The organism is Streptosporangium sp. NPDC051022 (assembly GCF_040683035.1).
Classification (GTDB): domain Bacteria; phylum Actinomycetota; class Actinomycetes; order Streptosporangiales; family Streptosporangiaceae; genus Streptosporangium.
The window spans coordinates 113,474-227,296 of sequence record NZ_JBFBCF010000007.1 but is presented as its reverse complement, the minus strand read 5'-3'; the positions used below and the strand labels follow the sequence as shown (position 1 = coordinate 227,296).

103 protein-coding genes (1 of these 103 running past the window's edge) are annotated in these 113,823 nt (G+C 70.8%); 49 read left to right on the top strand and 54 right to left on the bottom strand.

Annotated features, from left to right (window positions below):
- Nucleotides 1-912, top strand: the 3' portion of a protein-coding gene (locus AB0N02_RS15580) for an AI-2E family transporter (RefSeq protein ID WP_363946266.1). 147 nt of this gene lie to the left of the window's left edge; the window shows 912 of its 1,059 coding nt (coding positions 148-1,059); the start codon falls outside the window, past its left edge; its stop codon occupies nt 910-912.
- On the opposite strand, the gene AB0N02_RS15575 is transcribed toward AB0N02_RS15580, so the two are convergent.
- From AB0N02_RS15575 to AB0N02_RS15560, 4 genes are all read right to left on the bottom strand, one after another.
- Nucleotides 859-1,629, bottom strand: a complete 771-nt coding sequence (locus tag AB0N02_RS15575; RefSeq protein ID WP_363946264.1) for a PP2C family protein-serine/threonine phosphatase — start codon at nt 1,627-1,629, stop codon at nt 859-861. The two genes, AB0N02_RS15580 and AB0N02_RS15575, sit on opposite strands and share 54 nt — an antisense overlap.
- A gap of 134 nt (nt 1,630-1,763) precedes the next feature.
- Complete coding sequence (locus AB0N02_RS15570) at nt 1,764-2,564, bottom strand: alpha/beta hydrolase (RefSeq protein ID WP_363946262.1); 801 nt, start codon at nt 2,562-2,564, stop codon at nt 1,764-1,766.
- A 231-nt stretch (nt 2,565-2,795) separates the two neighbouring features.
- Nucleotides 2,796-2,942 (bottom strand): hypothetical protein, encoded by a 147-nt coding sequence (locus tag AB0N02_RS15565; RefSeq protein WP_363946260.1) that lies wholly within the window; start codon nt 2,940-2,942, stop codon nt 2,796-2,798.
- A gap of 111 nt (nt 2,943-3,053) precedes the next feature.
- The gene (locus tag AB0N02_RS15560; RefSeq protein WP_363946258.1) at nt 3,054-3,866 is read right to left on the bottom strand and encodes an aminoglycoside 3'-phosphotransferase; all 813 of its coding nucleotides are present in this window, start codon (nt 3,864-3,866) and stop codon (nt 3,054-3,056) included.
- Between the two features lie 203 nt (nt 3,867-4,069).
- Between AB0N02_RS15560 and AB0N02_RS15555 the strand changes: the two genes are divergently transcribed.
- Nucleotides 4,070-4,987, top strand: coding sequence for a hypothetical protein (locus AB0N02_RS15555; RefSeq protein WP_363946256.1), 918 nt, complete (start codon nt 4,070-4,072; stop codon nt 4,985-4,987).
- Between the two features lie 142 nt (nt 4,988-5,129).
- Here AB0N02_RS15555 and AB0N02_RS15550 read toward each other — a convergent pair whose 3' ends face one another.
- Entirely contained in the window at nt 5,130-5,648 is a 519-nt protein-coding gene (locus AB0N02_RS15550) for a GNAT family N-acetyltransferase (RefSeq protein WP_363946255.1), read from the bottom strand.
- Entirely contained in the window at nt 5,645-6,055 is a 411-nt protein-coding gene (locus tag AB0N02_RS15545) for a helix-turn-helix domain-containing protein (RefSeq protein ID WP_363946254.1), read from the bottom strand. The genes AB0N02_RS15550 and AB0N02_RS15545 overlap by 4 nt, the downstream gene beginning before the upstream one ends.
- A gap of 95 nt (nt 6,056-6,150) precedes the next feature.
- On the opposite strand from AB0N02_RS15545, the gene AB0N02_RS15540 reads away from it, so the two are divergent.
- On the top strand, nt 6,151-7,035 hold the full coding sequence (locus AB0N02_RS15540) for an NAD(P)-binding domain-containing protein (protein WP_363946252.1): 885 nt from the start codon (nt 6,151-6,153) through the stop codon (nt 7,033-7,035).
- 57 nt (nt 7,036-7,092) lie between these two features.
- Here the strand turns inward: AB0N02_RS15540 and AB0N02_RS15535 are convergent, their stop codons facing one another.
- Nucleotides 7,093-7,530 carry a MarR family transcriptional regulator gene (locus AB0N02_RS15535; protein WP_363946251.1) on the bottom strand — a complete coding sequence of 146 codons (438 nt, stop codon included), beginning with the start codon at nt 7,528-7,530 and terminating at the stop codon, nt 7,093-7,095.
- 78 nt (nt 7,531-7,608) lie between these two features.
- Here AB0N02_RS15535 and AB0N02_RS15530 point away from each other — a divergent pair, with 78 nt between their 5' ends.
- Nucleotides 7,609-8,205 (top strand): TIGR03086 family metal-binding protein, encoded by a 597-nt coding sequence (locus tag AB0N02_RS15530; RefSeq protein ID WP_363946250.1) that lies wholly within the window; start codon nt 7,609-7,611, stop codon nt 8,203-8,205.
- 171 nt (nt 8,206-8,376) lie between these two features.
- On the top strand, nt 8,377-9,075 hold the full coding sequence (locus AB0N02_RS15525) for a type 1 glutamine amidotransferase domain-containing protein (protein WP_363946248.1): 699 nt from the start codon (nt 8,377-8,379) through the stop codon (nt 9,073-9,075).
- On the opposite strand, the gene AB0N02_RS15520 is transcribed toward AB0N02_RS15525, so the two are convergent.
- From AB0N02_RS15520 to AB0N02_RS15510, 3 genes are all read right to left on the bottom strand, one after another.
- The gene (locus AB0N02_RS15520; RefSeq protein ID WP_363946246.1) at nt 9,053-9,202 is read right to left on the bottom strand and encodes a pentapeptide repeat-containing protein; all 150 of its coding nucleotides are present in this window, start codon (nt 9,200-9,202) and stop codon (nt 9,053-9,055) included. The genes AB0N02_RS15525 and AB0N02_RS15520 overlap by 23 nt on opposite strands.
- A 6-nt stretch (nt 9,203-9,208) precedes the next feature.
- A complete protein-coding gene (locus AB0N02_RS15515) occupies nt 9,209-10,732 on the bottom strand; it encodes an NAD(P)-binding domain-containing protein (RefSeq protein WP_363946244.1) in 1,524 nt (507 codons plus the stop codon).
- 249 nt (nt 10,733-10,981) lie between these two features.
- Complete coding sequence (locus AB0N02_RS15510) at nt 10,982-11,959, bottom strand: hypothetical protein (RefSeq protein WP_363946243.1); 978 nt, start codon at nt 11,957-11,959, stop codon at nt 10,982-10,984.
- A gap of 192 nt (nt 11,960-12,151) precedes the next feature.
- Here AB0N02_RS15510 and AB0N02_RS15505 point away from each other — a divergent pair, with 192 nt between their 5' ends.
- Together AB0N02_RS15505 and AB0N02_RS15500 are read left to right on the top strand one after the other, a co-directional pair.
- A complete protein-coding gene (locus AB0N02_RS15505; protein ID WP_363946242.1) occupies nt 12,152-12,568 on the top strand; it encodes a hypothetical protein in 417 nt (138 codons plus the stop codon).
- A gap of 85 nt (nt 12,569-12,653) precedes the next feature.
- Entirely contained in the window at nt 12,654-13,058 is a 405-nt protein-coding gene (locus AB0N02_RS15500) for a hypothetical protein (RefSeq protein ID WP_363946240.1), read from the top strand.
- A gap of 463 nt (nt 13,059-13,521) precedes the next feature.
- Here the strand turns inward: AB0N02_RS15500 and AB0N02_RS15495 are convergent, their stop codons facing one another.
- Nucleotides 13,522-17,187, bottom strand: a complete 3,666-nt coding sequence (locus tag AB0N02_RS15495) for a PQQ-dependent sugar dehydrogenase (RefSeq protein WP_363946238.1) — start codon at nt 17,185-17,187, stop codon at nt 13,522-13,524.
- Nucleotides 17,188-17,506: 319 nt separating this feature from the next.
- Nucleotides 17,507-18,130: a TetR/AcrR family transcriptional regulator gene (locus tag AB0N02_RS15490; protein WP_363946237.1), complete on the bottom strand. Its 624-nt coding sequence runs from the start codon at nt 18,128-18,130 to the stop codon at nt 17,507-17,509.
- Nucleotides 18,131-18,443: 313 nt separating this feature from the next.
- On the opposite strand from AB0N02_RS15490, the gene AB0N02_RS15485 reads away from it, so the two are divergent.
- The gene (locus AB0N02_RS15485; RefSeq protein ID WP_363946235.1) at nt 18,444-19,553 is read left to right on the top strand and encodes a YbhN family protein; all 1,110 of its coding nucleotides are present in this window, start codon (nt 18,444-18,446) and stop codon (nt 19,551-19,553) included.
- Nucleotides 19,554-19,645: 92 nt separating this feature from the next.
- Here AB0N02_RS15485 and AB0N02_RS15480 read toward each other — a convergent pair whose 3' ends face one another.
- Nucleotides 19,646-24,736 (bottom strand): ATP-dependent helicase, encoded by a 5,091-nt coding sequence (locus AB0N02_RS15480; protein ID WP_363946234.1) that lies wholly within the window; start codon nt 24,734-24,736, stop codon nt 19,646-19,648.
- Between the two features lie 254 nt (nt 24,737-24,990).
- Here AB0N02_RS15480 and AB0N02_RS15475 point away from each other — a divergent pair, with 254 nt between their 5' ends.
- From AB0N02_RS15475 to AB0N02_RS15465, 3 genes are all read left to right on the top strand, one after another.
- Entirely contained in the window at nt 24,991-25,479 is a 489-nt protein-coding gene (locus AB0N02_RS15475) for a VOC family protein (protein ID WP_363946233.1), read from the top strand.
- Between the two features lie 232 nt (nt 25,480-25,711).
- Nucleotides 25,712-25,906, top strand: coding sequence for a DUF3046 domain-containing protein (locus tag AB0N02_RS15470; protein WP_363946231.1), 195 nt, complete (start codon nt 25,712-25,714; stop codon nt 25,904-25,906).
- Between the two features lie 146 nt (nt 25,907-26,052).
- A complete protein-coding gene (locus tag AB0N02_RS15465; RefSeq protein WP_363946229.1) occupies nt 26,053-26,970 on the top strand; it encodes a DMT family transporter in 918 nt (305 codons plus the stop codon).
- An 80-nt stretch (nt 26,971-27,050) separates the two neighbouring features.
- On the opposite strand, the gene AB0N02_RS15460 is transcribed toward AB0N02_RS15465, so the two are convergent.
- Both AB0N02_RS15460 and AB0N02_RS15455 read right to left on the bottom strand, forming a co-directional pair.
- A complete protein-coding gene (locus tag AB0N02_RS15460) occupies nt 27,051-28,526 on the bottom strand; it encodes a PLP-dependent aminotransferase family protein (protein ID WP_363946227.1) in 1,476 nt (491 codons plus the stop codon).
- Nucleotides 28,527-29,243: 717 nt separating this feature from the next.
- Nucleotides 29,244-29,513, bottom strand: coding sequence for a hypothetical protein (locus AB0N02_RS15455; protein WP_363946225.1), 270 nt, complete (start codon nt 29,511-29,513; stop codon nt 29,244-29,246).
- Between the two features lie 282 nt (nt 29,514-29,795).
- On the opposite strand from AB0N02_RS15455, the gene recA reads away from it, so the two are divergent.
- The 3 genes from recA (at nt 29,796) to rny (ending at nt 34,423) form a co-directional block, all read left to right on the top strand.
- Nucleotides 29,796-30,890: a recombinase RecA gene (gene recA / locus AB0N02_RS15450; protein ID WP_363946223.1), complete on the top strand. Its 1,095-nt coding sequence runs from the start codon at nt 29,796-29,798 to the stop codon at nt 30,888-30,890.
- Nucleotides 30,891-31,779: 889 nt separating this feature from the next.
- Nucleotides 31,780-32,343 (top strand): recombination regulator RecX, encoded by a 564-nt coding sequence (gene recX / locus AB0N02_RS15445; RefSeq protein ID WP_363946221.1) that lies wholly within the window; start codon nt 31,780-31,782, stop codon nt 32,341-32,343.
- Between the two features lie 460 nt (nt 32,344-32,803).
- The gene (rny, locus tag AB0N02_RS15440) at nt 32,804-34,423 is read left to right on the top strand and encodes a ribonuclease Y (protein WP_363946219.1); all 1,620 of its coding nucleotides are present in this window, start codon (nt 32,804-32,806) and stop codon (nt 34,421-34,423) included.
- 609 nt (nt 34,424-35,032) lie between these two features.
- Here the strand turns inward: rny and AB0N02_RS15435 are convergent.
- From AB0N02_RS15435 to AB0N02_RS15400, 8 genes are all read right to left on the bottom strand, one after another.
- Nucleotides 35,033-37,933, bottom strand: a complete 2,901-nt coding sequence (locus AB0N02_RS15435; RefSeq protein WP_363946217.1) for a tetratricopeptide repeat protein — start codon at nt 37,931-37,933, stop codon at nt 35,033-35,035.
- The gene (locus AB0N02_RS15430) at nt 37,930-38,388 is read right to left on the bottom strand and encodes a hypothetical protein (RefSeq protein WP_363946215.1); all 459 of its coding nucleotides are present in this window, start codon (nt 38,386-38,388) and stop codon (nt 37,930-37,932) included. Before AB0N02_RS15430 ends, AB0N02_RS15435 begins: the two co-directional genes overlap by 4 nt.
- A gap of 221 nt (nt 38,389-38,609) precedes the next feature.
- The gene (locus tag AB0N02_RS15425; protein ID WP_363946213.1) at nt 38,610-40,490 is read right to left on the bottom strand and encodes a prolyl oligopeptidase family serine peptidase; all 1,881 of its coding nucleotides are present in this window, start codon (nt 40,488-40,490) and stop codon (nt 38,610-38,612) included.
- Nucleotides 40,491-40,697: 207 nt separating this feature from the next.
- On the bottom strand, nt 40,698-41,639 hold the full coding sequence (locus AB0N02_RS15420; protein WP_363946211.1) for an amino acid ABC transporter permease: 942 nt from the start codon (nt 41,637-41,639) through the stop codon (nt 40,698-40,700).
- Nucleotides 41,636-42,304, bottom strand: coding sequence for an amino acid ABC transporter permease (locus AB0N02_RS15415; RefSeq protein ID WP_363946209.1), 669 nt, complete (start codon nt 42,302-42,304; stop codon nt 41,636-41,638). Before AB0N02_RS15415 ends, AB0N02_RS15420 begins: the two co-directional genes overlap by 4 nt.
- Nucleotides 42,305-42,360: 56 nt before the next feature.
- Nucleotides 42,361-43,170, bottom strand: coding sequence for a glutamate ABC transporter substrate-binding protein (locus AB0N02_RS15410; RefSeq protein ID WP_363946207.1), 810 nt, complete (start codon nt 43,168-43,170; stop codon nt 42,361-42,363).
- Nucleotides 43,171-43,209: 39 nt separating this feature from the next.
- A complete protein-coding gene (locus AB0N02_RS15405) occupies nt 43,210-43,965 on the bottom strand; it encodes an amino acid ABC transporter ATP-binding protein (protein WP_363946205.1) in 756 nt (251 codons plus the stop codon).
- A 100-nt stretch (nt 43,966-44,065) separates the two neighbouring features.
- Nucleotides 44,066-44,686: a Uma2 family endonuclease gene (locus AB0N02_RS15400; protein WP_363946203.1), complete on the bottom strand. Its 621-nt coding sequence runs from the start codon at nt 44,684-44,686 to the stop codon at nt 44,066-44,068.
- A gap of 199 nt (nt 44,687-44,885) precedes the next feature.
- On the opposite strand from AB0N02_RS15400, the gene miaB reads away from it, so the two are divergent.
- A complete protein-coding gene (gene miaB, locus AB0N02_RS15395; protein WP_363946202.1) occupies nt 44,886-46,388 on the top strand; it encodes a tRNA (N6-isopentenyl adenosine(37)-C2)-methylthiotransferase MiaB in 1,503 nt (500 codons plus the stop codon).
- Nucleotides 46,389-46,448: 60 nt separating this feature from the next.
- On the opposite strand, the gene AB0N02_RS15390 is transcribed toward miaB, so the two are convergent.
- Nucleotides 46,449-46,973 carry a hypothetical protein gene (locus AB0N02_RS15390; protein ID WP_363946200.1) on the bottom strand — a complete coding sequence of 175 codons (525 nt, stop codon included), beginning with the start codon at nt 46,971-46,973 and terminating at the stop codon, nt 46,449-46,451.
- Nucleotides 46,974-47,230: 257 nt separating this feature from the next.
- On the opposite strand from AB0N02_RS15390, the gene AB0N02_RS15385 reads away from it, so the two are divergent.
- Complete coding sequence (locus AB0N02_RS15385; protein WP_363946198.1) at nt 47,231-47,896, top strand: hypothetical protein; 666 nt, start codon at nt 47,231-47,233, stop codon at nt 47,894-47,896.
- 45 nt (nt 47,897-47,941) lie between these two features.
- On the opposite strand, the gene AB0N02_RS15380 is transcribed toward AB0N02_RS15385, so the two are convergent.
- The 3 genes from AB0N02_RS15380 to AB0N02_RS15370 all read right to left on the bottom strand — a co-directional run bounded on the left by AB0N02_RS15380 (nt 47,942) and on the right by AB0N02_RS15370 (nt 49,923).
- A complete protein-coding gene (locus AB0N02_RS15380; RefSeq protein WP_363946196.1) occupies nt 47,942-48,871 on the bottom strand; it encodes a ribonuclease Z in 930 nt (309 codons plus the stop codon).
- Nucleotides 48,872-48,964: 93 nt separating this feature from the next.
- Entirely contained in the window at nt 48,965-49,594 is a 630-nt protein-coding gene (locus AB0N02_RS15375; protein WP_363946194.1) for a nucleotidyl transferase AbiEii/AbiGii toxin family protein, read from the bottom strand.
- An 8-nt stretch (nt 49,595-49,602) separates the two neighbouring features.
- Nucleotides 49,603-49,923, bottom strand: a complete 321-nt coding sequence (locus AB0N02_RS15370; RefSeq protein WP_363946192.1) for a hypothetical protein — start codon at nt 49,921-49,923, stop codon at nt 49,603-49,605.
- A 235-nt stretch (nt 49,924-50,158) separates the two neighbouring features.
- Between AB0N02_RS15370 and AB0N02_RS15365 the strand changes: the two genes are divergently transcribed.
- Nucleotides 50,159-50,677: a methylated-DNA--[protein]-cysteine S-methyltransferase gene (locus tag AB0N02_RS15365; protein ID WP_363946190.1), complete on the top strand. Its 519-nt coding sequence runs from the start codon at nt 50,159-50,161 to the stop codon at nt 50,675-50,677.
- A gap of 167 nt (nt 50,678-50,844) precedes the next feature.
- Here the strand turns inward: AB0N02_RS15365 and AB0N02_RS15360 are convergent, their stop codons facing one another.
- The gene (locus tag AB0N02_RS15360; RefSeq protein WP_363946188.1) at nt 50,845-51,165 is read right to left on the bottom strand and encodes an antitoxin; all 321 of its coding nucleotides are present in this window, start codon (nt 51,163-51,165) and stop codon (nt 50,845-50,847) included.
- A 75-nt stretch (nt 51,166-51,240) separates the two neighbouring features.
- Between AB0N02_RS15360 and miaA the strand changes: the two genes are divergently transcribed.
- The 8 genes from miaA to AB0N02_RS15320 all read left to right on the top strand — a co-directional run bounded on the left by miaA (nt 51,241) and on the right by AB0N02_RS15320 (nt 59,701).
- On the top strand, nt 51,241-52,146 hold the full coding sequence (gene miaA / locus AB0N02_RS15355; protein WP_363946186.1) for a tRNA (adenosine(37)-N6)-dimethylallyltransferase MiaA: 906 nt from the start codon (nt 51,241-51,243) through the stop codon (nt 52,144-52,146).
- Between the two features lie 32 nt (nt 52,147-52,178).
- On the top strand, nt 52,179-52,985 hold the full coding sequence (gene dapF / locus AB0N02_RS15350) for a diaminopimelate epimerase (RefSeq protein ID WP_363946184.1): 807 nt from the start codon (nt 52,179-52,181) through the stop codon (nt 52,983-52,985).
- A gap of 223 nt (nt 52,986-53,208) precedes the next feature.
- Nucleotides 53,209-55,485 (top strand): tetratricopeptide repeat protein, encoded by a 2,277-nt coding sequence (locus tag AB0N02_RS15345; RefSeq protein WP_363946182.1) that lies wholly within the window; start codon nt 53,209-53,211, stop codon nt 55,483-55,485.
- Nucleotides 55,486-55,618: 133 nt separating this feature from the next.
- Nucleotides 55,619-56,377 (top strand): SDR family oxidoreductase, encoded by a 759-nt coding sequence (locus AB0N02_RS15340; protein ID WP_363946180.1) that lies wholly within the window; start codon nt 55,619-55,621, stop codon nt 56,375-56,377.
- A 105-nt stretch (nt 56,378-56,482) separates the two neighbouring features.
- Complete coding sequence (locus AB0N02_RS15335; protein WP_363946178.1) at nt 56,483-56,845, top strand: phosphomannose isomerase type II C-terminal cupin domain; 363 nt, start codon at nt 56,483-56,485, stop codon at nt 56,843-56,845.
- Nucleotides 56,846-57,026: 181 nt separating this feature from the next.
- Nucleotides 57,027-57,860 carry a 3-hydroxyacyl-CoA dehydrogenase family protein gene (locus AB0N02_RS15330; RefSeq protein WP_363946176.1) on the top strand — a complete coding sequence of 278 codons (834 nt, stop codon included), beginning with the start codon at nt 57,027-57,029 and terminating at the stop codon, nt 57,858-57,860.
- 51 nt (nt 57,861-57,911) lie between these two features.
- Nucleotides 57,912-58,583, top strand: coding sequence for an HNH endonuclease family protein (locus AB0N02_RS15325; protein WP_363946174.1), 672 nt, complete (start codon nt 57,912-57,914; stop codon nt 58,581-58,583).
- A 191-nt stretch (nt 58,584-58,774) separates the two neighbouring features.
- The gene (locus AB0N02_RS15320; protein ID WP_363946172.1) at nt 58,775-59,701 is read left to right on the top strand and encodes an SPFH domain-containing protein; all 927 of its coding nucleotides are present in this window, start codon (nt 58,775-58,777) and stop codon (nt 59,699-59,701) included.
- Between the two features lie 114 nt (nt 59,702-59,815).
- Here AB0N02_RS15320 and AB0N02_RS15315 read toward each other — a convergent pair whose 3' ends face one another.
- From AB0N02_RS15315 to aceB, 5 genes are all read right to left on the bottom strand, one after another.
- Entirely contained in the window at nt 59,816-60,637 is an 822-nt protein-coding gene (locus tag AB0N02_RS15315; RefSeq protein WP_363946170.1) for an IclR family transcriptional regulator, read from the bottom strand.
- A gap of 64 nt (nt 60,638-60,701) precedes the next feature.
- The gene (locus AB0N02_RS15310; RefSeq protein WP_363946168.1) at nt 60,702-61,940 is read right to left on the bottom strand and encodes a heterodisulfide reductase-related iron-sulfur binding cluster; all 1,239 of its coding nucleotides are present in this window, start codon (nt 61,938-61,940) and stop codon (nt 60,702-60,704) included.
- 1 nt (nt 61,941) lies between these two features.
- Nucleotides 61,942-63,186, bottom strand: coding sequence for an FAD-binding oxidoreductase (locus tag AB0N02_RS15305; protein ID WP_363946166.1), 1,245 nt, complete (start codon nt 63,184-63,186; stop codon nt 61,942-61,944).
- Nucleotides 63,186-64,643, bottom strand: a complete 1,458-nt coding sequence (locus tag AB0N02_RS15300; RefSeq protein ID WP_363946164.1) for an FAD-linked oxidase C-terminal domain-containing protein — start codon at nt 64,641-64,643, stop codon at nt 63,186-63,188. Before AB0N02_RS15300 ends, AB0N02_RS15305 begins: the two co-directional genes overlap by 1 nt.
- Nucleotides 64,644-64,822: 179 nt before the next feature.
- Nucleotides 64,823-66,409, bottom strand: coding sequence for a malate synthase A (gene aceB / locus AB0N02_RS15295; RefSeq protein ID WP_363946162.1), 1,587 nt, complete (start codon nt 66,407-66,409; stop codon nt 64,823-64,825).
- Between the two features lie 233 nt (nt 66,410-66,642).
- On the opposite strand from aceB, the gene AB0N02_RS15290 reads away from it, so the two are divergent.
- Complete coding sequence (locus AB0N02_RS15290) at nt 66,643-67,338, top strand: DUF4097 family beta strand repeat-containing protein (protein WP_363946160.1); 696 nt, start codon at nt 66,643-66,645, stop codon at nt 67,336-67,338.
- A gap of 242 nt (nt 67,339-67,580) precedes the next feature.
- Nucleotides 67,581-68,948, top strand: a complete 1,368-nt coding sequence (gene hflX / locus AB0N02_RS15285) for a GTPase HflX (protein ID WP_363946385.1) — start codon at nt 67,581-67,583, stop codon at nt 68,946-68,948.
- 178 nt (nt 68,949-69,126) lie between these two features.
- On the opposite strand, the gene AB0N02_RS15280 is transcribed toward hflX, so the two are convergent.
- From AB0N02_RS15280 to AB0N02_RS15255, 6 genes are read right to left on the bottom strand one after another with little or no spacing between them, the layout of a single operon-like run.
- A complete protein-coding gene (locus AB0N02_RS15280; protein WP_363946158.1) occupies nt 69,127-70,710 on the bottom strand; it encodes a fused response regulator/phosphatase in 1,584 nt (527 codons plus the stop codon).
- Nucleotides 70,707-72,452, bottom strand: coding sequence for an ATP-binding protein (locus tag AB0N02_RS15275; protein WP_363946156.1), 1,746 nt, complete (start codon nt 72,450-72,452; stop codon nt 70,707-70,709). Before AB0N02_RS15275 ends, AB0N02_RS15280 begins: the two co-directional genes overlap by 4 nt.
- Nucleotides 72,453-72,490: 38 nt before the next feature.
- A complete protein-coding gene (locus AB0N02_RS15270; protein WP_363946154.1) occupies nt 72,491-73,501 on the bottom strand; it encodes a SpoIIE family protein phosphatase in 1,011 nt (336 codons plus the stop codon).
- Nucleotides 73,489-73,890, bottom strand: a complete 402-nt coding sequence (locus AB0N02_RS15265) for an anti-sigma regulatory factor (RefSeq protein WP_363946152.1) — start codon at nt 73,888-73,890, stop codon at nt 73,489-73,491. The genes AB0N02_RS15270 and AB0N02_RS15265 overlap by 13 nt, the downstream gene beginning before the upstream one ends.
- Entirely contained in the window at nt 73,887-74,267 is a 381-nt protein-coding gene (locus AB0N02_RS15260) for an STAS domain-containing protein (RefSeq protein WP_363946150.1), read from the bottom strand. The genes AB0N02_RS15265 and AB0N02_RS15260 overlap by 4 nt, the downstream gene beginning before the upstream one ends.
- On the bottom strand, nt 74,267-75,139 hold the full coding sequence (locus AB0N02_RS15255) for an STAS domain-containing protein (protein WP_363946148.1): 873 nt from the start codon (nt 75,137-75,139) through the stop codon (nt 74,267-74,269). The genes AB0N02_RS15260 and AB0N02_RS15255 overlap by 1 nt, the downstream gene beginning before the upstream one ends.
- 759 nt (nt 75,140-75,898) lie before the next feature.
- Here AB0N02_RS15255 and hutI point away from each other — a divergent pair.
- From hutI to AB0N02_RS15235, 4 genes are all read left to right on the top strand, one after another.
- The gene (gene hutI / locus AB0N02_RS15250) at nt 75,899-77,101 is read left to right on the top strand and encodes an imidazolonepropionase (protein WP_363946146.1); all 1,203 of its coding nucleotides are present in this window, start codon (nt 75,899-75,901) and stop codon (nt 77,099-77,101) included.
- A gap of 62 nt (nt 77,102-77,163) precedes the next feature.
- Nucleotides 77,164-77,619: a helix-turn-helix domain-containing protein gene (locus AB0N02_RS15245; protein ID WP_363946144.1), complete on the top strand. Its 456-nt coding sequence runs from the start codon at nt 77,164-77,166 to the stop codon at nt 77,617-77,619.
- A 393-nt stretch (nt 77,620-78,012) separates the two neighbouring features.
- Entirely contained in the window at nt 78,013-78,303 is a 291-nt protein-coding gene (locus AB0N02_RS15240) for a hypothetical protein (protein WP_363946142.1), read from the top strand.
- Nucleotides 78,304-79,291: 988 nt separating this feature from the next.
- Entirely contained in the window at nt 79,292-79,759 is a 468-nt protein-coding gene (locus tag AB0N02_RS15235) for a ComEA family DNA-binding protein (RefSeq protein ID WP_363946140.1), read from the top strand.
- A 199-nt stretch (nt 79,760-79,958) separates the two neighbouring features.
- On the opposite strand, the gene AB0N02_RS15230 is transcribed toward AB0N02_RS15235, so the two are convergent.
- Both AB0N02_RS15230 and AB0N02_RS15225 read right to left on the bottom strand, forming a co-directional pair.
- On the bottom strand, nt 79,959-80,159 hold the full coding sequence (locus AB0N02_RS15230) for a hypothetical protein (RefSeq protein ID WP_363946138.1): 201 nt from the start codon (nt 80,157-80,159) through the stop codon (nt 79,959-79,961).
- A gap of 111 nt (nt 80,160-80,270) precedes the next feature.
- Nucleotides 80,271-80,630, bottom strand: coding sequence for a hypothetical protein (locus AB0N02_RS15225; RefSeq protein ID WP_363946136.1), 360 nt, complete (start codon nt 80,628-80,630; stop codon nt 80,271-80,273).
- On the opposite strand from AB0N02_RS15225, the gene AB0N02_RS15220 reads away from it, so the two are divergent.
- Both AB0N02_RS15220 and AB0N02_RS15215 read left to right on the top strand, forming a co-directional pair.
- Nucleotides 80,617-82,512, top strand: a complete 1,896-nt coding sequence (locus tag AB0N02_RS15220; protein WP_363946134.1) for a ComEC/Rec2 family competence protein — start codon at nt 80,617-80,619, stop codon at nt 82,510-82,512. The two genes, AB0N02_RS15225 and AB0N02_RS15220, sit on opposite strands and share 14 nt — an antisense overlap.
- 208 nt (nt 82,513-82,720) lie before the next feature.
- Nucleotides 82,721-84,412 carry an SMI1/KNR4 family protein gene (locus AB0N02_RS15215; protein WP_363946132.1) on the top strand — a complete coding sequence of 564 codons (1,692 nt, stop codon included), beginning with the start codon at nt 82,721-82,723 and terminating at the stop codon, nt 84,410-84,412.
- A gap of 145 nt (nt 84,413-84,557) precedes the next feature.
- Here the strand turns inward: AB0N02_RS15215 and AB0N02_RS15210 are convergent, their stop codons facing one another.
- Nucleotides 84,558-85,754 (bottom strand): low temperature requirement protein A, encoded by a 1,197-nt coding sequence (locus tag AB0N02_RS15210; RefSeq protein ID WP_363946130.1) that lies wholly within the window; start codon nt 85,752-85,754, stop codon nt 84,558-84,560.
- Nucleotides 85,755-86,645: 891 nt separating this feature from the next.
- A complete protein-coding gene (locus AB0N02_RS15205; protein ID WP_363946128.1) occupies nt 86,646-86,810 on the bottom strand; it encodes a hypothetical protein in 165 nt (54 codons plus the stop codon).
- Between the two features lie 100 nt (nt 86,811-86,910).
- Between AB0N02_RS15205 and holA the strand changes: the two genes are divergently transcribed.
- Nucleotides 86,911-87,894 carry a DNA polymerase III subunit delta gene (gene holA, locus AB0N02_RS15200; RefSeq protein ID WP_363946383.1) on the top strand — a complete coding sequence of 328 codons (984 nt, stop codon included), beginning with the start codon at nt 86,911-86,913 and terminating at the stop codon, nt 87,892-87,894.
- Here the strand turns inward: holA and AB0N02_RS15195 are convergent.
- On the bottom strand, nt 87,891-88,823 hold the full coding sequence (locus tag AB0N02_RS15195; RefSeq protein ID WP_363946126.1) for an EamA family transporter: 933 nt from the start codon (nt 88,821-88,823) through the stop codon (nt 87,891-87,893). The two genes, holA and AB0N02_RS15195, sit on opposite strands and share 4 nt — an antisense overlap.
- A gap of 92 nt (nt 88,824-88,915) precedes the next feature.
- Here AB0N02_RS15195 and AB0N02_RS15190 point away from each other — a divergent pair, with 92 nt between their 5' ends.
- A complete protein-coding gene (locus AB0N02_RS15190) occupies nt 88,916-89,470 on the top strand; it encodes a MarR family transcriptional regulator (RefSeq protein ID WP_363946124.1) in 555 nt (184 codons plus the stop codon).
- A 198-nt stretch (nt 89,471-89,668) separates the two neighbouring features.
- Here the strand turns inward: AB0N02_RS15190 and rpsT are convergent, their stop codons facing one another.
- Together rpsT and AB0N02_RS15180 are read right to left on the bottom strand one after the other, a co-directional pair.
- Nucleotides 89,669-89,941, bottom strand: a complete 273-nt coding sequence (gene rpsT, locus AB0N02_RS15185; protein WP_363946122.1) for a 30S ribosomal protein S20 — start codon at nt 89,939-89,941, stop codon at nt 89,669-89,671.
- Nucleotides 89,942-90,209: 268 nt separating this feature from the next.
- Entirely contained in the window at nt 90,210-91,214 is a 1,005-nt protein-coding gene (locus AB0N02_RS15180; RefSeq protein ID WP_363946121.1) for a hypothetical protein, read from the bottom strand.
- Between the two features lie 74 nt (nt 91,215-91,288).
- Here AB0N02_RS15180 and lepA point away from each other — a divergent pair, with 74 nt between their 5' ends.
- The gene (gene lepA, locus AB0N02_RS15175; RefSeq protein ID WP_363946119.1) at nt 91,289-93,127 is read left to right on the top strand and encodes a translation elongation factor 4; all 1,839 of its coding nucleotides are present in this window, start codon (nt 91,289-91,291) and stop codon (nt 93,125-93,127) included.
- A gap of 112 nt (nt 93,128-93,239) precedes the next feature.
- Here lepA and AB0N02_RS15170 read toward each other — a convergent pair whose 3' ends face one another.
- Entirely contained in the window at nt 93,240-94,517 is a 1,278-nt protein-coding gene (locus AB0N02_RS15170; RefSeq protein ID WP_363946117.1) for a glycoside hydrolase family 18 protein, read from the bottom strand.
- Between the two features lie 206 nt (nt 94,518-94,723).
- On the opposite strand from AB0N02_RS15170, the gene hemW reads away from it, so the two are divergent.
- On the top strand, nt 94,724-95,935 hold the full coding sequence (hemW, locus tag AB0N02_RS15165; protein WP_363946115.1) for a radical SAM family heme chaperone HemW: 1,212 nt from the start codon (nt 94,724-94,726) through the stop codon (nt 95,933-95,935).
- Between the two features lie 312 nt (nt 95,936-96,247).
- On the opposite strand, the gene AB0N02_RS15160 is transcribed toward hemW, so the two are convergent.
- The 3 genes from AB0N02_RS15160 to AB0N02_RS15150 all read right to left on the bottom strand — a co-directional run bounded on the left by AB0N02_RS15160 (nt 96,248) and on the right by AB0N02_RS15150 (nt 98,717).
- A complete protein-coding gene (locus AB0N02_RS15160) occupies nt 96,248-96,916 on the bottom strand; it encodes a DUF4870 domain-containing protein (RefSeq protein ID WP_363946113.1) in 669 nt (222 codons plus the stop codon).
- A gap of 25 nt (nt 96,917-96,941) precedes the next feature.
- Nucleotides 96,942-97,757 (bottom strand): DUF3097 domain-containing protein, encoded by an 816-nt coding sequence (locus AB0N02_RS15155; protein ID WP_363946381.1) that lies wholly within the window; start codon nt 97,755-97,757, stop codon nt 96,942-96,944.
- A 189-nt stretch (nt 97,758-97,946) separates the two neighbouring features.
- Nucleotides 97,947-98,717, bottom strand: a complete 771-nt coding sequence (locus AB0N02_RS15150; protein ID WP_363946111.1) for a hypothetical protein — start codon at nt 98,715-98,717, stop codon at nt 97,947-97,949.
- A 185-nt stretch (nt 98,718-98,902) separates the two neighbouring features.
- On the opposite strand from AB0N02_RS15150, the gene hrcA reads away from it, so the two are divergent.
- The 3 genes from hrcA (at nt 98,903) to AB0N02_RS15135 (ending at nt 101,941) form a co-directional block, all read left to right on the top strand.
- Complete coding sequence (hrcA, locus tag AB0N02_RS15145) at nt 98,903-99,916, top strand: heat-inducible transcriptional repressor HrcA (RefSeq protein WP_363946380.1); 1,014 nt, start codon at nt 98,903-98,905, stop codon at nt 99,914-99,916.
- Between the two features lie 12 nt (nt 99,917-99,928).
- Nucleotides 99,929-101,071 carry a molecular chaperone DnaJ gene (dnaJ, locus tag AB0N02_RS15140; protein ID WP_363946109.1) on the top strand — a complete coding sequence of 381 codons (1,143 nt, stop codon included), beginning with the start codon at nt 99,929-99,931 and terminating at the stop codon, nt 101,069-101,071.
- A gap of 138 nt (nt 101,072-101,209) precedes the next feature.
- Nucleotides 101,210-101,941: a 16S rRNA (uracil(1498)-N(3))-methyltransferase gene (locus AB0N02_RS15135; RefSeq protein ID WP_363946107.1), complete on the top strand. Its 732-nt coding sequence runs from the start codon at nt 101,210-101,212 to the stop codon at nt 101,939-101,941.
- Nucleotides 101,942-102,228: 287 nt separating this feature from the next.
- Here the strand turns inward: AB0N02_RS15135 and AB0N02_RS15130 are convergent, their stop codons facing one another.
- On the bottom strand, nt 102,229-102,885 hold the full coding sequence (locus AB0N02_RS15130) for a hypothetical protein (RefSeq protein ID WP_363946106.1): 657 nt from the start codon (nt 102,883-102,885) through the stop codon (nt 102,229-102,231).
- Nucleotides 102,882-103,361: a SigE family RNA polymerase sigma factor gene (locus tag AB0N02_RS15125; protein ID WP_184719763.1), complete on the bottom strand. Its 480-nt coding sequence runs from the start codon at nt 103,359-103,361 to the stop codon at nt 102,882-102,884. Before AB0N02_RS15125 ends, AB0N02_RS15130 begins: the two co-directional genes overlap by 4 nt.
- Nucleotides 103,362-103,658: 297 nt before the next feature.
- Here AB0N02_RS15125 and AB0N02_RS15120 point away from each other — a divergent pair, with 297 nt between their 5' ends.
- The 9 genes from AB0N02_RS15120 (at nt 103,659) to AB0N02_RS15080 (ending at nt 112,144) form a co-directional block, all read left to right on the top strand.
- Nucleotides 103,659-104,009 carry a histidine triad nucleotide-binding protein gene (locus AB0N02_RS15120; protein ID WP_363946378.1) on the top strand — a complete coding sequence of 117 codons (351 nt, stop codon included), beginning with the start codon at nt 103,659-103,661 and terminating at the stop codon, nt 104,007-104,009.
- Between the two features lie 92 nt (nt 104,010-104,101).
- Complete coding sequence (locus tag AB0N02_RS15115; RefSeq protein ID WP_363946105.1) at nt 104,102-105,178, top strand: PhoH family protein; 1,077 nt, start codon at nt 104,102-104,104, stop codon at nt 105,176-105,178.
- Nucleotides 105,175-105,657, top strand: a complete 483-nt coding sequence (gene ybeY / locus AB0N02_RS15110) for an rRNA maturation RNase YbeY (RefSeq protein ID WP_363946103.1) — start codon at nt 105,175-105,177, stop codon at nt 105,655-105,657. Before AB0N02_RS15115 ends, ybeY begins: the two co-directional genes overlap by 4 nt.
- On the top strand, nt 105,654-106,958 hold the full coding sequence (locus tag AB0N02_RS15105) for a hemolysin family protein (RefSeq protein ID WP_363946101.1): 1,305 nt from the start codon (nt 105,654-105,656) through the stop codon (nt 106,956-106,958). Before ybeY ends, AB0N02_RS15105 begins: the two co-directional genes overlap by 4 nt.
- 478 nt (nt 106,959-107,436) lie before the next feature.
- Nucleotides 107,437-108,078, top strand: coding sequence for a hypothetical protein (locus AB0N02_RS15100; RefSeq protein WP_363946100.1), 642 nt, complete (start codon nt 107,437-107,439; stop codon nt 108,076-108,078).
- Between the two features lie 47 nt (nt 108,079-108,125).
- Nucleotides 108,126-108,458, top strand: a complete 333-nt coding sequence (locus AB0N02_RS15095) for a cytidine deaminase (protein ID WP_363946098.1) — start codon at nt 108,126-108,128, stop codon at nt 108,456-108,458.
- 17 nt (nt 108,459-108,475) lie between these two features.
- Complete coding sequence (era, locus tag AB0N02_RS15090) at nt 108,476-109,396, top strand: GTPase Era (RefSeq protein ID WP_363946096.1); 921 nt, start codon at nt 108,476-108,478, stop codon at nt 109,394-109,396.
- A gap of 580 nt (nt 109,397-109,976) precedes the next feature.
- Nucleotides 109,977-111,080, top strand: coding sequence for a transporter substrate-binding domain-containing protein (locus AB0N02_RS15085; RefSeq protein WP_363946094.1), 1,104 nt, complete (start codon nt 109,977-109,979; stop codon nt 111,078-111,080).
- On the top strand, nt 111,077-112,144 hold the full coding sequence (locus AB0N02_RS15080; protein WP_363946092.1) for a hypothetical protein: 1,068 nt from the start codon (nt 111,077-111,079) through the stop codon (nt 112,142-112,144). Before AB0N02_RS15085 ends, AB0N02_RS15080 begins: the two co-directional genes overlap by 4 nt.
- Nucleotides 112,145-112,216: 72 nt before the next feature.
- Here the strand turns inward: AB0N02_RS15080 and AB0N02_RS15075 are convergent, their stop codons facing one another.
- Both AB0N02_RS15075 and AB0N02_RS15070 read right to left on the bottom strand, forming a co-directional pair.
- Nucleotides 112,217-113,206 carry a GNAT family N-acetyltransferase gene (locus AB0N02_RS15075; protein ID WP_363946090.1) on the bottom strand — a complete coding sequence of 330 codons (990 nt, stop codon included), beginning with the start codon at nt 113,204-113,206 and terminating at the stop codon, nt 112,217-112,219.
- A gap of 130 nt (nt 113,207-113,336) precedes the next feature.
- Nucleotides 113,337-113,582 carry a DUF2630 family protein gene (locus AB0N02_RS15070; protein ID WP_363946089.1) on the bottom strand — a complete coding sequence of 82 codons (246 nt, stop codon included), beginning with the start codon at nt 113,580-113,582 and terminating at the stop codon, nt 113,337-113,339.
- Nucleotides 113,583-113,823: the final 241 nt, after the last annotated feature.

The following is a 113,823-nucleotide window of genomic DNA, read 5'->3' as shown; positions in this document are numbered from 1 at the left end:
GCCGTCAGCCTGGATCCGCCCGTCCGCTGGATGGTCGCTCACGGCTGGCGGCGCGGCCGGGCCGTCGCCGTCATCTTCGCCGCCGCGCTCATCGGCCTGCTCCTCTTCCTGGGAGTGTTCCTGCCCCCGCTGGTGAGCGAGGCGGCCGCCCTCGTCTCCGACTTCCCCCGCTACCTGGCACGCCTGCGGACCGAGGTTCCGGCCCTCACCGCGCTGAACGGGCTGTGGAGCCGGCTCGACCAGGGGTTGGCCGCGCTCGGCTCCCAGTTCGGGCCCAACGCCCTAGAGGCCGGGCTCAGCGTGGTGGACACGATCTCGAACGTTGGGCTGGTCGCCGTGCTGACCGTCTACTTCATGGCCGACCTGCCCGGCATCCGCGGCCTCGCCGTCGGCCTGCTGCCGGAGCGCCATCGCGACCGCGCCGACCACGTGCTGGCCGTGGTCGCCGACAAGGCCGGTTCGTACACCATGGGCAACCTGGTGATCTCGCTGATCACCGGGGTCTGCGCCTTTGTCGCGATGATGCTGCTGCACGTGCCGTTCGCGTTCCCGCTGGCCGTGTTCGTCGCCCTGGCCGACCTCATCCCGATGATCGGTGCCACGCTGGGGGCGGTCGTCTGCATCGTCGCCGCACTGGCGACCACCTCGCTGTGGCCTGACACCATCCTGCTCGTGGCGTACTTCGTGACCTATCAGCAGATCGAGAACTACCTCATCGGGCCGCGCGTCATGCGCGGCTCGGTGCAGATGCCGGCCGTGTCCGTGCTGCTGGCCACACTGATCGGCGGCAGCCTGCTCGGCCTGGTCGGCGTGCTCATGTCGATCCCGATCGCCGCCGCGCTCAGGGAGGTCGTGACGTCAGGCCGTGACAGCCAGGAGCGCGCAGTCGTCGGCGAGGGGCCCGGGCGTTAGCCCGCGAACGGCGTCGACGACCGCCTGCGCGTGGACTTCCCCGGTACGGCACAGCCGCTCGATCACCCCCTCGGTCAGCTCCTCGATCACCTCATCCGTCAGCCCGTCGGTGTAGGCGAGCAGGGTCTGCCCGGGATCGAGCCGGATCGTGGCGGCCGTCAGCCCGGGCGCGGCGTCCACGCCCAGCATGAGCCCCGCGTCGAGGCGGAGCTCCTCCACCCGGCCGCTGGGGTGGATCAGCAGGGGTGGCGGGTGTCCGGCGACGGCGAGCGTCAGCCGTACGCCGTCCTCTTCTGCTGTCATGACCCCGTACAGGGCCGTGCACATGCGGGTGCCGTCACGCGGCTCCTGCAGGAGCACCGCGTTGAGCAGGCTGAGCACGTCGACGGGGCCGTTGCCGCAGGCGGCGGCCAGGCGCAGCGTGTGACGGCAGAGCAGGGTCAGTGCCGCCGCCTCGGCGCCCTTGCCGCACACGTCGCCGATGAACAGCGCCCAGCGGTCGCAGCCGAGCGGGAACACGTCGTAGAAGTCACCGCCCAACTGGTCGGCCGAGGCGGTCTGATGGAACGCCGCGACCTGCGCGCAGCCGACGGGGACGAGCGACGGCGGCCTGAGCATCCCCTTCAGGATCGCGTTGAGACCCCGCAGCCTGCGCTGTTCGCGCTCAGCGGCCATCCGCCGGTCCCGTTCCCGTTCGAGCAAATCCAGAATCTTCATCGATCATCCCTGTTTCGTCTAAGAGAAGGGGGCCGCGCCGGATCCCTGCGGCGCGGCCCCTGAACCAGGGCGCCTCCTCACCCGGACGGCCTGATCCACGACGGTGCCCGGCACGGGCTCCGCCACCCCCGGTGTCAAAAGCCACTGGCGGTCTCGGGTCTGCCTGAGGAACGGGCCCCGGGCATGGCCGCCAGCCCCTGCCGGTCGAGGAAGCTCAACGCGGCCTCGGCCACGTCGGCCCATCCGTGGTCGACGCACAGCGAGTGCCCGCGCCCCTCGAACGCCTGGTACTCCGTGATCGACCGGGTGTCCCTGTAACGTCCGTAGGCGGCCTTGACCAGGGACGGAGGAACTATTCTGTCCTCCTTGCCCGCGATCAGGAGCAGGGGCCCGCGTTTGCCGCGGGTGTCGACGGCCGCGGGCGAGCGGCGGGACATATTGGCCCCGGCGATCTCCAGCACCGGCTGGGTGTCCCAGCGGATGTGATACCAGCCGTACAGGTCGTCGGACTCCTCCCGCGACAGGCCGTTGGCGAACCGCTCATGGAACTGCTCACGCGTGAAGCCGATGGTGTCGGTGTCCTCGTCCAGCAGGGGCCAGACGGTCCTGATCTGGGTGGGCGAAGGCAACCTGATCCCGCGGAACTGCGGGGGAGCGATCGCCACCCCGCCCCTGGCCAGGCCCAGACCGAGCAGCTTCTGCGCCACCAGACCGCCGAGACAGTGACCGATCACGATGGGCGGGCCAGGCAGGACACGGATGATGCCGGCCACGTGGCGGGTGATCTCCGTGATGCCACGCCTGTCCCCGGGCCTGCCGGGCGCCAAGGCCTGATATCCGTGGGCGTTGAACAATTCCATCCACTTTTCCCAGCCGCCCTCGTGCGTCCAGAGCCCATGAATGAAAACGACGGGGATGGAAATAGATGAATTCACCTCGGCCTCCTTTCCTGATCACATGTCAAGAATCGGGCAGCGCGTGCGCCGGTGAATCCGTCAGATGACTGCTTCGGCGAATCGCTTTTCTGCTCCGGTGTGAGCCCTGACGGCCGCGCTGGTCAAAGTCAGCGGAAGGTGGAGACCGGGTTCCGAATCGATCCTCAGTACGACCCGGGCCGGGGCCGGGCAGAGCTGGACCTGTCCCGGAAGTAGCTCTCGCCGCGGGACTCACCCCACAGCAGTGCCCCTCACGGTTCCGGGGTGGAAGGTGAGCGGGCGGGCCGACGGGTCGAGGTCCCGCAGGCTGCGCTGCAGACCGTGGCGCTGTTCCAACTGTTCGAGGTAACCGCCGCGCTCGGAGTCGTGAGGGAGCACCGCCCAGATCCATGACCCGCAGGAGCCGCCGCCGGGCCCCTCGTGCGTGGCCTGGTCGATCGTCGCGCTCCTGATTCTGCGATCCGCGACTCGCGGCTCATGATGGAAGTCTCAGGCCATGTCCCAGAGCAGGCGGTAGTAGGCGATGCGTTCCGGGTCCGGGGTGATCCCGTACGCGTCGTACACGATGCCGTCGTATCCCGGGCCGTAGTTCCACTCCGTGCTCCAGGCCGCGACCGCGAGGTCGGCCCATCGGTCGGCCACCCCGAGCGAACCGAGGTCGACGTGCGCGGCGAACGTGCCGTCGTCGTGCAGCAGGGTGTTGGGGACGCACACGTCCCCGTGACAGACGACCAGGCGGTCGATCGCGGGCGGCTCGCCGATGCGCGCCCGGGCCTCGGCGAGGTCGAGGTGGCGGTGCTCGGGGAACCAGTCGGCCGGTCCCTCGCCGTCGGCGATGCGCTCGTCGGCGCGGGCGAGCCGACGCGTGACGCTCCACTCGAACGGGCACTGTTCCACGGGCAGGGCGTCGTGGAACAGACGCAGTCCCCGGCCGATCGCGGCCGCCGCGGTCGCCGGGTCGGTGAGCCACCGGGAGTCCACCGCGGACAGACCGGGGAGCGCCGCCGTGACCAGCCACGCGCCGTCGGCGTCCGTGCCGTGCTCGATGACCCGCGGGACGTCCACCCATCGCCGTGCCCAGGCCAGGCGCTCCGCCTCGCCGGGAAGGTCGATCTCCGGGGTGCCCGCGGCGACCCACTTGGCGTATCTGACGCCGCCGCGCCCGTCCTCAAGACGGAACGTCAGGCCGCCGAGCTCGTTGCGCCACACCGGGGTGACGGTGTCGTCGCCGGCGAGTGCCGCGACGGCGCCGGGGACGGTCACGGGGCCGGTCGGGATCTCGGAGATGACGGGGTGGCTCATGAGGCACGACTCTTTCAGGGGAAGGGGGACGGCGACAAACGGGTTTCGAGCGGATCATCCCGCCAGGAAGGCGTTCAGGACCCGCTGACGGGATCGGCCTCGCCGTCCTCGTTCTCCCAGCACAGTTTGATTCGCCAGTCCGCGCCTGTTCCGAGCGGCTATGGTACGCCATACCCGATTTGATCTAGGTCGCAGGAGCGCCGGTGTTGAACGTGAGGGAGCCCGACTGGTCCTACGTGGGCAGGTCCCTTCTCAAGGTCCTGGTCGTCACCGCGGCACTGTTCCTGGCCTTCAGCGCGGTCGACCGGGTCCTGTGGATATTCATCGACTCCGACGACGAGCGGATGGCCCGGGTGTACGGCACGGCCGCCCGCGTCGCGAACCCGGACAAGCGCCTGCCGTACGGCTACGGCCATGTCGGGGAACTGCTGGAGACGACCTACGTGCTGTTGGGGGAGCCACGCCGGGCCGGTGACGCGGACTCGACGGGGTACGAAATCACGGAGAACCTGTTCGGCACCGTCCAGGCCCCCTCCCTCGGCGGGCCGGTCGGCGGCCTGAGCGACGCGATCGACTCCCTGGAGACGGGCCCCGGAGTCAACGAGGAACTGACGGAGAAGGCCCGGAAGACCCTCGACGGGCTCCCGCAGACGCTCGACGCCGTCGCGGTCGTGGAGTTCACGCAGGCGATGACCGCCGAGCGACTCGTCGCCTTCAACCGGAGGAACAAACTCTGCGGAGGAGCGGACGTCTCCTACATCTACTCCCCGGCGCCCCACTACGACGACTCCAGCGACGATCCCCCGGTGAACGCGGTCGTCTGGAACCGCGACATGACCGAAGAGGGCCCTTGGGAGGATTTCACCTATCAGTGCGAGACCGAGCCCGAGGCGGCACTGAAGGAGTTCCGCAGGTGGGTCGGGCTGCTTGACGAGGGGGACGACCTCAGCGCGTTCGAACTGGACTACAGGTGGCTCGCCGGGACGGCCGAGGAGGGCGTCGTGCACGGGCTCGTCGTCGACCGATGGAAACTCGCCGACCTGCGCAAGCTCCTCGACGACCCGGAGGTACGGACGGTCCATCTCGCCGACGTCGCCTTCGACATCGACGGGACCAGGTAGCGGCCTTCGAAGGACCTGACCGGCATGGGCTGCCCCTCAGGACGAAAAGCCTCGGTACGTGCCGCAACCGGTCGTCCGGCCGTTCGGCGGGGGGGTGATCGGCCGTCCGTGGTCCCTCGAGGTCGCCGGTGGTCCCTCGAGGTCAGGGAAGGAAGAGCTCGTACTCGACCTGTGCGATCGGGGTGCCGTCGCCGTAGTCGTGGTCGCGGACCACGTCTGACTCCGTGAAGCCGCTCTTGGTGTAGAAGCGGCGGGACTGGGGTGTGTCGCGGAGCGTCCACAGATGGACGTGCCCGAAGCCGTCCTCGCGGATCCTTTCGACGGAGGCGGTCATCAGGACGCTCGCGACGCCGCTTCCCCAGCCGTCCGGGTGGCCGTAGAAGCCGAAGATCTCCGCCGACCCCGGCCGGGTCGCCGAGGGGCCGAAGTAGGAGAAGGCCAGCGGGCGCCCGTCCATCGCGCCCAGCATGACCGTGTTCCCGCTCTCGGCGAGTTCGGCGAGCACGCCGTGCCACTTGTGGCGCCGCTGCCTGATCGCCTCGGCGGCGAACTCCGGGGAGAAGAAACCGTGGTAGGTGGCCCTCCACGACTCCGAGTGGATCTCGCCCACCGCGTCTCCGTCGTCCGGAGAAGCCGGGAAAACGGTGAAGTTCCCGGTCATCCGGGCACGCTACCGGAGCGGAGTTCCTGCTGAGACGACTGGTCACGTACTCCGCGCTGGACGGGACGGGTCTCCTCCACGCCGCTGAGGATGTTCTCGCGTCCCCACGCGCCCAACGGTCTCAGTGCCTCGTTGAGGGAGACGCCGAGCGGGGTCAGGGAGTATTCGACACGGGGCGGCACCTCGTCGTACGCCTCGCGGTGCACGATGCCGTCCGCCTCCAGCTCCCGCAGGTGGGAGGCGAGCACCTTCTCGGTCACCCCGGGCAGCAGCCTGCGCAGCTCGCCGAAGCGGCACGCGCGCTCGTTGAGCGCCCAGAGGATCAGCACCTTCCACTTCCCGCCGATCACGTCCATCGCCGCGTCGATCCCGCAGACGTACGCCCCCGGCCTCCGCGCGGTCGCCATGTCCGACCCTCCCGCCTGCTCGCTCACTCCAGGGTAACCACCCACTTCGAAGTGCGTACTTGATCGTTTCAGGGCCCGCCACAAGCCTGGTCGGCATGACCGACAACACATTCGACAAGTCCCGGCTCACCCTTCTCGGCCTCGGCGCCATGGGTACCGCGCTCGCCCGCGCCTGGCTCGCCGCCGGGCATCGGCTGACCGTGTGGAACCGCACCCCGGACCGGGCCGTACCGCTCGCCGCCGAGGGGGCGACCGTCGCCGTGACCGTCGCGGAGGCGGTGGCCGCGAGCGATCTCGTGGTGGTCTGCCTGCTCGACGACGCCTCGGCCGAGGAGGTCCTGGCCGAGGCGGACCTGACGGGCAAGGACCTGGTCGACCTCACCACCAGGACCCCGGCCCAGGCCCGTGCCCGTGCCGGATGGGCAGAGGGGCGCGGCGCCCGTTTCCTGGACGGCGGGATCATGGCGATCCCGGCGGCGATCGGCGTTCCGGGCTCCGGCGGCTACGTCCTCTACAGCGGATCGCGTTCCCTGTTCGACGCCTGCCGGGGCACGCTGGCCGTACCGGCGGGCACCGTGTACCTCGGGGAGGATCCCGGCTTCGCCGCCCTGTACGACGTGGCGCTGCTGAGCGCGATGACCGGGATGTTCGCGGGGGTCGCGCACGCGTTCGCGCTGCTCCGCGGGGAGAAGGACGCCTCGCCGAAGGAGTTCGCCCCCCTGCTCGCCGACTTTCTCACCGCCATGGCGCCGTACGCCCATCGCGTCGCCGACCAGTTGGAGGACGGCGACTACACCCGGGGCGTGACCTCCAACCTCGCCATGATGGTCAGGGGCAACGCGACGCTGCTGGAGACGGCTGAGGCACAGGGGGTCAGCACCGAGCTGCTGACCCCGTTCACGGCTCTGATGGAGCGCCGCCTGGCCGAGGGGTACGGTGCCGAGGGCACCGCGGGTGTGGTCGACCTGCTCCTCCGCTGAGGGCGGGCCCGTCACCTGCTCGTTCGCCGGGGGCGGGCCCGTCGTCCGGGCGTCCGTTCAGGCGCCCGTGATCTCCTCGGGGGGCAGGGCGGACAGGACCCGCAGGGCACGCAGGAAACCGTGCCGGTCCTCGTCGGGAAGGCGTGCCAGCAGCCGCTCCTCCTTGCGCCGGATGTCCGCCTGCGCGGAGTCGCGTACGCGCCGGCCCTCGGCGGTCAGCGACAGCAGGCGGGCGCGCCGGTCGGCGGGGTCGGGCGTCCGCTCGATGAGACCCCTGCGCTGCAGGTCGTCGAGGAAGCCGATGATGCGGGTCTTGTCCGCGCCAATGGAGTCCGCGAGCGCGCTCTGGGTCCGCAGCGGCCGTTCGTCCAGCGCGAGCAGAACCGAGTAGGCCCACATCGACAGCCCGTGCTCGCGGAGTACGGGCAGCTCGGCGTCGATCAGTGCCCGGCTCAACGGGCTGATCATCGCAGCCAGGTCGGGCCGATCAGTCACACCAGCCACTATATGGATCGACGGATAGTATGCGAATGTAGATGATATGCGGTGGCCTACTAAATCGAGGAGTCGTTCATGGACATTCGGGAGCTGAACCGGCGGGCGGTGCGCGCGAGCGTGGAAACGGCCGCCAAGGCGACGGCCGAGGACCTCGGCAGGCCGACGCCGTGCGACGGCTGGACGCTGGCCGACCTGCTGGCCCACATGACCGCCCAGCACCGTGGCTTCGCCGCCGCGGCGCGGGGGGCCGGGGCCGACCTGGAGGCGTGGCGGGTCCGGCCGGTCGGCGCCGACGCCGTCGCGGTCTACACCGAGGCCGCGGAGGACGTGCTGGCGGCGTTCGCGGAGGAGGGCGTGCTGGATCGCGAGTTCACGCTTCCCGAGTTCACGCAGCCCGAGTTCGGCCGGGAGCCGGTGTTCCCCGCGGCGCAGGCCATCGGATTTCACTTCATCGACTATCTGGTGCACGCGTGGGACGTCGCCCGGTCGCTCGACATCGCGTTCACGGCGGATCCGGAGCTGGTGGAGGCCGCCTGGCCGATCGCGCTGGCGGTCCCGGACGACGAGCGGCGCAACAGGCCGGGCGCCGCGTTCCGGCCGGGCCTGGCCGTTCCCGAGGACGCGCCCGGCTTCGACCGCATCCTCGCCCGGCTCGGCCGCTCTCCCGTCTGACGTGTCCGATGGGGTGTTTGTCGGGTTTTGGGGAGGGTAGCCCGGCAGGGAGCCGAAGTGGCGATGCTCCCCGGCGGCCCCTCGGGGACGCCGCCCGAGGGGACCGGCGGCCCACGTCCCGTGCCTGTCCCGTACGGAGCACCCCACGCGTTCCCGCACGAAGGAGTGGACATGGCGACGAAGAAAATCCTGGTCATCGTCACCAACGCCGAGGAGTACGAGAAGGCCGGCATGCGGACCGGCCTGTGGCTCGGAGAGCTGACGCACTTCTGGGACTACGCCGAGCAGGCCGGGTTCTCCATGGACATCGCGAGCCCGTCCGGCGGCATGATCCCGATCGATCCGGAGAGCCTGGCCCACGACGTGCTGGCGGAGCTGGGCACCGACCGGCGCTATCGGGACCGGAGGTTCATGAACCTTCTCGACGACACGAAGAAGGTGGCCGACGTCGACCTCGAGGACTACGACGCGATCTACCTCACCGGCGGTCACGGGGTCATGTTCGACTTCCCCCGGAGCGAGGACCTGGAGTCGCTGATCGCCAGGTTCTACGAGAGCGGGCGTGTCGTCTCCGCCGTCTGTCACGGTCCCTGCGGGCTGCTCAACGTCACGCTCGGCAACGGGGAGCCCCTGGTGAAGGACAAGGACGTCACCGGCTTCTCCTGGCCGGAGGAGCGGGCCGCGCACCGGGACGATGCCGTTCCCTACAGCCTGCAGGACGAGCTCAAGAAGCTCGGAGCCCACTACAGCACCGCCGGCAGACCGTTCGAGACCCACGTCGTCGAGGACGGCCGGTTGATCACAGGGCAGAATCCCGGCAGCGCCAGGGCCGTCGCCGAGGCCGTCGTCAAACAGCTCCAGCCCGCGTGAGACCGGTCTGAGTGAGGTCGGCCCACCTGAGACCGGCCTGTGTGAGACCGGTCCGCGTGAGGTCGGCCCGCGTAAGGTCGGCCCGCGTGAGGGAGGACCACGTGGAGGAGGACCGGCGGGGATTCACGGGGATTCACAGAGGGAGCAGCCGGCCGAAGAAGCGTTCCAGCGGTGCCGCGTGCCGGTCCGGGTGCCGCCACCGGGCGACCGCGCTGCCGGGCAGGTGCAACTCGCTCGTCAGCACGCCGTTCCTGAAGACCCGTACCGCCGGATGGATGGCCTCGCTCTCCGCGACTTTCCGCGTCAGCGCCCGGCGCCCGACCGCGAACGCCTCGGTCCCCAGGTCGTCGGGGGCGGGCTCCCGGCTCTGCCGCAGCCCCACGGTGACCAGGTCACCGAAGCGCGCGACGGCGTAGTCCTCCGGCAGGTCCTCGTAGCGTTCGATGCCGTGCTCGGTGATCACCAGGGCGTCGGCCAGGTAGCCCGCCTGGGCCCACAGGGCCGAGCTTCGGTTGACCCGGTCGAGGATCGAGCGGACCAGCTCCCGGCGGGGGACGGTCGTGTGCGGGAGCCGTATCCCGTCGTAGCGCTCGGCGAGCAGGCGGCTCAGCGTCCGCAGGTTGTAGCGAAAGCCGTAGATGAACGCCGACGAACCCCGCCCGGCGTCGCGCGCCTGCATCATGGTGCCCGCGATGTAGAGCCCGTCGAGGTCGGCCGACTCCCAGTCCGGTCCGATCGCCGGCAGCCGCCCGCCGGGGACGGTTCTCAGCCCGTCGGCGAACACCTCGGTGCCCATCCGGAAACCGGTGCAGCGCAGTACGGCGTCGTATTCCAGCGTCTCGCGCTCGCCGCCCGCGTGGCTGTGGACGATGTCGGCGGTGTAGGTCGCGCCGTCGAACCCGATCCGCTCGACCGTGCAGTCGAGCAGCGTGTGGAAGGCGGTGAAGCGGTGGCTGTCGAGCAGCGCGCCGTACGAGCCGCACACGTCACCCGGCTGCCGGGAGTTCCACGCCAGCCGTACGGGACGGGGGCTGGCCAGATGGATCAGTGAGGCGTGGTCGCGGAGGGCGTGCGCCGTCTCGAACGCCGCGTTGCCCTTGCCGAGGATCAGGACCCGTTTGCCGAGGAACGGCTCGGGGTCGACGGCCATCTCCTCGTAGCCCTCCGCGTGCTCGATGCCGGGGATGTCGGGGATGTTGGGGCCGCCCCACCCGCCCGCCCAGATCAGGCACTCGGCCTGGATCTCCCGGCCGTCCTCCGTCTCCAGCCGGAACCCCTCCTTGCCGATCACCCGGCTGACCCCGGTGCCGAAGGCGATCCGCAGGTCGTGGGTGGTGTGGAAGTCGGTGAGATAGCGCCGCAGGTCGTCGGGGGAGGGGAAGTAGTCGTCGCTGTAGTGGGGGAACAGCAGGGACGGATCGTCGCTCAGCAGTGAGTTCCAGTCCCAGCGGAGCCGGATCTCCGGATCGTCCGACCAGGTCCGCACCTTGTTGAGCGAGATCAGCCGCCGATGCCGGGGAAAACGGGTGAAGAAGCCGCCCGCGGACCGTTCCCGCTCCAGGATCACGTAGTCCGCCCCCCGCTCCTGCAGGAAATAGCCGATCTGCAATCCCGCCGGACCGGCGCCGACCACGACGTAACGATGTTCCTGGACCACGAGCCGACCTCTCTGAAGGGTGTGCACGCCCCTCCAGGGATACCCACTCCCGGCGGCCCCTCCCGTGCGCCGTGCTCCCGGACCTCGCCGATCCGCGCCCCTCCGGTCCGCGCCACTCCGATCCGGACTCCGCCGGTGCGGACGCCGTACGTCACCTGGACGCCGTACGGCACCGGCACGCCGTACGGCACCGGTACGCCGTTCCCCGGGCTTCCGGCGGCCCGGGCGGCGTACGGTGTCCGCCGCGGCTCACGCCAGCAGGTCGACCAGCGCATCGCCCTTGGGTGTGACGTGTACGCGCACGTGGCGGCCGTGGCGCTCCCGGACCAGGAGGCCCGCGGCCTCGAGCTGGGCGCAGTGGTAGGTGGCCGCCGCGGCCGTGGAGTGCAGCAGCGAGGCGACCTCGCTCATGGTGAGGGAGGTACGGGCCACCCGCAGGATGGTGGCGCGGGCCCTGCCCAGGGTGAGGACGAGCGAGTCCGCCGGCGTCGTGTCCTGGGCGCCGTCGTTCCACAGCACGCCCAGCGCCGGAAGCGGGTAGCCGATCCACACGGTGTCGGGATGGTCGAACGCGAAGATGCTGGCGCCGTTGCCGGACACGATCGGCACGAGGGCGAGCCGCCGGCCATTCAGGTCGAACCGGTTGGCCTGCTGGTCCGGCAGGCCGAGTGAGGTGCCGGAGAACCGGAAACGCGGGCTGAGGTCGGTCAGGACCGTCTCCAGATGGTCGGCCACCGCGGCGGACCCCACCCTCTCCCTCTCGCGCTTCAGCAGGCTGTCCGCCCGGTGCCAGACCGGTTTGAACTCCTGCCACAGCACGCGCATGAGGTGCGCGTACGCCTGGATCCACGCGCGGGGACGTTCGACGACGGGCTGCCACTGGGCGGGGAGCGCCTGAGGGAACTCCGTCTCCAGCTCGGCCAGCAGGGTGTCCGGGGAGAGGTCGGCCAATCGCTCCAGATGGGTGTCGGCCTCGGACATGGACACCGTGGGGCTCACACAGTCGGGGATGACGGAGAACTGCGGGACGAACAACGGGCGCAGCACCTCGGCCGCGTTACGCGGGGCCGCGGCCACGACCGCCCGCCGCCAGTGCCGGGGAATGCCGTGGGGGCGACCGCCCAGGGTGCCGGCTGTCAGCGACAGGAGCGTCGCCCCGGGGTGGAGCACGACCGAGACCCTGACATCGTCGAGGCGTCCCAGCCGGAGTTCGGAAAAGCCCTGCATGTGATCCCTCTTCCAAGCCACAGCGGTGGGGTTTCGCTCCCACCAGAGCCATGCTTTGTCCTGCTCTCCCGAAATGCGCATCCTTTAAGGATCACTTTAGTGATTGAGGTTGATTTTCCGGTTCGCGATGCTCGTCCTGCACGGTCGGGCGGAGGGGGTTTCCGCCCGGTCCGGATGTCCGGAGGAGGAAACGTGGGCTTCAAGAAGGTGCGCGCGATGATGGGGGCGGCCGCGGTCGCCATGGCGACCGCGGCGGTCATCGCCGGTCCGGTCGGTACGGGCAGCGCCTCCGCCGCCGGCCCGTGCTGGTACAGCGGCAGCCACTGGTGGTGCAACAACGTCTCGGGAGCGAAGGTCTACGGCTTTCGCGAGGACACCGCTCGCAACTACCCCGACCGCAACCGCACCGTCGGGAGGATGTTCAGCAACCCGAGCTGGTTCCAGTGCCGTTTCGACGGTAGCCCCGACAACGGGAACGGAGACACCTACTGGGTGGGCGGACCGCACCCCTACCGCTGGATTTGGACGATGGCGGACAACCACGAGTGGGGCTGGATGAAGGACACCGACATCTCCAGCGAGACCCAGACGCTGCCGCCCTGTTGGTAGGGACCCTTTCCCGAGAAGGGGATTCACGCCGACCGGTACTCATTGTTGGCAACAAATCAGAAAAGATCAGAAAAGAGGAGAAAACGTGCGTTTCACGGGGGCGCGTGCGGTATTCGGGGCGTTGACCGTGGCGGCGGCCACCGTGGCCACCGTGGCCACCGTCATCGCCGGGCCGGCGGGCACGGGCACCGCCTCGGCGGCCGGCCCGTGCTGGTACGACAAGCCCAGCACGAACTACTGGTGGTGCAACAACACCTCGGGGGCGAAGGTCTACGGGGGTTCGGAGATCTCCAACTACCCTGACCCCGGCCACGTCGTCGGATGGATGTACAGCAACCCGAGCTGGTTCGTCTGCCGCAGGGACGACGGCCCCTACGTCGGCGGACCGCACCCGAACCGGTGGCTGTTCACCAAGGCCGACAACGGCGCCTACGGCTGGATGAAGGACACCTCGATCTCCAGCGAGACCAACCCGGTGGACCCCTGCTGACAGCGCCGACAGCGCTGACCACGGACTCACACGGAGCCCGTGGTCTCCGGTACGGCGAACCGCACACCCGCGTCCCGTCCGCGTTCACCCAGGACACCGGTACGGCGACCGCGCACCCGGGTCCTGTGCGCGGTCGTCCGGGCCATCGGTAGGGCGATCACCCGCCGGTGTCCTGACCCACGGTCGTCCGGGACATCGGTGCGGCGAGCGGTGGGGCGGGGTGGGCGGCGCCGGTGAGCGGTACCCGGCCTGGTGAACGTCAGGGGCGTCGGCGCCAGGCCGGATCGTGGTGGCCCCGAGTGTACAGGGGATGCGGGGCCACCGCGCGGAGCCTCTCGGTGACCCCGCGGCCGTTCCATGACCGGCCGCGGGGTCGTCCACGGGGTCGTTCAGGGGGGCGTTCAGGGGGCCGTTCAGGGGGAACGGGTGAACGGGCGGGCGAAGGCGGATGGTCGGTCGGTGGTTACGGCTCGTCGTAGACCACGGTGTTCCTGCCCGGCCCGCCGTTCAGGACGTCCTCACCGCGCTTGCCGTGCAGGGTGTCGTCGCCCGGCCCGCCGTTGAGCACGTCCCGGCCCGGCCCGCCGTACAGGACGTCGTCGCCGTCGCCGCCTTGCACCGTGTCGTTGCCCTCGCCGCCGCAGAGCACGTCGTCGCCGCCGAGGCCGTTGACCGTGTCGTTCCCGGCCAGGGCGACGATCACATCGGGGCCGGAGGTACCCCGCAGCGTGTCGTTGCCCGGCGTGCCGGTCACGGTGGCCGTACGGCCTCCGCACGCGGCCGTGCCGGTGACCGTCAGCCCGCGTATCCGGCCGAAGTTGTCGAACGAGCCGAAGCCGATCCGCCCCGAGCCGAACGTCTTGTCGGTCGCCGTCATCAGCGGGACCGCCGACCCGTTCAGGTAGACCGCGATCTCGCCGGTGGCCGCGCAGTGCCGGATCCGGACCCTGTGCCATTCGGCGTCGGTCACCGCCGGGGGAGGACCGGCCGTGCCGTTCCACTGATCGTCGATGCGCCGCCGGTCGGCGTTGTTCACCACGAAGATGCCGTTATGCGGATATATCGTGTTGTCCTGCGATAGATGGACGTAGTAGTACTCCGTGTCCGACCGGTAGCCGAAGACCATGACCACGTCCCGCTCGTCGACGTCCACGCTCTCGTCCAGCCTGATCTCGGCGTCGATCTGCACGGAGGCGAACTCCGGCCCGGTCCTCAGCGTGGCGAACTCGAACGGACGGCGCGGGCCCGGCGGTTCGGTGCCCGGCTCGGTCAGGATCACCTCGTCGCCGGGGAAACGCCACTTGGCCGGTGTGCGCGGCGCCCAGTCGGACCGGGCCGTCACCTCGCCGACCCTGACGGTGCCGACGGAACAGCCGGCGTGCTGCGGCGGCCGGGTGACCCGCCAGATCCTGCCGTTGGCCTTCGACAGGACGAACAGCTCGCCACCGCCGTCGACACCCAGGCGGAAGTCGACCCGCTCGTTCCCGGCCAGCTGTTCCATCGTCACCTTCCGCCCGGCGGTGTCGAACAGCGTCAGCTCCTTGACCGTGGCGAGGTTGCCGCCGCGGACCATCTCCGAGACCTCGGAGTAGAAGACCCTGCCGCTGACGACGTCGCCGTAGACGTACTTGCCGGTGAGCTCGGGCACGGCCTGGCCACGGTAGACGAAGCCGCCGACCAGCGCGTTCCCGGTGTCGTGGTCGTAGCTGATGACGGGATAGGTGTAGCCGTACCGGGCGTCGTCGGGCGGCAGCGGGTAGACGTGCGTCGGGTCGGACTTCTTGAACAGGAAGCCGCCCTCGCGCTCGTTCCAGCCGAAGTTGTCGCCCGCCTTCACCTCGTAGACCGAGTCGACGTTGACCTCGCCGATCATGCCGACGTACATCTTGCCGGTGGCCGCGTCCCAGCTGAACCGGTGCGGGTTGCGCAGGCCGTAGGCGTAGATCTCGCCGAGGGCGCCCGCGGTGTGCGTGAACGGGTTGCCGGGAGGCACGCCGTACCCGCCGCCGTGCCCGTTCGTGCCCGCCGGATCGATGCGCAGGATCTTGCCGTGCGGCATCCCCAGGTTCTGCGGGCCCGTGGTGAACTCGGGGGTGATCTCACCGTCGCCCAGGGCGACGTACAGGAACCCGCGCTCGGGGTCGTTCGCCTTGGCGGTGGGGTTGAAACCGATCTGCTGGACGTTGTGCAGGAAGGTGGTGAACCCGATCCGCAGCACCTCACGTTTGGTCCCCGCGAAGACGTTCGCGGCCGGGTCGGTCGCGGTCCACTCGGTGATCACGCTGTGCACCGCGGTGTCGTCCGGATACGGCAGGTCGGGCGTGCGCGTCCGCAGCGCCGCGTCCGCCTCGGAGTGCACGGTGTAGAACTTGCCGTTGGTCGCGAAGTCGGGATGGAAGGCGACGAAGCCGAAGCCGGTGCCGAGGTTGGGGCTGGTACGGAAGTCGGGGAAGGCCGCCGCGACGTCGAGGTACTGCGTGGGGGAGCCGTTCACCAGGAGGTACATCTTGCCGTTCAGGTCGGGCACGTAGAGCCGTCCCGAACGGTCGGGGACCTCCCCGACGTAGTTGATCCGGGCCCGGGGCGCGGTGGGACTGCTGGCTGGAATGGTGGCGAGCTCCCGCAGGGTGACGCCGAGACCGGTGACGACGGGGTCGCCGGGCAGCGGGTCGGGCAGCGGCAGGGAGCCGGTGTCGGCCACGCCGCAGCTGCCGGCGCTGCCGCCGGGCACCCGCAGGTTGACGCCGCCGGTGTCGACCGCGATGTCGTCGAAGTAGAGGGCGGTGTCGCTGCTCGCGCCGTTGATCACGGCGAACCGGTCCAGCGCCTCGGCGGTGCCCTTGCGGAAGCCGAACCGCTTCTCCGTGCCCGCGGGCAGCCTGGTGGTCACCGCGTACGGCCCGCCCCTGCTGTACATCGTGAAGGTGTCGGTCGCGTTGTCGGCGACCAGCCACACGCACTGCCAGGTGTTCGGCGTCCAGGTGCCCGCAGGGGGGAAGTCCCCCGCGTCACGGGCGTTCAGCACGTCGGAGCTCTGATTGGCCGCCTGGACCTCGAAGTCGTCGGAGGACTCGGGCTCGTCCACGTCGGTCAGGCCCACGCCGGTGCCGACCTCGCCCGCCCGGTGGAAGCGGAAGAACAGGGTGCCGCTCGCGCCCGGCGCGATGGCCGGGATCGCCCGGTGGGCCCGCAGATCCGGGCCGGTCATCCGGATCGCCTTGTTGCCGGCGTTCCTGGGGTCGACGGAGACGGTGACGGCCGGGCCCGAGGCCGTCCAGCCGTCCTGGCCGTTCAGCGCGCCCGCGCTGTAGTCCTCCAGGTCGATGACCTCGTCGAAGGCCGGGGTCGGGTCGTCCAGGGTCGCGCCGTCGGGGTCGAGGTAGATGTTGTCGATGTAGGAGACCCCGCGCGGCGGGTCCTGCGGGTCGTTCAGGTGCAGGAAGGTGATCAGAGGGTCGGAGCCCCCGCTCCTGAAGGCGAAGGTGTCGTCGCCGCCCGCGGTGACCCGCGTCGGCTGGGCGCCGGGCGCGGCGACGTGGACCCGGTAGCTGTCGGCCGCGGTGTCGATCACGGCCCAGATCCGGTAGACCACGCCGGGGGCGATCGTGACGTTGTCGGCGACCCGGTCACGGGTGCCGTCCCTGACGACCAGGCCCCGCTCGTCGACCCGCACCTGGACGGCGTAGTCGTCGAGATCGAGATCGTCGCCCGTGGTGTCGAAGCCGAGCCCCGGTGACGCGTCGGCGCTCAGCCCCATGCTGACGTCGGTCTTGGCCGGGTCGTCGGCCGCGAACTCCCAGAAGAGAGTGCCCGTCGTGCCCTCGGCGAGTGACAGGTCGTCCAGGGCGGCGTAGGCGTTGCCCCGGTACTGGATCGCCTGGGCGCCGATGTCCAGCTTGTCGATCAGTGTCTTGCCGGAGAAGCCCGCGGGCACCGCGTCGCCCGCCAGGGCCCCGTCGGCGGCTCCGGGGGTGTTGACGTGCCAGGTGCCCTGCGAGCGCAGGCTGCCGTTGGCGTAGTCGTCGAAGGTGGCCAGGGGGCAGAGGGCCGAGCAGGAGGGAGTCGTCGCCGAGACCGGGGCGGCCAGGGCGACGAGCGTCAGTCCCAGACCGGTGACCAGCGCGAGCACGGCCGCCGCCAACCGGCGCGGGAGGAGGCGGCCCAGGGGGAGGTGGCTCGGAAAGGGGCGGTGCGGCAGGGGGGATCGGCGGGATGAACGGGGAAGGGCGGACATGCGGACCCTCTCGGAAGGGGAGCGATCCAAAGGCGCTTACAAGAGCGTTGACATTCGTCCTGTGCCAGATGTTAACCATGGAGATCGACATGTCAATGAGAAGGCCCGGGAGCCGGTGACGCGGCCCGCGTGACGGTCCCGTACCCCTGTCCGGCCGTCGCCGCGCCGTTCCCCGTGACGGCCCCGCCCGGCAGGACGGGGGCAGGCGGGGGCGTCACGGGGTGGGCGGTGTGTGCGGCCCCTGTTCGGCGGCCGGCCGCCCGGCGAGGATCGGCATGAGGATCGTGTCGACGATCTCTTCGATCACCTCGATCGGAGCGGGCTCGCCGTGTGAGAGATAGTGGTAGGTCACCAGCATCGGGCCCAGGTTGACGATGCGCGGGGTCAGCGCCTGCGGCCGGAGCCGCCCCCGCTCGACGCCGGTCTCGAGAATCTCGGCGACGACGCGCACCTGGGCCGCGGGGAGCCGCGCCTGTTCGGTTTCGTCTCCGGGTACCCGGGTGGGCCACTCGGCGATGAGGCCCCTGACCGCCTCGCCGTACGGGCCCGCCAGGTGGTCGGCGATGCGCTTCAGGACCGTGACCAGGTCGTCCCGTGTCTCGCCGGTCAGCGGGATGTCCGGGGCCAGGGTGGTGGCCAGGTGGCGCGTGGTCGCCCTCACCAGATGCGCGCGGCTGGGCCAGCGCTTGTAGAGCGACGCCTTGCCCGCCTTCGCCCGGGCGGCCACGCGTTCCATCTGCAGGTTGGCGTACCCGACCTCGGCGAGCTCGTCGAGCGTCGCTTGGAAGATCGCCTGTTCCAGGTCTTCACCGCGTCGCCGGTGGGCTGGCTGGGTCACTCGCTACTCCCGACAGTGAACGCAAAGTTCACTATGCTAGCGTTTTTAGTAGACGCGACGTTCACATGCCGCGTGCTCACGACATCACTTTTCCATGCTGGAGAGCCCGTGGCCTCGATTCCGCAACGGCCGGCCCACCCCCGCTTCCGCCACCGAGGACAGGTGGCCGACGGCGGGCCGCTCTCGTCCCGCCCGTCGCGATGACCGGCGGCACGGCCGTGTCCGCCCCACCGCCGGGCGGGACGGCCGTGGCCGTCACCCACGGCGACGCCACCGGCCACCGTCGTACGGCCGGCCGCACCGGGGCGCTGTGATGACCCTGTCCATCGGCCGTCACCAACCCCCGGCCCCCGGTACCGCCCCGGCCCGTCACCGGACTCCGGCTCCCGACACCGACCTGGAAGAGCGCGATGCGGCGTCGCCCCGCCCTGCCCGGCCGCTCGGGCGGCCCGCCGTCTTCCTCCGTCGCGGGATCAGGGTGCTGCTGCCGGTCACGGTCGTCGCCGCGGCGGCCTGGGTGCTGCCAGGCCGCCTGCCCGCCCCCGGACAGGTCCTCCAGGCGCTGCGCCAGGCCCACGTTCCCACTCTGATGGGCTGCTTCGCCGAGGCCGTCACGGGGGTCGGAATGTTCGCCCGTCAGCACCGTTCGCTGGCGCGTGCCCACGGCATCCCGCTCCGCCCCTGGCACGCCTGGGGTCTGGCCTGGGCCCGCACCGCGATGACCGCCGCGCTGCCCGCCGGGTCGGCCCTCTCCGCCGCCTATGCCTTCCAGCGTTTCCGCCACCACGGCGGTGACCGCCTCATGGCCGCCTCGGCCACCCTCGTCTCCGGTGTGCTCTCGGCCGTGGGCCTGGCCCTGCTGTTCCTGCTCGGTACGGCGGTCGCCGCGCTGGCCGACCCCGGCGCGCTCGCCGGAGCCGGGGGCGCCCTCGGCACCGGTGCCGCGCTGCTGGCCTGTTTCGCGGCCGTGCTCTGGGCGGGAGTGACGCTCGCCAGGCGCGAACAGGGCGAGGACGGCTCCCCACCGCGGACGCGTCCGGCCGCGGCGCTCGCCAAGGCGGGCGGCGCCGTGCTCGCCGTCACGCGACTGCCCCGGGGCGACGCCCTGGCGGCGCTCGCCTTCGCCACCGGTAGCTGGCTGGCCGACCTGGCCACCCTGTACACCGCGGCCCTCGCCTTCGGGCTCGACGTCCACCCGCTGCGGCTGGCCGTCCTGTATCTCGGCGCCCAGCTCTTGCGGCAGATCCCGCTGACTCCCGGCGGCATCGGCGTCATCGAGACCAGCCTCATCACCGGCCTCGTCACGCTCGGCGCGGCGGCGGCGCCGGCCACCGCCGCCGTCATGGTCTATCGGCTGCTCACCTGCTGGCTCCCCCTGCCCGTGGGCGCCGCGTCCTGGCTCCTGCTCCACCGGAGCACGTGACGCCTCCACTCACTCCGGTCATGTCAGGCGCGCGGATCCGGTCGTGCCGGACATGTAGGCCCGGTCGTGCCGGGCAGGCGGGTCCGGTCGTGTCAGGCGCGCAGGCGCAGACCTCGCGGGGTCGGGTGGAACCCGGCGGACTCCAGGGCGGCGCCCAGCGGGGAGTCGTTGATGGCGGTCCCGTCCGCGCGTTCCACGGTCAGCTTGCCCAGGGCGCCGTCGCGTACGGCCAGCGCGAGGGCGTCCACGGCGGGCCTGAGGTTGTCACCGTCGGTGAAGGACAGCAGGGTCTTGCCGCCGCGCTCGACGTAGAGCACCAGATGCCCGTCCACCAGCACCACCAGCGAGCCCGCCTTCCTGCCCGGTTTGTGGGACACCTCACCCGGATGGGCGGGCCAGGGCAGGGCGGCGCCGTACGGGTTGGCCGGGTCGGTCGCCGCCAGCACCACCGCCCGCCGCGCGGTCTCGACCGGCCCGCGGGGGCTCCACGGATCGGTCACGGGCGTGACGGCCTCCGGGGGCGCCGAGGTGGCGCGCATGCGGTCGACGGCGCCCGGCAGGGCGAACTGCGCGCCGCCCAGACCCTCGACGAAGTAGCCCCGGCGGCACCGGCCGCTCTCCTCGAAGGCACGCAGCACCGGATAGACCGCGGCGAACCCGCCGGGCAGCCGCTCGGCGGCGACCGCGCCCCGCGTCACCACGCCGTGCCGCTCCAGCAGGGTCTCCGCCTGGGCGTGCGCCCGCTGGGTCGCGTCGCCGGACGGGGAGGGCAACCGCCACCAGCGTCCGCCCACGGTCGGCGGTCCGCTCCGGCTGGGAAGCACCGCGCGCCGCCTGCGCGTGGGAGCCCGGCGGTGCGCGGGGCGCCCGGTGCCGAGCGTGGCGCGCAGCGGTGCGAGTGTGTCGCCGGTGATCCGCCCCGCCCACACCAGGTCCCACACGGCGGCGGCCAGCACGCCGTCGTCGGGGATCGCACCGGGCATGAGGGAACCGACGCGGCTCGCCAGGTCGCGGAAGAACAGCGCGCCCCCGCCGCCGAGGACCTCCAGCACCCGCTCGTGCACCAGGGTCGAGGTGATCTCGACGGGATCGGGCATCAGCAGCGGGGCGGTGTCCGCGAAGTACAGCGCGACCCAGCCGTCCCCGCCGGGCAGCGACCCCTGCCCGGCCCAGACGACCTCGCCGGAGGCCGTCAGCTCGTCCAGCAGCGACGGGTCGTATCCGGGCACCCGCGAGGGCAGGATCAGTGTCTCCAGCGCGGAGGCGGGCACCGCCGCCCCCTGGAGTTGCTCGACGGCGCCGACCAGCGCGTCGATGGGCGGCCTGCCCCGTGACGGGCTGCCGGTGATGCCGTGCCACGCCGGGGCGAAGGCGGCGAGGGTCTCGGGGGTGACCGGCTCCACCTCCTTGCGGAGTCTGGCCAGAGACCTGCGGCGCAGCATCCGCAGCACCCCGCTGTCGCACCACTCCTCGCCCCGGCCCCCGGGCCTGAACTCACCGTTCACCACCCGGCCCGAGACGGCCAGGCGGCGCAGCGCGTCGGTGACGACCGCGGGACCGAGACCGAACCTCGCGGCGGCCGCAGTGGCGGAGAACGGAGCGCGCGTGCGGGCGTGCCGGGCGACGAGGTCGCCGAGCGGATCCTCGACGGGTTCGAGGAAGGCGTGCGGCACCCCGACCGGCAACGGCACGCCGAGCGCGTCGCGCAGCCGGGCGGAGTCCTCGATCGCCGCCCACTGCTCCTGCCCGGCCACCCGCACCCTGATCGCCCGCCGGGCGGTTTCGAGCGCGGCCAGCCACGCGGGGTCGCCCCCGCGCAGGCTCACGTCCGCCTCGACCAGCGGACCGTGCGAGCGGAGCAGGTCGGCCAGGTCCTCGGCGTCGCGCAGCGGCCGGTTGAGACGGGCCAGCTCCCGTTCGGTGTCGGCGATCACGTCGGGGTCGAGCAGCTCGCGTAGGTCAGCCTGGCCCAGCAGCTCCGCCAGCAGGCTCGTGTCGAGCGCGAGCGCCTGCGCGCGCCGTTCCGCCAGGGGGGCGTCGCCCTCGTACATGAACGCGCCGACGTAGTTGAACAGCAGCGACGCCGCGAACGGTGATGCCTGCCCGGTCTCGACCTCGACCAGCCGCACCCGCCGCGCCGAGATGTCACGCATGAGGCGGACCAGCCCCGGAACGTCGAAGACGTCCTGCAGGCACTCGCGCATCGTCTCCAGCACCACGGGGAACGAGCCGTATCTGCCCGCCACGTTGAGCAGGTGCGAGGCCCGTTGCCGCTGCTGCCACAGCGGGGTGCGCCTGCCCGGTGTGCGCCGGGGCAGCAGCAGCGACCGCCCGGCGCACTCCCGGAACCGCGCCGCGAACAGCGCCGAACCGCCGAGTTCCTCGGTGACGATCCGCTCGATCTCGTCGGCGTCGAAGACCGCGATGTCCGACGGCGGGCCGGAGAGCGTGTCGGGGACGCGCAGCACGATCCCGTCGTCGGAGTGCACCGCCTGCACGTCGGTGCCGTAGCGCTCCCGCAGCCGCCGTCCGATCGCCAGGGCCCACGGCGCGTGCACCCTGGCCCCGTACGGCGAGTGCACCACGATCCGCCAGTCGCCCAGCTCGTCGTGGAAGCGCTCGACCAGCAACGTCCGGTCGTCCGGCACGTATCCGGTGGCCTCCCGCTGCTCGGCGAGGTAGGACAGCAGGTTCGCCGCGGCGAACCCGTCGAGACCGGCTGCCCTGATCCGCTCCAGAGCCCCCTCACGAGCCGACTCTCCCCGCCCGCCGGCCAGGTCCTCCGCACCGGTGTCCCCTCTCGCACCGGTGTCCCCCCTCGCACCGGCGTCCTCCCTCGCGCCGGAGTCCGCGCTTCCGGAGCCCGCGCTCGCCCTCGCGTTCTCGGCCCGCGCCCCGTCCAGAGCCGCGGAGCGCGCCTTCGCGCCGGAGCCGCCCTTCGCGCCGGTCGCTGCCTTCGCGCCCGAACTCGCCTTCGCTCCGGAGTCCGCGCCCGCTTCGGACATCTCACGGAGGAACGCGCCTATCGCCCTGCCCAGCTCGGCGGGGCGGCCCGCGCTGTCGCCGTGCCAGAAAGGCAGCTTGCCCGGCTGCCCGGGGGCGGGAGAGACCAGCACCCGGTCGGCCGTGATGTCCTCGATCCGCCACGAGGTCGCACCCAGCACGAACACGTCTCCGGCACGGGACTCGTAGACCATCTCCTCGTCGAGCTCGCCCACCCGGGAGGCCTTCTCCCCGGCGAGGAACACGCCGAACAGGCCCCGGTCAGGGATCGTGCCGCCGTTGGTCACCGCCAGCCGCTGGGCCCCCGGCCGTCCGCTCAGGGTGCCGGTGACCCGGTCCCACACGATGCGCGGCCGCAGCTCGGCGAACTCCTCACTGGGGTAACGCCCGGCGAGCATGTCGAGCGTCGCCTCCAGCGCGCTGCGGGGCAGCGTCCGGTACGGCGCGGCGCGCCGTACCACGGTCTCCAGCTCGTCGACCGTCCACTCGTCCAGCGCGGTCATCGCCACGATCTGCTGGGCCAGCACGTCCAGCGGGTTGCGCGGATAGCGGAGCTCCTCGATCTCCCCGCGCCGCATCCGCTCGGCGACCACGGCCGTCTGGACCAGGTCACCACGGTACTTGGGGAAGATCACGCCACGCGAGACCGCTCCCACCTGGTGACCGGCCCTGCCGATCCGCTGCAGGCCGCTCGCCACGCTCGGCGGCGACTCCACGCAGGCGACCAGGTCCACCGCGCCCATGTCGATGCCGAGCTCGAGGCTGGAGGTCGCGACGACCGCGGGCAGCCGCCCCGATTTCAGCGCCTCCTCGATCTGGGAACGCTCCTGCTTGGACACCGAGCCGTGATGGGCGCGCACGATCTCCGGGACCGTCCCCTTCGACGCCCCGGCCTGGGCCATCATCGCGGCCGGGGTGGACAGGGACGCCGGTGGCGCGACCGGCGGGGCGGACGGAGGGAGCGGGAGGGCCGGAGACGCGGGGAACCCCTCCGCCCAGTGGACGGGATCCGGTGCCTCCCGGGCGCCGGAGGACTCCGGCTGATCCGGCTCGCCCGGCCGCCGCTCCCAGGCCAGCTCGTTGAGACGGGTGCACAGCCGTTCGGCCAGCCGCCGGGAGTTGGCGAACACGATCGTCGACCGGTGCTTCCCGATCAGGTCGAACAGCCGTTCCTCGACGTGGGGCCAGATGGAGCGCCGGGCCGGAGGCTCGGTCAGCCACCGGTCCTCGTCGTCGGGCCCGGCGGGCCCGGCCGGTCGCGCCGGAGCGTCGAGCTCGGTCATGTCCTCGACCGGGACGACCACCTCGACCTCGATCACCTTCTCCGAGGGCGGCTGGACCACCGTGGCGGGACGGGGACCGCCGAGGAAGGCGGCCACCTCGCTCACCGGGCGCACGGTCGCCGAAAGGCCGACGCGCTGGGCGGGCCGGGGGAGCAGGGCGTCGAGCCGCTCCAGGCTGAGGGCCAGGTGCGCGCCGCGCTTGGTCGCCGCGACCGCGTGCACCTCGTCGACGATGACGGTCTCCACGTCGCGCAGCGCCTGCCTGGCCTGGCTGGTCAGCAGCAGGAAGAGCGACTCCGGGGTCGTGATGAGGATGTCGGACGGTTTCGCCGCGAAGCGGCGCCGCTCCTCCGCGGAGGTGTCGCCCGACCGGATCGCCACCGAGATCTCCGGCACAGGCAGCCCGAGCCGCCGCGCGGTCTGCCTCAGCCCGGCCAGCGGTGCCCTGAGGTTGCGTTCGACGTCGACCGCCAGCGCCTTGAGGGGGGAGACGTAGAGCACCCGGCACCGCCGGGCGGCCCCGTCGTCCCCGCGGGAGCGTCCCCGAGAGGGACGCGCGGATCCGGCGCCCGGGGCGGCGGTCGAGGGGACGCCGCCCGCGGTGTCCACGCCGGAGCCCGAGGCCGAAGGGGAGGCGGGGCCCGGCACGCCGGGCACAGTCGTGCGCTCCGCGGCCAGCCGGTCGAGCGACCACAGGAACGCGGCCAGCGTCTTGCCGGACCCGGTCGGCGCGACCACCAGGGTGTTGTCCCCCCGGGCGATCGACGCCCAGGCCCCCTCCTGCGCCGCGGTCGGGGCGGCGAAGGCTCCGGTGAACCACTCCCTGGTCACGGGGGTGAAGTGGTCGAGCGCCCCGCTCGCGGGCGCGCCCCCACGCCCGGTGTTCGTCTCGCTCACGGCCCGCCCTCCTCACGCTCGGTCACGCCGCGTCCGGCCCGGTCACCGATCCATAGTGCACGGCACCACCGACAGAATCCGCCACGGACCCCCGTACCCCGGATCCCACGGACGCGCGCCGTCACGGAGAACACGGCGGTACGGGGACGACGGCGAGATTCCCGTCCTCGGTGGAGGTGCAGAAAGGTTCATCTGCTGACAAGACGGAGATAGATCTCAGATGAACACCCGACGTAGTGAGCGGTGATCCGGTGATGAGCATCAACCATCAGGCCGTCGAGACGGCGCGTGAACGGATCAGGGCGGAGCATTTACGCGAGCGCCGCCCGCCGAGCAGCGCGAGGGGCCTGCACCACTTCGCATTGATCTCCTCCGATGTCGAGACCACCATCACCTTCTACCAGGATCTTCTGGAGTTCCCTCTCACGGAGATCGTCGAGAATCGGGACTACCGAGGGTCGAACCACTTCTTCTTCGACATCGGCAACGGCAACCTGCTGGCCTTCTTCGACTTCCCCGGCCTCGATCTCGGCCCCTACAGGGAGGTCCTCGGCGGGCTCCACCACATCGCCATCTCGGTCGACCCGTCGACCTGGGAACGGCTCAGGGGGAAGCTGGAGGCGGCGGGCGTGCCGCACCAGATCGAGAGCGGCGCCTCCATCTACTTCAGGGACCCCGACGGCGCCCGTCTGGAACTGCTCGCCGACCCGCTCGGCGAGATGTACGGCTCCCACGTGCTCTGATCCGGCGGGGCCGTCCACGAACCGCCGTCCCCCGTTGAGAGCCCCGAGAACGGTCCCCGCGGGCGGTCGTGCGCACCGTGGACGCCGCGTGTGACCGGTCCGAACGGGTTCCGCCGGGGCGGCGGAGCCCACCCGGGCCGCTCGTACCCGGCAGGGGGCGGCTCCGGCCGCCCGTGTCCCTCCCGGTGGGCTTTCTTGTCGTCGCGGTCCGGCGGGGCACCATACTTGGAGGATGCGCCTGTCGGAGTTCTGGAACCGAATGAAGCTGCACTTCGGCGACACCTACGCCGAGTCGTGGGCTCAGGACTACGTCATCGCCGACCTGGACGGGCGGACCGTGAACCAGGCGCTGGCCGACGGCGTCGCGGCCAAGGAGGTCTGGCGGGCCGTGTGCGGGGTGTCCGACGTCGCCACCCGGCTGCGCTGAGGGACGGGCCGCGGCGCTGCGGCCCAGGGGCAGGCCGGACCTGCCGGGAGAGGAAGCGGGGACAGGCCGGAGGCCGGTCCACTTGGCCGTTCATTGGCACTTCCGCGAGATCGGCCCTCTTGCCACGATGACACCCTGTGATGCTCATGAAAGAGGCGCCGGACCGGCGACGCGGCATGATCGGTGCGGCGACCGCGATGTTCTGCGTCGGTACGTTGACGGGGGTCTCTCCCGTACTGCACGGCTATCCGGTGTACGGCGGGCAGGCGGTCCGCTACGCGATCGGCGCGATCCTGCTGTTCGCCGTCGTCAGGGCCGGACGGCTGCCGCCGGTCAGACCGAACCGCCGCGAACTCCTCCTCATCGTCCTTCTCGCCCTGGTCGGGCTGGTGGCGTTCAACGTGTTCGTCGTCGAGTCGACCCGTTACGCCGATCCGGCGATGGTCGGCACCGTCGTGGCCACGGTCCCCATCGTCTTCGCGGTGGTCACGCCGCTGATGGAGGGCAGAAGACCGACCCCGCACGTCGTGGTCGCGGCGGTCGTGGTCGCGGCCGGGGCTGCGGTCACGATCGGCCTGGGCCGCGCGACGCTCGCCGGGGTGCTGCTCGCACTCGGCGCCCTCGGCGGCGAGGTCGGGTTCTCGTTGCTGGCGATCCCGCTGCTGCCCAAGCTCGGCGCGGTCCGGGTCGCCGCCTACTCGGCCGCCGCGGCCGTACCGCTGCTGCTGATCGCGGGAGCGGTCGTCGACGGGCCGGGACTGTTGCGGGCGCCCTCGCCGTCCGAGGCCGCCGCGCTGGGCTACCTGGCCGTGGTGGTGACCGCGTTCGCGTTCTTCTGCTGGTACGACGCGCTGCCCCGGCTCGGTGCCGAGCGCGCGGGCCTGTTCTCCGGTTTCCTGCCGCTCGGCACCGTCGTCGCCGCGCTCGTGCTGGGGACCGGCCATCCGGGCTGGCCGGAGTTTCTCGGGGCCGCCCTGGTCATCGGGGGCCTGCTGCTGGGCCTGCGGCCCGTGCCCGCCGCGGCTCCGGCGGACCGCCGACCGGCGCCGCCGCGCGACGCCTGACCCGGTGGGCCTCCCGATCCCGGCCTCGGCACTCCGCGGCGAGTCCCCCTGAAAACCCGCAGAACGCGCGGCCCACCGGCTCAAACGACGATTCGTACGGTGGGCGCGGGACCGTGCCTTTCGATCTCCGCCCAGGCCCGGGCGAGCCGGTGGACGAGCTCGTCGAGGGTCTCCGGGGGGAAGGTGAAGGGCAGCCGGATGTGGTTGTCGTGCCGGCCCTCCGGGTCCATCGTGCTGCCCGGCACCACGTCGACGCCGTGCCGTACCGCCACCTGGGCGAACGCCATGGCGTCGACCCCCGGCAGCTCGATCCAGAGAGCGCCGCCGCCGTCGGGGCGCCGCCAGCGCCAGCTCGGCAGCCGTTCGCGCAGCAACCGGGCCATTTGGTCGAGCTGCCCGCCCAGCTCCACGGCCCGTGCGGCGAGGATCCGGTCGAGCTGGGGCAGCAGCCGGGCCGCGAGCGCCTGGTCGAGCACCGGGCTGCCGATGTCGGCGAGGACCTTCCGGCGGGCCAGCCGTTGCACGATCTCGGCCGGTCCGCGGACCCACCCGATGCGCAGGCCGCCCCAGACGGCTTTGGCGAGCGAGCCCAGCGACAGCGTCTCCGAGTGGTGCGGCGCGTAGGCCGCCAGCGGCGCGGGCACCGCCCCCGGACCCCCGTGATAGGTCATGTAGGCGTTGTCCTCCAGGACGGGCACCTCGTGCTCGGCCGCGAGTCCGGCGATCCGGCGACGTCGTGCCGCCGACATGAGCAGCCCGGTCGGATTGTGATAGGTGGGCATGAGGTAGAGCAGCGCCGGTTTCCGCTCACGCAGCACGGCGGTGACCGCCCGGATCTCCGGCCCCTCGTCGTCGAGCGGCACGGTCTCCAGCCGGGCGCCCGCGGAACGGAACACGTCCAGGCAGCCGGGCCAGTTGGGCGACTCGACGACCACGGTCGCCCCGGGGCTGACATACAGCTCGGTCACCAGCACGAGGCCCTGGTGCGCGCCCGTCGTCACCAGGATCTCGTCCTGGGAGGTCGGCAGCCCGCCGCGGGTCAGGTGGTCGGCGATCGCTCCGCGCAGACCGGGCAGCCCCGAGGGGTGGTAGCCGGGGCCGGCCAGCAGCTCGTCCAGATCGTCACGGACCAGCTCGCGCAACGCGACGGCGAGCTCGGGCGCGGCCCCTCCCGCCGCCACCGCGACGGAGATCAGCTCCCCGGGACCGTCGATGAGCCGCTGGAAGATCGTCATGGCGGTGCCTCCGGGGACGCGCCCGTCGACCGTGGGCCTGCGGACCCTGACGTCCCGCGCGATCCTGGTGCCGCTTCCCTGACGGCTCACCAGCAGACCGGTGCCGCGCAGCTCCTCGTAGGCCGCCACCACGGTGGCCCTGCTCACCCGGAGCGCCTCGGCGAGCCCGCGCTCGGAGGGCAACCGGTCGCCGGGGAGCAGCGCGCCCTCCTCCACGGCCTCGCTCAGCGCGCCCGCTAGCTTCCGGTAGAGAGCGCCCCGCCCCGACGTCCAGTCTCCGAGGAGCGCGACGAAATCACGTTCGGTAGAAATCCGATCCATTCGACCCTCTATTGGATCTGTCCACTTGCTTCCACGATGCCAAGACTGGACGGCGTGAGCAACGGAAATGGACTGGGAAGATGGCCAATCTTCTGGTTTCCCCGGCCGAGGCCGCGTTCCCGGCCGCGGTGGTGCCGCGTTACGGAACGGACACCCGCGACGGCCCGGACCAGGCGTCCGTCGAGTCTTCCCGCCGGAGGGCGCCGTCGTCCCCCCGGTCGTGACCGGCGGCGAAGCCCGCCGGGCGCGCGACCGACGGCGCGCGCTCCGGCGACGGGCGGTGGAGACGGTGGGGGCGCCGGGTTCGTGCGGGACGGTCGAGGCCCTCCGTTTCCGCGGGGCGGCCGAGGCCCCGTTTCCGGTGGAGGCGGTCGCCGTTCGTTCCGTCGCCGGTGAGAGGTGACGTCGGGACCGTCACCCCTCACCGGCGCCTCTTGTCGCTCTCCTGTGCCGACGGCCTTCCCCCGTCGGTTCGGTCGCCGCGCTCCCGTTGTTCTCGCGACACCTGGCGCGTCCCGGGCTCGGGCGCTTGTGGCCGGTGGCCTCCCTCGTCGTCCGGTCGCCACGCCCCTCACCCCTCGGTCCAGCCGTCGGCGCGCCCGAACCTTCTCGGTTCGGCCGTCGGCGCGCCCGGGCCGGAAGCGGTTCCGATCGCCGGGGCGCCCAGGCCGGTTCCAGGGCCGATCGACGATCACCGTCCGATCTGGGAGACATGTCTTAGGCGGAGTCCTGCAACAGCCGCCTGAGCGAGTCGGCCGCGCGCCGGAAGTCTCCCGCGCTCTCCTGTCCGTCCGGCGACCACAGGAAGACCCAGCCCTCCTTGACGGGGCTGGCGAAGACGATCGTCTGTCTGTGACTGTCGGGGTGCCACACCCACAGCACCGGGTTGTCGCCTCCGACCATGCGGCTGGCCAGTCCCCGCTCCGACAGTTCGGCGGACAGGGACCCAAGGTAGGTCAGGCGTTGCTGGCTGAACGTGCTGGTCACGTCGGACACCTCGGGGTCGTTTGCCTTCAGGATCACCTCGAGGTGGCCCGGTGACAACATGCGCGGGGGAACGCCCGGAAATGTCGCCTTCCGGATGGGGTCCCGAAGGCTCTCGCGGCCAGGGAGGCCGACGGCGCGTGTGATGCCGTTCAGCCACGATCGAACAATCGTTCGGCTATATTGGACGCGCCGTCACTCCTCGGCGTGCTCTCCGGAAAATGTCGGTGGCACCCCGTAGCTTTCTGGCAACCGATTCAACCCGCGACCCTCCAGGGGGCTCCCATGGCAGCTAACGACCGCGAGAAGGCGCTCGAGACCGCCCTCGCTCAGATCGAGCGGCAGTTCGGCAAGGGCTCCGTCATGCGCCTCGGTGACGAGACCCGCGCGCCCATCGAAGTGATTCCGACGAGTTCCATCGCACTCGACATCGCCCTCGGCATCGGCGGATTCCCGCGTGGCCGCATCGTCGAGATCTACGGTCCGGAGTCCTCCGGTAAGACCACCGTCGCGCTGCACGCGGTGGCCAACGCCCAGCGGGCCGGCGGCATCGCCGCCTTCATCGACGCCGAGCACGCTCTCGACCCCGAATACGCCAAGAAGCTCGGTGTCGACACCGACGCGCTGCTCGTCTCCCAGCCCGACACCGGTGAGCAGGCGCTGGAGATCGCCGACATGCTGATCCGGTCCGGCGCCGTCGACCTGCTGGTCATCGACTCGGTCGCGGCGCTGGTGCCCAAGGCCGAGATCGAGGGCGAGATGGGCGACAGCCACGTCGGCCTTCAGGCCCGTCTGATGTCCCAGGCCCTGCGCAAGGTCGCGGGCGCGCTCAACAGCACCGGCACCACCGCGATCTTCATCAACCAGCTCCGCGAGAAGATCGGTGTCATGTTCGGCTCGCCCGAGACCACGACCGGTGGAAAGGCGCTGAAGTTCTACGCCTCGGTCCGCCTCGACATCCGCCGCATCGAGACGCTGAAGGACGGCACCGAGGCGGTGGGCAACCGCACCCGCGTGAAGGTCGTCAAGAACAAGATGGCCCCGCCGTTCCGCGTGGCCGACTTCGACATCCTCTACGGGGTCGGCATCTCCCGTGAGGGCGGCCTGATCGACATGGGTGTCGAGCACGGCTTCGTCCGCAAGTCCGGCGCTTGGTACACCTACGAGGGCGACCAGCTCGGTCAGGGCAAGGAGAACGCCCGTAACTTCCTGAAGAACCACCCCGACATGGCCAACGAGATCGAGAAGAAGATCAAGGAGAAGCTCGGCGTCGGTCCTCGCCTGGACAGCCCGGCCACCCCGCCGCCCGCTCCGGTCGTCGCCGCTGCCGGCTCGGGGCGTGGTTCCAAGGCATCGACCCCCAAGCCGGGCGACGTCTGATCCGGGTTGACCGATGACGAGGGGGCCTGATTCCGATCCGGCCGACGAGGCCGGATCGCGAGACTGGGGTGCCTGGCCCGACGTGTCGCAGGCCGCGTCCTCCAGGGCGGCCGGACGAGCTTCCGGGAGAGGAAGCGACCGGTCGCGGCGTTCGAGCCGTGATCGGCGGGGGGCCGGGGACGCCTTCGGCGCGGACGAGGAGGCCCGCTTCTCGCCGGAGGCGGGCGACGGCTTCGCGCGTGAGGCGGGAGACCGCCGCAGTGAGAGCGTCCGGCCCGGCGGGGGAGCCTGGCCCGACGCGGAGACGTGGGCCGCGCGCAGGTCTCGGGCAGGGGAGGGCCTCCGAGCCGGTGAGGAGGAGCGGTCAGGGGAGAGGCGCCGCTCCGGCGAGGGGTTCCGGGATGGCCGGGACGCCCAGGGATCTCCGGATACCTGGGATGCCCAAGGTGGAGCTGCCCCGGGCAGAGGCGCCCCGGACGGGGACAGCCGAGACGGCGACCCTTGGAACCGGCGAAGCCAGGGCGGGGACGCTTGGGGCGGGGCCCGTCAGGAGGGCGGTCCTTGGAACCGGCGAAACCAGGACGGGGATGCCTGGGACGAAGCCGGTAGAGACGGCGGTCCTTGGAACCGGCAGAGCCGGGACGACGATGCCGGGCGAGACAGTGGCGCATGGGGCGGCGGCGATCAGGACAAGGACTGTCGAGACAGCGGCCCACGGGGCAGGCGAAGCCGGGACAGGGGGACTTGGGGGAGGCGAAGCCGAGACGGCGCAGGTCGGGACGAGACCGGTCGAGGCGACGATGGGGACGGCGCCGCGTGGGGCGGGGACACCCCGGTCGGGGAAGCTCGTGGGGCCCGGCGGGCCGGACGGTCCAGGGAAGGGCGTGGGATGCCGCCGGACGGGCCGGTCGAGGGTTCTCCGGCGAGCCGGGGACCCGATGCCGATCCGCAGGCGGTGGCACGGGCGATCTGCCTTCGGCTGCTGACCATGGCGCCGCGCACCCGGGCCCAGCTCGCGGAGGCGCTGCGCAAGCGTGAGGTGCCGCAGGAGGCGGCCGATGCCGTACTGGAGCGCTTCTCCGAGGTCGGCCTCATCGATGACGAGGCGTTCGCCGCCGTGTGGGTGAGCTCTCGCCACGCCGGGCGGGGGCTCGCCCGCAAGGCGCTCGCCTCGGAGCTCCGCCACCGGGGAGTGGACGAGGACATCGTCAAGGAGGCGGTGGAGCAGCTCGACCCCGAGCAGGAGGCGGAGACGGCGCGCAGGCTGGTGGAGAGGAAACTGTCGTCGACCCGAGGGCTGGACTCCACGGTCAGGACCCGGAGACTGGCGGGCATGCTCGCCCGGAAGGGATACGGTCCGGGGCTGGCGTTCCGTGTGATCCGTGAGGCGCTTGAGAGTGAAGAGGCGGAGAATTCCGTTCCTTCCGACGACTTCGATTACCCCGATGACTGACTCGATGACTGACAAGAGTGCTTCGTGACTGTTGGTGTTGTTCTCGCATCTTTGGGGAATGGTTGGTTCGGCGAAGACGGGTGCCGTCACCGTAGGTAATGGTGGGGATGGCGGCCGGCCGGTTGCGTGAGCATGCCGTTCGGTCGTGTCGTGTCAGGAGGAAGCGGTGTTCCCTCGCGTTCGGGCTTTTCCCAGCGGTTCTTTGCTTGCCCGTTACCTCTTTGACGCTTAACCTCGACGGCAGTGAGGAGTTACTCCGCGCAGCGCGGATTGTCATAACGGTGAATTGCGGACGAACAAGCTGATGGATACGGATGGGCGGCGGGCCGGCGGGAGGGTCGGCGTGGTGCCGATCTCGGATCGATATTTGTCCTGGTGGCGCCATCACTTGGACTTTCCGTGCCGTGGATGTGACTCCTCGTGTGCTTGATATCGGCGACGCGAAGAGGGCGGGGCGCGCATGAATTCGGTTGTGGTCGTCACCTTGACGGTTGCGGTCGCGGTTCTCGCCGTGGTGACGATAGCCGCGCTGATCATGTTGTTGCGTCGCGCCGGGGTGACGCAGGGAAAGCCGAACGGTCCCTCCCCCGAGCAGGAGGCACGGCTCCAGGCCGAGCTGGACGAGGCCAGGCATGAGGCCGCGGAGATCCGCGCCAAGGCCGAGAACGACGCGGGAGACCTGCTGCGCAGGTCGGAGGCCGCCGTCGAGGCCGCGGCCGAGCTACGTAAGGACGCCGAGGCGGAGAGCAGGAGCCTGAAGTACGAGCTCAAGGAGCTCCGCTCCGACCTGGAGCGCAGGGAGAAGCGCTTGGCGGAGCGGGAACAGCGCCTCGACGAGGAGGCCAGACGCCAGGCGGATCGCACCCGCAAACTCGCCGAGACGGAGACCGAGCTCGCCGACCGCCGGGAGGACCTCGACCGGCTCGCCCAGGAGCGTAGAACCGTCCTGGAGCGGGTGGCCGGGCTCACCGGGGATCAGGCGAAGTCCGAGCTGGTCAAGGAGATCGAGAACCAGGCCAAGCGCGAGGCCGCCCTGATCGTCAGAGAGATCGAGGGCCAGGCCCGCAAGGAGGGGGAGAAGCGCGCCACCAAGATCGTCACATTGGCGGTCCAGCGTGTGGCCACCGAACAGACCGCCGAGTCCGTCGTCAGCGTTCTGCACCTGCCCGGCGACGAGATGAAGGGCCGCATCATCGGCCGCGAGGGCCGTAACATCCGTGCCTTCGAGTCGACCACCGGGGTCAATCTGATCATCGACGACACTCCCGAAGCGGTGCTCCTGTCATGCTTCGACCCGGTCCGCAGGGAGACGGCCCGGTTGACGCTGGAGAAACTCGTCCTCGACGGGCGCATCCACCCCCAGCGCATCGAGGAGGCTCACGAACGGAGCAAGGCAGAGGTCCAGGACCTGTGCGTGCGAGCGGGTGAGGACGCGCTGGTCGAGCTCGGCATCACCGACATGCACCCCGAACTGATCACCTTGCTCGGACAGCTTCGCTATCGCACCTCCTACGGTCAGAACGTGCTCGGCCACCTGGTCGAGTCCGCCCACCTCGCCGGCATCATGGCCGCCGAGCTCCGTCTCGACCCCGTGCTGCTCAAGCGCTGCACGGTTCTGCACGACATCGGCAAGGCGCTCACCCACGAGGTCGAAGGCAGCCACGCGCTCATCGGCGCCGAGATCGCCAGGCGGTACGGCGAGCACGAGGACGTGGTCCACGCGATCGAGGCCCACCACAACGAGGTCGAGGTCAGGACCGTCGAAGCGGTCCTCACGCAGGCCGCCGACGCGATAAGTGGGGGACGCCCGGGTGCCCGGCGAGAGTCGCTGGAGGCGTACGTCAAACGGCTGGAGCGCCTGGAGGAGATCGCCACCTCCTATGACGGCGTCGAGAAGGTGTTCGCCATGCAGGCCGGCAGGGAGATCAGGGTCATGGTGAAGCCCGACTCGATCGACGACATCCAGGCCCAGGTGATCGCCCGCGACGTCGCCAAGCAGGTCGAGGAGGAGCTCACCTACCCCGGCCAGATCCGCATCACGGTCGTCCGCGAGTCTCGCGCCACGGAGTTCGCCCGATAGGGCCTGTCACCATGTTCCTGCAGCATGGACGCCTCGTTCTTCAGGGCGGGGAGGAGACGTGGAACGGTCCCTCGTCGTGTTCTCCGGATTCGCCCGGCGGGGCTCGCCACGGTGATCGGGCCGGTGATGACCAAGCCGGTATGGCGGGACCGCTCCGGGGCGTGGGGTGGCGGCACGGGGCCCTCCAACCGCTGGGCGGGGCCGTGAGCCGCGAACCACCCGGTTTCGGCCGGGAAGCCCGGGCTTTTCGTGGCCGGGAGGTCAAGCGGGTCTTCGCCGTGGCGAGGGGCGGCCGGCGGGCGGGCGAGGCGGAGCGGGCGGTCTCGGTCCCGGTCGACGCCGGGGAGCTCTCCCGGGGGCTGGGCGACCGCCGGGGCCGGTCTCGCGATGAAGGCGGCTTCCGCCTCTCCGGCTCACTGTCCGGGTGGGGCACGTCCACATTGGTCAGGAGCCGTCCGTGGAACGCCGTGCCTCCCTGCCTCCGGGACATCCACGTTGGTCAGGAGCCGTTCGTGGAACGCCGTGCCTCTCTGCCTTCGGGACACCTAGGTCGGCCAGGAGCCGTCTGTGGAACGCCGTGCCTCTCTGCCTCCGGGACATCCACGTTGGTCAGGAGCCGTCCGTGGAGCGTTGTGCCTCCAGGATTCTTCCGAGGATGTTGGTCGCGATGCTCTCACTGTGCCGATCGCCGGTCTCGCGGAAGATGACGGCGGCGCCCCGGACGGCGGCGATGGCCTCGTCGAACCGTCCCGCCTGGCCCAGGGCGATGCCGAGATTGCCCAGCGCCTTGGCCTCGCCGTGACGGTCGCCGGTTTCCCGGTAGGCGTCGGTGGCCTGTCGGCACGCGGCGACGGCCTCGGCCGAGCGCATCACCTGTAACAGGGCGTTCCCGAGATTCGTCAGCGCTCCGGCCTCGCCGTACCGGTCGCCGGTTTCGTGGTAAAAGGTCGCGGCCTGCCGGTGGGTGGCGATGGCCTGGTCGAACCGCTTCACCTGGCCCAAGGCGATGCCGAGGTTGTTCAGCGCCTGGGCTTCGCCGTGGCGGTCGCCGGTTTCGTGGTAGATGTCGATGGCCTGTCGGTGTGTGGTGACGGCCTCGTCGAACCGCCTCGCCTGGCTCAGGGCGATGCCGAGGTTGATCAGTGCCTGGGCTTCGCCGTGGCGGTCGCCGGTTTCGTGGTAGATGTCGATGGCCTGTCGGTGCGCGGTGACGGCCTCGTCGAGGGCTCCCACCTCTCGCAGGATGCTGCCTAGGTTGTTCGTCGCGACGCCCTCGCTGTGCCGGTCGTGGGTTTCCTCGAACACGCGCAGGGCGTGCCGGTGGGCGGTGACGGCCTCGTCGAGGGCCCCCACCACTCGCAGGGCCCCGCCGAGGTTGTTCAGCGCGGCGCCCTCGCTGTGCCGGTCACCGGTCTCGTAGAAAACGCGGGCGGCCTGCCGGTAGGCGGTGATGGCCTCGCCCGGGTGTCCCGTCCGCCCCAGGGCGTTGCCGAGGCTGTTCAGCGCGCCGGCCTCGCCGTGGCGGTCTCCGGTCTCACGGTAGAGGTGGGCGGCCTGCCGGTGGGCGGTGATGGCCTCGTCGAAGCGGCGTACCTCCTGCAGGACGTCACCGAGGCTGTTCAGCGCCGAGGCCTCACCGTGGCGGTCGTTCGTTTCCCGGTGGATCTCGACGCTCTGCCGGTGGGTGGTGATGGCCTCGTCGAAGTGGCGCGCCTCCCACAGGGCGTCACCGAGGTTGCTCAGCGCCTGGCCTTCGCCGTTCCGGTCTCCGGTTTCGCGCAGTATCCGAACGGCCTGCCGGCAGGTGGAGATGGCCTCGTCGAAGCGCCGCAGCTGCCGCAGGGCGATGCCCAGGTGGCTCAGGGCCGTGCCCTCGCCGTGCCGGTTACCGAGGTGGCGGGCGGCGTGGAGGGCGTGGCCGGTAAGGGTGACCCGGTCGTTGAGAAGCCGCCGCCAGCCGAAGAACTTCGCCAGCACCATGGGCAGTGCCCAGGCGATGAGGTGGTGGCCGTTGCCCGCGGCGAAGGGGACGGCGGCGGCCAGGTTGGGATATTCGACATCCAGCCAGGCCAGTGCCTCGTCACGGCCGGGGAAGGCGTCGGTCACCGGGTCGTCGAAGGTGTCGTCGAGATGACCGTTGGCGGCTATCGCGCCGGACAGGTAGTACTCCAGCAGCGTGGTCAGTGCGGAGACGCGCTCGTCGGGGCCGGCGTGGGCGCGGCCGTACCGGTCGGCGAACAGGCGCACCAGGTCGTGCATGCGCCATCGGCCGTAGGCGCTGCCACGTTCGATCAGATGCGCCCGGGCCAGTCCCTCCAGAAGGCGGCGGGCGGCGGCGTGCTCGAGACCGGCCAGGATCGCGGCGGCGTCGGTGGAGATCTCCGGACCCGGATTGAGCGGCAGCAGCCGGAACAGCCTGGCCTGTTCCGGAACCAGGTGCTGGTAGGACAGGTCGAGCGTGGCGCTCACGGCGAACCGGTACGGCGGGTCCGCTGCGGCGTCCACGGGGAGGTCGGTGTCGTACTCCATCTGCTCCAGCCGGGAGTCCGCCCCGCTCAGCCGGGCCACGATCTCCGCCGGAGAGCAGGTGGGATCCACGGCGAGCAGTGCGGCGACGATCCGTAGCGCCAGCGGCAGGCCGCCGCACAGCCGGGCGAGTGTGAGCGCGGTCTCGGGATGGTCGGTAATGCGCCTGTCGCCGAGCCGTGAGACCTGCAGGGTCCGTTCGAGCAGCGTCACCGCGTCCGCGGGGGCCAGGACGTCGAGATCCAGCAGGCGGGCGCTGAGCATGCCCAGGGTGTGGCGGGAGGTCACGATCGCCGCCGTGACGCCGTCCGACGGCAGCAGCGGCCGGACCTGTTCGTGGGAGGAGGCGTTGTCGATCACCACCAGGATCCGCCTGCCCTTCTGGGCGTAGACGGCCAGCACGGAGGTGTACAGCCGGGCCCGGTCCTGCGGGGTGGAGGGGATGTGCTCGTTGGGGACGCCCATGTCGCGCAGCCAGCCGTCCAGGATCTGGCCGGGGTCGCGGCGGCGGGCGGTGTCGTAGCCGAACAGGTCGGCGAACAGCACTCCGCCGGGGAACCAGCCCATCCGCAGGGCGGTGTGGGCGGCCTGCAGAGCCAGTTCGGTCTTGCCGACCCCGCCCATCCCGCCCACCGCCGTCACCACCACGGCGGGAGCGGGAACCGCCCCGCCGGTGGGGGGCGCTCCACCGGCGGGTGCCATCCCGCTGACGGGCGCCATCCCGTCGACGAGGGCCGTCCCGCCGATGGGAGCCGTCCCCTCGGTGGGAGGGACGAGGCCGCCCTCGGCCGGTGGCCGGGGGGCGAGGGTGTCCAGCACGACGCGCAGATCGTCCGCGCGGCCGGTGAACGCGGGGGAGGGCGCCGGGGGCGCGTGCAACGCGGGGATCACCTGCGGTGGCAGCTGCAGGGTGATGTTCCGGCCCTGGATCACCGCGGAGAAGAAGAGGCCGCCGTTGATCTCGTTGTGGGACGAGCGGGTCACCGAGGCCCCTTTCCCGAGGAAGGGGCGGCCTGCCCGGCCGAGGCGTCCGTCCCGGGTGAGCCCAAGGTGACCGTCCCGCGTGGGCCCGAGGCGTCCCCGCCCCGAGGTGATCCGCTCGGAACGGGTCCGTCTGGAACGATCCCGGCGGTGGCCGCGGCCTCCGGCGCCGCCGTGCCGTCGGCGGGCGGAGCCGGAACCGGAACCGGACCGGTACGGTCGACACCGTCGAGGGAGGCGCCGTCGAGGGAGGCGCCGTCGAGGGAGGCGCCGTCGAGGGAGGCGGTGGAACCGCCGGGGAGCGCGAGGGCCGGCCCGGCCAGGGCGACGAACGCGGCGATCACACCGGCCCACTGGCCGGCCTCTTCCAGCCCGGCCCGGGAGAAGCGGACACCCATCCCGACCGCGGTTCCTGCGAAGAGGACACCGCCCGCCCATCTCAGAACGCGTCCCGGCATGCGCTCATCGTCTCCTCGCGGAAAGATCGCGGAAGGTGATCGGGTGAAGGTTAATCCGAACGTTGCCACCTCGACGGTGGCGCGGAGTCCACAGGACACCGGCCAGGCGCGACGCGCCCGCGGAGCGGGCCGCCTTCCGGCGGGCGGGACGGCCCTCCCGCCTCGCGCGTGGTCGTGGCCGTACGCCTGACGGCCGGTGCGCGAGACGGGAGGTACGGCCGTCAGACGCGGAAGACCTGCTGGTAGAAGGCGAGCTCGGTGGCCAGCGCCGCACTGCGGGTCTCGGCGCGGCGGAAGCCGTGGGCCTCGCCCTCGAAGGTGAGGTAGGTGCAGGGCACGCCGCGCTCGGCGAGGGCGTCGGCGAAGGTCTGGGACTGCGCGGGGGGAACCACCGGATCGGACAGGCCCTGCAGCAGCAGCATCGGGCAGGTCACCCCGGCGACCCGGCCGAGAGGCTCGCGGGAGTCGTACAGGCCGGAGTCCTCCGGGCCGACCAGCCAGTCGATGTAGCGGGACTCGAAGTCGTGGGTGGTCGCGACGAACGAGGCGAGCGCGCTCACCCCGTAGTAGGATACGCCGCCCGCGAACACGTCCGAGGAGCAGCAGGCCGCCATGACCGTCCAGCCGCCCGCGCTGCCGCCCCTGATCGCGATCCGGCGCGGATCGGCCAGGCCCTCGGCGCCCAGCCACTCGGCCGCGGCGACCGAGTCCTCGACGTCCACCACTCCCCACTGGCCGTGCAGCAGGTCGCGGTAGGCGCGGCCGTACCCGGTCGAGCCGCCGTAGTTGACGTCGAGGACTCCGATGCCCCTGCTGGTGAAGAAGGCCTTCTCCAGATCGAGCGCGCTGAGGCTGTGCGAGGTCGGCCCGCCGTGGACGAACACGACGTACGGCGGAGCGCCCTCACCGCGGACCCGCGGGTTGGACGGCGGGTAGACGATCGCGTGCACCCGGCGCCCCGACCGGCCCGCGAACTCGACGGTGCGGGGGGCCGGGAGGTAGGCGGGGTCGGGCAGCTCGCCGACGTCACGGCGGAACTCCTCGACCCGCTCCGTCGAGGTGTCCACCCGCACCACGGAGCGGGGCACCGCCGCGCCGTAGGCGATGACGGCCACCGAGTGCCCGTCCGAGGACAGCGACGGATGCCAGCCGCCGTAGGGCGTGTCCAGATCGGTCAGCACACCGCTGTCCGGGTCGAGGATGCCCAGCCGCATGTCTCCCCGTCCGTGCAGCAGGACGATCCGCCCGTCGGCCAGCGGGGTGTACGGCAGCCCGCCGAGCTGCCACAGTGGCCCGGCGCACTCCTCCTGGAGCGGGCAGAGCGCCCGGGACGACGAGCCGTCCCTTTCGACGAGGTAGAGGTTCCACCAGCCGGAGCTGTCGGAGACGAAGTACAGGTGCCGGTCGTCACGCCACCGGGGGGAGAGCACCGACTCGGCCGGTCCGCCCCGTAGTGTCCGGGTCGCGCCGTCGGCCAGCCGGGTCACCCGCAGCTCGGTGCCGTTCCACGGCATACGGGGGTGGTCCCAGCAGACGTACGCCAGGTGCTCACCGTCGGGGGACAGCGTGAGACCGGCGTAGAAGTCGCTTCCGGTGACCCGTTCGAGCGGTTCCGCCCCGCCGCGCACCGGCAGGGAGACGATCGAGCGGCTGATCTTGCCGTCGTCGTGGTGCCGCTCGCGGACGCACCAGACCTGTCCGTCGGCGACGACCATGTCGGCGTAGCGCAGGGCGCACTCGTGGCCGGGTTCGGGCGTGATCGCCTCGGGCTCGGCGCCGGGGAGCAGGAGGTAGAGCCGTTGGTCGGCGAGGTTGGCGAACACCACTCCTCCGCCGGGGACCAGGGCGTACGGCCGCCCGCCGTACTCGTGGACGCGGGTCCTGGCGTTCCACGGGGCGGCCAGCAGCTCCCGGCGCGTGCCGTCGGAGTCCTGGTGCACGATCGTGGTACGCCCGCCCTCGAGGGGGCGGTCCTCGCTCCACCACATCTCCGCGCCCGACACTGTCGGGAAGCCGAGACGCAGCCCGGAGCGGGCGACACCGGTGGTGGAGATCGGAGAGGGCCAGGTGCCGTGCGGCTGGACGGCCTGCTCGGGGGACATGGCGCCATCCTGCCCGATAACCCGCCGCCTGTCGCCGGTATGGCACTCATCCCGCGCGACATGCGGAAATTCGTTTTCCACGGCCATCGAAGGCACCCTCTCAAACGGTGATGATCGGGGTTTCCCAGGCACCGGAAACGCGGTGCCCGTTCTGGAACGCCGCCGGGCCTCCGCGGCCCGGCGTGGGGGGTGGCTCCACCGCGCGGACTAGTCCACCGCGGAGACGCCGGGGGTCGGTCCCGGTACCACGACCGCTCCCGGGGGTTCGACCGGCCGGGCCGTGGTCCTGCGACTGCGGCGGCTGCGCCGCTCCAGCCACGTGGCGACGGCGCCGACGGCCAGGTTGATGATGATGTAGATGATCGCGATGACGATCACCGCGGGGATGATGTTGTTGAAGTTGGACGGCAGCACGCGCGCGCCCGCGTTCAGCAGCTCCTCGAACGCGACGATGAATCCCAGGGCGGTGTCCTTCAGGAGCACCACGAGCTGCGCGACGATCGCCGGCATCATGGCCGTGACCGCCTGTGGCAGCAGGATCATCCGCATGACCTGCCCCCTGCGCAGCCCGATCGCGAGAGCCGCCTCCGCCTGGCCACGCGGGACGGCCTGGATGCCCGCCCGCACGATCTCCGCCAGCACCGACCCGTTGTACAGGACCAGGCCGACGACCACGGCCGCGAACGGGGTCACGGTGAGCCCGAAGACCGCGCTGCCGCCGTACATCACCGTGAAGATCATGATGAGCAGCGGGATCGCCCGGAAGAATTCCACCACGACGCCCGCGGGAACGCGGATCCACGCGCGCTCGGACAGCCGTCCGATGCCGAAGACGAATCCGAACGGCACCGCGATCAGCGAGGCGACCACGGCGGCGCTGATCGTGTTCAGCAGGCCGGGCAGGATCAGGTTGAGCCACACGTCGCCGCGCAGGAACGGCGTCCACAGGGCGGCGTCCAGCTGGTTCTTCTCATCCAGCTTGGCCACCATCGTGTAGACGGCGAGCAGCGCGACCACGACGACCAGCACCGTCAGCACGGCGTTGCGCACCCGCGCGCGGGGGCCGGGCGCGTCGTACAGGACGCCGGCCCGATCGGGGGCGTCCGCGCGACGGCGGGCCTGCCGGGACTCGGTGGTCAGGATGCTCATCGGGCCACCGCCAGCCGCTTGGAGAGCCAGGTGAACAGCAGCCCGGTCGGCAGGGTCAGCACCAGGAATCCCAGCGCGAACCCGAAGAAGATCGGGACGACCGCGTCGCCGTGCGCCTCGAAGAGCGTCTTCATCGTCAGGGACGCCTCCCCGACGCCGATGGCGGCGGCGATCGTGGTGTTCTTGGTCAGCGCGATCAGGATGCTGCCCAGCGGGGCGATCACCGCGCGCAGCGCCTGGGGCAGCACGATCAGCCGCAGGTTCTGGAGGAAGGTGAGGCCGATGGCGCGGGCCGCCTCCGCCTGGCCCAGCGGCACCGTGTTGATCCCGGCCCGGATGGCCTCGCAGACGAACGCGGCCGTGTAGGCGGACAGGCCGATGATCGACAGCCAGAGGTAGTTCGTGGACAGGCTCGTGGAGAACGAGACGTCCAGGACCAGGCCGAGCCCCAGCCCGCAGAACACGACGACCAGGGTCAGCGGGGTGTTCCGCAGGATGTTCACGTACGCGGTGCCGATCCCGCGCAGCACGGGCAGCGGGCTGACCCGCATCGCGGCGAGGACCGTCCCGAGGATCAGCGCCGTGAGCCCGCTGGCGAGCGTGAGCCGTATCGTCAGCCAGAAGGCTTCCAGGATGACCCGGAACTCCTCGAAGAGTGCGTACACGCATTCCTCCAGTGGTCCGCCGGCCGGGACGCCCATGTCCCGGCCGGGACGGACCGTCAGTAGCGCTCGACGGCGGGCGGCGTGGTGAAGAAGTTGCCGAACTCGCCGAAGTTGGCGTCGATGTACTTCTTCCAGCTGCCGTCGCCGTCCATCTTCTCGATGGCCTTGTTGATCTTCTCGCGGGTGTCCTTGTCCTCCAGCTTCAGGCCGACGCCGTACTTCTCCTCGGAGAAGGGCTTGCCGACGAGGCGGAACTTGCCGGGCGACCGGCTGGCGAATCCGGCGAGGATCGTCGCGTCCGTGGAGATCGCGTCGACCTGCTTGTTCTCCAGCAGCGGCAGGCAGGCGCCGTAGCCCGGCTGCTCGGTGAGGTACTGGCTCTTCCAGGCGTCGCCGAACTTGTCCGCCAGGAGCTTGGGCGAGGACGATCCCTGGGCGCCGCAGACCTTCTTGGTCTTCAGGTCGTCGACGCCGTTGATGGTCGTGTCGTCCGCGCGGGTCAGGATGTCCTGGCCGGTGACGAGGTACGGCCCGGCGAACCCGATCTTCTTCTTACGGGCGTCGGTGATCGAGTAGGTGGCGACCACGATGTTGACCTGACCCTGCTGGATGAACGCGTCACGGTTGGCCGAGGCGGCCTCCTTGAACTCGACCTGGTCGTCCCTGTAGCCGAGCTCCTTGGCGACGTACCTCGCCACGTCGACGTCGAATCCCTTGAACGAGCCGTCGGGCTGTTTCTGTCCCATGCCCGGCTGGTCGAACTTGATGCCCACCACGAACTTGCCGTTCCCGCTGCTGCACGCGGTGAGCCCGGCCGCCAGGGCCGCCACCGCGATCACCGCGGCTCCGAAACGATGGACACGCATTCTGCTACCTCGTCTTCCGTGAAGAAATGGGGTGAGCCGCTAGTGCGTAAGAATCTTGGAGAGGAAGTCTTTGGCCCGGTCGGTACGGGCGGAGGTGAAAAAGGCCTCGGGGGTGTTCTCCTCGACGATCTGGCCGTCGGCCATGAACACCACCCGGTCCGCCGCGCGGCGGGCGAACCCCATCTCGTGGGTGACGACCATCATCGTCATGCCCTCGGCGGCCAGGCCGATCATGACGTCGAGCACCTCCTGGACCATCTCCGGGTCCAGCGCGGAGGTCGGCTCGTCGAACAGGATCATCTTGGGGTCCATGGCCAGGGCGCGGGCGATGGCCACGCGCTGCTGCTGGCCTCCCGACAATTGCGCGGGATACTTCGACGCCTGGGAGCCGATGCCGACCCTTTCGAGCAGCTCCATGCCCAGCCGCTGGGCTTTCGACTTGGCCAGGCCCCGCACCTTGACCGGCCCGAGGGTGACGTTCTCCAGGATCGTCTTGTGCGCGAACAGGTTGAAGGACTGGAACACCATGCCGACCTCGGCCCGCAGACCGGCCAGCGCCCTGCCCTCGGCCGGCAGCGGCCGCCCGTCGAAGGTGATCGTCCCGCTGTCGACGCTCTCCAGCCGGTTGATCGTCCGGCACAGGGTCGACTTGCCGCCCCCCGAGGGGCCGATGACGACGACGACCTCTCCCCTGGAGATCGTCAGGTCGATGTCACGCAGGACGTGCAGGTTGCCGAAGTGTTTGTTCACGCCCGAAAGGACGACCAGAGGAGTCGCTTCCCCGTTCTTCGTCATGAAACACAACGTAAATCTGTAACCGGCACCTCGGGCTAACCCTGAGGTACCGATCAGATCACAGCATGCTTGCTCCGGGTAAAGATTCGTCGTGTTTCTGTCATATCTCGGTGAGAACGGCCGGAACGAGCGTCAGCGGGAACGGCTCCGTCAGCTCAAGGGTCGAGCCCGCGCCGATCCGGTGGGTGAGCCGGTACTCGTTGTTCGCTTCCAGTGCGTATGCGAAGATCACGGAGAGTTTCTCGTTGCCCTGTCCGCGGAAGGGCCTCATTTCGATGCGCCAGAAATGTGGGATGCCCGCCTCCGCGTATTTGGTGTGTTTGATCCGGCGGTCCGTGGCGGTGGCGGATCTGGAGACGATCTCCACGACCAGGCGCACCCATTCCGCCCGGGCCACCTCCGCGTCTTCCTCGAAGGGAGCCCTGTCGACCACCATCAGGTCGGGAATGACGCCCGGCTTACGGTCCAGCAGCAGGCCGGTCGCCGTGACCGCCACCATTTCCCTCGGGCAGACGCTCTCCAGATAGGCCCGGAGCCGATCTCCGAGGCGCCGATGTCCGAACGACGGCGCCGGGGACACGATCAGGTTCCCGTCGATGAGCTCGTAGCGACTGCCGTCGTCACGCGAGTTGAGCTCGAACCACTCGTCGACACCGAGCTCGCCGGGGGTGCCCCGGACGCTCGTCGACGTCGCCTTCCTGTGCGGCTTGCCGGCCTTCACGGGCGCCTCCGAGGTCTGCGCGGGCATCGCCACTGCGGGGCCCACCCCTCTCAGCCGTCGGGCGAGTCTCGTTCTCGCATGCGGCTTCGGAAGCCCAGCTTAGCGATTTGTTTGACGGAGGGTTGCCGATTCGTCACTCAGGGTGCGGGAAGTGCGGGCCGTACCCGGAGGTCGGCGGAGCGCCTACCCTTGTCTTGAGATGACTGCCACCGTGGAGAGCGCCCGCACGTACGAGGTTCGTACCTACGGGTGCCAGATGAACGTGCACGACTCCGAGCGCCTGTCGGGCCTTCTCGAGGACGCCGGATACGTCCCGGTGCCCGAGGGGCGGACGGCGGACGTGGTCGTGTTCAACACCTGTGCCGTGCGGGAGAACGCCGACAACCGGCTCTACGGCAATCTCGGGCACCTGCGCCCCTCGAAGATCGGCAACCCGGGCATGCAGATCGCCGTCGGCGGCTGCCTGGCGCAGAAGGACCAGGGGGAGATCGTCCGCAGGGCGCCCTGGGTGGACGTGGTGTTCGGCACGCACAACATCGGCTCGCTGCCGGTGCTGCTGGAGCGGGCGCGCGTCCAGCAGGAGGCCCAGGTCGAGATCAAGGAGTCCCTGGAGACCTTCCCGAGCACGCTGCCGACCAAGCGGGAGTCCGCGTACGCCGCGTGGGTCTCGGTCTCGGTCGGGTGCAACAACACCTGTACGTTCTGCATCGTGCCGTCGCTGCGCGGCAAGGAGAAGGACCGCCGCCCCGGCGACGTGCTCAACGAGGTGCGGACCCTGGTCGGCCAGGGCGTGCTGGAGATCACCCTGCTCGGCCAGAACGTCAACACCTACGGGGTGGAGTTCGGCGACAGGCTCGCCTTCGGCAAGCTCCTGCGGGCCTGCGGCGACGTCGACGGCCTCGAGCGGGTCCGCTTCACCAGCCCGCACCCGGCCGCGTTCACCGACGACGTCATCGCGGCCATGGCCGAGACGCCCAACGTGATGCACCAGCTCCACATGCCCCTGCAGTCCGGCTCCGACCGGATCCTCAAGGCGATGCGCCGCTCCTACCGGGCCGAGCGCTACCTGGGCATCATCGAGCGGGTCCGCGCGGCCATGCCCGACGCGGCCATCTCCACCGACATCATCGTGGGCTTCCCCGGCGAGACCGAGGAAGACTTCCAGGGCACGCTGGACGTCGTGCGTCGGTCGCGCTTCGCCAACGCCTTCACCTTCCAGTACTCCATCCGGCCGGGCACCCCCGCCGCCACCATGGACGACCAGGTTCCCAAGGAGGTCGTGCAGGAGCGCTACGAGCGTCTCGTGGCCCTGCAGAACGAGATCTCCTGGGAGGAGAACAAGAAGCAGGTCGGCCGGACGCTCGAGGTGCTGGTCGCCGAGGGCGAGGGCCGCAAGGACGAGGCGACCAACCGACTGTCGGGGCGCGCCCCGGACAACCGCCTGGTCCACTTCACCCCCGGCGCGGAGGTCCCGCGCCCCGGCGACATGGTCCGCGTCGAGGTCACCTACGCGGCGCCCCACCACCTGGTGGCGGACGGACCGGCCTTCGAGCTGCGCCGCACCCGCGCGGGCGACGCCTGGGAGGCCAGGCAGGCCGCGCCGGCCGCCCCGGGTTCCGGGGTCATGCTCGGCATGCCCACGATCGGCCGTCCCGCCGACCCGGCCGTCCAGGAGACCTCCGGCTGCTCCGTCCGCTCCTGAGCGGCGGCCCCGGCGGGCTCCGGTCCGGATCCCGGGATCTCGCGGCCGGACCGGCGCGGGTCAGCGTCCGGTGAGCCGGTCGAGTACGGCGCGGCAGTAGGCCCGGCGGAAGTCGCCGAAGGCCGCGCAGGGGTCGGGGCGCGCGGAGGCGGGTCCGGGCGGGACCGGACGACGCCGGGCCGGAGGCCTGACCGGTGGAGTCCGGGGCATGGGCTTCGGCGCCCGTCCCACCCGGTGGCCCCGCTCCGCCGACGGCTCCGGCGCCCGATCAGCCGACCGCTCCACCGCCTGGTCGGCCGGTCGCTCCACCGCCCGGTCCGCCGGCCGTCCCGCGGGCGGGACGAGCACGGCCGGTGGGGCGGGGGGACGCACGCGGGCTCTCTCCGGCGAACCCGTGAGGCCGGGAGAGATCCGGCGGGAAACGCCGGGAGAGGCGGCGTCGGCCGGGGCCGGGACGAACGGCGGCGGGTCCGGCGCTGTTCCCGCGACGAACCGGACGCCGAACCCGGCGGCGCCGACGATCACGGCCGTGCCCGCCAGAACACACGCCCACGACAGCAACGTCGGCTTCCCGGAATATGACAAGTCGCCCTTCCTCACGGTGACGCCGAGTGATTCCTCGTTGCGGTCAGTTTGGTGCACCCGCGGGGGCCGGGGGAGGGTTTCCCGGAGAACCGGAGAACACGGCGTCCGTCCTCCGCGAGGGACCGGCGGGCCTCGCCGGGACCGAGGTCCTGGCCGGGATGTGAGGCCCTGGCCGGATCCGGCGTCCGCCCCGGGACGCGCCCCGGCGCGGACGCCCCGTGGGCCCGCCGAGGCCGGGGCGACGTTAGTCTGTCGAGGTGCTTGCCGCCGCGGCCGTGTGCCCGCATCCTCCGCTGCTGGTTCCCGAGCTGGCCGGTGCCGCCGCCCCCGAGCTCGACGAGCTCAGGGCGGCCTGCGCCGCCGCGCTGGGCGCCCTGGGCGACGCCGCGCCCGACGCGATCGTGGTGGTCGGCGGCGCCGACCGGGCCGGAGCCTACGGCGCGGACGCCGCCGGGAGCCTGGCGCCCTGGGGCGCCGGGGTCCGGGTCGGCGACGGCGAGCCGGTGCTGCCGCTCTCCCTGACGATCGGCCGCTGGCTGCTGGAGAGGGCGGGCCTGGCCGCCGCGGAGTTCCACGCCGTGCCGTTCGACGCCTCCGAGGAGACCTGTGCCGCGCTGGGCGGGCGGCTGGCGGGCGGGCCCGGCAGGGTGGCGATGCTGGTCATGGCCGACGGATCCGCCCGCCTCACCGAGAAGGCCCCGGGATATCTGGACGCCGGGGCCGAGCCGTACAACGCCGCGATCGTCGAGGCGCTGTCCAGGGCGGAGGTTCCCGCACTCGATCCGCGGGAGGCGGCGGAGCTGTGGGTCGCGGGCCGGGCGGCCCTGCGGGTCCTCGCCGGGGCGGGCGGCTCCCTCACCGGGAGGATCCTCTACGACGGCGCCCCGTACGGCGTCGGCTACTTCGTCGCCGGGCTCACATAGCCGTCCGGCACGCCGTGAGCCCGCCGGGCCCCGCCGCGCGCCCGCTCAGGTCGTGACGCGGCGGGGGACGGCGACACGTGTCAGGTCGTGGGCCAGGACGATGTCCCCGCCGAAGGACCGGCGGGCCTCGTCGAGGAAGCGGGGCTCGTCGTCGGCGACGTAGCGTTCCGAGAAGTGGGTCAGGACGAGACGGCGGACCCCGGACTCGGCGGCGACCAGGCCCGCCTGGGCGGCGGTCAGGTGACCGTACCGCTCGGCGAGCGCGGACTCGCCGGACAGGAACGTGGACTCGATCACCAGCAGGTCCACCCCGGCGGCGAGCGCGAACACGCCCTCGCACAGCCTGGTGTCCATGACGAAGGCGGCGCTCTGGCCGGGACGCGGCGCGCTGCACTCCTCCAGGGTGACCGTCGTGCCGTCGGGGGCGACCACCGTTCCGGTGCGCTGCAGCTCGCCGATCGACGGGCCCGTGATCCCCCGCTCGGCCAGCAGCGAGGGGAGCATCCGGTGACCGTCCGGCTCGTCGACGCGGTAGCCGTAGGACTCGATGGGGTGGGAGAGCGGACGGGCGGTGAGGGTCACGGGCCCGGCGTCGAGCCGGGCGTGCTCTCCCGAGACGGGATGCTCGGTGATCACCGAGGTGTCGGCGAACGCGGTCGCGTGGCGCAGGCGCCGCCAGTAGGTCTCGCCGCTCGCGGGATAGACCGCCCCGATCCGGTGGAGGACCCCGTCCCTGGCGACGCGCTGGACGATTCCGGGAACGCCCAGGCAGTGGTCGCCGTGGAAGTGGGTGACGCAGATCCAGGTGATGTCGTGGGAGCCGACGCCCGCGAGGAGCATCTGACGCTGGGTCCCCTCCCCTGGATCGAACAGAAAGCCCTGACCATCCCAGAGCAGGAGATATCCATTGTGGTTACGGTGGCGGGTGGGGACGGCGCTTGAGGTGCCGAGAACGACGAGCTCACGAAGGGACACGAGGTCGATGCTAGGTGTTCCCACCTGGCCACCACGAAAGCCGTCGCGTCACCTGTGACAAGGAGTGACCGGGCCCTGTCGTCTCACCGGCGGTCAGGAGAGAGTGCTTTCCCACTGCCGGAAGCGCTCGCGGAGTCGCCAGATCTCCTCGTCGTTGAGACCGTGATGAGCCAGTGCCCCATCGGGTATGCGGTCCAGGGCGGACAGGGCGGTCGCGAACATTACCGTGTCGAACCCCGGATCGGCATCCGTGGCCAGACGAGTCAGGTCATCGGTGCTGTAACGGCCGCTGCGCAGGACCGCATCCACGTCGACGAAGTCCCGGACCTCGGCTCTGCTGTAGAGAGCGGCCACCTTGTTTCCCACCGCGTCGTCCGGATGGAGCACGGGGCCGATCTCCAGCCTGACCGGTGGATGGGCGCGCCAGTCCACGCCCATCTCGACTTTTACGGCGTGCCCGTCACCATCGGTAATGAGCAGGCGGGCGAAACCAGGGCTCTCGAGCGTCGTCTCAGCCTTCAGTCCCGCATCACGATAGGCCGCAAGGGCGGCGGCGACCGCGGCGTCGAAGTCTCCGCCGGTCGATGTGAACAGATCCACGTCCTCGGAACGGCGGGTGAGAAAGCCGTGAGCTTGTACGGCGTAGCCACCGGCGAGTGCGAAACCGAAACGTTCCGTCGACGCCAGGCCGATCCGGGTGGCGAGCTCGTGCAGCGGTTCCATGGGCAGCCCTATGCCGCTCGCACCAGATCCCGGAAGCGGGCCTCCCACGCCTGCTTGGCCTGGACCGGCAGGTACAGGCGCGGCCATATGCGAATCAGCACCGCGCCGTTCAGATGCGCACGCAGGTCGTCAGGGTGAACAGCTTCGCGGATCACACGTTCGTACATGAGCCCGAGCTGGCTCTCGTCGGTCAGATCGTAGACATGCTGTTCGGACCAGTCCAGGTGGGTGGGAAGCTCCACGACGCCCGTGACGGGGCCCGTCAACTCGGCCAGGTCGACGGGTACGAGATACACACGGTGACTGGCGTACCGCGAGCGAGTGTTCACCTCTCCAGTCTGCCCCGCCGCCGTAGCTTTCGCACCGCGATCGGCGGCGCTCCGGGGTTTCACGTCTGGTGAGATCTAGGGGGCACCACACGGAACGGGAGGAATGCCGATCCGCAGGGAGTTCTTACTCTAAGAAAGGTTCTACCCATTGTGGTTACGGTGGCGGGTGGGGACCGCGCTTGAGGTGCCGAGGACGACGAGCTCACGAAGGGACACAGTCCATATGGTAGGAACCGTGGCGTTCGGGAGTGTTCCGACGCCGCTGGGGGACATGCTCGCCGCCGTCACGGAGGACGGGGTCGCGGGGGTCGGCTGGATCCACCGGAACGACGCGCTCCGCGAACGCCTGCTGGACAGGCTCGGGCTGGCCGAGGTCGACGATCCGGCCAGGACGGCTCCCGTGCTGGGCGAGCTGGCCGAATACTACGCGGGAAGGCTGCGGGTCTTCGGCGTCCCCGTCGACTGGCGGCTGACCTCGTCCGTGCAGCGCAGAGTGCTGGGCACGCTGTACGGAACGGTCGGCTACGGCAAGGCCGTGACCTACGGGGAACTGGCCGCGCGGAGCGGGACCGGCGTGCCCGCGCGGGCGATCGGATCCATCATGGGAGCCAACCCCATCCCGATCATCGTCCCCTGCCACCGGGTGGTCGCGGGAAACGGGCTGGGCGGGTTCAGCGGGGGAGAGGGTGTGGAGTCCAAACGGTGGCTGCTGACCCTGGAGGGCTACCTGCAGCCGACCCTCGACTGGGACTGAGCGGCCACGCCGCCGTGCCGGGCCGTACGGCGGGCAGTGGGCGCGTGGTCCCCCCGGGTTCTCGCCGGGCGGGTCCCACGTCGCCCCTGCCGGATCGCCTGTTCGACCCTTGACGCCCCGGATGGCGCCCTGCCTTCGGAAAGGCGCCTTCCGGGCCGGTCGCCGCCCTACGCGGGAGGCGTGTCCGTCCGGCCCTGCCGGTCGTCCGGGTTTCCGTACGGATCGCTCTGCCCGGAGGCGGGAGGCGTGTCGTTCTGGGTGCCGTACGTGTCGGTCTGTCCAGGGGCCTGTGACGTGTCGGTCTGACCGTCGATCTTGTCGGCCATTTCCCTGGCCTTTTCCGCGGCGGAATCGATTTGGTTGTCGTACTTGCCGCCTGTCTTTTCCTTGGCGGTCTGCGCTGCCTGGTCGATGCCCTGCTTGGCAAGCTCCTCTGCCTTGGTGCTGTGGTCGCCAAGCATGCTCTTGACCTTGTCGAAGATCGACATAGGTGAGTCCCCCGATCCGATGCCACGAAGCATCGTCATCCCATGCATACCCAGGGAGTTGACACACTTATCACCGTGTGCCAGTCACCAGTCATCGCCGTCATCGGTCCCACCGCGGCCGGAAAGTCCGATCTCGCCGTGGATCTCGCCCTCGAACTGGGGGGCGAGGTCATCAACACCGACTCCATGCAGCTTTACCGAGGAATGGACATCGGAACAGCGAAGCTCTCCCCGGCGGAGCGGCGCGGGGTCCCGCACCACCTGCTCGACATCTGGGAGGTGACCAGGACCGCGAGCGTGGCGGAGTACCAGGCGCTGGTCCGGCCGCTGATCGACGACCTGCGGGCGCGGGGGGTCGTGCCGATCCTGGCGGGCGGATCCGGGCTCTACGTGCGGGCCGCGCTCGACGACCTGGAGTTTCCCGGCACCGACCCGGAGATCCGGGCCAGGCTGGAGGCGGAACTCGAACGCGTGGGCACGGCTCCGCTGTACGAGCGGCTCCGTGAGCGCGACCCGAAGGCCGCCGACGCGATCCTTCCCGGCAACGGCCGCAGGATCGTCCGCGCGCTGGAGGTCATCGAGCTGTCCGGGCGGCCGTTCTCCGCCACGATGCCGTCGTACGAGGCGGTCTACGACAGCGTTCAGCTCGGGGTCGAGGTGCCCAGGGACGTCCTGGACGAGCGGGTCGCGGTCCGGGTCGAGCGGATGTGGGAGGCCGGGCTGGTCGAGGAGGTCAGGGAGCTGGCCGCCCGGGGACTCGCCGGCGGCCGTACGGCCAGCCGCGCGCTCGGCTACGCCCAGGTGCTGCGCTTCCTGGAGGGCGAGTGGAGCGAGGAACAGGCCAAGGAGGAGACGATCCGCGCGACCCGGAGGTTCGTCCGCCGCCAGGAGTCGTGGTTCCGCCGCGACCCCCGGGTGATCTGGCTGCCCCAGCAGGAGCCCGACCTGCTCGGCAGGGCACTGGCGAGGGTGCGCCGGTAATCGGCCCCGGGCGGGGCCGATAGGGTTGGAGCATGCGATTCGTCAAGGGGCACGGCACCGAGAACGACTTCGTGATCCTCCCCGACCCCGACGGTGAGCTGGAGCTTCCCGCCAGGCTCGTCGCCACGATGTGCGACCGCCGCGCGGGCCTCGGCGCCGACGGGGTCCTGCACGTGATGCGGACGAAGCTCAGCCCGGAGGTCGCCGACCAGGCCGATGCGGCCGAGTGGTTCATGGACTACCGCAACGCGGACGGCAGCGTCGCCGAGATGTGCGGCAACGGCGTCCGGGTCTTCGCCCGCTACCTGGTCGACGCGGGGCTGGCCGAGGCCGGTGAGTTCGGGGTGGCGACCAGAGGCGGGATCAAGCGCGTACGGCTGGAGCGGACCGGTGACGTGGCCGTGGACATGGGGCCGCCCCGGGTGTTCGGCGAGAGCGTCACGACCGTGGCGGGCCGGCGGTACTCCGGTGTCCACGTCGACATGGGCAACCCCCACCTGGCCTGCGTCATCGGAGATCCGGTCGCCCAGCTCGACCTGACCCACCAGCCGGGCTTCGATCCGGCGGTCTTCCCCGCGGGGGTGAACATCGAGCTGCTCAACCCGGTGGGGGAGCGCCGCGTGGTGATGCGGGTCTTCGAGCGCGGCTCCGGCGAGACGCGTTCCTGCGGCACCGGCGCGGTGGCCTCGGCCGTGGCGGCGGCACGCCTGGCCGGAGAGACCGTCGGCACCTGGACGGTCGAGGTGCCGGGCGGCACGGTCACCGTCACCCTCGACGGGAACACCAGCTATCTCGCGGGCCCCGCCGTGCTGATCGCCTCGGGTGAGCTGACCCTCTGAGCGACCCCGGGCCCCGGACCGGCCTTTGGACCGGTCCTCGGGCAGGCCCGTGCACCGCGTTCCGGCGGTGTTCCGACGGTGTTCAGGCGGTGTCTCGGCAGCGTCTCAGCGGTGCCTTCACGGTCGGATGTGACGAACTTCGCTGAACTGCTCGAATCGCTCTGTCCAGCGGGATAGCCGAGTCGTTTGGGGCATGGTCGCCGACCTGGCAGACTGACGTCTCATGGACGTGGACATCTGGGCCTGGGTGGGCGACACCCAGCGGCAACTGCACGAAACCGGGAACACCGGCCTGGCCATGGCGATCGGCGACGTGCCCGCACAGGCGCTGGAGGGCCGATACTCGCAGCTCGACGTGCTCGCGCCGGCCATCGCGCAGCAGGCACAGAACCTGGAGCTGCCCTGGCTTGAGTTCTACGCCCGCTACTGGCATCTGATCGGCCGCATCGGCGACCGTTCCCAGGGCGCGGTCGCCATCGCCGACGCGGAGACGCTGGTCGAGTTCGCCGGGCGCGAGGACGTCCGTGACTGCCCCGGGGCCCCCGGCGCCGTCGCCGCGCTGGCCCTCGCCCAGGCGAACACCGACGGTCCCGGTTACGCGGCGGAGCGGCTCGCGGCCCTGAGCGCCGTCGAGGTCGAGGCCGGTTCGCTGGCCTTCGCCGGGCTGGCCGAGCAGTACGTCGCCGCGCTGGTCGACGCGGGCCGCGCCGAGGAGGCGGTCACCTACGCGGAGTCCGCCGTGACGAAGCTGGGCGCCGCCGACCGTGAGGCGAGCTGGGAGCTGGGCGCGGCCTCGGCCCGCGCGCTCCTGGCGGCGGGCCGGGCGGAGGACGCGCTCACCGCGCTTGACGCCGCGACCGAGTTCAAGCCGGACGACCCCGTCGCCAAGGCGCACCGCGAGGGCGTGCTGCGCGCGCTCGTGCTCGCGACCCTGGGCAGGGCGCAGGAGTCCGTCGACGCCCTGCCCGACCTCGACGTGGTCGGCGACCACCCGCGTGTCTGGGGCGAGTGGGGGCGGGCCGTCCGCGAGCTCGCCGCGTCGGGGCGGATCACCAACACCTGGCAGCTCGGCCGGGTGCTCAAGCAGTGGATCGACTACTTCGCCATGATGGGCGCCTACCGCGCCAGGGCCGAGCTGGCGCTCGTCGCCGGTGACCTGGCGGTCAGCAGGCAGGGGGTCTGGCAGGCCCGGCTGCTGGCGGACCTCGCCGAGTCCGCCGCGGGCGAGCTCAGGAACCCCGGTGACGTCGCCGAGCGGATCGCCGCGCTGCGCGCCGCCGCCGACGCGGTCGTCGAGCCGGAGGCCCCGGGGCCCGAGGCCGAGCTGGTCGGCTCCTTCGACGCCGCCGACGGCTTCAACGCCGACCCCGAGCGCTGGGTGGCCTGGCTGACCCCGCTGTCGGGGCAGGACCTGCCCGCGACCCGCAGGCACACCACCACGCTGGGTTTCCTCGGCTATCCGGCCAGGGGCGCCGACATCTACTGGACCATGCTGGTCGAGTCGGGCGCCATCGAGACCGCGGATCCGCAGGACGTCTCCTACCTCACCGGGCTGCTGATCGAGGCCCGTCAGGACGAGCGTCTCGAGCAGATGGCGCAGCGACTGCCCGACGCCCAGCGTCACCTGGCCCTCGGCCGCCTGCACCGCGCCAGGGAGCGCTGGGAGCAGGCCGCGGCCGAGGGGGAGGCGGCGGTCGCCGCCGGCGCCGGCATCGAGGCGAGCCGGCTGTGGTCGGCCGCCGTGCAGCAGAACGGCGACAACACCAAGGGCGCCGCGATCCTGCGCGATCTCCTCGACTCCGAGGAGATCGAGCACGAGGACATCTGGCGGATGATCACCATGGCCACGGCCGCCGAGGACTGGGAGACCGTCCGCGCGGGCACCACCAAGCTGGGCATGCCGCTGCAGTCCACCGAGGGGCCGATCGAGGAGGAGATGGGCCTGGTGCGCATCATCCTGCCCGCCCCCGACGGCAGCCAGCGTTCGGTCATCAGCCTGCGGACGGGCCCGGCCACGGCCCGCCTGGCCATTCCGCAGCCTCCTGGCATGGACTACAACGCCGGTGACCTGGTCGTCTTCGAGCCGCAGCTGCTGGAGCCGATCCCGGAGAGCGCCGAGGAGCAGGAGGGTTTCATCCCGCCGTTCGCCGCGGTCAGCATGCTCCGTCCCGGTGGCTACACCAGCTGGTTCTTCGACGGCGCGGCGCCCAGCGAGGCCGACTGGACCGAGTTCAACGAGGTCATGGCCGAGCGCGGCTGGCCGATGTGGGTCTACAGCGACGAGAACTACACCGTGACGCACCCGACCTCGGGCGAGAGGCTGCCCGGCGTGTTCGGCTGGATCGCGGTTCCGCCGGAGGTCGCCCCGGTCGAGGTGGACGCCCTGCTCGACGACGCGACCGAGCGCTGGGTCCACCCGCTGGCCTGGCTCGACCTGGCCAAGGCCATCGACGTCGAGGTCGAGCGGCACGAGCGCATCGTCAAGGAGTACGGCCTGTAGGAGGTTCGCGCGGCCCCCGCGGCGTTCCCGCGGGGGCCGTACGTGCTCTTTCCGGGGGTCGTGGGCCCGTCACGGTCACGGGATGCCCTTCGAACCGTGCTCCACTGCCCCTACCCGCCGAAGGAGGGGTCGGATGCTGGAGCGGTTCCGGCTGGACGGCAAGGTCGCGATCGTCACCGGGGCCTCGTCGGGGCTCGGCGTCGCGTTCGCGCGGGGCCTGGCCGAGGCCGGGGCGGACGTCGTGGTCGGCGCGCGCCGCGAGGAGCGCCTGGAGGAGACACGCGTCCTGGTCGAGGAGACCGGCAGGCGGTGCGTGGCGCTGGCGACCGACGTGACCAGTCCGGAGGACTGCCGGGCCCTGGTGGACGCGGCGGTCACGGAGTTCGGCGCGGTGGACGTCCTGGTCAACAACGCCGGCGTCGGTACGGCGGTGCCCGCGCTGAAGGAGACCCCCGAGCAGTTCCGCCGGGTCGTGGACGTCAACCTGTACGGCACCTACTGGATGGCGCAGGCCTGTGCCCGGGTCATGAGGCCGGGCTCGTCCATCGTCAACGTCGGCAGCGTGCTGGGGGAGACCACGGCGGGCCTGCCCCAGGCCGCCTACAGCGCGTCCAAGGCCGCCGTCGCGGGGCTCACCCGTGACCTGGCCCAGCAGTGGACGGGGCGGCGTGGCATCAGGGTCAACTGCGTCGAACCGGGCTTCTTCCTCTCGGAGATGACCGAGCAGTACGCCCCGGGATACCTGGCCGGACAGCTCGAACGCCGGGTGCTGATGGGGCGTCCCGGCGATCCCGCCGAACTCGTCGCGGCGGTGATCTTTCTCGCCTCCGACGCCGGGTCCTACGTGACCGGGGCGGTGATCCCGGTGGACGGTGGGATTCTCATCACGTGAGGTAATCGTCTCACCTGAGTTAAGCATTCAGTTTCGTGGAACATGCGCGTCCGTTACGCACGCGTGCGAGAGTTTCTGTTACTTAGGTGAGCGGATGGAGGCATCTTGCAGGAGATAGACCGGCTCGGCGCGGTTATCCGTGACGAGCGTCCCTGGGGCGGCTTCGAGCGTTACACGCTCAACGAGACGTCCACGGTGAAGATCATTGAGGTGGCACCCGGCCAGCGGCTCAGCCTGCAGCGGCACGAGCACCGCGACGAGCTCTGGGTCGCCCTCGACCCGGGCGCGGTGTTCGAGATCGACGGTGAGCGCATCGAGCCCGCGGTCGGCGACCGCGTGCTCATCCGGGCGGGGCAGACCCACCGCCTCAGCTCCGCGGGCAAGGCCACCCGGATCCTGGAGATCGCCTTCGGCCACTTCGACGAGGACGACATCGAGCGGCTCGAAGACTCCTACGGGCGGGCCTGAGCCCGTCCCCTGCGGAATGGGCGGCCGTCCCCCGCGGGCGGCCCCGAATATCCCCTATGGGCGGGTCTGAGCCGTCCATGCCCTCGGCGCCCGATAAGCGGGTGCCCGGCGATCCTTCCTGGAACTCCTCCGATACCGTGCCGAATGTCCGTTAAAGGCGATGTGAGGGAGACGGGACGGCGTGGGAGACGGGCTGAGGGTCGCGGTGATCGGCGGGGGCCGGATGGGGGCGGGGATCGCCCAGGTGTTCCTGGCGGCGGGGGCGCACGTCACGGTGGGGGAGGCCGACGAGACCGCGGCCGCCGCCGCAGGGGAGCGGATCGCCAAGGGCCTGCGGATCGCCGAGGCGAAGGGGGCCTCCGGGGCGGAGGAGGCGCTGGGGCGGCTGACGACCGGGCCGGTGCCGGGTGACGCCGATCTGGTCGTGGAGGCGGTGCCCGAGGATCCGGCGCTCAAGGTCCGGGTGCTCGCCGAGGCCGAGGCGGTCGTCGGACCGGGGACCGTGCTCGCCACCAACACCAGCTCGCTGTCCATCGCGGAGCTGGCCGCCGGACTCCGGCGGCCGGAGCGGTTCGTCGGGCTGCACTTCTTCAACCCGGTCCCGGTCCAGGAACTGGTGGAGATCGTCACCGGCCCCGAGACCTCGCGGGAGGCCCTGGACCTGGCCCGCGAGTGGGTGGCCCGAATCGGCAGAACCGGTGTGGTGATCAATGACTCGCCGGGCTTCGCGACCAGCCGTCTGGGGGTGCTGGTCGGTCTGGAGGCGATCCGGATGGTCGAGGAGGGCGTCGCCTCCCCGGAGGACATCGACCAGGCGATGGTGCTCGGCTACCGCTACCCGATGGGCCCGATCAGGCTGAGCGACCTGGTGGGCCTGGACGTGCGGCTGGCCATCGCCGAGTACCTGTGCGAGCGGCTCGGCCCGCGTTTCGAGCCGCCGGAGCTGCTGCGCCGCAAGGTGGCCGCCGGGGAGCTCGGCCGCAAGAGCGGGCGCGGCTTTTATGATTGGAGCTGATATGTGGGGTAATTTGCCACTTCATAGTTTGGTGATGTTGTAAGGGGTGGCATGGTGCGGTCGGCACTGGGACGGGCCGCGGTCGCCGCGGCGATCACGCTGACGCTGGCGGGGTGTGGTCTCGCGAACCAGCCGGGTGCCGGCTCACCGGCGGGCAAGAATCCGTCCACGGCGGAGGCGCTCAAGGGACTGCAGAAACTGCAGGTCAAGGGCCGTGCTCCGATGACGGGGTTCGATCGTGACGAGTTCGGCCCCGCGTGGTCCGATGTCGACCACAACGGCTGTGACACGCGCAACGACATCCTCAAGCGCGACATGAAGGACGAGACCTTCAAATCGGGCACCCACGACTGCATCGTGCTGACCGGCACCCTCGACGACCCCTACAGCGGCAAGACCATCAAGTTCGAGCGCGGCACGAAGACCAGCTCCGCGGTACAGATCGACCACGTGGTCGCCCTGGCCGACGCCTGGCAGAAGGGGGCGCAGCAGTGGTCGGCGGGCAAGCGCAAGGAACTCGCCAACGACCCGCTGAACCTGCTGGCCGTCGACGGCCCGTTGAACAGCCAGAAAGGCGCCGGTGACGCGGCGACCTGGTTGCCGCCGCGCCGCGCGTACTGGTGCCCCTACGTCTCGCGTCAGATCGAGGTGAAGGTCAAGTACGACCTGTGGGTCACCTCCGCGGAGAAGGACGCGATGCAGAACGCCCTCAAGTCCTGCTGACGGCCGTCCACGCCGGCGCCCCCGGGCCGGCCGCGACCGGCGGCCGGCGTTCCCGGCGGCGGCCACTCGCGGCCGTCCGGTTCCACGGTGGCCCGGTTCGCCGCCGTGCTCATCCCACCCCAACCGTGACGCGGCGGTAATAGGATCCGCCTTCGACGAAGCGGCGTAAAGCGGGCGTAAAGGATGAAGCGATGAACGCGAAGAGGCCAGAGGTCAGGCGGAGACTGCTGCGGGTGTATCTGCTGGCGGTGCCCGTGCTGGTGGTGCTCGGCCTGGTCCTCGGTGGATGCTCGCGGGTGAGCACCCAGCCGGACGAGGTGGTCCTGCACTACGCGGGCGGTCTCTTCGAGGCCATCAAGTTCGAGAAGTGCATCAACCCCTCGAGCGGGGCCACGTTGCTCGGCCCCGGCGACACCTCCTACTCCTACCCGTTCGGCCAGCGGACCTTCGACTTCTCCGAGGCGAAGGACGCCGAGTCCAAGCCGCTGTCCGTCGTCTCCAAGGACAACGTGGAGATGACCGTGTCCGGGGTGGCGACGTTCACGCTGAACACCGACTGCAAGACGCTGCAGCGCTTCCACGAGAAGATCGGGCTGAAGTTCCGCGCCTACTACGAGGACGGCCAGTCCGAGGGGTGGAGGCGGATGCTCAACATCTACATGCGGGTGCCGCTGGACCGGGCGATGGACGCCGCGTCGCAGGAGTTCGAGTGGCGGGGCCTGTTCAACGATCCCAAGGTCAAGCAGGCGTGGGAGGCCAGGGTCGGTGAGCTGGCCCGGCAGTTCATCGAGGAGACGGGCGGGGCCGACTACTTCTGCAACCAGAACTACACCGGCAGCGGCGAGTGCGGGGACATCGCCCTGACCATCCAGAAGCCCGAGCCGCCCGAGGCGCTGGTGAACGCCCTCGCCGCGGAGCAGGCGGCCAAGGCCGAGAACGTCGCCCAGGCCCAGCGCAACGCCAAGGTCCGCACGGAACTGGAGTCCATCAAGGACCTCGTCAGGGTTCTGGGCCCGCAGGGCGCCGTGCTCTGGCAGGCCATCCAGCAGGGCCAGGTCTCGGTGGTGCCGGTCCCGCAGGGCAGCAACCTCAACATCACCCCGCCGAGCCGCCAGTAGGACCTGGTCATGGGGCGCTCGTCCGCCGTCGAGGCCGGAGGGGGAGCGGAGCAAGGGGGCGGGGTGTGGTGTCGTGTGCGCGTTCCCGGCGGGGGAGGGCGGGGAGCGAGCGGGTCACAGGCCCAGTTCGGAGCCGAAGTCGCGGGCGATCCTCCGCATGCCGTCCGCGAGTTCCTCCCGGTCGAGCGCCTCGATCCGCTCGGCTGGACCGGAGATCGACATCGCGGCGATCGTCCGCCTGCCGTCACGCACCCCCACGGCCATGCAGTGCACCCCGATCTCCTCCTCGCCCAGGTCCATGGCGTACCCCTGCTCCCGCACCCGTTTCAGCTCGGCCAGCATGCCGGGCAGGTCGTTGATCGTGTTGGCGGTCCGGCCGGGCATGCCGGTCCGCTCGACCAGCGACGCCACCTCGTCGTCCGTCCGGTCGGCCATGAGGATCTTGCCCACCGCCGTGCTGTGCGGTAGCACCCTCCTGCCGACCTCGGCGAACATCCGCAGCCGCCGGGGTGACGGCACCTGGGCGACGTAGACGACGAAGTCGCCCTCCAGCACCGCCAGGTTGGCCGTCTCGCCGGACAGTTCGACCATCCTCGCCAGGTACGGCTGCGCCCACGTGGCCACCATGCGCTCGGCCACCCCGCCCAGCCGTACCAGCGCGCCGCCCAGCGCGTAACGACGGTCGGACTCCTGACGCACGTACCCCCGGGCCAGCAGCGTGCGCAGCAGCCGGTGGATGGTCCCGTACGGCAGGCCGGTCCCGGCCGCGATCTCCGACAGCCCGGCCTCGCCGCCCCGCTCGGCCAGCGCCTCCAGCACGTCCAGCGCCCGGTCGACCGACTGCACCGTACCGCCCGCGCCGGCGCCGCCCGTGCCGTTGCCGCCCGGTTCCTCCGTGCTCACGCCACCCGTGCTCACGCCATCGGTGCCGCCCATGTTTCCACCACCCGTTTCGCCCGTTGCCGTACCGTCCCCGCCACCCGTGCCCGCGCCGCCCGTCTCACGGCACCCTCGCCAGGCCGCGCAGTGAGGCGTCCAGCACCTGGGCGATGTGCGCCACGGGAATCGGCTCCGCCCCCCGGCGGCGGATGGCCGAGGTGATCTGCATGGCGCAGCCGGGGTTGGCCGACACCAGCAGATCGGCGCCGGTGGCCAGCACCCGCTCCGCCTTGCGCTCTCCGAGGTCGCGGGCGGCCTCGGGCTGGAGAAGATTGTAGGTGCCCGCCGAACCACAGCAGATGGACGATTCGGCGATCTCCCTCAGTTCGAGGCCGGGGATGCCGGCCAGCAGCCGGCGGGGCTCCGACCTGATCCCCTGGGCGTGGGCCAGATGGCAGGCGTCATGGTAGGCCACCGTGAGCGGCAGCGGATGCCGTTCGGCCACCGGCCCGAGCTCGGCGAGATACTCCGACAGATCGACGGTCCTGATGGCCCGCGCCCGCCGCGCCCATTCGCCGTCGAGAAGATCGGCGTACTCCTTCATGGTCGATCCGCAGCCCGCGGCGTTTACCACGATCGTGTCCACGCCCGCCCGTTCGAAGACGGCGACCGTCCGCCTGGCGAACCGTCCGGCCTGTTCCCCCCGCCCCGAGTGCAGCGACAGCGCCCCGCAGCAGCCCTGCGACGGCGGGATCACCACGTCGCAGCCCTCCATCGCCAGCACCCGGGCCGTGGCGGTGTTGACCTGAGGGAAGAACTCACCCTGTACGCACCCGGTGAGCATCCCGACCGTGGCCCTGCGCCTGCCCCGCGCCGTCACCCTGCGCGGCAGGCGCACCCGGGCGGGGACCGGCGGAGCGAGGTCGGCCATCGCGGCCAGGGACGGGTTGACCCGCTCCAGTCTCGGCGCGATCCGGCGGCGCAGCCCGGCGCTGAGCCGCAGCGGCAGCCGCATCGCCCGGAGCCGGCGGGGGTAGGGGAACAGCTGGAAGATCAGGGCCCGCAGCGCCCGCTCGTCCGGCCGCCTGACGTGCGTCCGCTCGACCTCGGCCCGTGTCTGCTCGATGAGCCTGTCGTACCTCACCCCGGAGGGGCAGGCCGTCACACACGCCATGCACCCCAGGCAGGCGTCGAAGTGCCCGGCCATCTCCGGCGTCAGCGGCGTGCCCTCGACGTGCTGTTTCATCAGGTGTATCCGGCCGCGCGGGGAGTCCATCTCCTCGCCCCACAGCACGTAGGTCGGACAGGTAGGCAGGCAGAACCCGCAGTGCACGCAGTCGCCGATCAGCTCGGGATCCATCTCAGATTCCTCCAACGAACCGGCCGGGGGACATCCTCCGGTCCGGGTCGAACCGTTCCTTGACCCGCCGCATCAGCGGCAGCGCGCCCACCGGGCCCCAGCGGTCCACCCCGCGCGCCGTCTCGTACGGCGCGGCGAGCACGGTCAGCCCGCCGCCGATGCGGCCCAGCTCGTCCCGCACGGACGACACGAAGCCCGCGAACGCCGCCTGGCCGGTGTCCGGGGGCAGGGCGGCCCAGAGAACTCCCGACGCCGCCGATCCGCGTACCCGCGCGGGCGCCCCGCCGTTCGCGACCGCCCGCAGCGCGCCGCCCACGCCCGAGGGCGGGACCCGCAACTCCAGCAGCACGTCCTCGCCGGGCAGGGTGTTCCACCAGCCGGGGGCGTCGCCGGAGATCCGCGCGGCTCCGTGCGCGCGGGCCAGGTCCAGTACGGCCCGCGCCCGCTCCCCGGCGGCCGTCCCCTCCACGAGTACGGCCACGGTCGGGCCGCCCCGCGCCCGGTCCACCTCGACGGCGCTCGGCTCGGCCTGGGAGGCCGCCAGTTCGGCGACGAGTGTCTCCAGGGCGGACGACGCGGACGGCTCGACGACGATCCAGCGGCGCTCGGGCGGGATCGGGTGCAGGCGGAAGACCGCCTCGGTGATGATCCCGAGCGTGCCGTAGGAGCCGCAGAGGAGTTTGCCCAGGTCGTAGCCCGCGACGTTCTTGACGACCTGGCCGCCCGATCTGGCGATCGTGCCGTCCGCCAGCACGACGGTGACGCCGATCAGCAGGTCGCGGGCGGTGCCGTACCTGAACCTGCGGGGGCCGGCGATCGCGGTGGCGAGCGTGCCGCCGACGGTGCCCGCGGGGAGCGGGCTGTCCAGGGCGAGCTCCTGCCGGCCGTGGAGCGAGGAGCCGCGGAACGCGGAGCCGTGGAACGAGGCCAGGGAGCCGATGGGGAGTCCGGCGCCGACCCGGGCCACTAGGTCGCCCCGCGAGTGCTCGACGGTGCTCCCGCCGTCGAGGGTGAGGCGGCGGGTGTCGACCAGCAGGTCGCACCGCTCGGGCGGGTTCCCCCAGCCCAGCTTCGTACCGCCTCCGGCGGGCACCACGGCGAGGTCGTGCTCGGCCGAGACCCGCATCAGCGCGGCGACCTCCCCGGTGCTCTCGGGCAGCGCGACCCACCGGGGCGCCACCCCGGCCACGGTGTCGCCGGGCCCGGCCCGCCGGATCGTCACTCCCGTCTCGCGCAGGGCGTCCATCAGAACTGCTCCGCCTGTCCCGACTCGACCAGCGGGTGCACGCCCTTGCGGACCCCCGGGACCTCTCCGCACAGGCGCGGGGTGGGGAAGACCTTGCCCGGGTTCGCCAGGCCGCGCGGGTCGAAGGCGCAACGCACGAGTTGCATGGTGTCGAGGTCGTCTTTGGAGAACATTTTGGTCATATACCGCGACTTGTCGACGCCGATGCCGTGTTCGCCGGTGATGGAGCCGCCGTGCTCGATGCAGAGGTCGAGAATCCTGCCGGAGACCAGCTCGGCCCGCTCGCCCGCGCCCGGCTCCCCGTCGTCGAACAGCACCAGCGGGTGCAGGTTGCCGTCCCCGGCGTGGAAGACGTTGGCCACCCGGATGCCGTGCTCCCGCGACAGCCGGTCGATGCCCGCCAGCACCTCGGGCAGCGCGGTCCTGGGCACGACCCCGTCCTGCACGATGTAGGCGGGGCTGATCCGGCCGACCGCGGCGAAGGCCGACTTGCGGCCCTTCCAGATCGCCGCTCGCTCCGCCGGGTCCGCGGCGGTCCGCAGCTCGAACGCGCCGCTCTCCCGGCAGATCCGCGACACCTCGCCGAACTGGTGCGCGACCTCCGCCTCCGGGCCGTCGAGCTCCACGATGAGCACCGCCCCGGCGCCCTCTGGATAGGCGCAGGCCACCGCGGCCTCGGCCGCCTCGATCGCCAGGGCGTCCATCATCTCGATCGCCGCGGGCAGGATGCCGCTCCCGATGACGGCCGAAACCGCCTGGCCGCCCCGCTCGGTGCCGTCGAAGGCCGCGAGCAGGGTCGTCACGGACTGCGGGGTCCGCGTCAGCCGTACGGTGACCTTGGTGGCGATGCCGAGCGTGCCCTCCGAGCCGACGAAGGCGCCCAGCAGGTCGTAGCCGGGATCGGTGTCCGACAGCTCCACGATGTCGCCGTCCGGGGTGACGATCTCCAGCGCGAGCACGTGATTGACCGTGAAACCGTACTTCAGGCAGTGCGCGCCGCCGGAGTTCTCCGCGACGTTGCCGCCGATGGAGCAGACCTGCTGGCTGGAGGGGTCGGGCGCGTAGTAGTAGCCCTGGTCGCGGACCGCCTCGGTGATGGCCAGGTTGGTGACCCCCGGCTCGACCACGGCCCGCCGGTTCGCCAGGTCGACCGAGAGGATCCGCCGCATCCTCGAGGTGACGATCAGCACCCCGTCGGTCCTCGGCAGCGCTCCGCCGGACAGTCCCGTTCCCGCGCCCCTGGCCACGAACGGCACGCCGTGCTCGGCGCAGACCCGCACCACGGCCGCGACCTGCTCGGCGGTCTCCGGCAGCACGACGACCCCGGGGGTGGCGCGGTGGTGGGTCAGTCCGTCGCACTCGTAGGTGCGCAGCCGTACCGGATCGGTGATCACCGATCCGGGGCCGAGGAACTCCCGGAACCGCCGGACCGGTTCGTCGAGCGTGTTCTCCGGCATCGCTCCTCCTCCTGTGAGCCTTCCCGGTGCCTTTTCCCAATGCCCGGTTCCTACGGGCCGACGCCCGTTCTCTCCGGCCGATGTCCGGTTCCTCCGGCCGTCGCCGCCGCCTCGTCCGGGAGCCCGCCCGTCCGGGGGCCCGAAGGTCCCCGGACGGGCGCCGTTTCACGGCACGCCGGTCAGGGCATGCGGGCGTAGGCGGGCAACGTGAGGAACTCCGCGAAGTCGTCGTCGAGGGCGACCTCCTTGAACAGGGCGGTGGCCTGGGCGTAGCGGTCCTCGTCGAAGCCCGGCTCGGCCTTGATCTTGGCGAGCTCCTCGTCGATGATCCGCTCGACGAGCTCCTTGGTGACCACGGCGCCGGTGTCGGACAGCTCGATGTCGTTGTGGATCCACTGCCAGATCTGGGAGCGGGAGATCTCCGCGGTCGCGGCGTCCTCCATCAGGTTGTGGATCGCCACCGCGCCCAGCCCGCCCATCCAGGCCGCGAGGTAGCGCAGGGCCACGTCCACGTTGTTGCGCAGGCCCGCCTCGGTGATGGAGCCCGGGGTCTTGGAGACCGACAGCAGGTCGGCCGCGGAGACGGAGACGTCCTCGCGCAGGCGGTCGAGCTGGTTCGGCCGGTCGCCGAGGACGCCGTCGAAGACCTCGCGGCAGACCGGGACCAGGTCGGGATGGGCCACCCACGAGCCGTCGAACCCGTCTCCCGACTCGCGGGTCTTGTCGGCGGTGACCTTCTCCAGGGCGACCTTGTTGACCTCGGGGTCGCGGCGGGAGGGGATGAACGCGGCCATGCCGCCGATGGCGTGGGCTCCCCGCTTGTGGCAGGTGCGGACCAGGAGCTCGGTGTAGGCCCGCATGAAGGGCGCGGTCATGGTCACCACGTTGCGCTCGGGAAGCAGGAACTCCCTGCCCCGGGTACGGAACTTCTTGATCACGCTGAACAGGTAGTCCCAGCGGCCCGCGTTGAGGCCCGCCGAGTGCTCGCGCAGCTCGTAGAGGATCTCCTCCATCTCGAACGCCGCCGGGTAGGTCTCGATCAGCACGGTCGCGCGGATCGTGCCCTGCGGGATGCCGAGCAGTTCCTGGGCCCTGACGAAGACGTCGTTCCAGAGGCGGGCCTCCAGGTGCGACTCCAGCTTCGGCAGGTAGAAGTAGGGTCCCTTGCCCTTGGCGAGCTGCCGCCGCGCCGAGTGGAAGAAGTAGAGGCCGAAGTCGACGATCGAGCCGGAGAACGGGACGCCGTCGAGGGTGAGGTGCTTCTCGTCCAGGTGCCAGCCGCGCGGCCGGACCACGACGGTGGCGAGCTCCTCGTCGGGCTTGAGCGCGTAGCTCTTGTCCCCGGCGGAGAAGTCGATCGTCCGATCCAGCGCGTCGCGCAGGTTGAGCTGGCCGTTGACGGTGTTCTCCCAGGTGGGAGCGTTGGCGTCCTCGAAGTCCGCCAGCCAGACCTTGGCCCCCGAGTTCAGCGCGTTGATCGTCATCTTCCGGTCGACGGGACCGGTGATCTCCACGCGGCGGTCCTCCAGACCGGGCGCGGGCGGGGCGACCCGCCACTCGGACTCGCGGATGTGCGCGGTCTCGGGCAGGAAGTCGAGGGTGCCGCCCGCCGACAGCTCCGCCTGGCGGTCCTGGCGTGCCTGGAGCAGTTCGAGACGCCGGGGACCGAACTCACGCTGGAGCGTGGCCGTGAAGGCCAGCGCCTCCGGCGTGAGGATCTCGTCGAACCGATCCAGTGAGGGGCCGCTGATCTCAAGGCCGTCCATGAGCTTCCTTTCCACATCATGGAAAACTTCTTCTGAATTATGGAATTTACGCTACTTCAAGGTCACTTGCCGGTCAAAAACAGGGGTCCCCTAAGGGGTCTGGTCGGGGGCTTCCCCGATGGATGGGGACGCCACGCTCGGCGACAGTTGAGATGGCTCCGCCGCAGCGGGAGCCGGAGGACCGTTCGCGGGAGGGAAGCGAGAGGGCTTCCTGGAAATCGAGGATTGGGCTCATGAAGAAGAACGTGATCGTCGCGGGGGCGCTCCTGGGCTCTGTCCTCGTGCTGTCCGGTTGCCGGGTCGACGTGGGTCTGGGAAACCAGAAACAGACCGTCACCTCCTACAACGTCAAAGAAGGGGTGAAGGCGCTGGAGGCCTACACGGAGTCCGGGGACATCGTGATCAACGAGTCCGACCGGTCGGGCATCCGGGTGACCGAGACGCTCCACTGGAGCGGCAACAGCGACGACAAGCCCAAGACCGAGCACCCCGTCGACGGCGACACGCTCACGCTGCGTCACGAGTGCTCCAGCTCGAACTGCGCGGTCGACTACAAGGTCGAGATCCCCAGGGGGCTGAAGGCCACGCTGGAGTCCAGCGCGGGCAACATCACGCTGCGCACGCTGACCGGTGAGGTGAACGCCACCGCCACCTCCGGCGACATCGAGGCGAGTTCCCTGGGGGCCAAGCGGCTGGTCGCGACCACCGGATCCGGCGACGTCGAGCTGAGGTTCGCCGTCGTGCCCGAGCACGTCGAGATCGAGACCGGTTCGGGCGACGCCACCCTGCGGCTGCCCAAGGCGAGTTACAACGTGACGGCCGAGACCGGTTCGGGCGACAGGACCGTCAAGGTCCCCAACGACCCGGCCTCCTCCAACAGCATCCTGATGCGGACCGGTGCGGGCAACGCCAACGTCCTGCCCGCCTGACGACGTACGGCGAAGCCCGCGGTCATCCGGCGCGGCCAGGCCGCCGTCTCCGACGAACGGGCCGATAACCGGGTGAAGCTCCGACGTTCACGTGGCACCATCATGGGGAAGAGACCTGGGGTGTTCAGGCGTTCTCGTAAGAGATGACGCACATGAACCACGCACCTGAATGGAGCAACGACATAGACACTCGTGAGCCGCTGGAGATCGACCGTTTCGACGACCTGCCCGAGATCGGTGAGATGGAGCTGGCCGAGCGCCAGGCGCTGCGCCGGGTCGTGGGGCTCTCAACGGAGCTCGAGGACGTCACCGAGGTCGAATACCGCCAGCTGCGGCTTGAGCGGGTCGTCCTGGTCGGCGTCTGGACCTCGGGTACGGTGATCGACGCGGAGAACTCGCTCCTCGAACTGAAGCTGCTGGCCGAGACCGCGGGATCGGAAGTCCTCGAAGGGGTGATCCAGCGCCGTCAGAAGCCCGACACGGCGACCTACATCGGTTCGGGCAAGGCGCAGGAGCTCGCCGACATCGTCTCCGCCACCGGCGCCGACACCGTGGTGTGCGACGGTGAGCTGAGCCCCGGTCAGCTGCGCCAGCTCGAGGAGGTCGTCAAGGTCAAGGTCATCGACCGGACCATGCTGATCCTCGACATCTTCGCCCAGCACGCCAAGAGCCGCGAGGGCAAGGCGCAGGTCGAGCTCGCCCAGCTCAACTACCTGCTGCCGCGCCTGCGAGGCTGGGGTGGCAACCTGTCCCGTCAGGTCGGCGGTCGCGCCGCGGGCGGCGTCGGCATCGGCGGCCGAGGCCCCGGTGAGACCAAGATCGAGCTGGACCGCAGGCGGATCCGTGAGCGGATGGCCAAGCTGCGCCGCCAGATCGCGGAGATGACGACCGCGCGGGAGACCAAGCGGGCGCGGCGCCTGCAGCGCGAGGTGCCCGCGGTGGCCATCGCCGGATACACCAACGCGGGCAAGTCCTCGCTGCTGAACCGGCTCACCGGCGCGGGCGTGCTGGTCGAGGACGCCCTGTTCGCCACGCTGGACCCGACCGTCCGCAGGGCGCACACGCCGGAGGGCAGGCTGTTCACACTGGCCGACACCGTCGGCTTCGTCCGGCACCTGCCGCACCAGCTCGTCGAGGCGTTCCGCTCCACGCTGGAGGAGGTCGGCGACGCCGACCTGATCCTGCACGTGGTCGACGGTTCGCACCCCGACCCGGAGTCCCAGCTCGCCGCCGTGCGAGAGGTGATCGGCGACATCGAGGGCGCCCGGGACATCCCGGAGATCGTCGTCATCAACAAGGCCGACGTCGCCGACCCGGTGGTGCTGGCCCAGCTGATCGCCAGGGAGAAGCACACCGTCGTGGTCTCGGCCCGCACCGGCGCCGGGATCCGCGAGTTGATGGCGCTGATCGAGCGGGAGCTGCCCCGCTTCGACCAGGAGGTCAGGCTGCTGGTGCCGTACCAGCGCGGTGACCTGATCTCCAGGGCCCACAAGGAGGGCGAGGTCCTCGGCCTCGAGCACACCGGAGACGGCACGATCCTGCACGCCAGGGTTCTGCCCGGCCTCTTCGCCGAGCTGGAGAGGACCGCCAAGCCGGTCGAGACCGTCTGACCCCTCGGAGTTCGCCGGCGGCACCCCGTTCACGCCCCCGTCCACCGCGCCCCAGGCGCGGCGGACGGGCACGGCGAGGGCGGGGTACCGCCGTTTCCGCAGGAGGTGGCGTCGTCTCCGGAGGCGGCCGGCGTTCGCGGAGACCGGGCACCGGCGAACGAGACGGCCGGACCGAGGGTCAGCGGGCCGTCCTGCGGCGGAAGACCACGAGCGCCACGTCGTCCTCGCGGGCGCCGAACTGCTTGATCAACCGGTCGGAGAAGAGCTCCAGATCCTCCTCGACCGTGTTCGCCAGGTGCCGTACGATCTCCAGGCTCTCGTCGAGCAGCTTGTCGCGGTCCTCGATGAGCCCGTCGGTGAACATCAGCACGGCCCCCTCCTCGGGGACGGTCAGCCGGTCCACCCGGTAGGTCTCCTCGGCCACCCCCAGCAGCAGATTGCCCAGGCGGTCGTAGCGGGCCTCGCCGTCGCCGATGAGCAGCAGCGGGATGTGACCCGCGTTGGCGACCTCCATCTCCCCGGTGGCCGGGTCGATGAGCGTCAGGCACACGGTGGCGGTCATGCCGGGGTGGTAGCGCCGCAGCACGTCGTTGAGCAGGGCCATGGACGCGCCCAGATTCACCGTGCCGATGAGGGAGGCGCGCAGCGCGTGGCGGAGCTCCGCCATGACCGTCGCGGCCAGCAGGGAGTGGCCCTGGACGTCCCCGATGGCGACGAGCACCCGCTCACCCACCCGCAGCACCTCGTAGAAGTCGCCGCCGACCTCGATGTTGTCGACCGAAGGCTGGTACCGCCAGCTGATCTCCAGTCCCGGGGTGTCCGGGATCCGCGCGGGCAGCAGGCTGCGCTGCAGGGTGAGGGCGATCGCGTGCTCCTCGGCGTAGGCGCGCAGCGCGTCCAGGGCCAGCGCCAGGGCCTGGCCGAGCTGGCGAAGGACGTTGGACTCGTCCGCGTCGAGCGGTGGCACCGCCTCGACCCCGAGATAGACGGGCGGCCTGCCGACCTTGGTACGGCAGAGCACGGCCCAGACGTCGCCGCTGGCGATCGTGTCGGGCAGCAGTTTCAGCCAGTCGCCGGCGGGAACCATGAAGATCTTGGTCCCGGCCGCGTTGCCCAGCGACATCGCGCTCAGCGTGCGCAGCGTGTCCGGCGCGGCGGTCTTGGGACTGGCGACGTTCTCCGGAGGCATGGCGGTGTATCGGCGCGTCCGGCCGTCCGGCGGGAGCGCCAGCGAGCCCGCGTGCCTGCCGAGGACCCGGGAGGTGCCCTCGACGGCCGTGATGAGGAGCTCGTCGAAGGTGCCGGCGGAGTTCATCGCAAGGGTGACCTCGGTGAGGGCGGCCAGCCGTTCGGCCATCCGCTCCGCCCGCTGCCGCGCGCGGTAGTAGCGCAGCGTGGCCTCGACCGTCGCGGCGAACTCGTCCGGCTCGACGGGCTCCGCCAGGTAGGCGTCGGCCCCGCGTTCCAGCCCGTGGGCCCGGTCGGCGGGAGTGATCGCGGCTCCGGAGATCTGGACGACCGGAATCGAGGCGGTCGCCGGATCGGCCTTGATCTGCTCGCAGACCTCGTAGCCGCTGATGTCGGGCAGCCGCACGTCGAGGACGACCAGGTCCGGCCGCAGATCCCTGACCTTGGCGAGCGCCTCGAGGCCACCGGTCGCCTGTGTCACCTGATGCCCCGCGCGCCGCAGCCAGCTGGACAGGATGTAGAGCTTGGTCGGAGTGTCGTCCACGACCAGCACGGTCGCCGGTCTCTCGCTCATCGCCCACCGTCCTCCGGGCCGTCCTGCCCCAGGGCGGCCCGTATCGCCCGCAGCAGGCCGTCCCTTCGCAACCCCTGCTTGGGGACGACCGTGCGCGCCTCCTGGGGGTACTGGTGGGAGCCCGCGACGGTGACCACGATCACGGGTACCTCGCGCAGCCGTTCGTCGGCGGCCATCCGCTGCAGCAGGGCGGCTCCGTCGAGCCGGGGCATCAGCAGGTCGACGAGCGCGAGATCCGGCGGGTTCTGCGCCATCGCCTCCAGCGCGGCCAGGCCGTCCGACGCCTCGTCGATGTGGACGGCGACTCCGGAGAGCATCCGCTGCACGGTCGCACGGAACTCCCCGTCGTCGTCGGCGACGAGCACCCGGTCGATCACCGGCATCCTGCCGTTCCGGTTCGGCAGCCTGACGGTGGCCGTGGTCCCCTCGCCGGGCGCGCCGGTCAGCCTGATCGTGCCGCCCATCGCCTCGACCAGCCTGCGGGCGTACGGCAGGCCGAGCCCCGTGCCCTTGGCCCGCACCTGCAACGGCCCCGGAACCTGGTAGAACTCCTCGAAGACGCGTTCCTGATGCTCCTCGGGAACGCCGATCCCGGTGTCCGACACCCGGAAGACGACCTCGTGGGTGGCGGCGTCGAGGCTCACGTCGAGACCGACCTCGCCCTCCTCGGTGAACTTCAACGCGTTGGCCAGCAGGTTGCGCAGCACGCGGGTGAGCATCACCTCGTCCGCGAGCATTTCCACCACGTCGTCCGCGATCCGTACCGTGAGGGAGACCCGGCTCCCGGTGGTGGGGTGCAGCGTCATGCGCAGCCGTTCGGCCAGGGCGACCAGATCCACCGGGGCCGGCTGCGGGTCCAGCCGGCCCGCCTGGGCCTTGGCCATGTCGAGCAGCTCGCTCACCAGGTTGAGGAGCGTCTCCGCGGAGGAGCCGATGAGCTGGATCTGGTGGAGCTGCTCGTCGGCCAGCGGTTCCCCGCCCGGGCCGACCAGGAGACGGACCAGGCCGATGATCGAGTTGAGCGGGGTGCGCAGCTCGTGACTGACCGTGGCCCAGAAGCGATCCTTGGCGGCACTGGCCTCCCTGAGCTGCGCGGACTTCTCATCCAGCTCCGCGTACAGGGCCACGACGCCGCGGTTGGTCTCCTCCAGTTCCTCCGACAGCTGGTTGTACAGGGCGAGCACGCCCTGGTTGGTCTCCTGCAGCTCGGCGTTGAGCTGCATGACCTCCTCCAGGGTCGCGGCGAGCTCGCGGTTCTGCTGGCGCAGTTCGTCGAGGGCGGTCGCCGGGGTCAGTTCCGCCAGCTTGGCACGTATTTCCGCCACCGAGGGTCTCGGGCGGCCCGCAGGGAGCCGTTTGAGCATGCTTATCGTCCCCCTGGTGGGATCCAGCTCGATCGTGTCGACGAGACGCCCCGCGAGCGTCACGCCGTCAGCCGATCGGAGAGCCGACTGGAAACCGGCCTTCGCCGGGAGGTCGAGGGTGACGAGCAGACGGTCGTGTCCCAGCAGGAAGACGGCCGACGCCTCCGTACTCGCGCCGAGCACCTCACGTCCGATCTCGCTCAGCGCGGTGGCCATGCGGATCTGGTCCTGGGCCTCCAGGCCGACCGCCTCGGCCACCTCGCGGCCTAGCTTGCGCATGGCGAACACATCCCGCTCGTCCCGGACGTGCATCCGGATCAACTCGTCGCCGTTCACGTTCCCGGCCTCGCGGTGCGTGTTCCCGGACTCGGCTCTCATATGCCCGGTTCCGCGATCGGTGTGGCCGTTCTCGTGTTTCATGCGTCCGGCCTCACGACGAGGACGCAGGCGTCGTCCCTGCGGGTGCCCGCCTCCCGCAGCAGCGTGGTGGCGATGACGGAGGGGGTACGGGTGAGGAGGCCGGGATAGGCGTTGACGTCCCAGCGCTCGGACAGCCCGTCGGAGTGGAGCACGATCACGCTGTGCGGCGGCACGGCGTACTCGTACTGGCGCAGGGTCCTGGCCTGGTGGCCCGCTATGCCGGGCACCGAGATCATCCCCTGCCTGCCGGTCTGGTCGGTGATCCACGCCGAGACGTTGCCGAGGCCCGCGAAGCTCACCGTGCCCGCCGTCCGGTCGACCCGTGTCACGGCGACCGCACCGCCCCTGGTCTGGCCGAGCCCCGTGTGAATCCGCTCCAGGAGGCGGACCGGCGGGAGATCGGCGTGCTCCAGGAACAGCCGTACCGCCTCCTGCGAGGCGTGGGCCGCCGCGCTGCCGTGCCCGAGCCCGTCGCAGAGCACGAAGGTCACCGTGGTGCCGGCGTCGACCGCCGCGAACGCGTCGCCGCAGACACGTTCCTCGCCGATCGGGCGCGTCACGCCGCTCACCCGGCACCGAGGCCGGGGGGCGTCACGCGCGGTGAAGTACATGCCGAGCACCGTGCCCCGGCCGGGCATGGAGTGAACCTCGTATCCGCTGGCCATCCGCGCGATGCCGCCCAGGCCGATGCCGAGGGTCCCCGCCGTGGAGTAGCCGTCGCGCAGCGCGCGCGAGACGTCGCGCATGCCCGGCCCCCGGTCGACGGCGATGACCTCGATCGCCGACGCCAGCTCCGGATGGGGGCGGATCAGCATGCTCCCCTCGGTCGCGTGCTTGACGAGGTTGGAGGCGGCCTCGCTCACCGCGACCGCCACCCGCCCCGTGTCCTCCTCGTCGAACCCCCGGCTCTCGGCGAGCACGACGGCGGTACGGCGCAGCGAGCCGATCGCGCTCGCGTCCTCGGCCCTCACCCACGTGTCGTTCTGGGAGCCGATCACCTCGCCCATTTCGTCACCGTGATCAGTGTTCCCTCTCCCGGGGCCGACTTCAGGTCGAACTCGTCGACCAGCCGCCGGGAGCCGCTGAGCCCGAGACCGAGGCCGCCGCCGGTGGTCCATCCGTCGGTGAGCGCCTGCTCGATGTCGGGGATGCCGGGACCGTCGTCGCTGAAGGTCAGGCGCAGCCCCTTGCGCACGCCGTTGTGCACGATCTCTATGCGGACCTGCCCGCCGCCCGCGTAGACCAGCGCGTTGCGGGCCAGCTCGCTGGCCGCGGTCACGACCTTGGTCTGGTCGACGAGGGAGAGGCCCACGTCAACGGCGACGGTCCTGACGTGCTGGCGGACCAGGACGACGTCGCTGTTGCCGCTGATGGGTACCTCGGCCGGGGTGGTCACCGGCCGGCCACGGTGATCTGCGAACCCTCGAGGTGGTTCAGCAGCGCCACGCCCTTTTCGAGGTTGAGCGCGGTACGCACGCCGCCGAGGGAGAGACCGAGCTCCACGAGGGTGATCGCCACGGCGGGCCGCATGCCGACGACCACCGTCTCGGCGTCGAGCATCCGGGAGATCGCCGCGATGGTGGCCAGCATGCGGCCGATGAACGAGTCGACGATCTCGACCGCGGTGATGTCGATGATCACACCTCGCGCGCCCGTCGCGACCACCCGGTCCGCCAGGTCCTCCTGGAGCGCGAGGACGCTCTGGTCCTGGAGGTCGATCTGGATGGAGACGATAAGGATGTCTCCGAGCTTGAGGATGGGGACACGGTCCATCAGCCCTCCTCGGTCCTCACGGCGACATGGGTCTTCCTGCTGACGAACTCGACGCCGCTCTTCCGCAGCGCGTGCGCGAGGGCGTCGGCGAGGGACGCCTTGGTCACGATGTCGCCGAACTCGATGCCGAGGGTGACGATGGTGTGGGCGATCTGCGGGCGGATGCCGGAGATCACACACTCCGCGCCCATCAGCCGCGCCGCGACCACGGTCTTGAGCAGGTGCTGGGCGACCTGGGTGTCCACCGCCGGCACGCCGGTGATGTCGATGACCGCGTGCTCGGAACCGGTGTCCACCAGCGTCTGCAGCAGCTTCTCCATCACCACCTGGGTCCTGGCCGAGTCGAGCGTGCCGACCAGCGGCACCGCGACGATGCCCTCCCAGAGCTTGACCACCGGGGTGGACAGCTCCAGGAGCTGCTCCGCCTGGTCGATGATCACTTTCTCCCTCGCGGCCGCGTAGTTCTCGATGGTCAGCAGTCCCAGATCATCGATGACCTGAGAGAACCAGATGAAACCTCGCAGGGACTCCGGGGAGCCGTCGGTTTCGACGCTCTCGTAGAGCGCCTCCTTCAGCCCGAACACCACGATGGCGGTCTCGGAGGGCGTGAATCCCTGACGGGCGCGGTTGCGGGAGAGTTCGGCGAGCAGCCCGCGCAGGTCGCTGGAGTCCTCGTCTCCTCCGAGCGACCGCCGGAGCGCCTGGTAGATCTCCCGGAGCTGACCGGTCAGGCTGGCGCGGTCGACGGTGCCGCTCGAGGGGGATCCGGCTATCTCCAGCCAACGTTTGAAGACGCGATCCTCGTTCTCCTGGAGGAGCTCTTCGATACGACGCCGACCGGCGTCTGCGGAGACGGACAAGGTGACTCCCATACGTGCGGCTGAGGTTGGCCCGCACGAAAGGCTACAGGGTATGTCCTGCTTGGAGCCTGTTTCGAGAGTGCGTGACGGGTGTCACCCGGCAGGGGGAAACCCCTATTGCGAAGGGGTTGTGAATACGCGCGCTCACCCAAAGGGCCTTTCGCCCGTCCTGGAAGGTGGGGGAAATCACCGTCTTCGGACGTGCGGTCCGTGATCTGCCCCATTCGTTTATCAGCCTATGGTGATCACGTGTCGCGTTTCAATCGAAGGGCTTGCGGTGACGGGGATCCGTGGGATGCACTGAGGGTTCGGGAAAACCGTACAAAAGCCCCAAAAGCGACAGTGGTCGGCCGGGGCTTGGATTGCTACCATAAGGCAAATCCAACGAGAAGTTGGGTTACAAGTTGTTCTGGCGACCGTTGTTGCAGGTGAGCAAGAAGTGGCTTGAGCTGTGCAAACGTGCCCAGGTCGCACGAGGCTGTGGAGCCGGTGGGTCAGATGTGGTTACGGCGAAGCGGCGTTCTTCCCAATTAGCCTGTACAGCGAGCTCACTTGTGAAATAACGTAACTGAACTGAAATCGCCTGATCATGATCTCGGCGATACTGTCGCCGCACAACGATATGCGGATGAGAGCAGGAGATCCCCCAATGTCGTCCGGACTCGCAGCGAACCCGGTGGGCGTGGCAGCCCGCGTCGGTCAGGGTGGTTCGCCGTGCCCGGAACCGGTCTCCCTCCCGACATCTTTCCCTGCGTGCAAGGCGGTGATGCGGTGACGGTCCGCCTCCTGACCGGCCGACTCTGGACCGGTAACGACGTATGCAGCAACGCCGCGATCCTGGTGCACAACGACCGGATCGCCTGGGTCGGGCGAGCGGCGGACCTGCCGCAGAGCGTGCCGGGAGTGGTCGACGACATCGTCGACGTCGACCACGTCGAGAACCTCGGTGGCGCGCTGGTCACGCCCGGCCTGATCGACGCCCACACCCATCCGGTCTACGCGGGCAACCGCTACGCCGAGATGGCCATGCGCTCCGGCGGATCGACCCAGTCGGCGATCACCGCCGCCGGTGGCGGCATCGGCTCGACCGTCACGGTGACCCGCGGCACCGATCCGTGGACGCTGTGCAACGGCGTCCGTGAGCGTCTGCGCGAGTGGCTGCTCAGCGGTACCACGACGGTCGAGGCGAAGACCGGCTACCACCTCACGCGCGACGGCGAGCTGGCCGACGTGCGGCTGCTGCGCGAGCTCGAGAAAGAGCCGATGATGCCGCGCGTGCACGTCACCTTCCTCGCCGCGCACGTCGTACCGCCCGAATACTTCGGCCGCCAGCGCGACTACGTCGAGGCCGTCGGAGCGTGGTGCGCCGACGCGGCCGCGGCGGGAGCCGACAGCGTCGACGTCTACTGCGACGACGGTCACTTCACCACCGACGAGGCCCGCTGGGTTCTGGCCTCGGGGCGCAACGTCGGCCTGCTGCCGCGTGTGCACGCCGGAGCCAACAGCCGTCGCGGTGCCGTGCAACTCGCCGCCGAACTCGGCTGCGCCTCCGCCGACCTGCTCCACCACACCTCCGACGAGGACATCGCCATCCTGGCCCGCTACGGCGTCCCCGCCGTGGTCTGCCCGGGAACCGCGCTCCAGAGCGGCAGCCTGCCCCAGGTCCGGCGCATGCTCGCCCAGGGGGTCACCGTGGCACTCGGCAGCGACCACAATCCCGGTCACTGCGGGATCACCTCGATGTCCCTGGTCGTCAGCCTCGCGGTGGCCGCCTTCGGCATGAGCGTCGGCGACGCGCTCCGCGCCGCGACGCTCGGTGGCGCCACCGTCCTCGGCGTTCCCGACCGGGGCGTCCTCGCCCCCGGCCGCCTGGCCGACATCGTCCAGTGGGACGCCGACCACGAAGGGGCCTTCGCCTGGGCGTTCGGCCTCAAGCCCCGCCGTGTCTGGCGAGGCGGCACCCCCGTCCAGTAATCCCTCCGGCCACTTCGTCCCGGCGCGTTGGACAGGCAAACGGACTGTCCTACGGTGGACACATGACGACGCGACGTCAATGCTCGGTCGCCGACGCCCTCGGCGTGGTCGGTGAGAAACACTCGTTGCTGGTGCTCCGAGAGGTCTTCTTCGGCGTCCGGCGTTTCGACGCCATGGTCCGTAACATCGGGGCCCCGCGAGACATCCTGGCCGCGCGGCTGCGCCATCTCGTCGAGGCGGGGGTCCTGGAGAAGGTGCCGTACAGCGAGCGACCGCCGCGCTTCGAGTACCACCTCACCGACGCCGGACAGGATCTGCGGCCGGTACTGCTGGCGCTGATGAAATGGGGAGACCGCTACCTGGCGGACCGGCCGCCCATCGTGTGGGAACACTCCTGCGGAGCCGACCTCGATCCCGTCATCGTCTGCCGCGCCTGCGGGCAGGAACCGGCCGCCGGGTCTCTCACCCCCCACTTCAGGGATCCCGGATGGACCCTCGCGGGCCTGCCGGGGGACTGAGGCCCCGAGGCACGATCCCGCCCCGGCGGAACGCACAGGACGGCCCCTCGCGATGGAGGCGGTCCCTCGCGACGGAGACCGGTCCGCCTCCGGGACCCCACGGGAAGCGCGGGGCGACTCCCCCCGGCTCAGAAGAGCCGGCTGGCTCCTGTGCCACGAAGCCCGACGCGCGACGGGAACGGGCATCGCTCACCGAGCAGTGGACACCAAGACCGGCACAAGTCGCCTCCAAAGGGCGCTCGGCAAGCTTCTTCCAGACACCGAGGCAACGATCCTTTGGGAGGAAACATGTCGAGACGGACCCGGACGGTCACATGCTTGGCAGCGGCAGCCGTCATCGCCGGCACGACCGCCATCGGACCCGCCGCTCACGCGGATCTGGAGCCGGGCGAAATGGCAGGACTTTACCTCTATGACGACTCGTGGTTCGAGGGAGAGCGCCGCGTCTACACGTACACGAACGAGAGCATCGGCTTCTCCGACCGGGCGAGCGCGCTCGAGAACAACGACTGGTCCGCGTGGGTCGTCTACGACGACAGGAACTTCCAGGACCGTCGCTACTGCATTCGCGGCTGGGAGACGGTGAACGTCCTTGGAGCGCCGCAGTGGAAGTTCAACGACAAGATCTCATCGGTGAAGCGCCTGAACAGCCGCAGCTGCGCCGGGTACCCGACCTTCTACTAGAGCCCGTACGGAGCCCGGACCTTCGGGCGGGCCCGAGGCCGCGAACCCGCAGGACGGGCTCCTCACGGGCGGAACCGCGGCGTCACCGCGTCCAACCGCCGAGGGTCCGGGATCGGGCCCCGCTCGCCCAAGGGCGGGTGGGGCCCGGGAAACCTCCTCGGTCACGGAAAACGGAGACGTTGTCCACAGCCTGATCGCGGTGCCGCCGAGTTATCCCCAGAGCCGGATTCGGCGGGCGGGAGCGCTGTGACATCGTCATAACGTCCTGGGCGTGCGGACCACAGATCAGGCCACCGAGCGATTCCGAGCCGAGTCACGGCTGCGGCTGCTGACGGCGTTCGACGTTCCGGGCATCTCCTCATCCCCACCACGTCCGGTTCATCCCGACCGTCTCGTCCATCCGGCCGACCCCGGGCTCCTGATCCCCGAGTCCGTTGCGGTGGTTCCAGCCCATCTCGCCGACGCGACCGGCCTCTTCTCTCCCGACAATGGGGACACTCCGCCTTTTCGCGATAACAAGGGTGTTTCGCCCCTTCCTGGCAGCGGGGATGCTTCTCGCCATTCCGTCGGTCCGAGTGTTTCCTCTCACGCCACCGCTCCGGGAAGCCCTGCTCGATCCGCCGGTTCCCCGGCTTCCCCGGGCCGAGGCGCCCGATCCGACCGGGACGTTCACGACGGTCGTCCTCCTCCCGGCGACCTCACGCGGCCCGACGCCCCTTCGAGCCGGATCCGCTCCGTTCCGATTCCGCCCTCCTTCGAGGCTCTCCGTACGGTCGTCGCCGCTCAGGGCCCCGTGCTGGGGTTGAGCCGTTCCGGAGTGCGCGCACTGTTCCTTGTCGCCGTCATCGCGGCCGTCGTGGCGGGTTTCTGTCTCTGGCGGTCCCAGCCGGAGGCCGAACCACTCGCCCCGCCCACGCCGATCTCCGGCCCGCTCCCGCAGGTGCCTTCGGCACCGTCTTCGGCATCGTCTTCGGCACCGTCTTCGGCGTTGTCCTCGGGGCCGTCGCCGAGGCCCGCGGCCGCCGGTGAGGTCGTCCTCGAAGTCACCGTCCACGTCACCGGAAAGGTCCGCCGCCCCGGCGTGGTCACCCTGCCCCACGGTTCCCGCGTCACCGACGCGCTCCGGGCCGCGGGGGGTGTGCGCGAGGGGGCCACGGCGGGCGGCCTCAACCTCGCCCGCAAACTCGTCGACGGTGAGCAGATCGTCGTCGGCGCCCGCGGTCCCATGGCCGGAGCCGCACCCGCCCCCGTCGATCCCGCGACGACCGTCGTCGACCTCAACACCGCCACCCCGCAGCAGCTCGAACAGTTGCCGGGCGTCGGAGAGGTGCTCGCCCGTCGCATCACCGAGTATCGCGACGGTCACGGAGGTTTCCGAAACATCGAGCAACTACGCGAGATCAGCGGCATAGGCGAACGAAAGTACGCCGAGATGAAGGACAGGGTCCGCGTATGATCCGGCGCACGCTCCCGTCGCAGATCCGGCGCCTGCTCCGGTCGCTGATCCGGGAACCTGCCCCGATCAGCGCCACGAGCCGTTCCAGAGGCTCGGGCGCCGGCCGTACCGGCTCCGCGACCGGCGCGGCGCCCGCGGTGCCCGCAGCGCCGGCCCAAGGCGATGGTCACCTCCGGCCGGGCCCGCGTGCGCACGCGCTTCACCTGGTCCTGCCGGCCCTGGCCTCCTGGGGCACCGCTCTTGTCCTGCTGGGATGTCCCTCCTGGGTGGGGGCCTTGGCGGCGGTGATCACCGCAGCAGGTGCTCTCCTCACGGTGGTGGCGACCCGCGCCGAGGGGATGGCGGGCTGGCGAAACGCGGCACTCGCGGTGCTGGTGTGCGTGGCAGCCGTGGCCTGCACGGTGGCCGTTCACGTGCATGTCGCCGGCACCGGTCCGGTGGCCGATCTGGTGGGCGGGCGGGCTTCGGCGGAGATGGAGGCGGTGATAACGGACGACCCTCGAGAGGTGGTTCAGCGCGGTGGGCTCTTCCGGAGAAAGAGCTTCGTGGTCCCCGCACGGATCGAGATGGTCGAGCCGATGACAGGCAAGGAAGGAACCGCGGCGACGAGCACAGGAGCGGGCGTGACGAGCACAGGGGCGGGTGTGGAGACGGGGGCGGAGCCGACGACGGAACCGAGACCGGGTGCTGGGGGATCGGCGGTGGGGCCGGGGCCGAGAGCGGGGGTGGTGGGGTGGGGGTCGGGATCGGGTGCTGTGGGGGCTTCGACGGTGAGGGCGGAGTCGGAGTCGGGATCGGGTTCGGCGGTGGGGCCGGGGAGTCCGGCGGTGGTGGGCAGGGTGGCGGTGCGGGCTCCGGTGGTGCTTCTCACCTCCGGAGAGGAGTGGCGGTCACTGCTCCCCAGCCAGCGGATAGCCGTTCGCGGACGGTTCGGTCCGGCCGATCCGGGAGAACTACTCGCCGGGGTGGTGCTGGTCCGGGGTCCGCCACGAGTCCTGAGCGGGCCGTCATGGGTGCAGCGGGTGGCGGGGATGTTCCGTTCGGGACTGCGCGAGGCGGCGGCCGTGCTGCCACCGGCTCAGCGCGGTCTGTTGCCGGGACTGGTCGTCGGTGACGTGTCCCGCATGGACGAGCAGGTCAGGGCTGATTTCAAACAGGCCGGCCTCAGTCATTTAACCGCGGTTTCCGGTGCGAACCTGGCGATCGTGGCCGGGGCGGCCGTCGCGCTGGCCCGGATCCTGGGGCTGCCCTTGGCGCTCCGGGGCGTGTTGGCGCTGCTCGCGATGCTCTCCTTCGCGATCGTCGCGCGCCCGTCGCCCAGTGTGCTGCGCGCCCTGCTCATGGGAGGCGTCGCCGCCGTGGCGCTCGGCACCGGCCGCTCACGTGACGGGGTCGCGGCCTTGTCGGCGACCGTGCTGGGGCTGGTCCTCTTCGATCCCGCTCTCGCCCGGTCGTACGGCTTCGCCCTGTCGGTCTGCGCCACCGGCGGCATCCTGGTTCTCGCCCCGCGCTGGCGGGATCGGCTCTCGGCACGGCTGCCCCGCTGGGCCGCGGAGGCGATCGCGGTGCCCGCGGCGGCTCAGGTCGCGGTGACCCCCGTGCTGGTCCTGATGGCCGGGCAGCTCGCTCCGGTGGCGATCCCCGCCAACCTGCTCGCGGGCCCCGCCGTCGCGCCCGCCACCCTGCTCGGATTCCTCGGGGCGCTGGTCGCGCCACTGAACATGGAGATCGCGCGTTCGCTGCTCCGTCCGGCGGGTCTCGCCGTCGGCTGGATCATCGAGGTGGCGGAGCGCGCCGCCGAGTTCCCGCTGGCGGTGCTCCCGTGGCCCGGCGGCCTCGCCGGGGTGCTCCTGCTGGTCATGGCCGCTCCGCTCGCCTTTCTAATACTGCGGCACCGGTGGTCGCGGCGGATGGCCGTGGCCGTGCTGGCCGGGGTGACGGTCGTCGTGGTGGTGGCCGGGTCGACCGTGGTCCGCCGGCCTCCGGAAGGCTGGCTGCTGGTCGCGTGCGACGTCGGTCAGGGAGACGGACTGCTGGTCGCCGCGGGGCCCGGTCGCGCCGTGGTGGTGGACACCGGGCCCGATCCGGTGCGGATGGACCGGTGCTTGAAGTCCATGGGGGTCCGGGAAGTGCCGCTGGTGATCCTCACCCATCCGCATTTCGATCATGTCGGGGGCCTCGACGGGGTTCTCCGCGGGCGCGCGGTGGGAGCGGTCGTGGTCACTCCGCGCAGGGTCGCCGAGAGCGAGAGCGTCCGGCTGACCAGCGATCTCGCCCGTCGCGGAATCGCGGAGTGGGCGGCTCAGCCGGGGGCGAGCTGGCGTTTCGGTCCCTCCGAGCTCACGGTCCTCGCGCCGTGGGCCGAGCCGTCCGCGCCAGGTGGGGGCGAGGGCACGGTCGTCAACAACGCGAGTGTCGTGCTCCATGTGCGCTGGGCGGCCGGAACGGCGCTGCTCAGCGGGGACATCGAGACCGAGGCGCAGGCCGAACTGCTCAGACGGGGCATGCCACAGGCGGACATCCTCAAAGTTCCCCATCACGGATCGGCGAGATACGATCCCGCCTTCCTCGCGGCGACCGCCGCCCGCGCCGCACTGATCAGCGTGGGGACGGACAACGACTACGGCCATCCGGCCCCGTCCACCCTGGCCGGGCTACGCCGTCTGGGCATGCGGATCTACCGGACCGACCTCTCGGGCACCCTCGCGGTGATCGCCCATGAGGGAGGACTGGCGGTCGTCTCAAAGAAGTGATCTCCAAAGGCGACGTCCGGGTGGCGTCTGGCCTCCCGTCCGGGGATGTCGCGGGCGACGTCCGGGCTCCTGATCCGGTGGCGTTTCGGGTGGTGTCTGGCCTTTCGGGTTTTCTGCGGGAGGTTTCCGGCTCAGGGGGAAGGCTTTTCGGCTCCGGAAATCGGGGAAGCGGTCTGGGGGTGCCGTTCCGCTCGGTAAGGTGCGGCAAATGATCAAGTTTCGGGTGGCTCGTCCGGTACGGCTGGCCGTCGTGGCGGCGTTGCTGCTGGGAGGAGCCGCCGCCGGAGTGAGCGGCTTCGCCGAGACCATCGGCCGGTCGTCCATGTCGAGTGACTCTTTGATCTTGTCGCTCTGCGACGATCTCGATTCCGAGGACACGCAAGTACAGAGACCCGCCCCCGAGGAGTCACAGACGGCCATCCCCGAGGAGGAAGGGAGCGCGGAATGCGAGCCCGGCGTTCAGGACGACGAGCCGGTCGCCGCGGAGCAACTGTTCAAGGAGATCGAGACACTCGTACCGGCGGCCACCCATGTCGCCCGGACGCCGGATCCCGCGCTCTCCGCCCGGGTCGACCGGGCATGGGAGCGCATCGAACACTGGCTGGGCGCGCACGCGGTCGCCACGCTGCGCAAGCTCGGGCCTCCCGCGCGACCGGAGGACATCGCACAGTGGGAGAACTCCCGGCGACACACGCTGCCCGATGCCCTGTATGCCTCCTATCTGCGCCACAACGGGACCGAGGGACTCGGCACCGCGCTCCGGGTGTCCCCGTCCTACGGCTTTCTCAGCCTGCAGGACACCTACTTCAGCGAAGAAGAGGACGATCCTGGGACGCCCACGATGGAGGAAAGCCCCGAGGCGGCCGACCCCGAACGCGGGAAGCGGCGCGCCGGTCTGCTGGTGATCGGCGGCGGCATGTGGACCGGGAAGGAGCTGTTCGTCGAGCCCCGGACCGGCCGAGTCGGCGAGTGGACCTGGAACGGGAAGATGCGCTACGACGGCCCCATGGACTGGCCGTCCTATCCCGCCCTGCTGGAAGGCCTCGCCGGTTCGCTGGAGAACGGTACGGCACTGCGCGACTGGTACCCCGTCGTCACCTCGGGATGCGAGCTGCGCTGGGCCGAGGAGCCCGCGATCTCATCGCCCGCCCGTTGCGCGGGCAAGGTTCGGCCGAGGCCGGTCCCGACGTCCACCGCCGAGCCGACGCGGGTCTCGACGTCCACCGCCGAGCCGACGCCGGATGACTCCACGCAGGAGCAGCCTCCCCGGGGCGTGTGCAAGCCCGCGCGTCGCACTCCGGTCGTCCACGCCCCGGATCCGGCGGTCACCGCCCAGGTCGACGCCGTCTGGCGGCGCATCGAACGCTGGCTGGCCCGCAGGGCCCCCGCGACCTACAGGCTTCTTCGTGGACCGGCCGATCCTCGGAGCATCGCGAAGGTGGAGGCGGCCATGAGGACGCGCTTCCCCGACGACCTGCGCGCCTCTCTGCTCCGCCACGACGGCGGGGGCTCCTGGGGATTCGGGCCTGCCCCGTTCTACGAGCTCATGTCGGCCGAGGGCATCTACGCGGACTGGAAGATGATGTGCGGCACCTACCTCGGCGAGTACGAGGAACTGGCGGGTCCCTGGTGGAACGGTGACCTGATCGGGTTCGCCGACGCCCACGACGGCGGGAACCTGTTCCTCAACACCCGCACCGGCGAGACCGGCGAGTACTTCGCCGAAGAGGGGCCCACCTTCGAGGGCGACGTCGCCTGGCCCTCCTATCTCATGCTGCTCAGGGTGACGGCCAGGTCCCTGGAGACCGGAAAGCCCATTCGGGGCTGGCGTCCCGTCGTCGTGAAGGGGGAACTGGAGTGGGAGAACGTGGAACGCCCCTTCAGACCGGGAGCCCACTGAGACGGCCGGGGTCCTGTGCCGAGCCGTGCCGCCGCCTGCCTCCCGGTGGCCCTGGACGTCTCCCGGTGGTCTCGGGACCTTTCCGCGGCCCGCCGTACGCCGACCGGCATGCGTCCTTCGGTGACCCGTGGCCGGGACGGGGCGTTCAGGCGACCCGGGAGGAGGCTCTCCGGTGGCCGACGAGCACGGTGAGGGTGACGAGCACGATCAGCAGGAGGGCGATGGCGGGCAGGGGCACCGAGGTGAGAGGAGTGAGGAGCACCAGGAGAGCGATGACCGGGAAGTCGATGTTCGCCATCCGGCCGTGACGGTGCGGCCGTACGTGCACCAGCCAGACACTGAGCAGGAACACCGCGACCGGTACCGCCACGGCCGCTGCCGCGACGAACGGGCCGATGCGGGTATGGCCGGTGTCGTAGTCGATGACGACCGAGAGCCCGGCGCCGATCGCGGCCGCCGAGGAGAAGACGAAGTAGTGGCCGTAGCCCCACGGGAAAGCGGCCCGGTTGGAGGTCAGGATGCGGTGGGCGGGCTGGGCGAAGTAGAGCCACCACATCGAAAAAACGATCACCATGCCACTCAGGGAGGTCGACAGCAGCTCCGCCGTGCCGATTCCCCGCCCCAGGCCCTCCTGGATCGCGACCGTCGAGGCCAGGACGGACTCTCCCAGCACGATGAGGGTGAGCAGGCCGTACCGTTCGGCGATGTGGTGGGGGTGCCAGCTGGTCGGCCGGCCGTGCTCGGCCCACAGCGGAACGAGCAGCTCGGCCACCACCAGGACGAGGAATCCGGCCAGCCCCGCCGAGTGGGGGAGCGCCAGCCGGGCGATCCAGCCGACCTGGACCACCGTGACGCCGATCGCGTACCGCACCGCGCACGCCCGCCCCTCGGGATCCTCCACGGCGGCCCGCAGCCACAGGGCCACCAGCCCCAGCCGCATGATCACGTATCCCAGCGTCACCAGGCCGAAGTCCTCGTGCTCGAAGGCGCGGGGGATCCCGGCCGCCAGGACGAGCACGCCCGCGATCTGGACGAAGACCAGCAGACGGTACAGCACGTCGTCGGTGTCGTAGGCCGAGGCGAACCAGGTGAAGTTCATCCAGGCCCACCAGATGGCGAAGAAGGCCATGGCGTACCCCAGGACACCCGAGGCGAAGTGCGCCGCCGACAGCGCGTGGTGCAGACCGGCCGCCGCCTGGGCGACGGCGACGACGAAACACAGGTCGAACAGCAACTCCAGGGGTGTCGCCACCCGGTGCCCCTCATGGCGGCCGCGGCTCACCATCGTCCTGTGCCAGACCGGTCGCGTGGCCCCTTCGGCGAACGTCGGCGTGTTGTTCATGGGCGCTCCAGACCTCTCGCTTTCCCACGGAGACAAACATCGCACACCGGCCGGGGAAGCCTTCGCATGCGCGGGTGTGACGGGTGTGAGAGGTCCGAGAGGTCCCGTCCCGCGCGCCGCCCGCGGCGGCCCCGGTGCTGGGCACCGCGTGCTGGAGGGCGGTGCTGGGCACCACGTGCTGGAGGGCGGTGTCGGGCTCGCGGTCGGAAGGCGGCGGTGGGCCCGCGGCGGAAGCCCGGAACCGTCGCCCGCGTCTGCCGGAATGCGGACACCGGGCCGTCAGGTGTCCTCACGTGCCTTCACGCCCGTCCGATCGCCGCCGGACCGGCACGCCGACGTGCCGACGACATGGGCGGCATGGGCGGCATGGGCGGCGGAGGCGGGGCAGCGCAGGCGGGGATGGTGGAGGTGGAGGTAGAACGGCGGAGGCGGGAATGTCGGTGTGCTGCCCGAGGGGGCGGCCGGGCCGAGCACCGCTCATCGGCGCCGGTTCGCTCTGTTTCGCCGCTCGCCGTACCGGCGCCTGGGCGTCGCGAACGCGGTGGAGGCGTGGTGGCCGTGCTGTGGATGGAGGTGGAGACGGAGACGTGGTGCGGTGGTTGAGAGGTTCCGGGGCGGGGACGTGGTGCGGTGACTTAGGGGTTCCGGGGCGGGGATGCGGTGTGGTGTTGAGGGGCTCCGGGGCGGGGCGCGGTGTGGTGGCTGAGGGGTTCTAGGGCGGGGACGTGGTGTGGTGGTTGAGAGGTTTCGGGGTGGGGGTGCGGTGTGGTGGTTGGGGGACGCCGGGCGGGCGTCGCCTGCCGGTGCCGGTTCGCTCCGCCTCGCCGCTCGCCGCTCGCCGTGTTGGCGAGCGGACGGTCACGAAGGCGGCGAAGGTGAGCGGTCGCCGTGTTAGACGGAGGCGGGGGTGACGGTCTCGGCCGGGTGGTGGAACTCGGTGTCCACGTCGGCGGCGTAGACGGAACGACCGCAGGGGGCGCAGCGGTACATGATGGGTCCCTCGTCGAGGGCCGTGCCGCAGCGAGGGCAGGTGTGCCGGCAGACGGTGGCGTTCATCGGGTTTTCATCTCCTCTTGTCATCCCGAGTGTGCCGTAAGTCGCCTGCAGATGAATTGCGAATCGCTTGTCGATTGCGATCGGGCCGTCGGTCCGTGGCATGCTGCTGAGCATGGTGGCGACCAATCCAGCACCGGTGACCCTGATAGTCGGCGACGAGGAGTTGCTGGCGGACCGAGCGGTGGGCGAGGTGATCGCCGCGGCGCGCGCGGCCGACTCGGGGGCCGAGGTGCACGACCTGGTCGGAGGGAAGGTCGAGCAGGGGGAGCTGACCCGGCTGACCTCGCCGTCGTTGTTCGGCGACCGGTCGGTGGTGGTGATCCGCTCGGCCCAGGACCTCGTCAAGGACGTCATCGGTGAGGTCGTCTCCTACACCGCGGACCCGTCCGAGGACACCGTGCTGGTCCTGGTCCATCCCGGTGGGGTCAAGGGCAAGGCGCTCGTCGACGGGGTCAAGAAGGCCGGTGCCCACGTGATCACCGTCACCAAGGTGACCAAACCGGCCGAACGGCTCGCGTTCATCAAGGCCGAGCTGAAGCGGGCCGGGCGCACCATCGGCGGTGACGCGGCGGCCGCCCTGCTCGACGCGGTGGGCAACGACCTCAGGGAGCTCGCCGCCGCCTGCAGTCAGCTCGCCTTCGACACGCCGGGCAAGACCATCGACGAGGCCGCGGTCACCCGTTACCACCGGGGACGGGCCGAGGTCAGCGGGTTCACCGTGGCGGACTCCGCCGTCGAGGGCCGCCTGGGCGACGCTCTGGAGCAGCTTCGCTGGGCACTCGCCACGGGTACGGCCCCCGTCCTGCTGGTGAGCGCGATCGCCGGTGGCCTGCGCTCGCTGGCCAAGGTGGGCGGCGCCCCCCGTAATCTGCGCGGCGGTCAGCTGGCCAGCCACCTCGGCATGCCGCCCTGGAAGATCGAGCGGGTCCAGCGTCAGCTGAACGGGTGGGGCCCCGACGGCATCGCCCGTGCGATCCAGGCGGCCGCCGCGGCCGACGAGCAGGTCAAGGGCGGGGGCGCCGATCCCGCCTACGCTCTGGAGCACATGATCCAGACCGTGGTCGCCAGCCGGACGGGGCGTTAGGAGCCCGTCTCGCTGTTCTCGCGCACGCGCGGCCGGGGCGCTGGAGGCGCCGCCGTACGGCGCTGGGCGCGTGCGGGCAGGGAGAGCTGGCCGGCGGCGGCCGCGGTGAGGGCCAGCACGAAGCCGATGAGCTGGAGCGGGCTCAGCGACTGGCCGAGAACGATCCAGCCCACCAGTGCCGCGGTGAGCGGGCTGAGGACGCCGAGCAGGGAGACCTGCAGGGCGGCCAGGCGGTTGATGCCGCGAAACCACAGGCTGTAGGCGGCGGCCGTGCCGACGAGGCCCAGCCAGAGGTAGCCGCCGACGGCCGCGCCGTCCAGTGCGGGCGGTGGTCCCTCGAGGGCGAGGGCCACCGGGGCGATCATGAGGCCGCCCGCGGTGAGCTGCCAGCCGGTGAGGGCCAGGTCGCCCACTCCGGCGGGCTTTCCCCACAGGCGGGTGAGGACGATTCCGGTGGCCATGCCTGCCGAGGCGATGACGCCCGAGACGACACCGAGCATGTCCAGGGCCGCGTTGGCCCTCAGCACCACGAGGGAGACGCCGGCCGCCGCCACCACCCCCGCGGCGACGCGGTGGACCGGGACGTTCTCGCGGAGCACGGTGCGGGTGAGCAGGGCGACGATGATCGGCTGGACGGAGCCGAGGACCGCGGCGACGCCGCCCGGCAGCCGGTAGGCGGTCAGGAAGAGAAGGGGGAAGAACATGCCGATGTTCAGTGCGCCCAGCACCGAGGCCCGCCACCACCAGCTCCCGTGGGGCAGTGTGCGGGTCGCGGCGATCAGGAGCAGCCCGGCGGGAAGCGCGCGCAGCAGGGCGGTGAGCAGCGGGCGATCGGGCGGGAGGAACTCGGTGGTCACGATGTAGGTGGTGCCCCAGACCACGGGGGCGAGAGCGGTCGTCGCGACGAGGACGGCGCGTGGTGCGGGCATGGGGGACTCTTCTCCTGTCTCTTGCTCTCCAAGAATACTTAGCATTAATTAACTTATCACTAAGTTATTTAGTCACAAGATACGCTGGTGCCATGAAAGAGGACCCGGTCGACAGGATCGTGGCGCAGTGGCGGCGGGAGCGACCCGACCTGGACTCATCGCCGATGGCGATCTTCGGGAGGATCTACCGGATCTCCCGGATCATGAGCGACCGGGTGGCGGCGATCTATCGGGCGTACGGCATCGGCCGGGGCGAGTTCGACGTGCTCGCCACCCTCCGCCGCGCGGGCGCGCCGTACACGCTGTCGCCGAAGGAGATGACCGCCACCCTCATGCTGACCTCGGGCGGCATGACGGGGCGGCTGGACCGGCTGGAACGCGCTGGTCTGGTGACCCGCGCACCCGACCCCGATGACCGCAGGGCGTTGCGCATCGGCCTGACCCCCAAAGGGCTCGAGGTCATCGACAAGGCGGTCGTGGCGGGGTTGCGGCCGCAGCACGAGGCGCTGGCCGTGCTGCCGGAAGACGACCGTAAGCGTTTCAGCGGGTTGCTGCGGGACCTGCTCGGCGAGTTGGAGCGTGGCGAGCCGGAGTGCGCGAACGACGGAGGGAGACAGCGGGAGCACGTGCCGGGTTCACGTGAGTGAGCGCGTGCTCTCCGGGCCGTGCCGGGCCTCAGGTCATGCCGGGCCGTCTCGGTGTCGTGCCGGGCTGTCCCGGCCGGAACGCTCGCCCGGGGTGACTCCGGGGCCGCTCGTCTGAGACGGCGCCGGAACCGCTCACCTTGGGAGAACGCCAGAACGCCGCACCCCCACAGGGGAGTGCGGCGTCCGGAAGAACCTGGCTTACTTGGCGGCGGACAGGGCGGCGACGCGCTGGGCGATCGCCGACTTGCGGTTCGCGGCCTGGTTCTTGTGGATCACGCCCTTGCTGGCAGCCTTGTCCAGCTGGCGGGAGGCGGCGCGCATGAGAACGGCGGCCTCCTCGACGTTGCCCTGGTCGGCGGCCTCGCGGAACTTGCGGACGGCCGTCTTCAGGGAAGACTTGACAGCCTTGTTGCGCAGCCGGGCCTTCTCGTTCTGCCGGTTGCGCTTGATCTGGGACTTGATGTTCGCCACGAAGAAGCCTCGGTGAATGTCGTTGGAGTGGGGCGCGCGGGCAGAGAGGGCGCGCCACACGCAGTTGAATAGGCTACCAACCACCCGGGCGATCGCTCAAATCGACAGCCTGGGCAGAGGGATGCTCGGACAGCGTACCGTGCCCTTGTCGCGTGCGGAACCACGCACCGCCGACGGCTCCGGAATCCGGCGGCTCCCCGCGGTCCGGAGTCCCGTGGCCTCCGGGGCCTCGAAGGGCGGGACGGGGCTCTCAGGGGCGGGATGCGTCTCAGGGATGGAACCAGGCGCGGTCGTACTCGGCCCAGTCCTCCTCCGTGGCGGCGAAGTCGACGTAGAGCGCCAGCCCGAACCGCTCACGTCGTGTCCCGTGTGAGGTCAGCGCGAGCCGGGCGCCCTGGGCGGCGGTCGCGACGCTCTCCGCCCCGTCGCTCCACGACACACCGTGGTCGTGGTAGGCGGGAGCGCCGATCAGCACGGTCTTCTCCTCCGGCACGAGCTCCAGTGCCAGGGCGGCCTGCCGTACGACATGGCCGCCGTAGAGCAGTTCGGAGGGGAGGTAGGAGTCGTAGGTCATGATCGCCACCTGGTCGGTGAGGCCGGTGACCGCCTGGAAGTAGGCCGGCGACCAGTACTTGTCGTGGCCTATCACCATGCGCAGGGCCGGGCGGGTGAGCGGGAACGGCTCGATCTGGGGGGTCGAGACGGACAGCAGGCCCCCGCCGACGATCGGGCGCGTCCGGGTCAGCAGGTCCAGGAAGTCGGCGTCGTCGTTCCCGACCGGCTCGAAGTCGTAGTGCACGCCGTCGAAGCCCACCGCCATGACGGCGCGGGCGCCGTCCAGCACGCGCTGCCGGGTGGCCGGGTCGCCGAGGTTCAGCCGGCCGCCGTTGACCTTCTGCCCGAGCCAGGCCGACACCCGGATCTTCGGCAGTTCGGCGCGCAGCCGCTTCAGGAAGTCACCGGCCTTGGGATATTTCGCCGGGGGAAGCGTGCCGTCGAAGTCGAACGGGCCCGAGTGGACGTAAAGGTCCTTGATGCCGGTCTTGCGCAGCCGTACGGCCAGGGCCTTCACGTCGTCGGCGTTCTTGCGGCCGTCCACCCACGCGTGGCCGAGCCACAGGGCGTCGTGTCCGCCGCTCTTCGCCCACGCGGCGGGTGTCCCGGTAAACTGGATCGTAAGGGTGGCCGCGGCCACCCCCGGCAGCACAAGGAGCAGGGCCGCGACCGCTACGAAAAACCGCAGGCCGCGCCGTGCTCTGGTCCGGGTAATCACCCGGACATGTCACCATGGAGAACGGCTGGTATGCCAGTCGTAGATCGTCATCAATCCCGTCGAAACGGACCACGGTGCGTAATCAGCCTGGCCAGACCGATCCCGCGGTGATCCGCAACTTCTGCATCATCGCGCACATCGACCATGGTAAGTCGACGCTTGCCGACCGCATGCTGCAGATCACCGGCGTGGTCGACGACCGTTCCATGCGCGCCCAGTATCTCGACCGGATGGACATCGAGCGCGAGCGTGGCATCACGATCAAGTCGCAGGCGGTCCGCCTGCCGTGGCGGGTGAACGACGCCGACTACGTCCTCAACATGATCGACACCCCCGGGCACGTGGACTTCACCTACGAGGTCTCCCGCTCGCTCCAGGCGTGCGAGGGCGCGATCCTGCTGGTCGACGCCGCGCAGGGGATTGAGGCGCAGACCCTGGCCAACCTCTACCTGGCCATGAACAACGACATGACGATCATCCCGGTGCTCAACAAGATCGACCTTCCGGCCGCACAACCGGAGAAGTACGCCGCGGAGATCGCCCACCTCATCGGCTGCGAGCCCGAGGACGTCCTGAAGGTCTCCGGCAAGACCGGCGTCGGCGTCCGGGAACTGCTCGACCACGTGGTCGCCAGCATCCCCGCCCCGGTCGGCGAGGCCGACGCCCCCGCCCGCGCGCTGATCTTCGACTCCGTCTACGACACCTACCGCGGTGTGGTCACCTACGTCCGGGTCATGGACGGTCACCTGGGCAAGCGCGAGCGCATCCTGATGATGTCCACCGGCGCGGCCCACGAGACCCTGGAGATCGGGGTCATCTCTCCCGAACCCAAGATCGCCGACAAGGGGCTGGGCGTCGGCGAGGTGGGCTACCTGATCACCGGCGTGAAGGACGTGCGCCAGTCGCGGGTCGGTGACACCGTCACCTCCGGCGCCCGGTCCGCCACCGAGCCGCTCAGCGGCTACGAGCACCCCAAGCCGATGGTCTTCTCCGGCCTCTACCCCATCGACGGAGACGACTACCCCGAGCTCCGCGAGGCGCTGGACAAGCTCCAGCTCAACGACGCCGCCCTGGTCTACGAGCCGGAGACCTCCGCGGCCCTCGGCTTCGGCTTCCGCTGCGGCTTCCTCGGGCTGCTCCACATGGAGATCGTCCGGGAGCGCCTCGAGCGCGAGTTCAACCTCTCGCTCATCTCCACCGCGCCCAACGTCGTCTACCAGGTGATCATGGAGGACGGCAAGGAGGTCACCGTCACCAATCCCTCCGAGTTCCCCACGGGCAAGGTCGACAAGGTCTTCGAGCCGATGGTGAAGGCGACCGTGCTGGTCCCCTCCGAGTTCATCGGCGCCATCATGGAGCTCTGCCAGAACCGCCGGGGCAACCTTCAGGGCATGGACTACCTGTCGGAGGACCGCGTCGAGATCCGCTACACCATGCCGCTCGGCGAGATCATCTTCGACTTCTTCGACCAGCTCAAGTCCCGCACGCGCGGCTACGCCTCGCTCGACTACGAGCCCGCGGGCGAGCAGGAGTCCGACCTGGTCAAGGTCGACATCCTGCTCCAGGGCGAGGCCGTGGACGCCTTCAGCGCCATCGTCCACAAGGACAAGGCCTACGCCTACGGTGTCGAGATGGCCAAGAAGCTCCGCGAGCTCATCCCGAGGCAGCAGTTCGAGGTGCCGATCCAGGCCGCGATCGGCGCCAGGGTCATCGCCAGGGAGAACATCCGCGCCATCCGCAAGGACGTTCTCGCCAAGTGCTACGGCGGTGACATCTCCCGTAAGCGCAAGCTGCTGGAGAAGCAGAAGGAAGGCAAGAAGCGGATGAAGATGGTCGGCCGCGTCGAGGTCCCCCAGGAGGCCTTCGTCGCCGCGCTGTCCACCGAGTCCTCCGCGGACAAGACGAAGAAGTAACCGTGAAGGTCCCCTGTCCCGGCGGGACAGGGGACCTTCACGTGGTGCGGGTGGTGCGGGCGGGGTCGCGGACAACCCAGGATCCGCGGCCCCACCCGGTCTAAAGGGGCGCTCAGCGCAGGATGCTGTAGAGCGCCGAGGTCAGCGAGCCCTTGGCGTCGTCCTGGTCGATGGACCACATCATGGAGCCGCCGAGACCCTTGAGGCGGATGTAGGCGGCCTTCTCGCGCACCGTCGTCGGGTCGTCGTAGGACCAGAACTCGTTGCCGTCGTAGAGCCAGTTGGCGCCGGTCCGCACGTCGCGGTAGCGCTTGCCGGGCTTGTTGACCAGGTTCTTGTAGTCGTCGGTGCCCGCGGCCCAGGTGCCCTGGGCGGGTCCGGTGGCGGGCTTGTACAGGCCGTCGCCGCCCCCGGTGACCCCGGTCCAGCCCTGGCCGTACGCCGGGATGCCGACCACGATCTTCTGCGCGGAGGCGCCGCGCGTCAGATAGTCGCGGACGGTCTGGTCCACGCTGTACTTCACCGTGTTGGGGTCACGCCGGTCGGTGAACAGGTTGCCGTTGTGGCCGGTGGCGCTGTCCCACGAACCGCGCAGGTCGTAGCCCTGGATGGTGGCGAAGTCGAGGTTCTTGAAGACGTCCCGGACCTCGAAGCCCGCGTCGATCTTCGGTCCTCCCGCGGGGAGGAAGGCCGTCAGCTCGCTCCGCCGGTCGAACCGGTTGAGCTGGCGGCGCAGCTCGGTGGTGAACAGGGTGAAGTTGCGCTTGTCCTCGGGCCTGACGACGTTGCCCTCGTTGGCCTCGGTCCCCGGCCACTCCCAGTCCAGGTCGATGCCGTCGAACACACCCGCACCGGTGCCGGGCGCGGTGCCGGGCAGGTTGCCCTTGAGCCACAGGTCCACGCAGGAGGCCGCCAGCTTGGCGCGGCCCTCGGCGGTGAACACCGCGTCCGAGAAGTACTTCGAGCCGCTCCAGCCGCCGAGGGAGATCAGCGCCTTGAGGCCGGGGTGCTTGGCCTTGAGCTTCTTGAGCTGGTTCAGGTTGCCGTTCAGGGCCTGGCCCTCGGCGTCGGCGACGCCGTCCACGCTCTGCTCGGCGGGCACCGGGCGCTGCCAGTCGGCCCAGGCATCGGTGGAGATGCACTCGCCGCCGGCGCTGACGGCGCCGAAGGCGTAGTTGATGTGGGTCAGTTTGGCCGCGGCACCACTGGTCTCGACGTCCTTGAGGTGATAGTTACGACCGTAGATGCCCCACTGGACGAAGTAGGCGACCCGCTTGAAGCGGTCACCGTGGTCCGGGCGGGACTGGGCCTGGGCCGGCACCTGTACGGCCAGCGTCGTGAGACCGGCGGCCAGGGCCGCGGCGAGCGTGTTCCGGAGGAGTCTCTGCACGGGCTTCTCCACGTTGCCTTGGGGGGGACAACTTATAGGAAACTTTCCTTTAAGTTTTCCCGGATCGTAGACCTGGGTGATCTACCCGTCAACGGTCTGCCGGGGATTGGTCGTCCAAGTGCAGGCCGCCGCGGTGCGGGTCGTGGTCCGGGCTGTGGTCCGGGCTGTGGTCCGGGCATCACGCCGGGAGCGGCAGACTTGGAGTCGTGCCATCCACACTTCCCGACGGCGAGCCCGTACCCCCCTCGGGCAGCCTCCCCGGCAGCGCCCTCCACGGCCTGGGGGAGCGGCCCTTCGGTTTCTACGTCCATGTGCCCTTCTGCGCCACCCGCTGCGGCTACTGCGACTTCAACACCTACACCGCCTCCGAGCTGGGTCCGGGAGCATCGCAGAAGGACTACGCCGAGACCGCGGCCGAAGAGGTACGGCGGGCGCGGGCCGTCCTCGGCGACGTGGACCTGCCGGTCGAGACCGTGTTCTTCGGCGGTGGCACGCCGACCCTGCTGCCGGCCGCGGACCTGGTCCGGATCCTGGGTGTGATCGGGGAGGAGTTCGGTCTCGCCCCCGGCGCGGAGGTGACGACCGAGGCCAACCCCGAGTCGGTCGACCGGGCCTACCTGGAGGAGCTGCGCGGCGGCGGGTTCACCCGGATGAGCTTCGGCATGCAGAGCGCCGACGAACACGTGCTGCGCGTGCTGGAGCGCCGCCACACCCCCGGCCGGCCCGCGGGTGCCGTACGGGAGGCACGCGAGGCGGGCTTCGACCACGTCAACCTGGATCTCATCTACAGCACGCCGGGGGAGAGCGACGACGACTGGCGCGCCTCGCTGGCCGCGGCGATCGAGGCGGGTCCCGACCACGTGTCCGCCTACTCGCTGATCGTGGAGGACGGCACCAGGCTGGCCGCCAGGATCCGGCGCGGGGAGCTGCCGATGCCGGACGACGACGTGGCCGCCGACCGCTACCTCATCGCCGACGCCATGCTCACCGAGGCCGGGTTCGAGTGGTACGAGGTGTCGAACTGGGCGGCCTCGGAGTCGGGGCGCTGTCGGCACAACCTCCTCTACTGGACCGGCGGCGACTGGTGGGGGGTCGGCCCCGGCGCGCACAGCCACGTCGGCGGCACCCGGTGGTGGAACGTCAAGCACCCGGCGGCCTACGCCGGGCGCCTGGCCTCCGGTGTCTCACCCGCGCACGCGCGCGAGGTGCTGACCGCCGAGGACAGGGCGGTGGAACGGCTGATGCTGGAGCTCAGGCTCGCCCAGGGGTTCCCGCTGAAGGAGATCCGGCGGCCGCCGGTGGTGGCCAGGGCGCTGGCGGACGGCCTGCTGGAGGTGGAGCCCTTCAAGACGGGCCGCGCGGTGCTGACGCTGCGTGGACGCCTGCTGGCCGACGCCCTGGTGCGCGACCTGACCTGAGACGCGCGGCGGGGGAGCGCCGTCGCCGGAGCGGGCGGCCCGTTCGGGCGTCGGAGGGTCCGGGCGTCGGAGGGCGGGCGGCACCGTGGCGGGTGGCACCGTGGCGGGCGGCACCGTGAGGAGGTCGCCGGACGGCGGAGCCAGGGGCGTTCACCGGCACGGCCGCGAAGACGAGGAGGGCCCGCTCCGGGAAGGTGTTTTCCGGAGCGGGCCCTCCCCACGCGCCGGAAGGCGGGCCGAAGCGGGGCCGAAAGCCCCACGCGCCGGAGGGCGGGGGCCGAAGCAGGGCCGAAAGGCGGCCGAAGGTGTGCGTCAGCTCACGAAGCGGATGTTCATCGGGTAGCGGTAGTTCTCACCGCGATAGGCCGCGATGGCGGCCATGATCATGAAGATGAGCGATCCGATCCAGACCACCAGTATCAGCAGGAAGCCGATCAGCACGAAGGCCAGCACCCAGGAGACCATGTAGGCGATCATCAGGGTGAGCTGGAAGTTGAGCGCCTCCGCCGCCTGGGAGCGCACGTAGGGGGACTCGTCCTTCTTGGCGAGGTAGAGCACCAGCGGGCCGATGAAGGAGGTCAGCAGCCCCAGCAGGTGGGCGAGCATGGCCATGGTGGTGTCGTCGGTGCCGGGGCGCGGGCCGTACGTTCCCTGGTATCCGTAGCCGCCGTACGCGCCGGCGCCGGCGTACGGATCCTGATAGCCGTAGGCGCCCGGGCCGTACGGCTGGGCGGGCGGCGGGGGGTAGTAGCCCGGCCCCTGGGCCTGCCCCGGCTGGGTGTAGCCGGGCTGCGGGTGGCCCGGCTGGGTGTAGCCGGGCTGCGGGTGGCCCGGCTGGGTGTAGCCGGGCTGCGTGTGACCGGGCTGGGGGTGGCCGGGCTGGGGGTGGCCGGACTGCGGCGGGCTCGTATACCCGCCCGGATGTCCGCTGTGGTCGCCACCCGCGGCCTCGTGCCGCGGATCCTCGGAACTGTCGCTCATGGCCCCTCCTGACGGGGTACGGGGATCAGCCATCCTGGCTGGGAACGGTCACGAAGTCGATCAACTCTTCGACCGGGCCGAGAAGGTCCGGCTCCAGGTCCGCGTAGGTGGTGACCGATCCGAGAACACGGCGCCACGCGTCGGCGGGTTCCAGGTCCCAGCCCAGCGCGGCGATGACGCCTTCCTTCCAGGGTACGCCGCGCGGCACCGCGGGCCAGGCGGGAATCCTCAGCGCCGAGGGCTTGACCGCCTGCCAGACGTCCACGAACGGGTGTCCGACGATCAGCACGTGGGGCGAGGAGACCTGGGCGGCGATCCTGCTCTCCTTGGAACCGGGGACCAGGTGGTCGACGAGCACGCCCAGGCGGCGCTCCGGGCCCGGCTCGAACTCCTCGACGATCGAGGGCAGATGGTCGACGCCTTCGAGATATTCCACGACGACGCCCTCGACGCGCAGGTCGTGACCCCAGACCTTCTCCACGAGCGCGGCGTCGTGCACGCCCTCCACGTAGATGCGGCTCTCCCTGGCGACCCGGGCCCGCAGGTTCTCGACCGTGATGGAGCCCGACGCGCTGCGCCTGGGCTCCCGTGGCCCGGCGGCGGGCCGTACCAGCGTCACCACCTCGCCGTCGAGGAGGAACGCGGCGGGCTCCAGCGGGAACAGCCGCCGCCGCCCGAACCGGTCCTCCAGCGTGACGGCCTCCTTGTCGCAGGCGACCACGGCGCCGCAGAAGCCGCCGTCCGCGTCCTCGACCACCAGGTCGAGCTCGGCGGGGACCTGTGGGATCTTCCCCTTGAGAGGGCGCCGCCAGTTTCCCGCAAGCACGTCACGCTCGTACATCACCGACCGTCAACCGCCTCTCGCCAGGGATCAAATGGACGGTAGCAAAAGCCTCCGACGACCGCCGCGCACTCGGGCCGCCGTTCCGCGTGGTTTCGCTCCGCCGTCCGCCGTCCGCCGTCCGCCGTCCGCCGTCCGCCGTCCGCCGTACGGCTCCGCTCCGTCATCCGCCCCGCGGCCCCCGGGCCGTCACCCGCCGTACGGTCCCGGGTGTCCCCACTGACCGGCCGCCGCGGCCGCCTGGCGCCTGCGGGCGCCGCTCCGCTTGACCAGCACGACGATCGTCACGATGACGGCCAGCAGGAAGCCGATGCTCGGCACGCCGATCAGTATGAGCGTGCCGCCGACCACGGAGGTCGCGACGATCTCCTTGCCCACGCCGAACTTGGCGTCCGTGGCCTCGCCCGACGTGGTGCACGTCAGCGGGTAGTCGCCCGCCTTGTCCACCCCGATCCGCAGGGCCAGCTCCCACAGGACGCCGTCCCTGGTCACGGTCTGCTGTATGCCGGGCTGCTGGAGGCGGACCGTCCCCGGGTCGCCCTCGAGCTCGCAGTTGAACTGGGTGCCCTTGGCGGCGGAGACGTAGATGGCGGGCTTGTCGGCCGGGTCGATGCTGACCGTCGTCTTCTGGCCCGAGCCGAACGACGTGGCGGGCGCGGCCTCGGTGACCGCGCTGAAGATGCCGCCCGCGAAGCCGCCGATGCCGATGATCACGCTCAGCACGAACAGCAGCCACACACCGACGATCCAGCCGATGCCGGGCTTGACCTTCACCTTCGGCGGCGGGCCCTGCGGAGCTCCGTAGCCGGAGGGCGGGTAACCGTAGGAAGGAGGGGCGCCCTGGTACTGCCCGCCGCCCTGGTAGGGCTGCGTGGGCTGGCCGTAGGGCTGCTGGGGGGCGCCGTAGCCGGGGACGCGTGCGGTGGCGTCACCCGAAGGGGATCCGAAATCATTGGACATATACCGAATTGTGGGGCTTGACGCTTGGATGGCGATAGCAGATGACTTGACACTGGCTTGTTCCTCGTCATCCTGGTGCCGTGTTATCGCACCCCGGAGGCGGGAGCCGTACACTTGGCACTCGGGAACACAGAGTGCCAGACCTGACGTTTTCCCGTCCGAGCGCAGGTAGGGAGGTGAGCACGTTGGTTGACGACCGCAAGCTGGCGGTCCTACGCGCCATCGTCGAGGACTACGTGTCCACCAACGAGCCGGTGGGTTCCAAGGCTCTCGTGGAACGCCACAACCTGGGTGTGTCGCCCGCGACCATCCGTAACGACATGGCGGTGCTGGAGGAGCAGGGTTACATCGCCCAGCCCCACACCAGCGCGGGCCGAGTGCCCACGGACAAGGGCTACCGGCTGTTCGTCGACCGCCTCTCACAGGTGAAGCCGTTGTCGGGCGCCGAGAAGAGGGCCATCGAGACCTTCCTCGCGGGCGCAGTCGACGTCGACGACGTCGTGATGCGCACGGTGCGCCTGCTGGCCCAGCTGACCCGGCAGGTCGCCGTGGTCCAGTACCCCACGCTGGGCGACTCCAAGGTCCGCCACGTCGAGCTGGTCCCGCTCAGCGAGCGTCGGCTGATGTTCGTGCTCATCACCAACACCGGGCGGGTCGAGCAGCGCGTGGTCGAGCTGCCCGACGTGATCGACGAGAACCGCGTGGCACATCTGCGCGCGATCCTCAACGCCTGCCTGGACGGCTGCGGGCTGGCCGGTGTCCCCGACAAGGTCGCGGACCTGCCGGACCGCCTTCCGGCGGAGGACCGGCCGCTCGCGGCCACGATCCTGTCGGTGCTGCTGGAGTCCCTGGTGGACCGGCACGATGAGAAGATCGTTTTTGCCGGGGCCGCCAACCTCGCGGGGGCCGACTTCACCGTCGGGCTCCGCGACGTGCTGGAGGCCCTGGAGGAGCAGGTGGTGCTCATGCGCCTGCTCGGTGAGACCTCGGACCTGTCGGCGCTGACGGTGCGGATCGGCTCGGAGAATCCCTATACGGGTCTTCAGGGCACGTCGATCGTCGTCGCCGGATACGGTTCGGGGGACAGGCAATTGGCCCGGCTCGGTGTGCTGGGGCCGACACGTATGGACTACCCGGTCACGATGGGCGCGGTGCGCGCGGTGGCACGCTACGTCAGCCAGATCCTGGCTGCATCCTAAGAGGGCAACTAAGTGGCTACGAAGAGCGACTACTACGGCACCCTAGGGGTGCGGCGCGACGCCAGCGCGGAGGAGATCAAGAAGGCCTACCGCCGCCTGGCCAGAGAACTGCATCCCGACGTGAACCCCGATCCTGAGACCCAGGAGCGGTTCAAGGACGTCACGCAGGCCTACGAGGTGCTGTCCGACCCCAACAAGCGCCAGATGTACGACATGGGCGCCGACCCGTTCTCCTCGGGCGGCGCGGGCGCGGGGGGCTTCGGCGCGGGCTTCCCGTTCAGCGACATCATGGACGCCTTCTTCGGCGCGGCCGGCGGCGGCGGGGGCCGGGGTCCCCGCTCACGTGCCCGCCGGGGCCGCAACGCCACCATCAGGGTGGAGCTCGACCTGCGGGAGTCGGCCTTCGGCACCACCCGCGAGCTGGTCGTCGACACCGCGGTGCTCTGTGAGGTCTGCACCGGCTCGGGCGCGGCGCCCGGCACCCACCCCGACACCTGCGACGTCTGTCACGGCCGGGGCGAGGTCTCCCAGGTCACCAGGTCCTTCCTCGGGCAGGTCATGACCTCCCGCCCCTGCCCCCAGTGCGGCGGGTTCGGCTCGATCATCCGCAACCCCTGCCAGGAGTGCTCCGGCGACGGGCGGGTCCGCACCCGGCGGACCATCAAGGTCCGCATCCCGGCGGGTGTCGAGGACGGTACCCACATCCAGCTCGCCGGCGAGGGTGAGATCGGCCCGGGAGGAGGCCCGCCCGGCGACCTGTTCCTGGAGATCGTCGAGCGCCCCCACGAGATCTTCGAACGGCGCGGCGACGACCTGCACTGCACCGTGCAGATCCCGATGAGCGCGGCCGCGCTCGGCACGTCCCTGAGCATGGAGACGCTCGACGGCACCGAGGATCTGGACGTCCGCCCGGGCACCCAGTCGGGCCAGACCATCCCCCTGTACGGCCGGGGCATCCAGCGCCTCAACGAGACCGGCAGGGGCGACCTGCTGATCCACGTCAACGTCGAGACGCCCAACCGCCTCGACCCGGCGCAGGAGGAGCTTCTGCGCGAGCTGGCCAGGCTCCGCGGCGAGGAGCGCCCGCCGGGCAAGTTCGCGCCGGGGCAGCAGGGCTTCTTCTCCCGCCTGAGAGACGCCTTCAATGGCCGCTGACCCGGCTTCGGCGGTCACCGTCCCGGTGACCGCCGGCGGGACCGGCCCTGGGGCACGCCCGTGCCCGCGCACCGGGACGCGTCCGCACGCGGGGCCGGGTTCACACGGCGGGCCGCGTTCGCACACCGCCGAGGGCCGATGACGGTCCCGGTCTTCCTGGCCGAGCCGGACGACCTGGCCCGGCCGGAGTTCACCTTCGGCGGTCCCGAGGGGCGTCACGCGGCGGCCGTACGGCGGCTGCGCGCCGGAGAGCGGCTCGACCTCACCGACGGCGCGGGGACCGTGGCCGAGTGCGTGGTCCGGGACGCGGGCAAGGACTCGCTCCGCGTCGAGGTGCTGCGCCGCTACGACGTGCCCCCGCCGCGTCCCCGCCTGGTCGTCGTGCAGGGGCTGCCCAAGGGAGATCGGGGCGAGCTGGCCGTGGAGATGATGACGGAGGCCGGGGTCGACGTGATCGTGCCCTGGGCCGCCGTCCGGTGCGTCACCCAGTGGAAGGGCGAGCGGGCGGCCAAGGCGCTGGCCCGCTGGCGTTCCACGGCCCGTGAGGCGGGCAAGCAGTCCCGCCGCTTCCACCTGCCCGAGGTGACCGAGCCCGCGACGACCTCGGGCGTCGCCGCGCTGCTGTCGGCGGCGGCGCTCGGCATCGTGCTCCACGAGGAGGCCGCCTCGCCCCTGTCGTCTCTCGGCCTGCCGGACGACGGCGACATCGTCGTGGTGGTCGGGCCCGAGGGGGGTGTCGCCGAGGAGGAGATCGCCGCCTTCCGGGCGGCGGGGGCCGTGCCCGCGCTCCTCGGACCGACGGTGCTGCGCACCTCGACGGCGGGGGTCGCCGCCGCGGCGGTGCTTCAGGCGCGCACCGGCCGCTGGTGAGCCCCCGGGGCCTCGCCTGCCGTGTTCACGCTCTGCCGTGTGCACGCCCTGACGAGGACGCGCGCAGCAGGTCCCGGCGCGGGTGCCCGGGAACGTTCACCGGGCTGAGCGCCGCTCACCGGCGCCGATCCGGTCTGTCCCGCCGCTCACCGCACCGGCGCCCGGTCGGTCATGATCGGGGTGGAGGCGGACGGTCGTGGTGTCCGGTGCCGGTCCGCTCCGTACCGGTGCCAGGAAGGTCACGGGCACGGTGGAGGCGGACGGCCGCCGTGCCCCGGTTCCGGTGACTAGGGAGTCGTGGGAGCCGGGGTCGGCGGCTCCGCCGGCACGGGGGTCCGCTGGTCGACGGTCGTCGGGCAGTCGTTGACGGCACACGGAGTGTCCGAGGGGCCGCCCGTCTCCGCCGGTGTGGGAGCGGGTGTCTCCGTCTCCTCGCATCCCCTGGCCAGTCCCTCGGGCTCGACCGTGGTGCCGTTGGAGGGCGGCGTGGCGCAGGTGGGCGACGGTGACGGCTTCGGGCTCCGGGACGGTTTCGGCGACGGCTTCGGGCTCTGCGACGCGCTCCTGGAGGTGGTCGGCTCCGGCGCGGGCGAGGTGACGTCCGGCCTGGCGGAGACCGGGGGCTGCACGTCGTTCCGCTGGGGTCCCCGGGAGGTGGCCGCCATCTCCGGGGTGTTCGACACGGTGTACTTGACCTCGCCGCTGCGCACCTGCTCGGTCATCTCGTTACGGAGCTGCGGGACCACCATCACGATGGTGGCCGCGACGAGAACCGCTCCCGCGACAGAGGCTCCGGCGCGCCACCACATCAGCCCGCGGAGCCCCCGTCGTTCTATGCGGGCGCGGATGATCTCCAGTCCGTCTGGGGAGGGAACGACCGAGTTCGCCTCCGCGCTCAGGGCACGGCGGAGCAGCTCGCCGTACTCGTCGGGGGAGTCGGTCATGACAGTTGCTCCAGTGAGGTTCGTAGGGCGGCCATCCCGCGAGCCGTGTGGCTCTTGACCGCGCCTTTGCTGATGCCCATCGCGTGGGCGATCTGCGCTTCGGACAGGTCTCCGTAGTAGCGCAGGACCAGGGCCTCCCGCTGCCGGGCCGGCAGGCCGCGGAGCGCCTCGATGACGGCGGACCTCTCCAGCTCGCCGATCGCGCCGTTCTCGGCGCTGGGCGCGTCGGGCAGTCCCTTGGGCGCGTACTTCTCCACGACCGCCCGGTGCCGGAGCACGGAGCGCGAACGGTTGACGACCGATTGGCGCAGGTAAGCGAGTGCCTTGTCGGTGTCACGCAGGCGACGCCAGGCGCCGTGAATGGCGACGAACGCATCCTGCACGACCTCCTCCGCGGTTGCCATGTCGCGGACGAGCAACACTGCGAGACGCACAAGAGACCGATAGTGCGCGCTGTAGAGCGCGGTAACGGCCATGTCGGCGTCCCAGCCGACGGGCACCGCTCCCAGCGACCTGTCGGCCACGAGGGTCTCGGTGGTCACATCAGTGGGACGCTCGGCCTTCCCAGAGGGTTTACGCTCTTCCGGTTCATTAGGGGGCATGACCCAGTCGTGTTCCTCGCGAGGCGGCCATATCGTGCGAATCGCATGGTCTGTCGTTTGTTGAAGTTTTGCACACTCACCTTATCGGGGTGGATCTTTGTTTGCGGACCATGCACCATCACCGATTGACAACGGCGCACGGGGATCCCGGGGGGATAGGGTGCCTGCATGGTGAGCGAAGCCGACTGCCTGTTCTGCAAGATCGCGGCGGGGGAGATTCCCGCGAAGATCGTCCACGAGACCGAGCGCACCCTCGCCTTCAGGGACGTCAATCCCCAGGCGCCGACCCACGTGCTCGTGATCCCCAAGGGCCACTATCCGAACGCGGCCGCGCTGGCCGCCGCCGATGACGGGCTCGCCGACGAGGTGTTCAAGGCGGCGCACGCGGTGGCCGAGCAGGAGGGCATCGCCGAGCCGGGATACCGCCTGGTGTTCAACACCGGTCCCGGAGCCGGCCAGACCGTCTTCCACGTGCACGGACACGTGCTCGGCGGACGTGGTCTGACCTGGCCGCCCGGCTAGAAAAGGAAGGGCACGATCGCCGCGATCGCGGATACCATGGCGTAGAAGTCTGAAGCCGATATCTGGAGGCGAACAGGCCGAAAGGCCCGCCCATGTCCGAGACAAACGATTCCAGCAGAACATCACAGCCCAGGTCGAAGGGTCCCAGCCGGACTCAGGCAAAGGTGGTGATTCCGGACGACCATTCGATGGTGAGCCTGCTGGGCTCGCGCGACGAGCTGCTGCGAGTCGTCGAGGGCGCCTTCCGAGCCGACATCCACGTCCGGGGCAACGAGATCACGATCACCGGCAGCCCCGAGGAGAGCAGCACCGTGGTGCGCCTGTTCGAGGAGCTGGTCGAGCTCGTCCGCGGAGGCGCCGAGCTCACGCCGGACGCGGTCGAGCGCAGCATCGCCATGCTGCGGATGAGCTCCGACCGCCCGGCCGAGGTGCTCTCCCTCGACATCATCTCCGCGCGGGGCCGGACGATCCGCCCGAAGACCGTGAACCAGAAGCGCTACGTCGACGCGATCGACAGGCACACCATCGTCTTCGGCATCGGGCCCGCGGGCACCGGCAAGACCTACCTGGCGATGGCCAAGGCGGTCAGGGCCCTGCAGGAGAAGAAGGTCAACCGGATCATTCTCACCCGCCCGGCGGTCGAGGCGGGTGAGCGTCTCGGCTTCCTGCCCGGCACGCTCTACGAGAAGATCGACCCCTACCTGCGGCCCCTCTACGACGCGCTGCACGACATGCTCGACCCCGACTCGATCCCCCGGCTGATGGCCGCGGGCACGATCGAGGTCGCGCCGCTGGCCTACATGCGCGGCCGTACGCTCAACGACGCCTACATCATCCTCGACGAGGCGCAGAACACCTCGCCGGAGCAGATGAAGATGTTCCTGACGCGCCTGGGCTTCAACTCGAAGATCGTCGTCACGGGCGACGTGACCCAGGTGGACCTGCCCGGTGGCACGCAGAGCGGCCTCAAGGTGGTCCAGGAGATCCTCGACGGCATCCCCGACATTCACTTCAGCCGTCTGACCAGCGCCGACGTGGTGCGCCACCGGCTGGTCAGCGACATCGTGGACGCGTACGGGCGCTACGACGAGATACAGCGGCAGGCCGAGCCGCAGGCGATCAAGGGCGTGGTCAAGCGCCATCGGGGAAGAACGGTGAGCGACCGATGAGCATCGAGGTCAACAACGAGTCCGGCGTCGAGATCGACGAGGGGCTCATCGTCGCGCTGGCCGGGCACGTGCTGGAGCGGATGGACATCAACCCGCTCGCCGAGCTGTCCATCCTCGTCGTGGACGAGGAGGCCATGTCGGTGCTGCACGAGCAGTGGATGGGGGAGCCGGGCCCGACCGACGTGCTCGCCTTCCCGATGGACGAGCTGCGCCCCGGCCCCGGAAGCGGGGCCAGGCAGGAGGGCGACGCCCCCACCGATCCGGCGCTCCTGGGCGACGTGGTGCTGTGCCCGCAGGTGGCCGTCAAGCAGGCGGTCGAGGCGGGGCACAGCACCGAGGCGGAGCTGGAGCTGCTGTGCACGCACGGCATCCTGCACCTGCTCGGCTACGATCACGCCGAGCCCGAGGAGCACAAGGAGATGTTCGGCCTGCAGGGTGAGCTTCTCGAATCGTGGCGGGAGGTGCGCCCCCAGCGGTGAACCTCGCCAACGGGTGGTTGTTCTCAGCCGTCGTCCTCGTCGTGGTCGGCGGCCTGATAGCCAGCGCGGAGACGGCCCTGACCCGCATCTCGCGGGTGAGGGCCGAGGAGTTCGTCCGCGAAGGGCGCCGGGGCGCGGTGCGTCTGCAGACGATCGTCGCCGATCCGCCGCGCTACCTCAATCTGCTTCTCCTGCTCCGGCTGAGCTGTGAGCTGGTCGCCACGGTGATCGCCACGCTCCTCTTCATCGACTGGCTCGGCGACGAGGGCGGGGCCTACGCCGCGGCCGCGGCCGTCATGATCGTGATCAGCTACGTGATCGTCGGGGTCTCCCCGCGCACGCTGGGACGCCAGCACGCCGAGCCGATCGCCCTCGCCAGCGCCCCCCTCGTGTACGGCCTGACCAGGATCTTCGGCCCGCTGCCCAAGCTGCTCATCCTGCTGGGCAACGCCGTGACCCCGGGAAAGGGGTTCAGGGAGGGGCCGTTCACCTCGGAGGCCGAGCTGCGCGACCTGGTCGACCTGGCCGAGGAACGCAGGGTCATCGAGCCCGACGAGCGGGAGATGATTCACTCGGTCTTCGAGCTCGGCGACACCCTGGTCCGCGAGGTCATGGTGCCCCGCACCGACATGGTGTTCATCGAGCGCGGCAAGACCATGAACCAGGCCCTGTCGCTCGCCCTGCGCAGCGGTTTCTCCCGCATCCCCGTGGTGGGGGAGAACGAGGACGACGTCATCGGCATCGCCTACCTCAAGGACATCGTGCGCCGGACGCAGGAGACGGGGGGCGACAGCCGTACCGAGCAGGTCGAGACGATCATGCGCCCGGCCACCTACGTGCCGGAGAGCAAGCCGATCGACCAGCTCCTGCGCGAGATGCAGGCCCGCCAGATCCACCAGGCCATCGTCATCGACGAGTACGGCGGGACGGCTGGCCTGGTCACGATCGAGGACATCCTCGAGGAGATCGTGGGCGAGATCACCGACGAGTACGACCAGGAGGTTCCCCGGGTCGAGTCGCTGGACGACGGTTCGATCCGGGTGACCGCCAGGCTTCCCGTGGGCGACCTGGCGGACCTGTTCCACATCGAGCTGGAGGTCGACGACGTGGAGACCGTCGGAGGCCTGCTGGCCCACGCGCTCGGCCGGGTGCCGATCGCCGGCTCCGAGGCCGTCGTCGAGGGGCTCAGCCTGACGGCGGAGAGCCTCGCCGGGCGCCGTAACCGGATCGGCACGGTCCTGGTCCGCCGCATCGCCCCCGCCGAGCCCGACTCGGTCGGTGCCTCGGCCGGACACGACTGACCCGGTCCCACACCTCGTCCACTCCGTCGCGGAGATGGTCCCCGCCCCGTCGCGGTGCGTCGCGGTGCGTCGCGGCGGGGCGGGGCGGGGCACTCGTCCGTCCTGTCTTCGCCGGACCGGCGACCGGGTTCGGCGACCGATCCGGTGACCTCTCTCAAGCGGATCGCAAGCGTTCTGCAAGCGGCGCCTGCCACTCTCATCTCACGGCACCCGGTCGCGCGGGGGCCGATGGGGGTTCTCGACGCCGGGAGGGGTTCGCGGCGCGAGGAGTCTCCGGGGGGAAGAGTGCGTGAGGCGGTCGCCGGACGGCCCCACGTCTCTCGCTGAAGGGTGTTCTCGACCGCATGGGGGGGTTGAGGGCACCCTTAGGCGTTTCTCGATGATTGCCGCTTTTGGCGACGGGGAAGAAAGCGGATCGGCGGGGACAAGACACCTCGCACGTGACATCGGGGGATGAGTCATGACGCGGGGGATTCGTGTGGCGATCACGGCTGCCGTCTGCGGGATGCTGGCAGCGGGACCGGTGGCGTGCGGCGGTACGGCCGACCCCGGCGGAGAAAGGGCGAGCGCGGAACTGGCGCGGCTGCGAGGACTGCTGCGCGAGGAGGCGTCGGAACTGCCGGACGGCTTCTCCGCCCGGTCCCGCGACGGGTGGGTTCCGCCGTTCAAGGCGGCCGACAACGACTGCCAGCTCCTCTTCGACACGGCCGGAGGCATGCCCTCCCAGCGGGGCCGGGGGACGTGGGTGGCCGTGACCTACCCGGGGGACAGGGTGGGCGAGCTGGCCGGGGTCAGCCTGGCGTCCTACACTCCCGAGGACGCCAGGCTCCGCTTCACCCGGCTCACCCAGGCGCTGAACGGGTGCCGGATCGCGAGGACCTCCCTGGCGGGCAGGAGCACCTCCCTCAGGGTGTCCGGCCTGAACCTGGACGCGGCCGGTGCCGACGTGCAGGCCAGGCGGCTGCACGGGAGGCTCAACGGCTATCCCTACGAGATCCACATGGTCTTCGCCCTCGCCGGGCACACCCTGGTCTCGCTGGTGCACGCCGGGGTCGCGGGCGTCGACGCGGAGCGCACCGGGCAGATCGCCCGATCGCTGATCGGCCGGGCGGCTCTCTGAAGGGGCCGTGTTCGCGCTGGATCCCACCGGCTGAATACCCTTGTGCCGTGAGCGAGACGACCCTCGATCCCGAGGACAACAAGATCATCGTGCTGGCCCGTTCCGCCCGCGCCCGTAACGGCGCCGCCGAGGGGGCGGCCGTGCGCGACGAGACCGGCCGGACCTACTCGGCGACCAACGTGGCGCTGCCGTCGCTGACGCTGTCGGCGCTGCAGGTCGCCGTGGCGATGGCCGTGTCCAGTGGAGCCGAGTCCCTGGAGGCGGCGGCGCTGGTCACGGCGGGAGACGGCCCGGCCGAGGCCGACGTGCGGGCCGTGCACGATCTGGGCGGGCAGAGGCTGCTCGTGGCCGGGCCCGATGGGACGTTGCGTCAGAGCTGAGCCCGGCATCGGGGACAATGGTTGGCGTGAGTTCCTCAGCTGCTGATTTCCGTGCCGGTTTCGCCTGCTTCGTCGGCAGGCCCAATGTCGGCAAATCCACGCTGATGAACGCGTTGGTCGGCACGAAGGTGGCGATCACCTCGTCCAAGCCCCAGACCACCCGCAGGGCCATCCGCGGCATCGTCCACCGCCCGGACGCCCAGCTCGTCATCGTCGACACCCCGGGCCTGCACCGGCCCCGTACCCTGCTGGGCGAGCGGCTGGACAGCCTGGTGCTGTCCACCCTCACCGAGGTCGACGTGATCGGCTTCTGCGTGCCCGCGAACGAACCGGTCGGCAAGGGCGACCGGTTCATCGCCGAGAAGCTCGCCGCGGTCAAGAAGACCCCGGTCGTCGCCGTGGTGACCAAGTGCGACCTGGCGACCCGCGAGCAGATCGCGGCACAGCTGCTCGCGGTCTCCCAGCTCGCGGAGTTCACGGACATCGTCCCGGTCTCCGCGGAGTCGGGGGAGCGGCTCGACGTGGTCGCCGACGTGCTGATCGACCGGCTTCCCGAGAGCCCGCCGCTGTACGAAGGGGGGCAGCTCACCGACGAGCCCGAGCAGGTGCTGGTGGGCGAGCTGATCCGCGAGGCGGCGCTGGAGGGCGTCCGGGACGAGCTGCCGCACTCGATCGCGGTCGTCGTCGACGAGATGCTGCCCCGGGAGGGCCGTGACGACCTGCTCGACATCTACGCGCACATGTTCGTCGAGCGTCCATCGCAGAAGGCCATCGTGATCGGGCACAAGGGCACCCGCCTCAAGGAGGTCGGCAGCCAGGCTCGCAGGCAGATCGAGGCGCTGCTCGGCACCCGGGTCTATCTCGACCTGCGCATCAGCGTCGCCAAGGACTGGCAGCGCGACCCCAAGCAGCTGCGCCGGCTGGGCTTCTACGACTGAGCGGGCCGGGGGCGTCGCCTCTCCGCGCCAGGACGCCGGGAGCGCGGGACGGCGTGAGGCGGCCCTGGTGGGACACGCCGCCCGGCGGCTTCCGGTTGCCCACCACGCCGTTGCCGTAGGTGAGGCACGGTTGCGCGTTCCCGTTGCAGTCGTCCGAGTGGTCCGTTTTCGCATTGGAGACCACTTCCCGGTCGGTGAGTCGTCGGCCACCGTGCAGTCATCAGCTCCCTCCCGGGGTTTTGCCGCGTGTCCGATACGGCGCGACGTGCAGATGTTCGAATGCGGGGTCCATGGGCCGGAGGGGAAATTCAAAGAACGCGCCGGGGAGGCGGTGACCTGCGCTGACGGCTCAGATCGGCAGGGGGTGGGCGGGTTTCCGTGTGCTTGGAATGCGGCTGGTGGGATGGTTTTGGTGAGCCTTATCGATATTTGCGGTTGTCGTTGTTAAATGTCCGGAAAGATGCTTCGGGGCTCCTGTGGGGAAATCGGAGCGCCTCCGTTTGATCTCGTCTTGGTGAAGACATTCCCGTTTGCGGGGACCCCGGCGTAGCCTTCGGGCAAAGAGGAGGTCAGGGGCGCTGTGACCGAAGAACCCGAGGGCGGGGAGACGCAGGCCGAGGACCAGCGGCCTGACGCGGAGGAGCGTGGGCCGCAGCCCGATCAGCCGGAGCCCGACCCGCCGTCGGCTGACCCGCCGTTCGGGCGGGGACGGTCCCGGCGCGTGAGACGACTCCGGCTCTCCGCGTGGATCGCCCTGGTCCTGGCGGCCGTCGTGGTCGTCACGTCGGTCCTGTGGGTCAACGGGCCGCCGACCGAGGACGAGCTGCGGGAGCAGGCTGGGCTGTTCGGCAAGGAAACGCTCAGGATCGGCGTCAAGGACGACACTCCGGGCGTCGCACTCCGGGACCGGAAGTCCGGCGTTTTCACGGGGTTCGACATCGAGATCGCCTACATGATCGCCACCTATCTGGGCTACACGCGGGAAAAGGTCGTCTTCGTGCCCATCGAGACGGAGGACAGGGCGCGCATGGGGGCCTCGGACCCCGATGGCAAGGTCGACCTGGTGGTCGCGACCTTCAGCTCGACGGAGGCCCGGAGGAAAGACCCCTCCGTCGGCCTCTCGACGCCCTATTTCAGCACCGAGCAGTCCGTGGTGACCAGGTCCGGCCACCCGAAGGTCACCTCCCTGGAGCAGCTCGCGGGCAAGAAGGTCTGCACGCTCGGCACCTCGACCTCGGAGGCCGAGCTGGAGAAGGCGACGAAGGCGATCGTCACCGGCGTGAACCGGATCAGCGAGTGCATAGACGGTCTGAAGAACGGCGACTACGACGCGGTGACGACCGACGCGGCCCTCCTGGCCGGATTCGTCGTCGAATCGCGCAAGGACCCAGACAAGCGCAAGTGGCTCGTGCACCACGACATCGCCCTGGAGAAGAACGAGATGTGGGCGGTGAACGCGGGACCGAACAAGGCGTTGCGCACCCTGGTCGAGATCGCGCTCTACCAGTCGTACGCCGACCCGAAGAACCAGAGGTGGGAGCGGGCCTTCGACCGCTACATCCGCCCGATGATGTCGGTCGGCAGCGGCGTGGCCCAGACTGACCAGCCGTGCGTGCCGCCCCCGCAGGTGCGCAGGTGGCCGTGGCAGCGGGCCCTCTCCGTCGACAACTGCCTCTCCCCGTGAAGCGTGCCCGGCGCGTCAAGGCCGCGCCGCGCAACCAGGAGTGGCTGCTCACGCTCCTGCCGGTGTTCCCCCTCGTCCTGCTGGTGGTGCGGCTGTGGTACGCCAGCAGGCAGGACACCCAGACGCTGCTCCTGCTCCTGCAGAGCATCAGCCCGCTCGGCCTGCTCAGCGTCGCCCTGCTGACGGCCCTGTGGGTCGTGCCCGCCCTCGTCCTGGTCTGCAAGGTGCTCGGCACCCTCTACTGGATCAGCGCGCGCCGCTCCTCCTGGCTGGTGCGAGCCGCCGAACGGCTCCCCGGCTGGGTGGTGATCCTGGCCGTCCTGGTCGGCCTGTTCTCCTGGCAGCTGCGCTTCCTGCCGACACTGATGATGCTGGCGCTGGCCGCCGGGGGACTGATGGTCAGGGACCGTTTCCCCCACCACGAGGAGCTGCGCACCGCGTTCTGCTATGCGCTGCCCACGATGGTCGCGATCCTTGCCTACGTGGCGCTGTGGCCCGCCGTCGCCGCCGCGCTGGCCGCGTACGACGTGGCGACCGTGCTTCTCCTGACACTCCCGCCGGGAACGGCGATCCTGCTGACCGGTCCGGTCCCCGAGGCTCCCGCCAGGATGCTCACCCACGGCATCGCCGTCGCGCTCGCGGTTTTCGCGCCGTTCCTGGTTGGTGTGTCCGTGATGCGCGCGCCGATCCTGCCGCTGACCGCCCTGCAGGTGGAGGAGAACGGGTCGCCCCGGGTGCTCGTCGGCTATCTGGTCGCGAGCGACGACCAGATGTTCACCGTTCTGGGGCGTGACGGCGCCGTGAGCTTCATCTCGAACGGCATGCTCCAGTCCAGGGTGCTGTGCCCGGACCCCGGCGAGGTGCCCCGGACCCCGGTGAACCTGCACGGCTGGTACGTCGAGCAGAACGTGGCCTCCTGGCTCGCGCCGACCCGTCCGGTGCTGGCGCCCGACCCACGCTGCCGGGGGCGGTCCGTCAGTGATCCGGAGACCAGGGGGGGAGCACCCGGACGGCATGAGGGGGCGGGGCAGGGAGGCGCTACGGGAGGGCGGCAGGGAAGGTGACGGAGGTGAGACGGCACGGGAGGGCGGCCGGGGACGTGAGGCGGTGCCGCGCCGGCCGTCTCCGGAAAGCCGTCAGAGCCGTAGCTGCCAGTGGTGCCACCGGTCGAGGGGCCGGAACCCCATGAGCTCGTTGATCGCCACCATGTGCGTGTTGGAGTCGGCGTTCCTGGTGACGACGTACCGGATCGAGGGGTCGCGCTCCTGGAACCAGGAGGTGTTCTCGATCTTCATCAGCAGGCCGAGCCGGTGGCCCCGGTGGGCCGCGAGCACCGTGGTGTCCCCCTGGTGGCTCCAGCCTCGCGGTTCCTCGGCGTCGACGTGGATCTGGGTGTAGCCGGCGGGTTCGCCGGTCTCCACGTGCCGCGCGATCGTCGTGTACGCCAGCAGTCCGGCGTCCCGGATGGCCTCCTCCGAGGCGACATAGCGGTCGGCGTCCCACCGCACCCCCTCGATCTCGAGGCCGTCCTGCGGGGCGTCGTTCATCCCCTCCATCAGCCGGACCATGTCGGGGACCAGCTCCGGGGGCGTCGGGCCCGTCCAGCGCTCCAGCCGGTAGTCCCGGGCCCGCCGTACGGCCTCCGCCCGCGCCCCGGCGAGGGCGGGCCGGTCGGCGGCGTGCAGATCCAGCGCCGCGCGGGTGTCGACCATCCCGAGCTTCGCCCCGGCGGCCTCGGCGAACGCGGAGACGGCCACCTCGGCGGGGCCGGTGATGCGGATCGTCCGGCGCCCGTGCTCGCGAGCCCGCCGCCCGGCGTGCGCCAGCAGCGCCGACCCCGTCCCGCGCCGCCGATGGCCGGGGTGGACCACGAAGAAACGCAGGCTGCAGCCGTGGACGTTGTCTCTGGTCGGGAGGTGGAGGGAGTAGCCGCCGAGGACGTGGCCCGCCTCCTCGGCGACCCACGCCTCCATGAGGTTGTCCGCCCAGCCGCGCTCCACCATCACGGTGAAGCGCCGCAGGCCGAGCCAGAAGCCGGGCCTGCTCTCCTCGGAGGCGAGGTGGGCCGCGTGCCACTGCGCCAGCCGGTCACCGGGGTCGGTGAAGTCGATCCGCTCGATTCGCATGCCCCAAGGAGAACCCGGAGAGGCCCCGTACGGCGAGTGTTTTACCGTGGCCGACCACCGTGTCGACCACCGTGTCGACCACCGTGCCGACCATTGTGCCGATCACCGTGCCGATCATCGTGGCCGTCCGCTACTGGCGGTACTCCTCGACCTCCGGGATCGGGCGCGGTGCTGCCGAGTCGGGGTCCTCTCCGAACTCCCTGCGCGCCCTGCGCTGTCTGAGCAGGTCCCAGGCCTGGTCGAGGGCCTCCTCCAGCTCCTTGATCCGGTTGTTCTCCTCGTGTGAGGAGATCGATCCGGAGGCCAGCCGCTGGCGAAGACCGTGCTCCTCGGCGATCAGCTCGTGGATGTGGGTGAGAATGTCGCCATCCTTCATTTCGTCCCCCTGTCATCGGCGGTAGCGCCACTGTAACCCGTGACGGAAGGTGGGGATCGACCGCTCAGGTGGGGAGAGAGACCGGTCCGAACCGCCCGGGCGGGCGGGTGCGGGCGGGTTCCCTCCGGGCCTCTGGAGGGGCCCTGGAGCCGCGACTGCCCCGTGATCCGCGGCGTTTCGCGATGTGAGACCGATTCTCGGGCATTCGGAGCCGTCTGCTAACGTGCTAGGCATGCTGCGC

Coding starts and splice junctions, on each gene's coding strand:
- AB0N02_RS15575 (WP_363946264.1), bottom strand. CDS start 1,629: ATGAAGATTCTGGATTTGCTCGAACGGGAACGGGACCGGCGGATGGCC.
- AB0N02_RS15560 (WP_363946258.1), bottom strand. CDS start 3,866: ATGAGCCACCCCGTCATCTCCGAGATCCCGACCGGCCCCGTGACCGTC.
- AB0N02_RS15550 (WP_363946255.1), bottom strand. CDS start 5,648: ATGACCGGGAACTTCACCGTTTTCCCGGCTTCTCCGGACGACGGAGAC.
- AB0N02_RS15545 (WP_363946254.1), bottom strand. CDS start 6,055: ATGGCGACCGCGCGGAGGCCGGGGGCGTACGTCTGCGGGATCGACGCG.
- AB0N02_RS15540 (WP_363946252.1), top strand. CDS start 6,151: ATGACCGACAACACATTCGACAAGTCCCGGCTCACCCTTCTCGGCCTC.
- AB0N02_RS15530 (WP_363946250.1), top strand. CDS start 7,609: ATGGACATTCGGGAGCTGAACCGGCGGGCGGTGCGCGCGAGCGTGGAA.
- AB0N02_RS15525 (WP_363946248.1), top strand. CDS start 8,377: ATGGCGACGAAGAAAATCCTGGTCATCGTCACCAACGCCGAGGAGTAC.
- AB0N02_RS15510 (WP_363946243.1), bottom strand. CDS start 11,959: ATGCAGGGCTTTTCCGAACTCCGGCTGGGACGCCTCGACGATGTCAGG.
- AB0N02_RS15485 (WP_363946235.1), top strand. CDS start 18,444: ATGACCCTGTCCATCGGCCGTCACCAACCCCCGGCCCCCGGTACCGCC.
- AB0N02_RS15475 (WP_363946233.1), top strand. CDS start 24,991: ATGAGCATCAACCATCAGGCCGTCGAGACGGCGCGTGAACGGATCAGG.
- AB0N02_RS15470 (WP_363946231.1), top strand. CDS start 25,712: ATGCGCCTGTCGGAGTTCTGGAACCGAATGAAGCTGCACTTCGGCGAC.
- AB0N02_RS15465 (WP_363946229.1), top strand. CDS start 26,053: ATGAAAGAGGCGCCGGACCGGCGACGCGGCATGATCGGTGCGGCGACC.
- AB0N02_RS15460 (WP_363946227.1), bottom strand. CDS start 28,526: ATGGATCGGATTTCTACCGAACGTGATTTCGTCGCGCTCCTCGGAGAC.
- recA (WP_363946223.1), top strand. CDS start 29,796: ATGGCAGCTAACGACCGCGAGAAGGCGCTCGAGACCGCCCTCGCTCAG.
- recX (WP_363946221.1), top strand. CDS start 31,780: ATGCCGCCGGACGGGCCGGTCGAGGGTTCTCCGGCGAGCCGGGGACCC.
- rny (WP_363946219.1), top strand. CDS start 32,804: ATGAATTCGGTTGTGGTCGTCACCTTGACGGTTGCGGTCGCGGTTCTC.
- AB0N02_RS15430 (WP_363946215.1), bottom strand. CDS start 38,388: ATGCCGGGACGCGTTCTGAGATGGGCGGGCGGTGTCCTCTTCGCAGGA.
- AB0N02_RS15425 (WP_363946213.1), bottom strand. CDS start 40,490: ATGTCCCCCGAGCAGGCCGTCCAGCCGCACGGCACCTGGCCCTCTCCG.
- AB0N02_RS15420 (WP_363946211.1), bottom strand. CDS start 41,639: ATGAGCATCCTGACCACCGAGTCCCGGCAGGCCCGCCGTCGCGCGGAC.
- AB0N02_RS15410 (WP_363946207.1), bottom strand. CDS start 43,170: ATGCGTGTCCATCGTTTCGGAGCCGCGGTGATCGCGGTGGCGGCCCTG.
- AB0N02_RS15405 (WP_363946205.1), bottom strand. CDS start 43,965: ATGACGAAGAACGGGGAAGCGACTCCTCTGGTCGTCCTTTCGGGCGTG.
- miaB (WP_363946202.1), top strand. CDS start 44,886: ATGACTGCCACCGTGGAGAGCGCCCGCACGTACGAGGTTCGTACCTAC.
- AB0N02_RS15375 (WP_363946194.1), bottom strand. CDS start 49,594: ATGGAACCGCTGCACGAGCTCGCCACCCGGATCGGCCTGGCGTCGACG.
- AB0N02_RS15360 (WP_363946188.1), bottom strand. CDS start 51,165: ATGTCGATCTTCGACAAGGTCAAGAGCATGCTTGGCGACCACAGCACC.
- dapF (WP_363946184.1), top strand. CDS start 52,179: ATGCGATTCGTCAAGGGGCACGGCACCGAGAACGACTTCGTGATCCTC.
- AB0N02_RS15345 (WP_363946182.1), top strand. CDS start 53,209: ATGGACGTGGACATCTGGGCCTGGGTGGGCGACACCCAGCGGCAACTG.
- AB0N02_RS15340 (WP_363946180.1), top strand. CDS start 55,619: ATGCTGGAGCGGTTCCGGCTGGACGGCAAGGTCGCGATCGTCACCGGG.
- AB0N02_RS15325 (WP_363946174.1), top strand. CDS start 57,912: ATGGTGCGGTCGGCACTGGGACGGGCCGCGGTCGCCGCGGCGATCACG.
- AB0N02_RS15320 (WP_363946172.1), top strand. CDS start 58,775: ATGAACGCGAAGAGGCCAGAGGTCAGGCGGAGACTGCTGCGGGTGTAT.
- AB0N02_RS15315 (WP_363946170.1), bottom strand. CDS start 60,637: ATGGGCGGCACCGATGGCGTGAGCACGGGTGGCGTGAGCACGGAGGAA.
- AB0N02_RS15310 (WP_363946168.1), bottom strand. CDS start 61,940: ATGGATCCCGAGCTGATCGGCGACTGCGTGCACTGCGGGTTCTGCCTG.
- AB0N02_RS15305 (WP_363946166.1), bottom strand. CDS start 63,186: ATGGACGCCCTGCGCGAGACGGGAGTGACGATCCGGCGGGCCGGGCCC.
- AB0N02_RS15300 (WP_363946164.1), bottom strand. CDS start 64,643: ATGCCGGAGAACACGCTCGACGAACCGGTCCGGCGGTTCCGGGAGTTC.
- aceB (WP_363946162.1), bottom strand. CDS start 66,409: ATGGACGGCCTTGAGATCAGCGGCCCCTCACTGGATCGGTTCGACGAG.
- AB0N02_RS15290 (WP_363946160.1), top strand. CDS start 66,643: ATGAAGAAGAACGTGATCGTCGCGGGGGCGCTCCTGGGCTCTGTCCTC.
- hflX (WP_363946385.1), top strand. CDS start 67,581: ATGGAGCTGGCCGAGCGCCAGGCGCTGCGCCGGGTCGTGGGGCTCTCA.
- AB0N02_RS15280 (WP_363946158.1), bottom strand. CDS start 70,710: ATGAGCGAGAGACCGGCGACCGTGCTGGTCGTGGACGACACTCCGACC.
- AB0N02_RS15275 (WP_363946156.1), bottom strand. CDS start 72,452: ATGAGAGCCGAGTCCGGGAACACGCACCGCGAGGCCGGGAACGTGAAC.
- AB0N02_RS15270 (WP_363946154.1), bottom strand. CDS start 73,501: ATGGGCGAGGTGATCGGCTCCCAGAACGACACGTGGGTGAGGGCCGAG.
- AB0N02_RS15260 (WP_363946150.1), bottom strand. CDS start 74,267: ATGGACCGTGTCCCCATCCTCAAGCTCGGAGACATCCTTATCGTCTCC.
- AB0N02_RS15255 (WP_363946148.1), bottom strand. CDS start 75,139: ATGGGAGTCACCTTGTCCGTCTCCGCAGACGCCGGTCGGCGTCGTATC.
- AB0N02_RS15245 (WP_363946144.1), top strand. CDS start 77,164: ATGACGACGCGACGTCAATGCTCGGTCGCCGACGCCCTCGGCGTGGTC.
- AB0N02_RS15240 (WP_363946142.1), top strand. CDS start 78,013: ATGGCAGGACTTTACCTCTATGACGACTCGTGGTTCGAGGGAGAGCGC.
- AB0N02_RS15215 (WP_363946132.1), top strand. CDS start 82,721: ATGATCAAGTTTCGGGTGGCTCGTCCGGTACGGCTGGCCGTCGTGGCG.
- AB0N02_RS15210 (WP_363946130.1), bottom strand. CDS start 85,754: ATGAACAACACGCCGACGTTCGCCGAAGGGGCCACGCGACCGGTCTGG.
- AB0N02_RS15205 (WP_363946128.1), bottom strand. CDS start 86,810: ATGAACGCCACCGTCTGCCGGCACACCTGCCCTCGCTGCGGCACGGCC.
- holA (WP_363946383.1), top strand. CDS start 86,911: ATGCTGCTGAGCATGGTGGCGACCAATCCAGCACCGGTGACCCTGATA.
- AB0N02_RS15195 (WP_363946126.1), bottom strand. CDS start 88,823: ATGCCCGCACCACGCGCCGTCCTCGTCGCGACGACCGCTCTCGCCCCC.
- AB0N02_RS15190 (WP_363946124.1), top strand. CDS start 88,916: ATGAAAGAGGACCCGGTCGACAGGATCGTGGCGCAGTGGCGGCGGGAG.
- AB0N02_RS15160 (WP_363946113.1), bottom strand. CDS start 96,916: ATGAGCGACAGTTCCGAGGATCCGCGGCACGAGGCCGCGGGTGGCGAC.
- AB0N02_RS15155 (WP_363946381.1), bottom strand. CDS start 97,757: ATGTACGAGCGTGACGTGCTTGCGGGAAACTGGCGGCGCCCTCTCAAG.
- AB0N02_RS15150 (WP_363946111.1), bottom strand. CDS start 98,717: ATGTCCAATGATTTCGGATCCCCTTCGGGTGACGCCACCGCACGCGTC.
- AB0N02_RS15135 (WP_363946107.1), top strand. CDS start 101,210: ATGACGGTCCCGGTCTTCCTGGCCGAGCCGGACGACCTGGCCCGGCCG.
- AB0N02_RS15130 (WP_363946106.1), bottom strand. CDS start 102,885: ATGACCGACTCCCCCGACGAGTACGGCGAGCTGCTCCGCCGTGCCCTG.
- AB0N02_RS15125 (WP_184719763.1), bottom strand. CDS start 103,361: ATGGCCGTTACCGCGCTCTACAGCGCGCACTATCGGTCTCTTGTGCGT.
- AB0N02_RS15115 (WP_363946105.1), top strand. CDS start 104,102: ATGTCCGAGACAAACGATTCCAGCAGAACATCACAGCCCAGGTCGAAG.
- ybeY (WP_363946103.1), top strand. CDS start 105,175: ATGAGCATCGAGGTCAACAACGAGTCCGGCGTCGAGATCGACGAGGGG.
- era (WP_363946096.1), top strand. CDS start 108,476: ATGGTTGGCGTGAGTTCCTCAGCTGCTGATTTCCGTGCCGGTTTCGCC.
- AB0N02_RS15075 (WP_363946090.1), bottom strand. CDS start 113,206: ATGCGAATCGAGCGGATCGACTTCACCGACCCCGGTGACCGGCTGGCG.
- AB0N02_RS15070 (WP_363946089.1), bottom strand. CDS start 113,582: ATGAAGGATGGCGACATTCTCACCCACATCCACGAGCTGATCGCCGAG.